This window comes from Spirosoma profusum (assembly GCF_014699005.1).
In the GTDB taxonomy this organism is placed as follows: Bacteria; Bacteroidota; Bacteroidia; order Cytophagales; family Spirosomataceae; genus Spirosoma; species Spirosoma profusum.
In genome coordinates this window covers 57,672-172,760 of sequence record NZ_JACWZY010000017.1, presented here as the reverse complement: position 1 = coordinate 172,760, position 115,089 = coordinate 57,672, and the positions used below count along the sequence as shown (strand labels likewise).

At 47.5% G+C, this 115,089-nt stretch carries 93 protein-coding genes and 1 tRNA gene (1 of these 94 cut by a window edge); 50 read left to right on the top strand and 44 right to left on the bottom strand.

The genetic code is table 11. The features are described from left to right. The 4 genes from IC229_RS19750 to IC229_RS19735 all read right to left on the bottom strand — a co-directional run. On the bottom strand, positions 1–2,779 hold a 2,779-nt coding region (locus IC229_RS19750; RefSeq protein ID WP_190888728.1), incomplete at its 3' end, for a VWA domain-containing protein. A 94-nt stretch (positions 2,780–2,873) separates the two neighbouring features. After that, positions 2,874–3,560 (bottom strand): hypothetical protein, encoded by a 687-nt coding sequence (locus IC229_RS19745; RefSeq protein ID WP_190888727.1) that lies wholly within the window; start codon positions 3,558–3,560, stop codon positions 2,874–2,876. Between the two features lie 106 nt (positions 3,561–3,666). Then, positions 3,667–4,353 carry a hypothetical protein gene (locus tag IC229_RS19740; RefSeq protein ID WP_190888726.1) on the bottom strand — a complete coding sequence of 229 codons (687 nt, stop codon included), beginning with the start codon at positions 4,351–4,353 and terminating at the stop codon, positions 3,667–3,669. Positions 4,354–4,383: 30 nt separating this feature from the next. Further along, the gene (locus IC229_RS19735) at positions 4,384–5,361 is read right to left on the bottom strand and encodes an ankyrin repeat domain-containing protein (RefSeq protein WP_190888725.1); all 978 of its coding nucleotides are present in this window, start codon (positions 5,359–5,361) and stop codon (positions 4,384–4,386) included. A gap of 115 nt (positions 5,362–5,476) precedes the next feature. On the opposite strand from IC229_RS19735, the gene IC229_RS19730 reads away from it, so the two are divergent. Together IC229_RS19730 and IC229_RS19725 are read left to right on the top strand one after the other, a co-directional pair. Continuing rightward, positions 5,477–6,193 carry a membrane or secreted protein gene (locus IC229_RS19730; protein WP_190888724.1) on the top strand — a complete coding sequence of 239 codons (717 nt, stop codon included), beginning with the start codon at positions 5,477–5,479 and terminating at the stop codon, positions 6,191–6,193. 277 nt (positions 6,194–6,470) lie between these two features. Then, entirely contained in the window at positions 6,471–8,963 is a 2,493-nt protein-coding gene (locus tag IC229_RS19725) for a S9 family peptidase (RefSeq protein WP_190888723.1), read from the top strand. An 87-nt stretch (positions 8,964–9,050) separates the two neighbouring features. On the opposite strand, the gene IC229_RS19720 is transcribed toward IC229_RS19725, so the two are convergent. Both IC229_RS19720 and IC229_RS19715 read right to left on the bottom strand, forming a co-directional pair. Then, positions 9,051–9,791 (bottom strand): LytR/AlgR family response regulator transcription factor, encoded by a 741-nt coding sequence (locus IC229_RS19720; protein WP_190888722.1) that lies wholly within the window; start codon positions 9,789–9,791, stop codon positions 9,051–9,053. Further along, entirely contained in the window at positions 9,788–11,029 is a 1,242-nt protein-coding gene (locus IC229_RS19715) for a histidine kinase (RefSeq protein WP_190888721.1), read from the bottom strand. The genes IC229_RS19720 and IC229_RS19715 overlap by 4 nt, the downstream gene beginning before the upstream one ends. A gap of 418 nt (positions 11,030–11,447) precedes the next feature. Between IC229_RS19715 and IC229_RS19710 the strand changes: the two genes are divergently transcribed. Then, positions 11,448–14,633, top strand: coding sequence for a ligand-binding sensor domain-containing protein (locus tag IC229_RS19710; protein ID WP_190888720.1), 3,186 nt, complete (start codon positions 11,448–11,450; stop codon positions 14,631–14,633). Here the strand turns inward: IC229_RS19710 and IC229_RS19705 are convergent. Both IC229_RS19705 and IC229_RS19700 read right to left on the bottom strand, forming a co-directional pair. After that, positions 14,630–15,457, bottom strand: coding sequence for an alpha/beta hydrolase (locus IC229_RS19705; protein ID WP_190888719.1), 828 nt, complete (start codon positions 15,455–15,457; stop codon positions 14,630–14,632). The two genes, IC229_RS19710 and IC229_RS19705, sit on opposite strands and share 4 nt — an antisense overlap. 57 nt (positions 15,458–15,514) lie before the next feature. Beyond that, positions 15,515–16,078 carry a Crp/Fnr family transcriptional regulator gene (locus tag IC229_RS19700; RefSeq protein ID WP_190888718.1) on the bottom strand — a complete coding sequence of 188 codons (564 nt, stop codon included), beginning with the start codon at positions 16,076–16,078 and terminating at the stop codon, positions 15,515–15,517. Between the two features lie 337 nt (positions 16,079–16,415). On the opposite strand from IC229_RS19700, the gene IC229_RS19695 reads away from it, so the two are divergent. From IC229_RS19695 to IC229_RS19675, 5 genes are all read left to right on the top strand, one after another. Then, positions 16,416–19,262, top strand: coding sequence for a PAS domain S-box protein (locus IC229_RS19695; protein WP_190888717.1), 2,847 nt, complete (start codon positions 16,416–16,418; stop codon positions 19,260–19,262). Positions 19,263–19,418: 156 nt separating this feature from the next. Further along, positions 19,419–19,577 carry a hypothetical protein gene (locus tag IC229_RS19690; protein WP_190888716.1) on the top strand — a complete coding sequence of 53 codons (159 nt, stop codon included), beginning with the start codon at positions 19,419–19,421 and terminating at the stop codon, positions 19,575–19,577. 11 nt (positions 19,578–19,588) lie between these two features. Continuing rightward, positions 19,589–20,956, top strand: coding sequence for a WG repeat-containing protein (locus tag IC229_RS19685; protein ID WP_190888715.1), 1,368 nt, complete (start codon positions 19,589–19,591; stop codon positions 20,954–20,956). Positions 20,957–21,110: 154 nt separating this feature from the next. Next, entirely contained in the window at positions 21,111–22,175 is a 1,065-nt protein-coding gene (locus tag IC229_RS19680; protein WP_190888714.1) for a fatty acid desaturase, read from the top strand. After that, positions 22,175–23,230 (top strand): acyloxyacyl hydrolase, encoded by a 1,056-nt coding sequence (locus IC229_RS19675; protein ID WP_190888713.1) that lies wholly within the window; start codon positions 22,175–22,177, stop codon positions 23,228–23,230. Before IC229_RS19680 ends, IC229_RS19675 begins: the two co-directional genes overlap by 1 nt. Positions 23,231–23,270: 40 nt before the next feature. On the opposite strand, the gene IC229_RS19670 is transcribed toward IC229_RS19675, so the two are convergent. The 3 genes from IC229_RS19670 to bshB1 form a co-directional block, all read right to left on the bottom strand. Next, positions 23,271–23,858 carry a hypothetical protein gene (locus tag IC229_RS19670; protein WP_190888712.1) on the bottom strand — a complete coding sequence of 196 codons (588 nt, stop codon included), beginning with the start codon at positions 23,856–23,858 and terminating at the stop codon, positions 23,271–23,273. Next, positions 23,855–24,940 carry a fatty acid desaturase gene (locus tag IC229_RS19665; protein WP_190888711.1) on the bottom strand — a complete coding sequence of 362 codons (1,086 nt, stop codon included), beginning with the start codon at positions 24,938–24,940 and terminating at the stop codon, positions 23,855–23,857. Before IC229_RS19665 ends, IC229_RS19670 begins: the two co-directional genes overlap by 4 nt. Positions 24,941–25,108: 168 nt before the next feature. Then, positions 25,109–25,828: a bacillithiol biosynthesis deacetylase BshB1 gene (gene bshB1, locus IC229_RS19660; protein ID WP_190888710.1), complete on the bottom strand. Its 720-nt coding sequence runs from the start codon at positions 25,826–25,828 to the stop codon at positions 25,109–25,111. Between the two features lie 182 nt (positions 25,829–26,010). Here bshB1 and IC229_RS19655 point away from each other — a divergent pair, with 182 nt between their 5' ends. The 4 genes from IC229_RS19655 (at position 26,011) to IC229_RS19640 (ending at position 29,657) form a co-directional block, all read left to right on the top strand. Further along, entirely contained in the window at positions 26,011–27,018 is a 1,008-nt protein-coding gene (locus IC229_RS19655) for a nitrilase-related carbon-nitrogen hydrolase (RefSeq protein ID WP_190888709.1), read from the top strand. Positions 27,019–27,279: 261 nt separating this feature from the next. Then, on the top strand, positions 27,280–27,840 hold the full coding sequence (locus tag IC229_RS19650; RefSeq protein WP_190888708.1) for an L-threonylcarbamoyladenylate synthase: 561 nt from the start codon (positions 27,280–27,282) through the stop codon (positions 27,838–27,840). A 77-nt stretch (positions 27,841–27,917) separates the two neighbouring features. Beyond that, positions 27,918–29,438, top strand: coding sequence for a CCA tRNA nucleotidyltransferase (locus IC229_RS19645; protein ID WP_190888707.1), 1,521 nt, complete (start codon positions 27,918–27,920; stop codon positions 29,436–29,438). Positions 29,439–29,447: 9 nt separating this feature from the next. Next, positions 29,448–29,657, top strand: coding sequence for a hypothetical protein (locus IC229_RS19640; RefSeq protein WP_190888706.1), 210 nt, complete (start codon positions 29,448–29,450; stop codon positions 29,655–29,657). A gap of 62 nt (positions 29,658–29,719) precedes the next feature. Here the strand turns inward: IC229_RS19640 and IC229_RS19635 are convergent, their stop codons facing one another. Together IC229_RS19635 and IC229_RS19630 are read right to left on the bottom strand one after the other, a co-directional pair. Next, complete coding sequence (locus IC229_RS19635; RefSeq protein WP_190888705.1) at positions 29,720–30,511, bottom strand: M23 family metallopeptidase; 792 nt, start codon at positions 30,509–30,511, stop codon at positions 29,720–29,722. Positions 30,512–30,678: 167 nt separating this feature from the next. Further along, positions 30,679–31,578, bottom strand: coding sequence for a cupin-like domain-containing protein (locus IC229_RS19630; RefSeq protein ID WP_190888704.1), 900 nt, complete (start codon positions 31,576–31,578; stop codon positions 30,679–30,681). A gap of 325 nt (positions 31,579–31,903) precedes the next feature. Here IC229_RS19630 and IC229_RS19625 point away from each other — a divergent pair, with 325 nt between their 5' ends. From IC229_RS19625 to IC229_RS19615, 3 genes are all read left to right on the top strand, one after another. Beyond that, positions 31,904–32,095 (top strand): cold-shock protein, encoded by a 192-nt coding sequence (locus tag IC229_RS19625; RefSeq protein WP_190888703.1) that lies wholly within the window; start codon positions 31,904–31,906, stop codon positions 32,093–32,095. A gap of 112 nt (positions 32,096–32,207) precedes the next feature. Next, entirely contained in the window at positions 32,208–34,349 is a 2,142-nt protein-coding gene (locus IC229_RS19620; RefSeq protein WP_190888702.1) for a Tex family protein, read from the top strand. A gap of 100 nt (positions 34,350–34,449) precedes the next feature. Next, positions 34,450–35,058 (top strand): C40 family peptidase, encoded by a 609-nt coding sequence (locus IC229_RS19615; RefSeq protein ID WP_190888701.1) that lies wholly within the window; start codon positions 34,450–34,452, stop codon positions 35,056–35,058. Positions 35,059–35,163: 105 nt separating this feature from the next. Here the strand turns inward: IC229_RS19615 and IC229_RS19610 are convergent, their stop codons facing one another. Next, entirely contained in the window at positions 35,164–35,418 is a 255-nt protein-coding gene (locus IC229_RS19610) for a GIY-YIG nuclease family protein (RefSeq protein ID WP_190888700.1), read from the bottom strand. A gap of 148 nt (positions 35,419–35,566) precedes the next feature. On the opposite strand from IC229_RS19610, the gene IC229_RS19605 reads away from it, so the two are divergent. Both IC229_RS19605 and IC229_RS19600 read left to right on the top strand, forming a co-directional pair. After that, a tRNA-Ala gene (locus IC229_RS19605) sits at positions 35,567–35,640 on the top strand. Positions 35,641–35,909: 269 nt separating this feature from the next. Beyond that, on the top strand, positions 35,910–37,043 hold the full coding sequence (locus tag IC229_RS19600; RefSeq protein WP_449451358.1) for a sensor histidine kinase: 1,134 nt from the start codon (positions 35,910–35,912) through the stop codon (positions 37,041–37,043). Positions 37,044–37,131: 88 nt separating this feature from the next. Here the strand turns inward: IC229_RS19600 and IC229_RS19595 are convergent, their stop codons facing one another. The 5 genes from IC229_RS19595 to IC229_RS19575 all read right to left on the bottom strand — a co-directional run bounded on the left by IC229_RS19595 (position 37,132) and on the right by IC229_RS19575 (position 46,075). Further along, positions 37,132–39,432 (bottom strand): TonB-dependent receptor, encoded by a 2,301-nt coding sequence (locus IC229_RS19595; RefSeq protein ID WP_190888698.1) that lies wholly within the window; start codon positions 39,430–39,432, stop codon positions 37,132–37,134. Between the two features lie 135 nt (positions 39,433–39,567). Then, complete coding sequence (locus tag IC229_RS19590; RefSeq protein ID WP_223834084.1) at positions 39,568–40,884, bottom strand: tetratricopeptide repeat protein; 1,317 nt, start codon at positions 40,882–40,884, stop codon at positions 39,568–39,570. Between the two features lie 126 nt (positions 40,885–41,010). After that, entirely contained in the window at positions 41,011–43,275 is a 2,265-nt protein-coding gene (locus IC229_RS19585; protein ID WP_190888739.1) for a DUF4331 family protein, read from the bottom strand. A 50-nt stretch (positions 43,276–43,325) separates the two neighbouring features. Further along, the gene (locus IC229_RS19580; RefSeq protein ID WP_190888697.1) at positions 43,326–45,080 is read right to left on the bottom strand and encodes a DUF4331 domain-containing protein; all 1,755 of its coding nucleotides are present in this window, start codon (positions 45,078–45,080) and stop codon (positions 43,326–43,328) included. A 506-nt stretch (positions 45,081–45,586) separates the two neighbouring features. After that, positions 45,587–46,075 (bottom strand): DUF3299 domain-containing protein, encoded by a 489-nt coding sequence (locus IC229_RS19575; RefSeq protein ID WP_190888696.1) that lies wholly within the window; start codon positions 46,073–46,075, stop codon positions 45,587–45,589. 162 nt (positions 46,076–46,237) lie between these two features. Between IC229_RS19575 and IC229_RS19570 the strand changes: the two genes are divergently transcribed. The 5 genes from IC229_RS19570 (at position 46,238) to IC229_RS19550 (ending at position 50,472) form a co-directional block, all read left to right on the top strand. After that, positions 46,238–47,746 (top strand): sensor histidine kinase, encoded by a 1,509-nt coding sequence (locus IC229_RS19570; protein ID WP_223834083.1) that lies wholly within the window; start codon positions 46,238–46,240, stop codon positions 47,744–47,746. A 4-nt stretch (positions 47,747–47,750) separates the two neighbouring features. After that, entirely contained in the window at positions 47,751–48,407 is a 657-nt protein-coding gene (locus IC229_RS19565; protein ID WP_190888738.1) for a response regulator transcription factor, read from the top strand. A 145-nt stretch (positions 48,408–48,552) separates the two neighbouring features. Next, positions 48,553–49,188 carry a peroxiredoxin gene (locus tag IC229_RS19560; protein ID WP_190888694.1) on the top strand — a complete coding sequence of 212 codons (636 nt, stop codon included), beginning with the start codon at positions 48,553–48,555 and terminating at the stop codon, positions 49,186–49,188. Positions 49,189–49,319: 131 nt separating this feature from the next. Then, positions 49,320–49,565 (top strand): hypothetical protein, encoded by a 246-nt coding sequence (locus IC229_RS19555; protein WP_190888693.1) that lies wholly within the window; start codon positions 49,320–49,322, stop codon positions 49,563–49,565. Positions 49,566–49,695: 130 nt separating this feature from the next. Beyond that, positions 49,696–50,472, top strand: coding sequence for a glycoside hydrolase family 25 protein (locus tag IC229_RS19550; protein ID WP_190888692.1), 777 nt, complete (start codon positions 49,696–49,698; stop codon positions 50,470–50,472). Between the two features lie 4 nt (positions 50,473–50,476). Here the strand turns inward: IC229_RS19550 and IC229_RS19545 are convergent, their stop codons facing one another. From IC229_RS19545 to IC229_RS19535, 3 genes are all read right to left on the bottom strand, one after another. After that, positions 50,477–51,220 (bottom strand): shikimate dehydrogenase family protein, encoded by a 744-nt coding sequence (locus tag IC229_RS19545; protein WP_190888691.1) that lies wholly within the window; start codon positions 51,218–51,220, stop codon positions 50,477–50,479. Between the two features lie 19 nt (positions 51,221–51,239). Beyond that, positions 51,240–51,878: a DedA family protein gene (locus IC229_RS19540; RefSeq protein WP_190888690.1), complete on the bottom strand. Its 639-nt coding sequence runs from the start codon at positions 51,876–51,878 to the stop codon at positions 51,240–51,242. Between the two features lie 126 nt (positions 51,879–52,004). Then, positions 52,005–52,769 carry a phosphosulfolactate synthase gene (locus IC229_RS19535; protein WP_190888689.1) on the bottom strand — a complete coding sequence of 255 codons (765 nt, stop codon included), beginning with the start codon at positions 52,767–52,769 and terminating at the stop codon, positions 52,005–52,007. 128 nt (positions 52,770–52,897) lie between these two features. Here IC229_RS19535 and IC229_RS19530 point away from each other — a divergent pair, with 128 nt between their 5' ends. The 3 genes from IC229_RS19530 (at position 52,898) to IC229_RS19520 (ending at position 57,001) form a co-directional block, all read left to right on the top strand. Then, positions 52,898–53,347, top strand: coding sequence for a PaaI family thioesterase (locus tag IC229_RS19530; protein WP_190888688.1), 450 nt, complete (start codon positions 52,898–52,900; stop codon positions 53,345–53,347). A 745-nt stretch (positions 53,348–54,092) separates the two neighbouring features. After that, a complete protein-coding gene (locus IC229_RS19525) occupies positions 54,093–56,090 on the top strand; it encodes a hypothetical protein (RefSeq protein ID WP_190888737.1) in 1,998 nt (665 codons plus the stop codon). Positions 56,091–56,452: 362 nt separating this feature from the next. After that, the gene (locus IC229_RS19520; protein WP_190888687.1) at positions 56,453–57,001 is read left to right on the top strand and encodes an RNA polymerase sigma factor; all 549 of its coding nucleotides are present in this window, start codon (positions 56,453–56,455) and stop codon (positions 56,999–57,001) included. Positions 57,002–57,134: 133 nt separating this feature from the next. Here IC229_RS19520 and IC229_RS19515 read toward each other — a convergent pair whose 3' ends face one another. The 3 genes from IC229_RS19515 to IC229_RS19505 all read right to left on the bottom strand — a co-directional run bounded on the left by IC229_RS19515 (position 57,135) and on the right by IC229_RS19505 (position 59,674). Continuing rightward, a complete protein-coding gene (locus tag IC229_RS19515; RefSeq protein ID WP_190888686.1) occupies positions 57,135–57,731 on the bottom strand; it encodes a bifunctional nuclease family protein in 597 nt (198 codons plus the stop codon). Positions 57,732–57,827: 96 nt separating this feature from the next. Then, the gene (locus tag IC229_RS19510; RefSeq protein ID WP_190888685.1) at positions 57,828–58,790 is read right to left on the bottom strand and encodes an electron transfer flavoprotein subunit alpha/FixB family protein; all 963 of its coding nucleotides are present in this window, start codon (positions 58,788–58,790) and stop codon (positions 57,828–57,830) included. Positions 58,791–58,936: 146 nt separating this feature from the next. Continuing rightward, positions 58,937–59,674 (bottom strand): electron transfer flavoprotein subunit beta/FixA family protein, encoded by a 738-nt coding sequence (locus IC229_RS19505; RefSeq protein ID WP_190888684.1) that lies wholly within the window; start codon positions 59,672–59,674, stop codon positions 58,937–58,939. A gap of 142 nt (positions 59,675–59,816) precedes the next feature. Between IC229_RS19505 and IC229_RS19500 the strand changes: the two genes are divergently transcribed. Then, positions 59,817–60,146, top strand: coding sequence for a tetratricopeptide repeat protein (locus tag IC229_RS19500; protein WP_190888683.1), 330 nt, complete (start codon positions 59,817–59,819; stop codon positions 60,144–60,146). Positions 60,147–60,349: 203 nt separating this feature from the next. Further along, entirely contained in the window at positions 60,350–61,732 is a 1,383-nt protein-coding gene (locus IC229_RS19495; RefSeq protein ID WP_190888682.1) for a serine hydrolase domain-containing protein, read from the top strand. 77 nt (positions 61,733–61,809) lie between these two features. On the opposite strand, the gene ppsA is transcribed toward IC229_RS19495, so the two are convergent. The 3 genes from ppsA to IC229_RS19480 form a co-directional block, all read right to left on the bottom strand. Continuing rightward, positions 61,810–64,452: a phosphoenolpyruvate synthase gene (ppsA, locus tag IC229_RS19490; RefSeq protein ID WP_223834082.1), complete on the bottom strand. Its 2,643-nt coding sequence runs from the start codon at positions 64,450–64,452 to the stop codon at positions 61,810–61,812. 4 nt (positions 64,453–64,456) lie between these two features. Further along, the gene (locus IC229_RS19485; protein ID WP_190888681.1) at positions 64,457–64,927 is read right to left on the bottom strand and encodes a MarR family winged helix-turn-helix transcriptional regulator; all 471 of its coding nucleotides are present in this window, start codon (positions 64,925–64,927) and stop codon (positions 64,457–64,459) included. A gap of 177 nt (positions 64,928–65,104) precedes the next feature. Next, positions 65,105–65,908 (bottom strand): hypothetical protein, encoded by an 804-nt coding sequence (locus IC229_RS19480; protein WP_190888680.1) that lies wholly within the window; start codon positions 65,906–65,908, stop codon positions 65,105–65,107. A 303-nt stretch (positions 65,909–66,211) separates the two neighbouring features. Here IC229_RS19480 and IC229_RS19475 point away from each other — a divergent pair, with 303 nt between their 5' ends. The 4 genes from IC229_RS19475 to IC229_RS19460 all read left to right on the top strand — a co-directional run bounded on the left by IC229_RS19475 (position 66,212) and on the right by IC229_RS19460 (position 69,134). Next, positions 66,212–67,027 (top strand): DUF6597 domain-containing transcriptional factor, encoded by an 816-nt coding sequence (locus IC229_RS19475; RefSeq protein WP_190888679.1) that lies wholly within the window; start codon positions 66,212–66,214, stop codon positions 67,025–67,027. 36 nt (positions 67,028–67,063) lie between these two features. Then, positions 67,064–67,873 carry a hypothetical protein gene (locus IC229_RS19470; RefSeq protein WP_190888678.1) on the top strand — a complete coding sequence of 270 codons (810 nt, stop codon included), beginning with the start codon at positions 67,064–67,066 and terminating at the stop codon, positions 67,871–67,873. 149 nt (positions 67,874–68,022) lie between these two features. Continuing rightward, positions 68,023–68,655: a DinB family protein gene (locus tag IC229_RS19465; protein ID WP_190888677.1), complete on the top strand. Its 633-nt coding sequence runs from the start codon at positions 68,023–68,025 to the stop codon at positions 68,653–68,655. A 38-nt stretch (positions 68,656–68,693) separates the two neighbouring features. Further along, positions 68,694–69,134, top strand: coding sequence for an ester cyclase (locus tag IC229_RS19460; RefSeq protein ID WP_190888676.1), 441 nt, complete (start codon positions 68,694–68,696; stop codon positions 69,132–69,134). Positions 69,135–69,203: 69 nt separating this feature from the next. Here the strand turns inward: IC229_RS19460 and IC229_RS19455 are convergent, their stop codons facing one another. The 7 genes from IC229_RS19455 to glgP form a co-directional block, all read right to left on the bottom strand. Continuing rightward, the gene (locus IC229_RS19455; RefSeq protein ID WP_190888675.1) at positions 69,204–70,418 is read right to left on the bottom strand and encodes an Nramp family divalent metal transporter; all 1,215 of its coding nucleotides are present in this window, start codon (positions 70,416–70,418) and stop codon (positions 69,204–69,206) included. Positions 70,419–70,496: 78 nt separating this feature from the next. Then, the gene (locus tag IC229_RS19450; RefSeq protein ID WP_190888674.1) at positions 70,497–70,970 is read right to left on the bottom strand and encodes a Dps family protein; all 474 of its coding nucleotides are present in this window, start codon (positions 70,968–70,970) and stop codon (positions 70,497–70,499) included. A 111-nt stretch (positions 70,971–71,081) separates the two neighbouring features. Continuing rightward, positions 71,082–72,017 (bottom strand): sugar phosphate isomerase/epimerase family protein, encoded by a 936-nt coding sequence (locus IC229_RS19445; protein ID WP_190888673.1) that lies wholly within the window; start codon positions 72,015–72,017, stop codon positions 71,082–71,084. 132 nt (positions 72,018–72,149) lie between these two features. Further along, on the bottom strand, positions 72,150–72,881 hold the full coding sequence (locus IC229_RS19440; protein ID WP_190888672.1) for an endonuclease III domain-containing protein: 732 nt from the start codon (positions 72,879–72,881) through the stop codon (positions 72,150–72,152). 75 nt (positions 72,882–72,956) lie between these two features. Further along, positions 72,957–73,895, bottom strand: a complete 939-nt coding sequence (locus IC229_RS19435; protein WP_190888671.1) for a glycoside hydrolase family 43 protein — start codon at positions 73,893–73,895, stop codon at positions 72,957–72,959. Between the two features lie 78 nt (positions 73,896–73,973). Further along, complete coding sequence (locus IC229_RS19430; protein ID WP_190888670.1) at positions 73,974–76,901, bottom strand: glycosyl hydrolase; 2,928 nt, start codon at positions 76,899–76,901, stop codon at positions 73,974–73,976. A gap of 186 nt (positions 76,902–77,087) precedes the next feature. After that, the gene (gene glgP / locus IC229_RS19425; RefSeq protein WP_190888669.1) at positions 77,088–78,743 is read right to left on the bottom strand and encodes an alpha-glucan family phosphorylase; all 1,656 of its coding nucleotides are present in this window, start codon (positions 78,741–78,743) and stop codon (positions 77,088–77,090) included. Between the two features lie 263 nt (positions 78,744–79,006). Here glgP and IC229_RS19420 point away from each other — a divergent pair, with 263 nt between their 5' ends. The 6 genes from IC229_RS19420 (at position 79,007) to IC229_RS19395 (ending at position 88,543) form a co-directional block, all read left to right on the top strand. Further along, complete coding sequence (locus IC229_RS19420) at positions 79,007–79,645, top strand: RNA polymerase sigma factor (protein WP_190888668.1); 639 nt, start codon at positions 79,007–79,009, stop codon at positions 79,643–79,645. Between the two features lie 75 nt (positions 79,646–79,720). After that, a complete protein-coding gene (locus tag IC229_RS19415) occupies positions 79,721–80,836 on the top strand; it encodes a FecR family protein (RefSeq protein ID WP_190888667.1) in 1,116 nt (371 codons plus the stop codon). Positions 80,837–80,963: 127 nt separating this feature from the next. Beyond that, positions 80,964–84,293 carry a TonB-dependent receptor gene (locus IC229_RS19410; RefSeq protein WP_190888666.1) on the top strand — a complete coding sequence of 1,110 codons (3,330 nt, stop codon included), beginning with the start codon at positions 80,964–80,966 and terminating at the stop codon, positions 84,291–84,293. Positions 84,294–84,400: 107 nt separating this feature from the next. Continuing rightward, positions 84,401–85,834, top strand: a complete 1,434-nt coding sequence (locus tag IC229_RS19405; RefSeq protein ID WP_190888665.1) for a RagB/SusD family nutrient uptake outer membrane protein — start codon at positions 84,401–84,403, stop codon at positions 85,832–85,834. 181 nt (positions 85,835–86,015) lie between these two features. After that, complete coding sequence (locus IC229_RS19400; protein WP_190888664.1) at positions 86,016–87,389, top strand: FAD-dependent oxidoreductase; 1,374 nt, start codon at positions 86,016–86,018, stop codon at positions 87,387–87,389. 2 nt (positions 87,390–87,391) lie between these two features. Next, entirely contained in the window at positions 87,392–88,543 is a 1,152-nt protein-coding gene (locus IC229_RS19395) for a hypothetical protein (RefSeq protein ID WP_190888663.1), read from the top strand. A 144-nt stretch (positions 88,544–88,687) separates the two neighbouring features. On the opposite strand, the gene IC229_RS19390 is transcribed toward IC229_RS19395, so the two are convergent. The 3 genes from IC229_RS19390 to IC229_RS19380 form a co-directional block, all read right to left on the bottom strand. Beyond that, positions 88,688–89,428 carry a class I SAM-dependent methyltransferase gene (locus tag IC229_RS19390; protein WP_190888662.1) on the bottom strand — a complete coding sequence of 247 codons (741 nt, stop codon included), beginning with the start codon at positions 89,426–89,428 and terminating at the stop codon, positions 88,688–88,690. Positions 89,429–89,485: 57 nt separating this feature from the next. Beyond that, positions 89,486–93,358 carry a hydantoinase B/oxoprolinase family protein gene (locus IC229_RS19385; RefSeq protein WP_190888661.1) on the bottom strand — a complete coding sequence of 1,291 codons (3,873 nt, stop codon included), beginning with the start codon at positions 93,356–93,358 and terminating at the stop codon, positions 89,486–89,488. A gap of 119 nt (positions 93,359–93,477) precedes the next feature. Next, positions 93,478–94,230, bottom strand: coding sequence for a DeoR/GlpR family DNA-binding transcription regulator (locus IC229_RS19380; protein WP_190888660.1), 753 nt, complete (start codon positions 94,228–94,230; stop codon positions 93,478–93,480). A gap of 36 nt (positions 94,231–94,266) precedes the next feature. Here IC229_RS19380 and nudK point away from each other — a divergent pair, with 36 nt between their 5' ends. The 3 genes from nudK to IC229_RS19365 all read left to right on the top strand — a co-directional run bounded on the left by nudK (position 94,267) and on the right by IC229_RS19365 (position 97,215). Beyond that, positions 94,267–94,860, top strand: a complete 594-nt coding sequence (nudK, locus tag IC229_RS19375) for a GDP-mannose pyrophosphatase NudK (protein WP_190888659.1) — start codon at positions 94,267–94,269, stop codon at positions 94,858–94,860. A 37-nt stretch (positions 94,861–94,897) separates the two neighbouring features. Beyond that, complete coding sequence (locus IC229_RS19370; protein ID WP_190888658.1) at positions 94,898–95,260, top strand: DUF4406 domain-containing protein; 363 nt, start codon at positions 94,898–94,900, stop codon at positions 95,258–95,260. 98 nt (positions 95,261–95,358) lie between these two features. Further along, a complete protein-coding gene (locus IC229_RS19365) occupies positions 95,359–97,215 on the top strand; it encodes a patatin-like phospholipase family protein (RefSeq protein WP_190888657.1) in 1,857 nt (618 codons plus the stop codon). A gap of 27 nt (positions 97,216–97,242) precedes the next feature. Here the strand turns inward: IC229_RS19365 and IC229_RS19360 are convergent, their stop codons facing one another. Beyond that, positions 97,243–99,780 (bottom strand): PIG-L family deacetylase, encoded by a 2,538-nt coding sequence (locus IC229_RS19360; protein WP_190888656.1) that lies wholly within the window; start codon positions 99,778–99,780, stop codon positions 97,243–97,245. An 86-nt stretch (positions 99,781–99,866) separates the two neighbouring features. After that, on the bottom strand, positions 99,867–100,391 hold the full coding sequence (locus IC229_RS19355) for a class I SAM-dependent DNA methyltransferase (RefSeq protein WP_190888655.1): 525 nt from the start codon (positions 100,389–100,391) through the stop codon (positions 99,867–99,869). Positions 100,392–100,646: 255 nt separating this feature from the next. Here IC229_RS19355 and IC229_RS19350 point away from each other — a divergent pair, with 255 nt between their 5' ends. The 3 genes from IC229_RS19350 (at position 100,647) to IC229_RS19340 (ending at position 106,797) form a co-directional block, all read left to right on the top strand. Beyond that, positions 100,647–103,340 carry a sodium-translocating pyrophosphatase gene (locus tag IC229_RS19350; RefSeq protein ID WP_190888654.1) on the top strand — a complete coding sequence of 898 codons (2,694 nt, stop codon included), beginning with the start codon at positions 100,647–100,649 and terminating at the stop codon, positions 103,338–103,340. Positions 103,341–103,620: 280 nt separating this feature from the next. After that, positions 103,621–106,206 carry a DUF5686 and carboxypeptidase-like regulatory domain-containing protein gene (locus IC229_RS19345; protein WP_190888653.1) on the top strand — a complete coding sequence of 862 codons (2,586 nt, stop codon included), beginning with the start codon at positions 103,621–103,623 and terminating at the stop codon, positions 106,204–106,206. Between the two features lie 42 nt (positions 106,207–106,248). Then, positions 106,249–106,797 carry a DUF4833 domain-containing protein gene (locus tag IC229_RS19340; protein WP_190888652.1) on the top strand — a complete coding sequence of 183 codons (549 nt, stop codon included), beginning with the start codon at positions 106,249–106,251 and terminating at the stop codon, positions 106,795–106,797. A gap of 112 nt (positions 106,798–106,909) precedes the next feature. Here the strand turns inward: IC229_RS19340 and IC229_RS19335 are convergent, their stop codons facing one another. From IC229_RS19335 to IC229_RS19325, 3 genes are all read right to left on the bottom strand, one after another. Then, positions 106,910–107,269 (bottom strand): YtxH domain-containing protein, encoded by a 360-nt coding sequence (locus IC229_RS19335; RefSeq protein WP_190888651.1) that lies wholly within the window; start codon positions 107,267–107,269, stop codon positions 106,910–106,912. 27 nt (positions 107,270–107,296) lie between these two features. Then, positions 107,297–107,548, bottom strand: a complete 252-nt coding sequence (locus tag IC229_RS19330) for a YtxH domain-containing protein (RefSeq protein WP_190888650.1) — start codon at positions 107,546–107,548, stop codon at positions 107,297–107,299. A gap of 401 nt (positions 107,549–107,949) precedes the next feature. Then, on the bottom strand, positions 107,950–108,117 hold the full coding sequence (locus IC229_RS19325) for a lmo0937 family membrane protein (protein ID WP_190888649.1): 168 nt from the start codon (positions 108,115–108,117) through the stop codon (positions 107,950–107,952). Between the two features lie 476 nt (positions 108,118–108,593). On the opposite strand from IC229_RS19325, the gene IC229_RS19320 reads away from it, so the two are divergent. Then, positions 108,594–108,977 (top strand): response regulator, encoded by a 384-nt coding sequence (locus IC229_RS19320; RefSeq protein ID WP_223834081.1) that lies wholly within the window; start codon positions 108,594–108,596, stop codon positions 108,975–108,977. Between the two features lie 81 nt (positions 108,978–109,058). After that, positions 109,059–110,528 carry a sigma-54-dependent transcriptional regulator gene (locus tag IC229_RS19315; protein ID WP_190888648.1) on the top strand — a complete coding sequence of 490 codons (1,470 nt, stop codon included), beginning with the start codon at positions 109,059–109,061 and terminating at the stop codon, positions 110,526–110,528. Positions 110,529–110,610: 82 nt separating this feature from the next. On the opposite strand, the gene IC229_RS19310 is transcribed toward IC229_RS19315, so the two are convergent. Further along, positions 110,611–111,249 (bottom strand): porin family protein, encoded by a 639-nt coding sequence (locus IC229_RS19310; protein ID WP_190888647.1) that lies wholly within the window; start codon positions 111,247–111,249, stop codon positions 110,611–110,613. A 481-nt stretch (positions 111,250–111,730) separates the two neighbouring features. Between IC229_RS19310 and IC229_RS19305 the strand changes: the two genes are divergently transcribed. The 5 genes from IC229_RS19305 to IC229_RS19285 form a co-directional block, all read left to right on the top strand. Beyond that, positions 111,731–112,171: a response regulator gene (locus IC229_RS19305; protein WP_223834080.1), complete on the top strand. Its 441-nt coding sequence runs from the start codon at positions 111,731–111,733 to the stop codon at positions 112,169–112,171. A gap of 66 nt (positions 112,172–112,237) precedes the next feature. Then, positions 112,238–113,725 (top strand): hybrid sensor histidine kinase/response regulator, encoded by a 1,488-nt coding sequence (locus IC229_RS19300; RefSeq protein ID WP_190888646.1) that lies wholly within the window; start codon positions 112,238–112,240, stop codon positions 113,723–113,725. Between the two features lie 306 nt (positions 113,726–114,031). Next, positions 114,032–114,214, top strand: coding sequence for a DUF2188 domain-containing protein (locus tag IC229_RS19295; RefSeq protein WP_223834079.1), 183 nt, complete (start codon positions 114,032–114,034; stop codon positions 114,212–114,214). A 35-nt stretch (positions 114,215–114,249) separates the two neighbouring features. Then, on the top strand, positions 114,250–114,654 hold the full coding sequence (locus IC229_RS19290) for a four-helix bundle copper-binding protein (RefSeq protein WP_190888644.1): 405 nt from the start codon (positions 114,250–114,252) through the stop codon (positions 114,652–114,654). A gap of 89 nt (positions 114,655–114,743) precedes the next feature. Next, on the top strand, positions 114,744–115,089 hold the 5' portion of the coding sequence (locus IC229_RS19285; RefSeq protein ID WP_190888643.1) for a pyridoxamine 5'-phosphate oxidase family protein. Its footprint extends 158 nt past the window's final position; only the first 346 of its 504 coding nucleotides appear in the window; the start codon lies at positions 114,744–114,746; the stop codon falls past the right edge of the window.

The following is a 115,089-nucleotide window of genomic DNA, read 5'->3' as shown; positions in this document are numbered from 1 at the left end:
CACGGTGAGCTATACGTTTTATAAGATTTTCTGCCCGTAAATGAATAATGAGTGATGAGTGATAAGTGATGAGTTTGAGGTCGGCGTTTTCGGGCGTTACATGTGTGTAAGTCCCTTTGCCAGTCTGGGCCAGTTTTTTGAGCGTATTGCTCTTAATTTCATTCTTCCCGTATGTAAAAACAGTTATGTAGACGTCCTGATTGCTGTTTTCCGCCACCAGGCTGAACGTATCATCGCTGATTGGAAATTCGCCGTCGGTTGCCAGAATGATTCGGTTATTACCGGCCCGCAGATAGTTTTTGTTCGCCACCTTATACGCCAGTTTAATACCTTCATTTCCATCCGTATCGCCATCCGACTGAAGTTGATCAATGACGCGAATAATTTCGTCGGTATTGCTACCGGAAGTTGGTTTCAGAACCACCTTTGCTTTTCCCGAATACACAACAATTGCCAACTGATCTTCAGGACGTAACAGACGTAGCAACGATTTTACAGACTTCTTGAGCAAAGGCAGCTTTACCGGCGAATCCATCGAACCCGATACGTCCAGCAAAAGAATCATGTTATTGGCCGCAAACCCGTTTAAGGAAGTCGGCACGGATACCGGCCCCGACCGATCAATATATACCGTATCGACAGTGGCCCGATTAATATATACCGTATCGTGCTGAACAAGCGATTTACCGTTGGCCGTTGATGAAACGGGGCTGCTGGTAGGGGCTTTATCCGGTACTTTATTCGGCTCAACTGAAGGCGATGTTTGAACCGCTACCGGCTTCGTATCAGCCTTGCTGAGGATAGCTTGTTCGGGTGGCAGCGTTACTGTTTTCGACCGACGGAACGCGAAAATATTGGGTTCGTTGATGGTTTTTAACAGATTTACTTTAGCCAGATCCGCGAATTTGTTGTACTCATAAGCGAGTTCGTTATTGAAGAAATAATAACAGGATTCATACGAATTTTCTTTCGTACGGGCAATTCTTGCCAACATATCACTCCATTTCAACGAGTTTTCGGCGATGTCTTCGTAGGGCGAATACGGGCATAAACCGTTGTTACGTCCCAATCGCTGTAATCCTTTCAGGTTTTTGAACTCGTTGATAATCAGCGAACGGGCTTCCAATTGCAGCGAGTCGGGCTGGGGGAGTTGGTTGGTCTCTTTTTTCAGATACGCCCTTACGCCGAATAATATCTCCTTATTCATATCGACGGCACGTAGCAACGCTTTCCCCGATACGTTCCAGGAGTCGGACGGTTTGGCCGCCGGATAGCTCTCGAAGATTCGTCGGACATCCGAATAGAGCTGCTCTTTTTTCTGGTCGAACGTATCGAACAGATAAACGTAGCGGTCCATAATTTCGTCGGAACGTTGAAAGTTGTCCTGTTCGTACCGCTTTTCGTTGGTGTAATCGATCAGTTCGACACTGAGCGCGTCCATTTCTTTCAGCATCGCCAGCAATACGTCGGCCTGACTACTCACAGAAGCCCGATACGTTGGCAGAATTTGCGGGTTACGTATCGTTAGCGTCTGATGTTCGGAAACCGGCACTTTAAACCCTTCATGCGCATACGTCAACGGCGCCCGTCGGCCGCTACGTGTCCGATAGGAATCAACAGAATACTGGTAGTTACGGACTTCCAGTTGCAACGTATTCATCTGACGTAGCGATTCATTGATAAAATCGACGTAGGCATTCAGTGTCTGGAACAGGGCCGGATTGGCGGGCGAAGTCGCGGGTTTTATAGTAAAAGCAACACGGGGAACGTCGCGGAAAGGCTGCGCCCGTTGGCGGGTAGTCGCTATCGATTCCGATACGTCGACGGCGAATACTGGCGAAAATTTCGGGAAATCAAGCAGCCGTCGGGTCGACGTACTGTATTTGACAAATTGCTGATACCAGCTCAGCAAGTCATTGTTATAATAGTTAATGAATGATTTGTAGAACTCGTTGTTGTGGCGGGCCGATTGTCGGGCGGCAAAATTGAAATCGTCGACGGCATGTTTTTTCAGCGTTTGAATCGACTGTAATCCTGCCCGAAACGAGCCAATCATATCGGAAGCCGGGTACTCAATGTGTTTTTGGGCTTGACCAAAGTCGGCGAGTAGTTTTTCGTCGGCCAGAATACTTTTCTGAATCAGTTCAACGGGCCAGTTCGGATTTTTTGAGTCGTTCAGATAGTAACGTAACGTATCGAGCAGCTCCAACTGACTCTCCAATACGTCATTCATTTCTTTTTCCGAATACAGATAAGGATCGTTTGCGCGGTAAGGCTGGTAGCGGTGATAAACTCGCTGGATTTGTTTGTAGAACTCAGTTTTGTCGCGGCTAAACTGATCAATCTGACCTTTCAGATCGGCAATGAGAACGTTCGCTTTTTTAAAATTGTCCTGTTTATAATCCTGAAGCCGGTCGTAGATTTCCAGCGATTTAACCGTCTGGTCGATCTTGTTGAGCAATTTCCAGAGCCCTTTTGCACTGTCATCCAGGCGTTTTTTTTCGGCTTCGGTCAGAGACTGACTGGCGATGGCTTTTTTGTAATAATATTCCTCCAGCGTCCTTGATGGCGAAATTTGTGGCAAGTTCCGACCGTTACCAGAATGATCTATGGTGGAATAATAAGCCTGTACCCGCCGAAATCGATCATCAACTTCATCGGCCGATTGGTTCAAAAACGATACGTAGTGGTTGAGTGCCTGCTGTGGCGTATCGCCCAGAGATTGGCCAGCCGCATGAAAAGCTGCGAAAATCAGAAACAGAAAGAGGAAGGTCTGCATAATCGAAGTAACAAAAAAACAGGCTCAGAATCAATTCAGTACGTATTGACGTAGTAGCCTGGCCGCTGGTACGCCAGCCCGGCCAGGCTATGTTCTACGGGTCCTGGCCATGCGGCACGAGTCGGAATCGGTAGCGAATCGAAACGCCGTCGGGAGCTTTATCTTCGGGATTAGGTGTAGGATTTATCCAGCCCGACCATTCCGTCGATTCCATCGGGCGACGGGGTATGTTCAACTGAAAATCGCCGTATAAGCTATCAAGATAAACCCGTACACTCCAATCCTTAATGGAATACATATAACCATACCAGGGGCGAATTACGGAATCGCCTTCTTCGTGAATCTGCTCATCTCGATAATAAGTGAGTGACGATCCTACGAACATAACTTCAACCGCTTTGTCAATAGGTTTACCGTTCAGCGCAGATTTTTTTACACGGACCTCTACTTCCAGAACCGGCGTATGATCGGAATATTCAAGCAGATAGGGCTGTTTACTATCAAAAACAAACCAGACGATTCCCCAACCGATAACCATTACGAGATCGACGATCTGAATTGTGCGTATATGCCCTTTGACAATCAGGTTATTCGCGAAATACCAGGTCAGAATAAAAGCCAGAACAGCGCCCACTATACCAAATAATATACCGCCGTAGCCATTAGCTATGGTCTGGTCGGAATTGCCCCCCTTGGCGCTTAACAGCGGCCAACTGGCGATAAAAAACCCCAGCGGAGCCGCACATAAACTGGCGAACAATACTGTTAGGAAGCGTTCCATACTTTTTTATTCAATGCGGGAGTTCTGGTCACTACTGGTTTACAAGTTAAAACAGAATGTTATTTCTGACTACTTATGCCTGATTATCAACGACAACCTGCTTAATTTATGGGTCTTGCCCATACGGTACGAGTCGGAATCGGTAACGAATCGAAAGGCCAGCCGGGGTTGTGTAGTCAGGTTGGGGAATGGGAGCAATCCAGTTTGACCATTCGGTGGACTGCGGTGGACGCTTTGGCAAATCCATCTGAAAAAAGGATGCCTGTTGAGGCAAGTCAACCAATACATTCCAGCCTTTAACCCGATGCAGATACGTAAACCAGGGCAAAATCGTAAACTCACCTTCCTGCCGAATGCGCTCAGGCTGGTAGTAGGTCAGGCCAGATTCTGCAAAACGAATGCCAGCTACCTTATCAATAGGATTACCATTCAAGAGGTCTTTGGAAGCACGTATCTCAATGTCCAGAATAGCGTTCTGGTCGGCGTAATGCAACTCCCAGGGTTGCGTATCTGAGTAGATAAACCAAACAATTCCCCAACCAATAACCATAATCAGGTCGGCAATCTGAATGGTTCGTAAATATCCTTTTCCAATTAATAAATTCGTCAGAAAACCGACCACAAAAAAACCGACAATAGCGGCTGCAGTGCCAAGAAGAAGGCCCATATAGCCATTAGCGATGGTTTGGTCGGAATTACCGCGATTATCGCTTAAGTAGGGCCAGCCAGCTACGAAAAAAAACAGTGGAGCCGCGCATAAACTGGCAATGAATAGTGTTACGTGGCGCTCCATAATTCTGTGAATCAGTGAATTGACTTGTGATTATAGGAATTTCTCCGCTAAAACTGTAAACTCCGCAGGTGGAGTGGTTTGCTGAGTTTTATAGGAATCCGCCCGACTTTGTAGAAAATCTTTAAAATCCTGGCCCTGAGGTATCTTGTAAGTAGGATCAGCACCTTTCGAGAGTAATAACTGGCATACTTCCCAGGCTTGCTGATTGGCCGCTTCGAGTAGGATAGACCACTGGCTGGCCGGGTTTATGGCGTTCGGATTGGCGCCGTAACGTAGCAGTAAATTTACCCGCTCCAAACGGTCCTCACTCCCGAAACCGAGCATACTAAACAGAAACGGGGGAGAATCGGGCGTGTTCTGTACGTTCGGATCAGCCCCATGTTTCAGTAACCATTCGATGAATTCCGGTTTTGCCCAGTAAAGGTTGAGTTGAGTGGCCTGACGTAACGTATCGTCGGTTTTGAACGTAGCGCCGTGTTCCAGTAATACGTCTAAGAGTTCATACGCCTGTGGTGTCGGATTTTCGGCGGCCTTCGAAGCCGCAATGTCAAGCAACGTAGTATGGTTGGTACCGCTTTCGTTTATTTTAGAGAAAGGGGCCGCCAGCAATTGCCGAAGTTGGGACGTATCGCCGGCCATAATAGCGACCACAGCCTGTTGATGGGCTGAATCCTGAAAGTAATACGTGCCATTAGCCTTAGCTTCCTGTTCCTTCGCAAATTCTTCGGATTGCCGGCCTTCTTTGATACGTTCGAAAATTAGGTTCGTACCCATCAGCAGCATAGGCAGGCCGCCGAGTACAGATACCGTAATGATGGCAAAACGGGATTCCCGTAGATTTAGAAATACCAGTAACCCTACAAACAGAAGCAATAGGAAAACAAAGCCACTCAGCATGCCCCTCCCAGCCGCATCGTTGTTAGGGCTATTACTGCCTATAAACATATATACGAGGAGCAGGCTATAAAGGCCAATAATGACCCAATTCAGGTTGACCAGCGTTTTCATACGGTAAAATTGCTACGTCCTGGACGGGAATGCTATTGCTAATAAACCACAGGTGGATTTGATGAAATAATATGTAGGTTTATGTACATAATTAGTAAGTTAAACCAGAGATGTTATGAAACTAAAACAACAATCTTTGTGGGGAATGCTTATGCTCCTGACTACCCTCAGCGCCTTCCGCTGGGCTGAGCCAACAGAATTCGACGGTGCCTGGCAGTTTAAAAATCCGGACGGCGCTCTTGTGATGCTGACAATTGCGGATAATTATTTTGTGCAGACTACGTATCAACCAGCCCGCTACATAAGCACGCGGGGTGGCGTCTGTAAGATGGACGGTAAGAAGTTGAGTGTAAAAGTTGAGTTTGATTCGGAAGATAGCAGCCGGGTTGGTCAAACAGAACTGAATGAAGTAGAACTGGATGGTAATAAAATAATCTTTCGTAAACCCGGTGTTATTCAAGTCTTTGAGAAGATTACAGAGACAGCTACGCCCCTTACAGGATTGTGGCGTATTACGGGCCGTGCCAATGATGCAGGACAAATAACAACGATGCAGCGAGGAGCTCGCAAAACTCTGAAACTGCTGACCGGAAGCCGCTTTCAGTGGATTGCAATCAATCCGGAGACGAAACAATTTTCGGGAACGGGGGGCGGTACGTACACGCTGAAAGACGGAAACTACACCGAAACCATCGAATTTTTCTCCCGTGATAATAGCCGGGTCGGGAAATCACTGACGTTTGGCGCGAAGATAAACGGAGACCAATGGAATCACACCGGCGAAAGCTCGACGGGTGGAAAAGTGAATGAAATCTGGAGCCGGGAAAAATAAGATAGCTGTTTAAACTTTCGGATAAAAGCTAACAAATGAGCGCTTTGTCATGCTGACGAAGGAAGCATCTTAAAATATCCTTATTAGTACGTCTAGATACTTTAGGATACTTCCTTCGTCAGCATGACAAGCTAAATCATAGAAATAACTTAATAATAAATAAAAGCAAGTATAATCAGCTGCAAGTGCGCGTAAGTGCCTAATTTTGTTTTGGATTTGAGTTCGTTCATAATACGATCTTTGATTACACCTCCATACAACCTAAAACTGTTTTTTTATGGTTTCTATCTTAACTAAAACTCGCCCCGACCGCTGGCTTTTATTGGCAGTGGGGCTTACCTGTTCAGTAATTGGATACGCACAGGACGCTGCTACGTATCAGACACCGCCAAAAGTGCTGGCCGATTTAGTAACCGTGCCACTCACGCCCAACGTTAGTATGTCGGCGAAAGGCGACATGATGGTGCTGCTTGAGCAAGCCGCCGTTCCCAGCATCGACGAACTGTCGCAGCCAGAACTTAAACTGGCTGGCCTTCGTCTGAATCCAGCTAATACAGGCCCCAGCCGCGCCCGCTACGTTACGGGACTTAAACTCCGGAAACTGACCGACAAAGACGAAAAAGCCATCACGGGCTTACCCGCTTCTCCCCAGATCAGCTACGTTACCTGGTCGCCCGATGATACTAAAATCGCATTTGCTCACTCGACCAACAGCCGTATCGATCTATACGTTATCGACGTAGCAACGGCAACCGCTCAGAAAGTAGGCACTGCCGCTCTGAACGCTACGTTGGGTGTGCCGTATCGGTGGTTATCGGACAACAAAGGGTTGATTGTAAAAACTGTACCGGCTAGTCGTGGACAGGCACCCGAAGTGAGCCGAGTTCCCGGTGGACCAACCACCCAGGAAAACATTGGTGGGAAACGTGGTCAGGCACCAACGTATCAGGACCTGCTCAAAAATCCATCTGATGAAAAACAGTTTACGTATTACACGACAGCACAGGTAGTTCGGATGGGACTGGACGGAACAGCTACGAACATCGGTCAGCCAGGCATTATCATGACAGCCGACCCCTCGCCCGATGGACAATACGTACTGATCGAAACGGTTCATACGCCGTTTTCGTATCTGGTGCCGGTGAACCGATTCCCGCTCAAAACAGACATTTATGCAACGGGTGGTACGTTGGTAAAAACGCTGATTGATAGTCCATTACAGGAAAGTGTAGCCTATAGCCGCGACGGTGTTCCGACTGGCCCCCGCGATTATACCTGGCGGACAGACGTACCGGCTTCGGTTTACTACACGGAGGCACAGGACAATGGCGACCCAAAAGCAAAAGCCGACATTCGAGATAAAGTTTACTTGATTGAAGCTCCTTTCACGGGTCAGCCTAAGGAAATTTATGCATCTCAGTTCCGTTTCGCTGGCTTCGACTGGGGGAACGCTTCTACGGCGCTGGTTTCGGAACGTTGGTGGCAGAGTCGAAAAACCATCACCAAAATCATTAACCCTGCTACGTGGCAATCGTCGGTGCTTTTCGACCGCTCTTACGAAGATCGGTACACCAACCCCGGCCAGCCCGATATGAAGCAGAATCAATACGGTCGCGACGTACTGAACATTCTGCCCAGCGGTGAAATCCTGATGCTCAACGGACAAGGCTCTTCGCCTGAAGGTGACCGTCCATTTGTGAGCCTGTTGAATCTGAAAACGAAACAAACGAAGGAGCTATGGCGGTCGGCATCTCCCTATTTCGAGCGACCCGTAGCCGTTCTGGACGCGGCTAAACAGGTGATTCTGACCACCCGCGAATCACAGGAGGAGAATCCTAATTACTTCATCCGTAACCTGAAAGCACGTATCGCTCCCATACAGGTAACCACTTTCGTGCATCCATATCCGCAACTGAAAGGCATTCAGAAACAGCAACTTCGCTACAAACGTAACGACGGCGTGGAACTGAGTGCTACGTTGTATCTGCCGGTTGGGTACAAGAAAGAACAGGGACCTTTGCCGACGTTCCTATGGGCGTATCCGGCTGAGTTCAAGAGTAAAGATGCGGCTGGTCAGGTGTCGGGTTCACCATACCAGTTCAACCGGATCAGCTATTGGGGCGCGGCTGCTTTTGTGACGATGGGCTACGCCATTCTGGACAATGCCAGCATTCCCATCGTGGGCGAAGGCGATAAAGAACCAAACGATACGTACGTAGAACAACTGGTCGCCAGCGCCAAAGCCGCCATCGACGAAGGTGTTCGACTAGGCGTTGTCGATTCGACGAAAGTTGGCGTCGGCGGGCATTCGTATGGTGCGTTTATGACGGCTAATCTGCTCACGCACAGCCGTATGTTCAGAGCGGGTATTGCACGTAGTGGCGCCTATAACCGAACATTAACGCCTTTCGGATTTCAGAACGAGCAACGTAGTTACTGGCAGGCTCCTGAGGTGTACAGCAAAATGTCGCCGTTTATGAACGCCGATAAAATGAAAACACCGTTGCTGCTCGTCCACGGCGAGGCCGACAACAATACAGGTACGTTCCCGATTCAATCAGAGCGGTATTACAATGCCCTGAAAGGCTTTGGTGCAACAACCCGACTGGTACTCCTGCCCTATGAAAGCCATCATTATGATTCCAAAGAATCACTGCTGCACATGCTGTGGGAGATGAACGGCTGGCTCGACAAATACGTGAAAAACCCCACCGCAACCGCACAACCGGGCAAAGCCGGAAAAGTTGGCGGTGGGAAATCGGAGAAATAGGTAATGTTGAATGAACCGGGGCCCGTATGCCATTACTCAGAGTAATGGCATACGGGCCCCGGTTCATTCAACGCTTTTTCGGACGTATCAAATCTTCTCCAGCAAACTCAAAAACTCCTGCTTTTTATTGCGCGAAACGGGCAGCGTCTTGTTATTCGCCATGACAACTTCGCCACCGTCGCCCCGGATGTATCGCTGGACGTAGCGCAGATTGATGAGGTAGCTGTGATGTACGCGGCAAAAACCTTTGGTTTCCAGTACGTCCTCTACTTCTTTCAGCGTTTTGGAGATGAGGATAATCTGCCCGTTTTTCAGCGCAAACCGCGTGTAACCTCCGTCCGATTCGCAATAGTAAATCTCCTCACTGTGAATGATTTGCAGACCTTCCATCGTTGGCAGGGCAATCCGGTCGCCGATACGTTGATTTTGCAGGTAACCTAAAAACTGCTCGATATTGCTGGGTTCCTGGGACGTCTGTTCCTGTTCGGCTTTAGCTACTGCCCGTACCAGTTCATCTTTATCGACTGGTTTCAGAATGTAATCCAGTGCGTTGTGCCTAATCGCTTTAATGGCATATTCGTTGAAGGCCGTAGTGAAAATGACCCGAAAATCTGTATACCGACAGGCTTCCAGCATTTCGAAACCACTCATGCCCGGCATTTCAATATCCAGAAAAATCAGGTCGGGATGCATCGACTCAATGGCTTTTAAGCCTTCTGGCCCGTTGGCGCAACCCGCCAGAATCTCTACGTTCGGGCAATAGCGTTTTAAAAGCAGCGTCAGAACGTCGCGGCAGTGTTTTTCATCGTCGATTAATAATGCAGTCATGGTTGTCGGAGTTTCATGGTGAATGTTACGTCAGTGCCGGCGGGTTGGCCCGTGGTCGTCGTTCGGTCATTTATGGTAATGCTGGCGTCGGCATCGTATATCTGGTTGACAAGCTGTAAACGTTCCTGTGTAAGCGTATTTCCATACGATTTATGGGCTGTCAAACCGTTTACCTGTGACTTTATCGAAGCCGCCCGACCAATTCCATTGTCGCCAATGGCAATATAGAGATAGTCATTCTCAACGTAGCACTCCACACGTAGCGTTGGTTTCACTACGTTCGGTTGCAGCAGGCCGTGCCGAATGGCATTCTCAATATACGGATAAGTGACCATCGGCGGAATAAATACGGTATCGATCAGCAGCGATTTGCCAATAGTGAACACAAACTCAAACTGATTGTCGCAACGTAGTAGTTCCAGTTCGATGTAAAGTTGTAACGCTTTCAGTTCGTTATGCAGCGATACCCATTCCATAGACGTATTGGCCATAATCTGGCGCATCAGCCGCGAAAATTTCGTCAGATACAACGACGCCTGTTCGGATTCATTTTCCAGCACAAACTTGTTGATGGCATTCAGGCTGTTAAACACAAAATGTGGATTCATTTGCAGCCGAAGCGCCAGCAGTTTTGTTTCGGCCATGCGTCGGTTGTTTTCCGACAACTGCTGCTGAACGCGCTGATACGCCAACTCAGTTTCGACCCGACCAATTTTCTGGGCGCAAAGAGCCGCAATTTTCGTCAGGATAGTGAGGTGATGTGGGCGGAAAAAGTTGCGTTTCGGATGCTCGGCATCAATAACGCCCCAAACCTTCCCATTGAGCCAGATGGGTACGGTTATTTCAGAAAAACGAACTTCATCATCAGCAATATAGCGTTTATCGAGAGACGTATTGCCGATACGTTCTGCCTGCCCACTCAGGGCCACAGAACCCACAATTCCATCACCTAATTTAATTTCGATAGGGCAGTGAATAATACCGAGCGCGGGTCCTTTGCGACCATGAGCCGCTAGCTGCACCAATACGTTACGTGTTGTATCGAGTTGATAGATAACACAATCCACAAAATTTAGTCGGGCAATGCAGTTACGGGCCACGTCCCATAGTACGTCGGCAATGGTGCTCTGCTCCAGCAATGACATTGCGAAGAAGTTAATGACCCGTTCTACTTCTAGTTCTTCTTTCAGGGAATGCTGGAAATCGGCTGGTAATATGTTACGGTTAGCATTTCTCACTAGGATGATGAGTGTTAATTTATGAATAAGCAAAAGAACAACTATTTTATAATGCTCGTTAGCGGAAACCAATAACAGGTGGCTTTTAGCGGATAACTGGTTTATTGGGTGAATAACTGCCGGATGCTGGATGTAACAGGCAGGTGAATTGGCAGTTATTGGTTATTTTCTACCTGTTATTTGCTTAAAGCCACTGACTGTCGGTTTGTAGTAAACCCCACTACGTGTATGGTATATATTTGGCGTGATAGTGATACATAAGGCAGGTAGAGTTTCTTCCATTTAATTAGAATTGGAAAACACTACGTCTCTAGTTTATCGATACGTTGAATCGCTATTACGAAAGAAGTTTTTGGGTCGAACGTAATGAATTTGAGTAACTCACTTGCTATCTTTCCGGTTGACACCTTCCTACTCAATGGCGCAGCCATGTAATACCCAACAAAGCACAAGTAAATCTGGCCGGGTTCTGTGGCTTTGCCATTGCCTGTTGCTGAGTTTGGGCTGGCTTTCGGTAAAGGGGCAGGCACCAGCACTGGCATTTCAGCGGTTATCGTTGATGCAGGGATTGCCCGCCAACTACACCATGGCTATTGCGCAGGACAAACCCGGTTTTATCTGGATTGCCAACGTAAAAGGACTTACCCGCTTCGATGGGATACGTTGCCTGAACTTCAGCCGCCAGATAGGCGATCCCCGGTCCTTGTCACACCGAATAGTACGTACCGTTTTTTCATCCCGTAACGGTACACTCTGGGTAGGCGCGCAGGAAGGATTAAATCGCTATGACCCCGCCACCCAAACGTTTCAGCGATATTCATTTGCCGATCTGGGTCCGGGCAGCAATTTCATACGTAACATTATTGAAAGTCGTGATGGTCGACTGTGGCTGGGAACAAAGGGTGGACTTATCTGCTTTGAACCAGGTACGGGCAAAATAACAACTGTAGATCTGCCCATTGGCGACGCTTCGGAAACCGCCGTTAAGTCCATCCGGCGAACGTTGATTGACGGGCAAATCCTCTGGATTGGTACGGAAAGCGGTCTGTTTGCGTACAATATGGGTACAAAACAGATCCGCTCGTTTCGCCATGACCCGGCAATTCCGACATCCTTACCCGGCGATTACATTTCGGCGCTCACTAAAGACACACGTACCGGCGACATTCTGTTGGGCACCCGGGATGGCCATTTGCTACGTATGCAGCCGAAAACGGGGCAGTTTCAGCCTATTTCAGCGCTTTCGGTCAACCAGCCTATTGCTGCTATTCTGACTACACGTACCGGCGATTTATGGGTGGGCGTTAACCGATCTGGACTTTATCATTTCGATAAAACCACCAATACATTTCTTCGCTACGTCAACAATCAAAACAATCCCCGCAGCCTGATTTCAAACTCCATTACGAACCTTTTTGAGGACAGATCGGGCGTTGTGTGGGTATTGAGCGATGATGCGGGCGTTTGCTGGTTCAATCCGACAGTCGACAAACTCCATTCGCTGTATGATGAAATCGACTATCAACCCGTCAATACACAAGGGTACGATGCGTCGGGCCTGTCCATCGACAAAACGGATAATTCGGTTTGGGCAGCTACCCGCGATGGGGCCTTACACATTAATCCGCAAACGAAGACGTATCAGGTTTTCCATCATGATCCGAACAATCCCAATAGTCTGACCGATAACATGACCTATGCCGTGGAAGCCGACCTGCCCAGGCGGGTGTGGGTAGGTACGAATAGTGGGGTAAGCTGGCTGGATCCAACGACGGGTGTGGTGCAACGTATTCCAAGCCTGTTGCCCCCGGCCGACTCCGGAAAAATTCCGGACGCTATGACTTATAAAGGCATTGCCGGGAATCAAGGATTTGAGCTGCTGAAAGCCCCAGATGGCCGAATGTTTATTGGCACGAACGAAAAACTGACTATTTATGATCCAAAGACTGGTCGTTTCCTGAACCAGTTTAACGACCCACGTATTGCAAAACTTCCCGGCAAAAATTATAACACACTGTACTTTGACAGCAAACAGAATTTATGGGTAGGCGGTCTGGGACCAATCTATAAAATCAGTCCGGATTTACGTTTGATAGCCCAATATGTCCATAGCGACGACCCACATAGCCTGCCCGATGAAGGAGCAACCGGATTTGCCGAGGACCGATACGGACGGATGTGGGTATGTACTGACAACGGCTTGGGATGCCTCAATCAGAAAACAGGTAAGTTTCAGGTGTTTATGACCCAGCATGGTTTACCACATGACGACCTTTCGGCGGTGATAATAATTGGCGATACGCTCTGGATCAGTTCAAGCCGTGGATTGGCCTACACGGATGTGCGACGACCTAAATTCACCGTTTTCAATGAAGCAGATGGGTTTTCTTCCTCCGAATTCGAATCCGGCTCAGTAGTTCGTGACGGCGCCGGACGGCTCTATTTTGGGGGAATGAAGAGTCTTATCTATGCGTATCCACACCGCATTCAGAAAAACCGGTTCGTGCCGCCGGTTTATCTGACATCGTTTCGGGTGAACTCGCTGGAACTGATGGGCGAACCATCCGCTACCCCGCCAAAGCTTGAATTAAGCTATACCCAGAATACGTTTACGTTTGAAATGGCGGCTCTGAATTTCGACAATCCGAACGACAATCAGTACGCGTATCGTCTTGAAAATTTCGATGCCGACTGGAAACGGGATGGGAATCGCCCTTTTGCCAGCTATACCAACATTCCCCCCGGCGACTACGTACTGCACGTCATAGCCGCCAACAACGATGGCCTTTGGAACCGGGAAGGGTATCGATTGCCCATAACTATTCTGGCGCCATTCTGGCAGACCTGGTGGTTTCGAATTACTACGTTGGCTTTATTGTTGGGTCTGACAGGATTTATTGCCCGTCGGCGGGTGCAGATACTGGCGAAGGAGGAACGGGAAAAAAGCGAACTACGGGAACGTATTGCGGCTTCAGAAATGAAGGCGTTACGTTCGCAGATGAACCCGCATTTTCTGTATAACTCGCTGAATGCCATTCGGTTATTTATTCTCCAGAATGATGGCGATAATGCCGATAAATACCTGGTGAAGTTTGCCCGGCTGATGCGGCTTATTCTCGACAACTCGCGGATGGAATGGGTAACACTGGATAGCGAACTGGAGCAACTGATCCTTTACATGGAACTCGAACAACTCCGCTTCGATGACCTGTTCGATTTTTCGATAAACTCCGATCCTACGCTTTCGCTCGATAAAACGGCCATTCCGCCCATGATTATTCAACCGTATATCGAAAATGCGATACTACATGGCATGGCCCACAAACAGACTAAAGGCTGCATCAAAATCTGTATTGTTCCCAAACAGACGCATCTTGAATTCATTATTGACGACGACGGTGTTGGTCGGGAGCGGGCGCAGTCTTTTAAAAAAACGGGATCGAAACATAACAGCGTCGGCCTGCGCGTAACCGAAGACCGACTTCAACTAATCGGGCAACGTAGTGGTCAGACTGCGGGTGTTCAGATTATCGACAAATACGACGATCAACAACAGGCGACCGGTACGCGCGTCATCATTCAGATGCCGTTCATGAGTTCTTAGCAGTAGCTAGTAGCCATTTGCTTTACTGAACTGTCAAAGTAATCGAGGATTTTCTCCATATACTTGTCCTTGTGTTCAGATTTCATGATAGCTGCGTGTTTGGCGGTTTCTACCGTCCAAAGTTCTGTTTCTACCGGGCTATTTTCTTTAAAGCGCATCCCCATGTCAACGGAAACCCAATCGTCGGTTTTGGAATAAATCAGGAGCAACGATTTTAGATGTTTCGCTTCTTTTATTCGGTCAATCATGCGCACCTTTTTTCGGAAGGCAGGCATCAAAAAATTGAACAGACGTAGCGTTTTATAGGCCACTGGAAATTTTATCCAAAATTCTTCCAACGTAGTGGCCGCACTTTCAACAATGGCGAAACTGAATGTATGATTCGGGTCCGCAAAAGCGATAGTCGCCATTTGTCCGCCCAGCGAAATACCGTGGTATCCGATTGGAATATCTGGAGTCAGTTCAGATGCTTTGATACTGATGGCAACAATATCTTCCTGGTATGAAAAATTGCCGAATGTACTTTCGCCGAAACCATTTATGTCAAAGACCAACGTATTGAAACCGTGTTTTCGCAATAAGTCTGTATAGCCATTTTTTATAAAATAGCCTTTGGCTTCTTTGCCCATTGGGTGGCCAAGCACGATGGTGGCTTTTTCCTCGGCAGTTTTTGATTTTGCTAATAACCCTTTAAGAATTCCCCCCGATTTACTTTTAACGGAGACCGGTATCCATTCTTTCTGTTGATCAGGCAATAATGGGCTTCGCCACTTGACCATGAAGTTTCCGAAAAAGGGCTTTTTGAGGAGCTTATAGATATTCATCGCTGACCTTTTTTCTACAAAGGTCCCGGAATTAAAAGACTTCGAAGCTAACATAGGTTAGAAAATGCTTTTGCGTAGTCTGCTCAGACTTTCCGGATGGATGCCCAGATATTTGGCGATTTTATGAACCGGAACGAGATTTATTAACTGGGGTCTTGTCGATAAAAGATCGTTATATCGTTCCTGTGCAGATTTTGTCAAAAAGTCTTTTTCTCGATTAGTGCTGATAACGAAAATGGCTTCAGTTGCCAGGCGTCCTAATTGATTGGCGATTAAGGAAGTTTTGTACGCCCTTTGAAGTTCATTGTACTCGATCACTTCAACTTCACAATCGAGTAAAACACATACCTGCGTATCCGATGGTTGTTGCGTTATGAATGACGTATATGAATTGAAAAAACAACCGGGCAGAAAAAAATCGACAATTCGTTCCTCTGCCTCTTTCAGAACCGTGATTTCAATTAATCCGCTAATTAAAAAATAAGCGTTACGTTCAATTTGTCCATACGGCGAAATAATATCGCCTTTTTTAAAGCTCTTTCTTGTTACTTTGAACGGAAGCTCACTATTGTCTTTTAACTCCGTTTTTACCGTAGCATTTATATATTCGATAATAGTCATTTTCTGTAGGGGAAATAATCTGAGATAGGTTAGGTCAATTACTTATGTGAAAAAAGTAAACTACTTGAATCGTATAAGAATCTACTTCAGGCAGATTTTAAGCCATTACGTATAGCAAGAAATGATTTTTTGTACATCTGGTCAAGTGGGATGTGCGTAGATATGAATTACACCAGTAACAATTTGTAGGTTGCCAAAGTCAGGCAAAGTGTATTTGCGTGGCGAAATCAAACGAAACAGTTTCACCTTACCAGTGGTTCAATACCGTGGTACGTCTGTTTACGGGGAAAATTAGGAACGTATCAGTACGCTTTTGCCAAATACAACTTTATCCACTATGTACGGCGGCCAAAAACCAGTGAATCAGTATAAGGAAGCCGATAACAATGACCACCTGGAGGTTGCACTTCAGGCTAGTGGAATAGGTATTTGGGACTTAAATCCAATCGACCAGACTGTTTATTGGGACGAGCGTTGCCGTGAACTCTACGGTTTCGCGAAAAACGACGTAGTGCCCTACGATCAGGTGCTACGTTATATGCACCCCGACGACCGCCCTCGGGTGCATGAAGCCGTTCAGTGGGCACTTAACCCGCAATCGGGTGGGCAGTACGAAAGCTGGTTCCGAACCATTGGAGCCAGCGATGGTAAGGTGCGGTGGCTGCATTGCCAGGGTAAAGCATTTTTCAACAAAGAGAACGTAGCATACAGGTTTGCTGGTATAGCCCAGCCCGTAAACATCACCAACTGGCAATCCTTAGAAAACAGCTCACAACAAGCCCTGATTGAAAGCGAAGAACGTTTTCGGACAATTGTTGAGCAGGCTCCGGTTGCCGTGGCGCTTTTTAGCGGACCTGAGTTCGTTATTACCCTGGCCAATGAGCGCATACTGGAAGTCTGGGGCCGAAAGCGTGAACAGATTATGAACAGGCCATTGTTCGAAGCAATTCCTGAAGCTAAGGGGCAGGGCTATGAAGCGATAATGACTAACGTTTATACGACAGGTGAACGGTTTGTCGCGAAGGAACTGCCAATTAAACTGGAACGTAACGGTCGGCTGGAAGCGATCTATATTGATTTTGTCTACGAACCATATTACAGTAATGACGGGAGTATTATAGGCGTTACGGTGGTTTACATCGAAATTACGGAGCAGGTAAAGCAGCGCCAGACAATTGAAGCCAGTGAAGCCCGTTTTCGTAGCCTGATTGAGGAAGCTCCCGTTGCTACGTGCCTGTTTGTCGGACGTGATATGGTTATTGAGGTAGCCAACGAAGTGATGGTTAGCTATTGGGGTAAAGATTTATCAGTAATTGGTAAGCCTTTTATTGACGCCGTTCCTGAACTAAAAGGGCAGCCATTTCTCGACATTTTAGACAAGGTATTTACAACTGGCGAAACCTATACAGCCCAGCACATGCGCGCAGATCTGGAAGTTAACGGAATCCTTGGGACGTATTACTTCGACTTTACGTATAAACCGCTACGTAACGAATCTGGTGACGTATATGCCATTATGGATATGACCGTCGACGTAACGGAGCAGGTGCTGGCCCGACAAAAAGTGGAAGCCAGCGAAGCAAAACTGCGCTCCATTATTGCAACAGCACCAGCAGCTATGGGCTTGTTTGTCGGTCGTGATTTGATTGTGGAAATGCCGAATAAGGCATTTATCAATATTGTTGGGAAAGGGCCTGACATAGTGGGTAAGCCCCTACGCGACGTAATGCCGGAATTAGAAAATCAGCCATTTCTACAGATTCTGGACGATGTCTATACGTCGGGAAAAATGTTCCAGAGCTTTGGTTCTCAGGTGAATATCGTGCAACATGGCGTGATGACTCGCAACTTTTATAACATTACGTATACCCCGATTTTAGATGTACACGGGGAAGTGTATGCTATTCTGGATATTGCAATCGACGTAACGGATGCTATAAAGGATCGGCAGCGAGCTGAAGAAGCGGAACAGGCATTACGTGGAGCTATTGAGCTGGCCCAACTCGTTACCTGGAGCATACATATTCCAACGGGTCAGTTCAGTTTTTCGGAGCGATTTATGGATTGGCTGGGCCTCTCCGAACGAACGAAACCTGTTGAAGAAGCTTTCCAGTCAATGCCTGATGAATACCGGCAATCGTCTGCCGAAATACTTGCTGCTGCCATTGAACCAGGCTCACGGGGCGTGTATGAAAACGAACATCCGATTATAAACAGCCAGACTGGTCAGGTACGTATCATTCACGCCCAGGGACAGGTATTTTATGATACAAACGGTATGCCTGAATACCTGAGCGGAACCGCGCAGGATGTTACCGAGCATCGGCGTGTACAGCAGCAACTCGAATTTCAGGTACAGGAACGTACCGAAGAACTTGCCTCAACAAATGAAGAACTGGCGGCAACCAATGATGAATTAGCCAACATTAATGATGAACTGGCTCACTCAATTCAGGATTTACAACGCTCGAACCAAAACCTGGAACAGTTTGCTTATATCGCCAGCCATGATTTGCAGGAGCCACTACGTAAAATTCAGTCGTTTGGCGATATCCTGAAAAACCAGTACGGCTCCCAGATTGGTGAGGGTGTTCAGTATCTGGAACGTATGCAGAAGGCGGCTGGCCGGATGTCGACTCTCATTCGTGATCTGCTTGCGTTTTCGCGCATTTCGACCCGGCAGGATAGTTCCCGGCGAATATCACTCAACGATGTCATCAAAGCAGTTCGCACCGATCTGGAGCTTTCCATTCAGGAATCGGGTGTTACGTTACAGGTTGACACTTTACCCGACGTATTAGGCGACCGCTCACAACTGGAGCAGCTATTCCAGAATCTGCTCAGCAATGCCCTCAAATTCCGCCGGAAAGATGTTAAACCAACCATCGCGATACGTTCCCAATCGGTGAAAGCCATCGATTTACCGCCATCCATCCGGCCAGCCCGACTGGCACCTGTCTATACTCGAATCGACGTAGCGGATAACGGAATCGGTTTCGATGAGAAATATGTCGAACGCATTTTTCAAGTGTTTCAGCGGCTGCATAACCGAAGCGAATTTGCCGGTACCGGTATTGGTCTGGCGATCTGCGAAAAAGTGGTAGCCAATCACGGTGGGGCCATTACTGCCACCAGTCAACAGGGTCGGGGTGCTACGTTTATCCTGTATTTTCCGGCAGCATAGCCATGTAGCTGGAGTCTGGCCCAGACACGTACCACGTAATAGCCGGAAAACGCCGTTTATTTAGTCAAACCGACCTGTTATTAGTTTGGGCTGTTAGCCCCTGGTCTGCCCCTCTATTTTTGTGACGTTCTCGAATATATCCTTCCTGAAAACCTCATGAAATCAACGAAAGCAGCCAAACGTGATACGTATCTGCTAATGCCCGGCCTGGATTGGTCCGGCCTGGATTGGCCCAACCTCGCGTGGCTTGTGGTTACCTGGACCGTATGTCATTGGTCGCGGGTAAATGCCTTCTTATACACCTGCAATTTTTAACAGTCGACTCAATGCAACTCAATCTTAAACCCTATTACTGGCTGGCGATTGGTGTCGTGCTGGTGTTTATTCTGCTGGGAATAATTGGCAACGTATTGATTCCAAATGGCGTAGATAATCCATCCTGGCGAAAAGCAGGCCCTTACGTCGTTTTCGGTTTGTTTCTGGTGATGGTGATGGCGATGGTCCCGATTGTGCTACAGAATTATCTGTCGGCGCAGCATAAGATCGGGAATGGTAACGTACCGATGGTACAGTTTATAGCTCGCCAGCCTCGCCTGGTTGTGTTTGGTTTCTGGATCATGATGGGCCTGGGTGTAGCCATGGCACTTCCCTACATGATAAAAGATGGTTTCTTTACGCCGTCGGAACCGGAATTGGCTTCCGACGCAATGAACGGCCTTCCTGACGAATTATATCCGGTTCGAATCGGGGAAAAATGGGGTTACATCAATAACAAAGCTCAACTTGTCATCCAGCCCCAGTTCGACCGGGCCGACGATTTCAGCGAAGGGCTGGCTGTGGTTACGATAGTGTCTGTCAAAGGCGAAACAACCATCTGGAAAGACGGCTACATCGACCAGTTAGGCAACGTAGTGATTCCATGCCAGTTCGACAAAGCGCATCCGTTTTCGGAGAACATGGGACGTATCGAAATCGATGGGAAAACCGGTTTTATCGACAGACTGGGTCGTATGGCAATACCTCCGCGTTTTGAAGAAGCCTCCGATTTTTCCGAAAGCCGGGCCGTAGCCAAAATGAATGGCCGAAATGGATTTATCAACCTGGCTGGCGAATGGGTTGTTCAGCCCAAATTTGAGCGCGCCAGCTGGGTTTCAGAATTTTCCGAAGGATTGGCGGCCGTATATACCACCGTCGAAGATGGACCAGCGGGTTATGTCGATAAAACGGGCTCGTTCGCCTTCGATCCTAAATTTGACTATGTAGAGGCATTTTCAGAAGGGCTGGCTCAAGTGCGGCCGAAAGGTTCTTCCAAATATGGCTACATCAACCGCAAAGGCGAGTGGGTAATTCCGGCTCAGTATGAATTGGGCATGCGTTTTTCGGAAGGTGTAGCTGCGGTGAAACGTAGCGATGGTAAAGGCTGGCAATTAATCGATTTGAGTGGAAAATCCGTTTCCGGCGTTTTGCCCTACCTATTTGTCGGCATGTTTCAGGAAGGACTGGCGGGTGTTGAAAGCAAAGACCATCGCTGGGGTTTTATCGATAAAACTGGACGTGAGGTTATTCCGACGGAGTACGCAACCGTTACGCTCTTTAAAAATGGTCTGGCTCGTATGGAGAAAGGGCGGGTAATGGGCGAATTAAAGATGGTATACCTGAACCGTGAGGGCAAAATAGCCTGGCAGGCTGAGTAGCGTTTATAACGGTTTTGTCATGCTGACCAAGGGAGCATGACAAAATAGACGTAGTGCCAACCCCGTGCTACATCTTTTTTTATCAAACCGTTTACTTTTGAGTTATTCTACTAATTCCTCGCTACGTTAGGGATCGGAATTGCTCAAAAGAAACATGGATTGGTCACAAACAACCCGCCAATATACTATCAGCAGGGCGTTGCCATATGGACTACCGTTGTTATTCAGCGGCTTGTTTATAAGCACAGCCGCTGGCAACTGGGTTTGGCTGGCACCTATACTGCTCTGGGGAATTGGCACGCTAACCCGACCATTGGGCGAATTCAGCATCGGGCAACTGCTTGACGAATACCACTTTTTTCATCATAGCCTATTGATGGACCGGGTGAAAACGGTATATGGCGTTTTTTTCGTTAGCCTGAACCTGTGGGCGTTTTACTTCTTAACGACACACGCGCTATCGGTCTGGCATTGGGCCGTCTTTACGTACGGGATGATTATCCTGAACAGTAATTTCGCTATGCCGCTCGCCCACGACCTCATGCACGCGCCAACCCGATTGGCCCGCTGGCTAGCGACGATATTGCTGATTCAGAACGGTTTTTTCTACCTCGAAGCCGACCACATCTTCATTCACCACCGCTACGTTGGTACACCGAAGGACCCCGCTACCCCCCGATTAGGTGAGCCTATTTACCGCTATTTTGCCCGTTCGATACCTCATCGGTTTCGGCTGATTTCCGACGTAGCAACCGTATTTCCAGATTCGATTGGGAACCGTATGGTTCAGGCTACTACGTTAAAATTGGTGAGTTGTGTCACGTATCTGGCACTGGCGAACTGGGCAGGAATTTGGGTAGTTGGCTGGGTATTGGCGCAGTTTGTTTTTGTGGTACTTATCTACGAATCCATTACGTACATTCAGCACTATGGTCTTCAACGTATCAAAACAGGCGAGCGGTTTGAAGCCGTTCAGTTACAGCATGCCTGGAACAGTTTTTACCGGCTCGATACGTACCTGTATTTCATGATGCCAGTACATTCCATTCACCATGTACATGACCAAAATCTGGATTCGATAACGAACTTTGCCGGGCCCCGTATGCCGCTACCATTCGCCAAAATGATGCTGTTAGCTTACCAACCTGCTCGATGGTTGGCGCTTATGAATAAACCCGATTTGCGTCTGAGTCGGGATTTGCAGCCAATTGTCTCTTGATGCCAACACTACGCACTGCCTTTGTAAAGATAGGTTGGCTGATTCCGTGGCTGATTTCCGGTTCCGTTCTGGCGCAGCAACGATTAATTTGGGAAGCTTATGGACACATTGGCGGTTTAACCTCGCGGCAACGAGAGCCACAAGTTGACACGAAAGCCGTGTGGGGTACCGAACTGACCGTGAGCCGACAAACAACCGGTAAGCAGTTCTGGCAGCGGGCGCATGGTTTTCCTGAAATGGGGCTTACGCTACGTTGGCGCAATCTTGGTAATACGTCGATGTATGGGAGTGATGTGGCGCTGGTGCCGTTTCTGGCGTTTAGTCTCTGGCGCTCCAGAGTTGCTACGTTACAACTGAAACACGGTACTGGTCTAGCTTATTTTACGCGGCAATACGACGTAGCGGCCAATCCAAACAATCAATTGATTAGCACTCGATTAAACGCTGTTTCGCTTCTAAATCTCGGCCTGCTGGTACATGCTACGTCCCAACTTGATTTAAAAGTAGGTGTCGAACTGAATCATGCCTCAAATGGAAATCTTCGTCAGCCAAACAGCGGTCTAAATACGATTACGGCTTATGCCGGTCTGCGCTACGTTCCCGGTCAGTGGGTTGAGGTTCTGCGGGAGTCTGTGCTACGTCGGCGGCACAATTGGCGTGGTTATGCATGTACGGCGTTTGGTATTTTTCAATCGGCTGATTCAAGTCGTCTGGCTGTTCTGCCACAGTTGGAAGGAGGAATTCTTTTTGAACACGACGTTCGGTTCAGAGCTTCGGCTGGCCTTGAAATTGGTTATCATCCCGATGATGTCTATCAACTTGGCGTAAAAGTGGGGGAGGAGGTGTTGTTTGGGCATCTGGCTATCCGGTATCAGCTTGGCGCTTACCTGAATCGACCCGTAGAAGGAAGTCGAATTTATGAAAAAGTTGGCATCGCCTGGTATCCATTTCGGCTACGTAACAACATCCCCGACCGCCTGAATTTTGGCACTGCACTGAAAGCGCACGGCCTACGTGCTGCGTTTATAGAAGTGAGTGCTGGGTATGTGTTTTGAAATAGTAGGCCCCGACAGCCAGAGCCTGTCGGGGCCTGACTCACGGATGCCCCTTAGGCCAATAACGTAGACCCAGCCCGAACGTTATGAAATCGGGGTAGCCGGGGATGGCATTTACCGTCAGGTCGAGTTTTGGATTGAGTTTGTAATCGTATTCGATTTCGCCCCCGTACCAGACAAAATTCCACTGCCACCGATTCGTGTTTTTCAGCAAACCCGTTTCCTGATGGTAGTCGGGAAAACGGTACCAGGTTTCCCGATATACGAATGTCGGCCCAAAGCCGAATTCCAGATAATGCCTTTCCGAACGCAGCAGATTGACCCGCAGGCCCAGATGCGTATGGCCGGCAAAGAGCTTGGCGCAGTCGGAATACATACCCTGCGCCACTTTCACCGACCAGCGTTTTTTGTGGAAATAATATTGATAGGAGCCGATGAAACCCCAATTGAGTACGAACGTAGCATTATCGTCCAGACGTAACGGCATCAAAAAGGCCATTTTGTTGCCTTTGGGGTGGAGCGTACCAAATACGAACCGCAGCCCAACGTTGCCCTGCGCCTGAGTTGATACGTTGGGCACGGTCAAACACAGACAAATAAGCAGAAGGGCGAGAACACCGTTTTTCATGGCAGGATGAACGTAGTGACTAAACTAACGGTCAATAATACCCCAACCGGCTCCGGTCTGACTTGGTGCCGACGTACCAACGGATTCATAACCCGAAACCAGATGGGCGGCACAAGAGCCATCGCAACCATCACGAAATACACAAAAGGCATTCGTGGCCCCATCAGGTTTTGACCAGGTCGATGCAAGTAATGATGCGAAACGTGGTGAACTGAATGAAGTGGAAGTAGAAACAGCAGATAGTTTGAATACTTGTAGTAGCAATTCCACGAATGCTGTAACGTAACGGCTTCATAACGACCATCGAGCCGGTGCCGTTTCAATCCATAATGCTGAATGTAATTGATCAGTTCATAAAGCACATTGGCCATAAAACCCTGTATGGCAAAAAAAGCCATGCTACGTATCGGATGGCTCGCCCAAACGCCAATTGCTACGTAACACATGAGCAAACAAAGCGCCAGCAACCAGTTCTCACGGTTTAGCCGGTTGCGAAGTTTTTCGGGCAGGGCATAGGTCGAAAAGTAGCTGTGCTGAATTCGTGACCAGAATGATTTACCGAAATACGTATAAAAACTATCGCCATACTGTGCGGTTGTTTTGTCTTCCGGTAAGCCCATCAATCGGTGATGTCCCGTAATATGATCGTTGGTAAAGTGGGGAATTCCAGCCGCGACGAACAGCGCATTGGCCAGCCCATGCTCAAAAGTGCTACGTCCGTGTAATAAATCGTGCGCTAATGTTACCAAAAAACAGCCGGTTATCAAGCCAACACTCAGCGAAAAACCTATAAGTGTACCCGTTGATAGGGAGGTGTTATTGACGTAGTGAATTCCCCAGATCAGAAACGCCAGAAATAATAATCCACTGCCGATTTTAATGGTTCGGACGGCTGAATTGTCCTGAAAATAGGTAAGTTCGGTGTGTATCTCTTCATTGGTGAACTCGCCCAACAATGGATTAGCGAACAGATTTGCCAGCAGCAAAATGCCGAAAAAGTAACCGAAATGGGTGTATACAGTTAGGGCAGCAAAGAGAAGCGTAAGGGAAGCCGGAATCAAATACCTGCCATACTTCATCATAGACATGAGTGGTTTCTTTACCCATAACTAGTTAGAAGGCAAAATGGCTTTACAAGCTATATAAAATGGTATAATTTATTGAAAATATTGGTTTCGTCACAGAGATGCTCCAGGCCGCACGGAGATACACAAAGAATAATCCTCAGTGTATCTCTGTGACGAAAAACCCTATCGCAATGCAAACAAATCGTTCACGCCCAACATGCGTTTGGTGATGAACCCTTCCCCAAATTCAGCCCCAATCATATGGCCGTGTTCGCGGGTGCGCGATTCCAGAAACTTCATAAACGGCTCGCCCGAAATGTAGCTTTGTGGCTCTGAACTATTGGGGTTAAAAAACTGACTCTGGTAGGCTTTGATGGCTTCCAGTTTCTGATCCCAGTAAGGCGTTACGTCAACTACGAAATCAGGTTTCAGTGAGCGGTCCTGAATAAAATGGTAGATGAAAATGGGCCGATGCGCTTCCTGCGGCTGACCATCTTTACTCACCGTTTTTATTTGCCGGAGACCCGCGTAAAAACAGGCCTGCACGACCAGTTCGGCAGCTCGGCCGTGATCGGGGTGGCGGTCGTCGACGGTGTTAGTCAGGATAATCTGAGGGCGGTAGTGCCGGATAATCGGGATAAGCGCCATCTGATGCTCTTCATCATTCTTGAAAAAACCGTCCCTAAACCCCAAATTTTCGCGGGCCGATAACTGCATGATTCGGGCACCTTCGGCGGCTTCCTGTGCCCGAATCTCAGGCGTACCGCGCGTGCCGAGTTCACCACGGGTGAGGTCGACGCCCGCTACAGTTTTCCCCTGTGCAATGAGCGAAAGAATGGTGCCCGCACAGGTCATTTCAATATCATCGGGATGGGCGGCAATGGCCAGTACATCAACAGTCATGGTAGTATGTTTGACAGGAATCAATGCCTTTCTATCAGGCAATTAGTAGGAATGGTTTATCAATCAATAGCTTAACCATTCTACTCTATCGATTTGTTTCAACTTCTCCGAAAAAAGGGCCAGTAGCGATTATTTCGCCCAAACCTATTATTTTGGCGACCCAACCTGACTCTACTTAACCTATGTCGTATAAAGCGCTTGCACTTCAATTAACCTGTCAGACCGTTCATGCCTGCCGTTCTCGCGAGGAAGCCGAAACGCAGATGCTCCAGACCATCGAACGTATTGAAGCGCAGATTGCTGCCTCTATTGGCTTTTTAGGACGCGAAACACTGCTGGTTGTCACCCCCGAACATTTTCTGAGCGGTCCGCCCGCTACCGAATCCATCGACCAGTGGCGCGAAAAAGCCGCCCTCGAAATTGATGGGCGATTGTATGAAGCCATGAGTGCGATGGTACAGCGTCAGCAGATTTATTTTTCGGGAAATGTGTATGAACAGGACGCATTTTTCCCTGAACTCTACTTCCAGACCAGCTTCATCATGGGGCCCTCCGGCGACGTATTGCTACGTTACCGGCGGTTGAATGCTATGTATATGCCCACGCCCCACGATGTTTGGGAGTTATATCTTGATGCCTACGGCTACGATTCGCTGTTTCCGGTCACGAAAACAAACATTGGTAATCTGGCGTGCCTGGCATCGGAAGAAATACTCTATCCCGAAGTGGCGCGATGCCTCGCCATGCGGGGGGCTGAGGTGTTGATTCATTCAACCTCCGAGATTGGAAGCCCGCTTATGACTCCTCAAAAGATAGCCAAGCAGGCCCGCGCCATCGAAAATATGGCCTACGTAGTGTCGGCTAATTCGGGTGGCATATCGGGCGGAGTTGTACCAATGGGAACGGCCGACGGCGGTTCTAAAATCATCGACCCCAAGGGATTAGTACTGGCCGAAGCGGGCTATGGCGAAAGTCTGGTCGCTAATGCCGATATTGATTTGGCCGCGTTGCGGGAATTCCGGCAACGGCCTGCCGTGGGCAATTTACTGGCCCGTCAGCGATTCGAACTCTACGCCGATAGTTACGCCAAACACAGCAGCTACCCGCCTGATACGTTACTCGGCCAACCCGCCGAACGCCAGCATTTCGTTCGCACCCAGCAAGAGGTAATCAAGCGTTTATATAGTTAATCGTTACGTTCGATACGGATGTGGGACAGGTTTGGTAGCTGACTAAAAATTTACTCAAAATGCTGACGCAAGGCCCTTCGACAAGCTCAGGGTGACGGTCAACTGGAATCCGTTAAAGTAAAAGCATCAATGTGGCGGTCACCCTGAGCTTGTCGAAGGGCCTTGCATCGGCATTTTTAAACGTATCATATACACTTCAATACGTAGCATCTGCGACTCGTTGGTCGTCTTTCATAAACTTACCGTATTTTTGCGGCTGGTATGACATCAACGATTCGGGATATCGCTTATCAACTTCGGCAGGGAAAAATCATGGCACTGGCCGATGAAACCGGCTGGTCGCTTGCCGCCGACCCACTTCACGACGTAGCAGTCGAGCAGCTTTTAACGGTAACCTCGTCAATGCCTGCAAACTTACGGCCAACGGTCCTGATTCAGAATGCTGACCAGCTAGTTTTATACGTAGCGAAACTTCCCGACGTAGCATACGACCTGGTTGAGTTCGCCGAAAACCCGTTGACGGTGGTTTATGACCAAGGTAAGAACGTATCACTACGTTTATGGCAAACTACTGAATCGTCGCCAACCGATTTAGTATCAGCAGGAGAAATAGCCGTTCGCCGGGTATTAAACAATGATTTGCAGCGGCTAGTCGGCAGCTTTGGGCGTGGATTGCTTTCTATTCCGTTCGAATCGCTGACAATACCCCCAGCCGCCGAAAGCCTTGTCGTTGATCGGTTTGGTACGTTACCGGGAATGCCCAAACGCCCACGAATCATGCGGCTGAAGGTGAACGGAGAAATAAATTTTATAAGAAAATAAGTCGATAGTTATTAGTCGTTAGTCAATAGCAAAAGAAAACTGACGACTATTGGCTGACGGCTAATGACTAATTTTTCATGAATTTCAAGGATACGCTCTATACAAATCCAATTTTCGAAACGATTGCCCTGCAGGCCGATGCACTCGGCTTACCGGCATACGTTATCGGTGGATTTGTGCGCGATCTGGTGATGGGGCGTCCTTCGAAGGATATCGACGTAGTGTGTATTGGTAGCGGCATTCAATTGGCCGAAGCCGTCGGGAAAGCGCTTGGTACCAACGTAGCAGTGTTCCCGAATTTCGGTACGGCCATGTTGCGGGCGATGCAGGGCGATCAGGAATGGGAAGTCGAGTTTGTAGGTGCCCGGAAGGAATCGTACCGGGCCGATTCGCGGAAACCGATTGTTGAGGATGGAACGCTCGAAGACGATCAGAATCGCCGGGATTTCAGCATCAATGCGATGGGTATCAGCCTGAATCGCAATCTCAAGCAACGTAGCGGAGAAGCGACCACAGCTTTTGGCGACCTGCTCGATCCGTTCGATGGACTGAAAGACATCAAGCGAAAAATCATCCGTACCCCCTTAAATCCAGACGTTACGTTTTCCGATGATCCGCTACGTATGATGCGGGCCATTCGCTTTGCCTCTCAACTGGGTTTCGATATTGACCCCGATACGTTCGACGCGATTATCCGCATGAACGAACGTATCAATATTGTTTCGCGCGAGCGGGTGACCGACGAACTGAACAAAATTGTCTTATCGCCCACGCCTTCGTATGGCTTCAAACTCCTGTACCACGCGGGTTTGCTGGATCGGATTTTTCCGGAACTGATTGCACTAAAAGGCGTCGAAACCATCGAAGGGAAAGGGCATAAAGATAATTTTTACCACACACTTCAGGTGCTCGACAACGTAGCAAACCGATCACAAAAAGAGAAAATCAGTCCTGACAACGAACTCTGGCTACGTTGGTCGGCACTGTTACATGATATTGCTAAACCCGCCACCAAACGGTTCGATGCAAAAGTAGGCTGGACCTTTCATGGGCACGAAGACTTGGGCGCACGTTGGGTTCCCGGCATTTTTCGCACGATGAAACTGCCGTTAAACGAGCACATGCGCTACGTTCAGAAACTGGTACGTCTGCACCTGCGGCCTATTGCGCTGACCAAAGAGGAAATAACCGATTCGGCGATACGTCGGTTGCTGGTTGATGCTGGTGATGATCTGGAAGGACTGATGGCGCTTTGCCGGGCCGACATTACGTCGAAAAATTACGAGAAGGTGCAGAAACATCTCCGTAATTTCGACCGCGTCGAGCGGAAACTTCACAATCTGGAAGAACGCGACAAACTTCGTAATTTTCAGCCGGTTATTACAGGCGAACTCATTATGGAAACCTTCGGATTATCCCCTTCCCGGGAGGTTGGTGAAATCAAAACCGTGATGCGGGAAGCCATACTGGATGGGGTGGTTGCCAATACGCTCGAAGCCACTTATCCGCTGTTGCTGGAGGAAGGACGTAAACGCGGCTTTACGCCAAAACGAACCTTGAATCCAGGAACAGACGCATCCGCTATGCATTTATCGTGATTTTACTATATGGACAATAACAATACGAATTTCCGACGTTTTTTTGGTGCTACGCTCACGATTCTGGGCGTTGTCGTAGTTCTTTTTGCCTTAGTTGCTTTCCTGTCGGAGGGGAGAGCGGTGCTGGGTATGCACGTATCGAAAGCCGAATCGACAGCCCCGTTCATTGTCGGAATGATTTTTCTGGTAACCGGCGTAAATCTGATACGCGAATCGTAGAGATGTAGGATATATGATGTATTATACGTTGGCAGAGAACCTCATATACCATATATCCTACATCATTTAGATAGTTTCGCCGTAAGCAGCCATGAATACGGATTGATGGGCGAGGGGAGGCCGTCGGGCTGAATTTGCAGATACATCAAATGCAGATGTGTTGGCGAACGCGGTTTGTAGGCGTTGAAACCCGTTCGGCCCATTTCGGCCAGCTTCTGACCCGCTTCGACCCATTGCCCCGGCCGCACATCGACCTGGCTGTTGTGAGCGTAGTAAAACAGACCGTGCATAATAGGATCGTATACCCAAATCCAGTTGCCGCCCCGGTATTCGGAACCGGGTTTCCAGGCGGTTTCGATGGCCAGTACTAGTCCACTACTCATGGCTAGTATATCGACGGGTTGCCCATTTCGGTCGTCGATGTTATCCTGATTGCGGTCGCTGATGAAAATATCCTGGGCCGGATGGCTGCCTCTTACGTTATAATCGAACAAATCGAAGCCCCTTCCTATATAACCTTCGCCATGTGTGCCGCCAATCGCACTGCTGGTATATCCGCGAATCGGGAAATTAAAGTAAAGCCCTGTTCGTTGCAGACTGTCGCGCTGGAGGGAATCCTGGGGGTAACTTTCCTCGCTTCGAAACCGCTTCTGCAAACTATGCATAATACCACTGAACTGTTTCCGGGCCGAATCGGGCGTGACGGTTTGTTCGCGAATCTGGATGTATAGTGTCTGAAATTGCTGGCAGTACGTATACAGCGAGGGCTCGTCGTTATTGCTGATGACAACCTGCGACGAAGCCGCATTCAGGCCGCCAATCAACAATGCCCCAACCATACTCGCTATTCGCATGAACGAAGTTATGTCAATCTTCACTACTCATTTTTTAGTGTAAGCCGCCAAAAATACGGAAAGTAGTGAAATCGACAGCAGGTCAGGACGTAACAGGAGGATAAACGTATCAGCCCACACCTAAAGGCGTGGGCTGATACGGTACGCAATGGTTAAGAAAGAAACCGTTAGACAGCGGAGAACTTCTCCTGGATATTCATGACTTGCCCAATTACTTTGTTGTAAATCAGCGCTGGAGCTGCCAGTTTCGGGTGGCCAGGATGCAATCGGTTCCAGAGTTTGTAAATGTCGTCGGTGAAATCGCCCCAGTTTCCGGCGTTGAGTTGTACACGCCCAACCGAAATGCATGGCTCGTGAATTTGGGTCGTATGCCACCAGCGCGTTGGAAACAAAATGGTTTCGCCTTCTTCAACCGTTATACGTAGTGGTTTAGCTTTTTTAAAAAGCGGAAACTTTTCGTAATCAGGATTAAATGCGTCAATCTGCGAAATTTTATCGTTGTCTTCGCGCGGGTACATGTAAGGTGCCTGATCAGGAGAGTATAGGAAAAACTCCTTTGAACCATGCAACTGAGTAATCTGCGTATGCAGGAACAGAGCGTCTACGTGTAGAAATGGAAAATAACCGCCATTTCCACCAAAAAATAGTTCATAGACGGTTGTCGCATTGAGCATAAACTTGGGCAGCAGCGGATGATTGACCCGATCCGATTTTCCGTATAGAATTTCGGGCTGTATATCCCCCAACAGTTCGGGTACGTACTGCCGCATATCGATATTGAACGGGTAAGGGGCTGGTTTTTCAGGTGTCGACGCTAGCATTAGGTCAACGTATTCTGACAAAGTATACGTAACGCCTTTAATTTCCTTGGAAATATGACCGTAGTTCTTCTTGAAGAATTCGGGGGTAAATTTACCTATGGCTTTCCAGTCATGCGTAGCATTTGTGAGCACTACCGGAATGGCTGGTTCAACATATTCAGCGAGTAATTCCTTCCTTGAAATATTCGTACGCTTATCTATTTGAGTGATTGCCTTAGGGGGGGCTACTTCCGTCGTCGCTACCATATCCGTCAAGTCAATTAATGTATGGGCCCAATAAATGAATTACTGTTATAAGTAAACAATTATGAGAAATTATAAACTAGTGCGAAATCGTAAGCTATAAATTGAAGCATACGCTCTGGAATTCAGACACAGTTTTCGAAGTTGGGTCACTTGACGGTGGGTAAAGAAATTAAGAAATAAGGGCGATCTTTAAAAAATCCACAATGGAAGTATGTTTTGACCAATTTTAGGTTGAAAATAAGTTTGATTCAACGGTAGAATTTTGGGAAATAGATTTGGAAATAAAGTTTATTGTGTCGTTATTCGCCCAAATTTAAACCAAACAATGCAAACAGGAACTGTAAAATTCTTTAATGAAACCAAAGGGTTTGGCTTCATTAAACCCGATGAAGGTGGCGAAGACATTTTTGTACACGCTACTGGTCTCATCGACCAAATCCGTGAAAACGACAAAGTAAAATTTGAAGTTGAACGGGGTAAGAAAGGCCTAAACGCCGTAAATGTCGAGATAGCTTAATTGTAAGATATACAGACGACCGTTGTAAAAACATGCCCCACGGCATGTTTTTTTTTGCCCTGTCGGTTTGTAGAGCCATTTTTGTGGCTTATTTCATTACCGCTTTTAGTACATGTCCCAGACTATTGAACAACGTATTGCCGCAAGGCTGAGCCTGAATCCAAAGTCGGTGAGCGCCACCATCGACCTGCTCAATGGCGGAGCCACCGTACCTTTTATTGCCCGTTACCGCAAGGAAGCCACCGCATCGCCCAATGGTACTCCGCTCGATGAATTGCAAATCGGGCAGATTCGCGATACGTATCAAAAATTGCTCGAACTGGATAAACGCCGGGATGCGATCCTCAAATCCATCGACGAGCAGAAAAAATTAACCCCCGACCTGCGCCAGAAAATCGAAACCGCCGATTCACTGACCGATTTAGAAGACCTGTACCTGCCTTACCGTCAGAAACGTAAGACTCGCGCTACTATCGCCATTGAGCGCGGTCTGGAGCCACTTGCCAACGTAATACAACTGCAACGGGAGAGTAATCTTGATAGAGTGGCCCAGCGCTACGTATCGGATGCTGTTCCCGACGTAGCAGATGCGTTACAAGGAGCCCGCGACATTCTGGCCGAACGTATCAGCGAAGATGCCGACGCCCGCCAGCGAATGCGTAACCTGTTCGACCGAGAAGCTATTATTCGCTCTGTGGTTAAAAAAGGGAAACAGACGGAAGGCGTGAAATTTACCGATTATTTTGATTTTGCTGAACCACTACGTCGCGTGCCTTCGCACCGATTGCTGGCACTACGTCGGGGTGAAGCCGAGGGGTTTCTGTCGGTAAGTATTGGGCCTGACGAAGAAGCAGCCCTCGAACGACTCGAACGTCAGTTCGTGGCCGACCGATCTGCAACACGTGCCTGCCACGAACAAATGACGCTGGCGATTCGAGATAGCTATAAACGGCTGCTTAAGCCATCGATTGAAACCGAATTTGCGAACAGTTCAAAGGAAAAAGCCGACAACGAAGCCATTCGAATCTTTGCGGATAATCTGCGGCAGTTGTTGTTAAGTCCACCACTTGGGCAACAACGCGTACTGGCCATTGACCCCGGTTATCGAACGGGCTGCAAAACCGTTTGTCTGGATGCACAGGGTAATCTTTTGACCGATACGGTGCTGTACCTGAGTCATTCAGAAGCGCAACGGCAACAGGCCATTCAGTTGGTACAAAAACTGGTCGAGAAACACAAAATCGACGCCATTGCGATTGGTAACGGTACGGCAGGCCGCGAAACCGAAGAGTTTATCCAGCAACTGCAACTGAACAAGCCAGTTTTCATGGTTAGCGAACAGGGCGCTTCTGTATATTCAGCGTCGGACGTAGCGCGCGAAGAATTCCCGAATCAGGACGTAACAGTACGTGGTGCGGTGAGTATTGGGCGTCGGCTCATGGACCCGCTGGCTGAACTGGTAAAAATCGATCCAAAATCAATTGGGGTGGGACAATATCAGCACGATGTTAACCAGGCGGAATTGAAAAATAGCCTTGATACAGTAGTCGAAAGTTGCGTGAATCAGGTGGGCGTGTCGCTCAATACAGCCAGCCCGCATCTACTACGTTACGTATCAGGGCTCGGGCCGCAACTGGCTGGAAATATCGTTACGTATCGGGCTGAAAATGGCGCTTTTACGTCGCGAAATCAACTTAAAAAAGTACCCCGACTCGGGCCGAAGGTTTTTGAGCAATGTGCCGCCTTTCTACGTATCGACGAAGCAGCTAATCCACTCGATAACAGCGCCGTTCACCCTGAACGCTACGCGCTGGTTGAGCGGATGGCAACCGATTTGAAAAGTACCGTGACTGACCTGATACGTCGACCCGAGTTACGGGAGCAAATCAAGCCCGAACGCTACGTTAGTGATACGGTTGGGTTGCCGACACTTAAGGATATTCTGGCCGAACTGGCCCGACCGGGACGTGATCCGCGGGAACAACTATCAGTGTTTGAATACGATAGTCGCATTCGAAGCGTTGATGATTTACACGAAGGCATGATTCTCCCCGGTGTGGTGACAAATATTACCGCGTTTGGTGCATTTGTCGATATCGGGGTGAAACAGGACGGACTGGTACATGTATCGCAGATGGCGAATCGCTACGTATCAGACCCCAAAACTGTCGTCAGCGTGTACCAGAAAGTAAAAGTTAAGGTGCTGGAAGTAGATAAAGCCCGCAAACGGATTGCATTATCTCTGAAAATTTAATAGGTTGCACCGTTCATGTAATGGTTTTTAAGCCGGTTACAGCCCTTGCTACGTGCTAGAATGGGGCAAATCGGTATATGTTCCCCTAACCCAAACGTGTATGCTTCCACGCTTGTCTCGGGAGATTATTCGTCCCGTACTGCTGAGCGCCTGCCTGCTATCACTCATTACGTCCTGCGAGGTTCTACGTTCCAATGGCCCATCCGTCAGTCGTTCATCATCACGACCTGTTGCCCGAACTGGTAAAACTCCAGCCCGGTCACCATCTGTGCCTGCTAAACCAGTTGGCAAAGTAGTTGACGGACGTACCTACGAAAACCGCTACGTGCCGGAGGTAGTGAAAATTGCCCGCACGTATACGGGTACACCGTATCGGACGGGCGGCAACACCACCGATGGCATCGATTGCTCAGGACTGGTTTACGCCGTGTTCAATACCGTTGGGCTGCGAATGCCCCGGGTTTCGTGGCAGCAGTCGGAAGTGGGGCGAGAAGTGGAGGTAAACGAAATCCTGCCCGGCGACCTCATCTTTTTCGTTCCCGACAAAGGAAAGGCTGGTTTCGTATCACACACGGGGATTGTGACGGAAGTAAATGGTGACCAGAATATCCGCTTCATTCATGCGTCATCATCTAGGGGCGTTCGGGAAGATAATCTATATTCCGACTATTTTAAAGGACGGTTTGTGAAAGCACTACGTCCGTTTTAAGTCGCCGACAACAGGCCCCGACAGCCAGAGCATGTCGGGGCCTATTATAACGAAAGCCGCTCCTTGGGAGCGGCTTTCTCGTTTCAACGTATAGGATCATGTGGCTCAGATCGTTGGCTGAGGAGCATTGATTAGCTCTTCCCAAAAGTTACGATCTTTCTTCTTCAGTTTCATTTCCAGGCTCAGGGCCTCATTGCGCGTAGCAAAGGGCTGGGTGAATTTCACTTCCCAGGGTTTCCCGTCGGCGGTGGCTGGATTGGTTTTCGCGTTGTGTTGCCACAGCGTAATTTTCAAATCTTTCGTCTGACCAATGAAATACTGGTCAGTGGATGGGCTATAGATGATATAAACGGTATGCATACGAGTACGGGACTGTATCAAAGCTACGTAATCGCGGGCAGAAAACAAACTTTAACTGTGTAAACGGAAAAGTAATCGGTAGATAAGAAAAAAATAAACGGCGGTTTGGGACGAGATGATTTTTTGCTCATCTTTGCACCCACAAAACGGGGGTATAGCTCAGTTGGCTAGAGCGCTACAATGGCATTGTAGAGGCCGTCGGTTCGAATCCGACTATCTCCACTATATAGGATAAAACTAAGATTAAGCGCCGATTCTTATTTAGAGTTGGCGCTTCGTTTTTATATTACCGGACTAAATATTTTATAAACAACAGTAGAGATTTAGCTATAAATACAATTTGATATTTATCAAAAGAAATAAAGATATTTGGATAGGATTATCATTTGACAATGGATAATAAGGATACCAACTTAAGTAGAGATATTGAGCGTATACAGCAGATCTCAATCGTTCCTACAATTCTCGATGTAGTTTGTCAGACTACAGGAATGGGGTTTGCTGCAGTTGCCCGTGTCACTGAGGATCGGTGGATTGCCTGTTCGGTTCGCGACGATATTCAGTTTGGTTTGACTCCGGGTGGCGAGTTAGAAATTGCTACAACCATTTGTAATGAAATTCGGGATTCGCATCAGGCGGTAATTATTGATCATGTAGCAGAAGATGAAGCTTTCTGTAACCATCACACGCCCCAAATGTATGGTTTTCAGAGTTATGTGTCGTTCCCTATCGTTTTGAAGAACGGTGAATTCTTTGGTACGCTCTGTGCCATAGACCCAAATCCGGCTCAACTCAATAATTCCAAAGTAACGGGCATGTTCAGCTTATTTGCTGACCTGATTGCCTTTCATCTGCAGCAATTTGAATTGCTTAATCAAAGCCAGTTGACGGTTAAAAAACTGAATTATCAGCTTACTGATTCAATCCACGAAAACCGTCAGTATCAGGAAGTAACGAACCATTACCTGCAGGAACCACTCCGAAAACTTCGCATTTTCAGTGGGATGCTGATCGATGCTACGGAAAGCAATGATTTTAATAAAGCCAGAGAATTGGCTCACAAAATTGACGACAATGCGCAGAAGTTCTCGAAGATGATTAAGGGGCTGTCTGGCTTTGCTCAATTAGAGGTGAACGACGTAGCGGTTGAGCGTATTGACCTGAACGAACTGATTGCCTCCGTGTGTGAATTGTTGCTTACAAAGGCTCAAAATGCAACGATTCAGGTTGACGTATTACCAATCATTCGGGGTATTCCCTCGCAACTGGAACTTCTTTTTTATCATTTACTCAATAATGCCATTCGATTCTCGAAGGAGGGTATTGCTCCAGGTGTAACCATCACTTCCAACGAATTAACTCAGTCTGATTTAGCTGAACAATTGTCCGATGCTACGTCGGCTAACTATGTCGAAATCAGTTTGACAGATAATGGAATTGGGATTGAAAAAAGACAACTCGCCAAAATTTTTGACGTTTTTGGTAACTCATTGACTAACAAGATTGGGGGAGGCACGGGTTTGGCTTATTGTCGTAAGATCGTCCGTAATCACAACGGCTTACTTAAAGTTAAGTCGGAGATTGGACAGGGTACTACCTTCACGATTATTTTGCCGATGGAATAACAGGTATTTACTTTTGTCATCCTTCTGCACCGGCACGGTCCGCCGTTGCGGGCCCGGCTGCGTCAGGATGACAAAAAATGTTTTTCAATTACCAGAAGAACGTAACGCTCAGTCTTGCAAAAAACGGTGTGCCAGGCGTGAAATGAATTTCATCGACAGCAGCCGCTTCACCTTTAAGCCGACTTTCGGTGGCAAACTGGGTTTCTTTCCAGCGCGTATTCAACAGGTTTTGTACGGATAACCCAATGGCATAGGCGTGTTTTGTATAATTCGCCTGAAGATCAGTGACGAAATAACCTTTGGCCACAATCGAATTATCTTCATTGGCTGGTCGATTGCCCATGTATCGGTAACGTAGCGAGCCACTCCAGGGACCAGCGTTCTGTAGCGACAAACCACCCACCGACGTAAACGTTGGTGCTAAGGGCAAATAATTTTGCCCAGCTTCGGCACCGATGGCGCGAGGTTTGGCCGTGTTGAAGTCGAGGTCGGCAAACAGCGTTTTGGTAAGCTGATAACGTACTGATACGTCGATCCCCTGACGCCGGGAGCGTCCGCTGGGTTCAACCACGCCTTCGTCGCCAACGTAGACAAATTCCTGTTGGAGCCACAAATACCAGGCAGCCGCATTGATCAGCAGTTTCGGAAAGGGTTTGAAAATGACCCCTAAATCTGACCCGTAAGCCGCTGGCAGAATTTCGCGTCCGTTCTGTGCCGTTACTACGCGCGCATCGTTAGAGTGAAACCCTTTACCCGTATTCAGATAAAGTTGTAGCTGTGGATTCGCGGTATAATACAAATTCAGCTTGGGCGACACAATGGCTTGCGTAGATCGCTTAAGGCTAGTTGATATGGCGAGCAAATCTTCATACTGACTTCGAAAGTAATCGACCCGCACGCCAGCATTCAGCGTGAATCGCCTGGAAAGCTGAATCAGCTCATCGGCGTATAGGGCAGCGTTGATTTCATTTACATTGCCAAACTGAATAGGATTCAGCGTTTCGACGCGGTTAAGCGTATGCGATAGTTCTGTATGTTTCGTTACGTCCTGCCGATACTGCGCGCCGAATGTTGTTGCCCATCTTGTTTTGCCGATGGTATTTTCGATAGAATAACTGCTGTTGTAGCCGAACAGATTCCGACTTTCTTTCTGGCGAATCTGGTCGCCGTTGATCGTGTCTTCCTTGAAAAAAGTAAAATTTGAATACAGTTCGAAATTATAGTTGCTGTAGAAAAACTGGTTTTTGATAACGTGATTACCTGGCGTTACGGTCACCAACTGAATATTCGCATTCGTGCGGCTGGTTTCACCGCCTTCGGTCGGGTCGACCGAGCCAAAGAATCCAACCTGACCCGAATCGACAGCCCGGTCGGGAATCTGGCCCGAATGGTTCCACTTGCTCCAGAACGTAGTACCGGTCAGCGTCAGGTTAGTATTGGCTGATATGTGTCCGTGGTATTTACCTACTACGTTCACCCGCTTGAAATTCTGAGGATTATCGAAATACGAATTCGTATACGAATACTCCGATGCTAAGTAGGCCGACTGGCTTTTGTCACGACCTTTTTGTGCTAGCAAATCAATTCCGGCCACAGCCCGATACGTATCAAACTGACCAGCTTCGAGTTTGAAGAACGAGTGATCAAGCGCGGTACGTGTCCGAAAGTCGACCCAGCCAGCCGTAGTCAGATTGCCTTTATCGGTTCGGTAAGGGCCTTTTTTGAAATCGACGCCTTCTACCAGTTCAGGAATCACAAAATGCAAATCGGCATAGCCCTGTCCGTGGGCGTGCGAAACCATATTGACCGGCATTCCATCCACGCTCAGCCGAATATCGGTGCCGTGGTCGAGGTCGAAACCGCGCAGAAAAATTTGTTCGGCTTTCCCGCCACCCGCGTGCTGACCAATAAACAAGCCAGGAACCATGCGAAGTATTTCCTGCGAATTGGTAATCGGGCGTAGCTTAATATCGACGCTACTAATAAGCTGCTGGTCATGCGCCCGCTGCGACGAAACGACCACCTCACGTAACTCGACCGAAGCGGTCACCATACTGGTTGTCAACGTAGTGATCTGATCGTCGAGCACCGTTACGTTAATAATCTGCGTTTGAAAACCGACGTGCGACAGTTCGAGCTTGTAAGGAGCCGCCACCAGATTCTGAAAACGATACTGACCGAGTTCGTTGGTTACGGCAGCTTTGCCCAGTCCGGTAAGCTGAACGGTAACACCCTGTAAGGGCAGATTCGTTGCCTGGTCATATACAGTGCCCGACAGATTTCCTAAATGCGCATAAACGGGCAGGCTAATAATCAGAAATAGTATGGTATTCAGTCTGTTACGTCTGTTTACGAGGAGAGCGCACAGGTAAATATAGACATGTAGCATGAGATTGTAATCGAACAAATGGTCAAAACTAATAGGCAATACGCAACCAAACCATCCCGAATTATGATGGTAAAAAACCTAAAATCGAAAACGTAGTGGCTAAAGAGACGTAGCAGTTCGGAAACTGGCTGGTTATCAGAGCGTGAACTTTGGATTGGTTTTTCGGGCAGCCGCTACCAGTTTGCTACTCTGCTGCTGATTACCCAAAGCCAGCTCAATGGCCCCCGCCTGCTGCAATAATTCAGGGTCTTTACTACCTGTACGTAAGGCGACCTGCATATGTTGCCCCGCTTTTTTATAATCATGCTGGTTGTAATAAACCCAGGCCAGCGCGTGATTAACGTCAATGTTTTTGGGACGTTTCTGAAACTCTTTCATGCCGTAAAAAGCCGCAGAATCTAACTGACCCGACTTGGTGTACAGTTTACAGAGTTCAAGATCAACCGCGTGTCCAGAACGGGCGTCTTCATTGAGCATCTTCGCTACTTCAGCGTATTTCTTTTGCGCCCTCTCTTTGTTTCCTTGCAACGCATAGATTTCAGCCATCTCTTCGTGGAACGAAAACTCAGGCATCACGGCAGCGGCTTTGTCGAGGGTAGCCAACGCCTTATCATATTCTTTGCGAGCCTTATAGACGCGAGCTTGTCCCCCCATCGCGAAGGCATAACTTGGCCGTAATTTGAGAATATCGCCGTACTGTTGCTCCGCCTTATCGAGCTGGCCAGTGGTTTCGTACAAATGACCGAGAATATTTTTGGTCCAGCATTGTGGCTCAGAACCGGGTAGACCAGCCTGCACCGCCAGCTGCATGGCCGAAATAGAACCAGGATAGTTGCCATAAATTTCGCGCAGATACGACGCCCGCGAATAGGCTTCCAGCGAAGGCTTCAACGCCTGCATCTTATCCGACATCGCTACGGCTTCTTCGTAATTGCCCAGCTCTACGTTGGCATCGACCAATACGCCATACACATAGGCATTATTGGGGTTGATCTGACGCGCTTTTTCGGCCAGTTCACGAGCTTCGGCAAACTGGTGCTGCGACATTTTAACCGACGCCTTGAACGTAGTGGCTTCAAAGTTTTTCGGGTCCATAGCCAGCACACCGTCGAGCATGGTCAGGATAACCGGGTAATAATAGGGGTGTTCACCTGTGATACGTGCCTCGGATAAATAAATTACAACGAGTTGTAAACGTGGCTTTACGTCGTTTGGCTCCTTTTTGATTTTATCTTTCAATTCGGCCACCTTTTCTTTGGTACGTGGCCATTCTTCGGCACTGGCTAATTCACCACTACGTTCGAATAGAGGAGGTATTTCCAGATTTGGGCCGCTGGTGGTAGTTGCTTCTTTTTTGCTGTTGTTGCAGGCTATCTGCGTGAACATCAGCGAGAGTAATACGAGCAAACCGATCGTTTTACTCTGTTTTGTGAAATAGTATAGGGAGTTCATAAAGGATGTGTCAATAAAAGTGAATGGATAATGTAAAATGCATAATGAATAATACGTTTAACCTTGATTGTCAGATTCGTAACTATCCATTATTCATTTTACATTATCCATTTATCAGGATGAGACTTAGCGTCGAATTACTTTAACGGACTGACGTTCAGTGCCAGTTACGGCTTGCAGGATGTAAATTCCTGTCTGATCGCCGAGCGAAACGGTACGTAGTTCGGCCGAAGCTGCTTCGTTGATAATCTGCTGACTGATACGTTGTCCACTACTATTTGTCAGTATCAACTGCACCTGCTGACCAGCCGCTCCGGTTACCTGCACAGTAACTTCGTTGTTGGTGGTCGGATTACCCATCACACGTAGTGTCAGTGGCTCTTTCGCTTCTGGAACGCCCTGCCGCAAACCACATGGTGTGCGGAAGTCAAACATGTAATTCACCAGCGACGACTGATCACCGACGTAACGTGCCCAAATCCAGAGGGAACGGCTGCTTTTCACATCGCGCAGTAAATCGGCTTCGATCTGCTGATTTACGTTGGTACTCCACGTACCGTTGAAAGTACCCGCTGCCAGGTACTCAACCTGACGATTTGGATCGCCACCGACCCGACCAAATGAAAGCTTACCTGTAGCGCAGTCGAAAGCAACAACCGTAGCAGCCAATGGTTTTGCTACATTGGCTTCCTCCGCTACGTACCCTTTGCCGATAAATCCGCGCCAGGGATCCTGCACGAAGGGGAAAGCCGCTTTCAACGTAGTGTCGTTTTTCGTTACGCCTGCGTTGAATGACAGCACCTTCACCAAGTTTGGTGTTACGGGACTAGCTGTTGTGCCGGGTGTGAAATCGTCATACCAAAGTCCAACAGCGGCCAATACGACGCCACCCACGGCCTGCAATTCAATCGTCGTTACGTCATCCTCCAACCGGCGACCGTTCGGGAAACCGTCCATGTTCGGAATGAACTGGATATTGGTGTTCGCATACGTTGGATTCGTCAGACCAAGTACAGCAGCCTGTACCAGTCCTAACGAACTGAAATTCGGGTCGTTACGTGGGGTAGCTGGTACGGCCATATTGAGACGTAACATGTCACCCAGCGTAGGCAGGAAGTTGTTTATGAAAGGCTTGCCGACTGCCAATGGATTGCCGTTTTTGCCCGTTGCCAATTGGTAAGGAGCCAGATTAGGAACGCCCGTATAGAAAATAGGCAGTAAATCGACGGCGCGCGGACTGGTGGCGTTTGGCAGCAGGATTCCCCCAAAAGCATTTTCGGCGAGAGCTGTGCCGTTGAGAGCGGCATTGCCTTTTAGTCCGAACAGACCGGGTTTGCCATTGCGGAAGTCAAATGATCCTAACGATTTCGATTGAATACGTAGCGCTGCCAGACCGGGTACCGCCGTTCCAAACTGCGAATCATCCATGTAAAGGGCCAACTCGGGATTGGTGAAATATGAGGCAAACGCCAAATCGTTGCTGTTGTAAGGCGTTACCGAATTCCAGCGATCTTTCATGCCGATGGGGATAACAGCTTCATTGGTCAAAGGCATGCCTAGCCGTGAAACCTGCACCCAGCCGCCATCGAAAGATACATCCCCACCGTCATTCAGCGTCTGAATCATCTTCCGGCTGGACGACGCCCACACACCGATAACGTAGTCAGGATCAAGGATGTTAGCGGCCTGCGCCACAGACTTGCCCGTTTTTTGCAACGTAGCAACTGGCACTTCAATGGCAATCGTGTGGCAGTTGTAACGCGCAACTGCATCGCGACCTTTCGGCCGGAAATTACCTACATCGAATGCACCACCCAGGTCGACAAAGAAGGGATCATCAATGGGGCCGCAGAAAACACGCTCACCAGTCGAGGCTGTAGTAATGGCTTTGGTTGCCAGCGCATTATAGTTTGCTGCACCCAAGCCAACCGTTTTGTCTTCGATAGAGCGCGGGCCAATATTGGCAGGCGGTACTACGCCATTCGTGATGATGGCCGTGAAAGTACGTCCACCATCAATGCTACGTTCGCAGGTGTACGTCGTTTTCTGATTCTGCTTGCCCAGGCGGATGTTGAAGAACGTAGTAGGGTCTTCGTTGACCGTCGTGAATGTAAAACGATACGTTATGTCATCACCGGGTGTAGCCGCGTTGTTTTTTACGTGGATTTCGTAGCGAATGTTTTGCCCGAACGTATACCAGTTTGGTCCGCCAGAGGCATCTTCAAACGGAATGTAGTTGGCAATCAAAACGACTTTCTCAGCATCGGTCGGACTTTTAAACGCATATACGTCAGTATTATCGGCCAGCGGATCTGCCGAAATCAACGGAGCCTCGCGGTGCGAAGACGCCCAGGTTATCTGGCTGCAAGGCAGGTACAACAGTACCACCATCAGCATTATATGGAGTATTTTTTTCATTGTTATGTCGGAAGAATGATGAGTTAATAGCGAGCCTTGAGCGTGTAATCGTAGCCTCTCCACGGTGTTTGAACGTAGGGGAACGTCGCTTTGAGCGTCGTGTCATTTTTGGTTACGCCCGCACTGAAGCCAAGCACTTTGGCCAGGTTAGGCGTTACCGGATTTCCTCCCGGCGTGAAATCATCATACCACAAACCAACAGCGGCAAGTACAACACCACCAACGGCTTGTAATTCGATGGTCGTTACGTCATCCTCCAATCGACGACCATTCGGGAAGCCATCCATGTTTGGAATGAACTGAAGATTTGCGTTGGTGTAGGTTGGATTCGTCAGGCCAAGTACGGCAGCCCAAACCAGTCCCAGCGAAGAGAAATTTGGGTCGTTACGTGGGGTAGCCGGCACAGCCATGTTGAGACGTAGCATGTCGCCCAACGTAGGCAGGAAGTTGTGAATAAACGGTTTGCCTACTGCTAATGGATTGCCGTTTTTGCCGGTTGCTAACTGATAAGGCGCCAGGTTAGGTACGCCTGTGTAGAAAATCGGCAGCAAATCCACCGCGCGAGGGCTGGTTGCATCGGGAAGCAGGATACCGCCAAATGCGCTCTCGGCGAGGGCTGTACCATTCAGCGCTGCGGCTCCTTTCAGACCGAACAGGCCAGGTTTGCCATTTCGGAAATCGAACGAACCCAGCGATTTTGTTTGAATGCGCACTCCTTTCAACGAAGGCACTGCACCACCAAACTGCGAATCGTCCATGTACAGAGCTAACTCTGGATTAGTGAAGTACTTGGCGAATTGTAGGTCGTTACCACTGTATGGAGTCAGGGTATTCCAGCGATCTTTCATGCCGATGGGAATAACGGCTTCGTTAGTCAGAGGCATGCCCAAGCGCGATACCTGCACCCAGCCGCCATCATAACCAATATCGCCACCACCATACAACGTCTTAATCTTCTGTCGACTGGCCGACGCCCATACACCGATCACAAAATCAGGGTCAAGAATGGTAGCAGCCTGCGAAACCGATTTCCCATCTTTCTGCAACAGATTCACCGGAATTTTCAGCGCAATAGAGTGAACATTGTATCGGGCAAGACCATCCTTGGGCGGATTGACCGTGTTACCGTCGGGACGGAAATTGCCTGCATCGAAGGCACCTGCTAAATCGACAAAGAATGGATCATCGGCGGGGCCGCAGAAAACTTTCTCACCCGACGTAGCAGAGGCAATTGATTGCTGAAGCAAATCATTGTAGGACGTAGCACCCAGTCCAACCGTTTTGTTTTCGATGGAGCGTGGCCCAATGTTGTAGGCAGGTACTACGCCATTGCTCACGATGGTCATGAACGGGCCGCCGTTCACGCTCTTCTCGCAGATATACGTGGTTTTGATATTCTGCTTACCCAAGCGGATGTTGAAGAACGTAGTAGGGTCTTCATTGTTGCGGGTAAACGTAAAGCGATACGTAATGTCGTCAGTTTGTGTCGTCGCTTTATTTTTTACGTGAATTTCGTAACGTATTCGTTCGCCAAAGCTGTAATAGTTCGGGCCACCTTCCGGCGACTGAAACGGAATATAATTGGCAATAATCGTAATGGTGTTTGGGTCGTCGGGGCTCTTGAAGGCATATACATCGGTGTTGTCAGCCAGCGGATCGTTTGAGATCAGTGGGGCCTCGCGGTGGCTGGAGGCATAACTGCCAACGGCCAGCAGTAGGAGGGCATAGGTTAGAATAGGAGTCCTAAACCGCCCAAAAAGCAAGGAAAATCTGCTCATGGATTTTAGAGAATTAAACGTGAAATAGTAAAACGTAAGTAATCGGGGATTTACAGATGATTAGGTAATTTTACCTAATAGTCATAGTAGTAGCATACACCCTTTTCGAAGTGATAATAAATCGTAAGCAGCAAAAAAATCAGGCTAAAAACTACCTATGGAGCTGAAAGCGGGCGCCACATAGCATAACCTCCACTGATGTTTCATTTTCCTAGTTGTCTGATAACTAGTTAAATGATATTAAAAGGAGAGGCTGTTAATCGCAGATGTTGACGTTTTATCAGGAAGACGTCGGGAGTACTAAACAATAAGGTACGTTTATCTTCATATACTGGGCAGGAGTTTGTTATTTGGTAGAATTGACAGTATATACCCCTATTCTCTATAAATAGATTTACTTAGTTCTTGATTTAATTGAAATTTTATATTTTATGTAAAAAAAAGTGCTCTCAGATAATCTGAGAGCACTTTATCCCTGAGTTAACAGGAAGGAAATTCGATAAATATTACTGAGCAACCATCTCGGCGTCGGCCAGAATATAGTTGAGTTCGTAAATATTGTCGGCGTTAAGTTTTAACGTACCGTGAAACGTACGACGTTCGTCAGTCTTAAATTTCTTGTCCGACTTCTTAAACTTCAGCGACACCACTGATTCAGGTCCGGCACCACCACAGAAGAAGCAGGCGCTGTATGGGAAGGCCGACAGTACATATATATTCGACTCAAGATCAACGGGTAGTACGTAGCCAGTCAGCTCTACAGTTTTACCGTTCAGTTTCTGAATACTTGGCCCGAACGTCGGATAAAGCATGTATACCGATTCTTCGGCATACCATTTTTTCTTGAAGGTAACATCACGTAGCGTTTCCCAGGAGAGTTTCACCGGCTCGGCAGCCGAAACAGGAGGAGTTGGCTTGCCGGGTGGAACCACCGGACGAAACGCAGTTGCAGCGATGAGCAACACAAGTGAGAAAGCAATCAGTATACGATTCATGATGCTGGAATACTTTGACGATCAGAAATAAAGGTAAAACTACAAAAAAGATTACTTTTACTAACTCATTTTGTTGCCCCGACCACGCGGCCCGTGTCTGACTTACATACTCATAACACAAATGATGGCTCGGTAATTCCCGTTCGATTTACCAAGCTCTACATGACTCTACTGATTATTCTGGCCATTCTGCTGACGGCTGGGCAACTGCTTACGCAATGGCGGATTCGGGCTGTGCAGGATGAACTGTGGGTAATCCGATATACGGCCTTACAACGCCATCAGAGTCAACAGATTGTAAAACAGGCACTTCAAGTTACTGACGCCAGTGAGCAGGCTAGTTTTGGCGAGAACGTAGCAGAACTAAAAGCCTTATTTCCAGTTTTTGAACGCTATCATTTACAAAGCCGAGAGGGACGTGTTACCGAGTATAACGTACAAATTACAAATTCTGAAAAAGTACAAAAACTTTACGAAGGAATTCGGCCGCATTTCGATGCATTTCGCCAGAGTGCCGACCGTTTGATGCGTCTTAAACATTTCGACGAAGTGCGTCAGCCCGATGTGCAGGCAAGTCTTCGGCTGATGCTGGCCAACGAAAAACCGTTTCTGGAGAAAATAGATGGTATAGTTCGAGAGTACACGGGCGAAATGCGCGCCAAATTGAGCCAGCTACAATCGATCGAATTGTATCTATATATATTTACGGTTATTGTTTTAGTCGGTTTTGGCTGGTTGGTGTTCCGACCAGCGGCTCAGAAACTTAAGCAAACATTTGCGCAGTTGGTCGAAGCGGAAAGTCAGACGGCGGCAGCCAACAAAAAACTGGTGAGTGCCAACCGAAGTCTAAAAGAAACGAGGCAGAAACTGTTTGAAGCTACCAAACAGCAGTATGAGCAGCAGATTGATGAACAAAAACTAAGGACGTCGTATTTGATTGCCGGACAAGAGGAAGAACGAAAACGGATGTCGCGGGAGTTGCACGACGGATTGGGACAAATGCTCACAGCCATCAAACTTCAACTAGAGGGTTTGGAAGCCAGTATTGTCCGTACTACGTCTACCGACGAGAATGGAATGATACCGCACGCCAAAAACCTGAAAACGCTCAAGAGTCTGGTCACGCAGACCATTCAGGAAACACGTACTATTTCGAATAACCTGATGCCGACCGTATTAAGCGATTTCGGCATTGTACCGGCTATAAAAATGCTGGCCGAACATGATCGTAACGAACGTATCAGTGTTACGTTTGAGACGAACCTGACCCCTGCCATGCCTCGTCTCGATAAAAACGTAGAGATTATGCTCTATCGTGTCACACAGGAAGCCGTCAGTAACGCAGTGAAACACGCCAATCCTTCGACTATTCAGATCGAGCTGATGGAGCGGGGCAAAACGCTTCAATTGCAGGTGAGTGATGATGGGCGTGGGTTTCGGATATCACGAAACAAGCAGGATAATGAGTTAAGAAAATCTCCGCTGGATACGAGTAATGATAATACGTCGAATGGCGAACTCCGCCCGCCTTCGCAGGGTTTACATAATATACAGGAGCGAATAAAGCTGCTGAACGGTAAATTTAAAATTAATTCTACATTGGGAAAAGGTACCAAAATTCAGGTCGTTATCCCTTATCAAACGCATCTGCAACCCCATGACACCTATTAAATTAATGCTGGTGGACGACCACTCCATTGTTCGCGATGGCATTCGACTTTTGCTGGAACAGGCCGATGGGCTCGAGATTGTGGATGAAGCGAATGATGGAGAGGAAGCCCTGGATAAATTAAAGGCGCATCAGCAAAAAGGCGATCAAATGCCCGACCTGATTCTGATGGATATTTCGCTGCCCGGTATGTCTGGTATTCAGACTACACAGATTGTAAGTCGGTTATATAAAAACGTACGGGTTTTGATGCTGTCCATGCATAACAATGAAGATTATATCCTTCGGTCGGTGGAAGCGGGCGCGTACGGGTATATTCTGAAAGATTCGTCGTCGGATGAAATGATTAAAGCTATTCGAACCATTGCCGCCGGCGAGAAATATTATAGCTCGCCCGTTGCGTCGATCATTTTGAGCGGCTATATGCAGCAACTCAAAAAAGGCGATCGGCACGGACGTAGCGAACGTCAGTCGAAACTCTCGAACAAGGAAAAAGAAATTCTACAGTTTCTGGTTGATGGTATGAGCAGTCGGGAAATTGCGGAGAAACTACAACTTAGCGTCCGGACTGTCGATAATCACCGGGCTAATATGATGCGCCGTTTACAGGTACGTAATGCAGCCGAACTGGTTCGAATGGCTGTTGAGGACAAGCTTATCTGAAAGCTGCGCGTACGTAAAATCAGAAAAATTGTGAACTCGCAAAGTGTTTTTTAAGTTTGGAAAACAAACCGGCGTAAAGCCGGTTTTCCATTTACAGAATTCTATATTAACTAGATAGAGTTTATTAACTAAAACCACGTTCATTATGTCACTTCGATTAGGAGATATTGCGCCTGACTTTGAGGCCGATACAACCCAGGGACACCTCCGTTTTCATGAATGGCTTGGCGATTCATGGGGCATGCTTTTCTCGCACCCTGCCGACTTTACGCCCGTCTGTACCACTGAACTGGGTAAAACGGCCCTGTTGAAAGATGAGTTTGGTAAACGTAACGTAAAGGTGATTGCTGTATCGGTCGATGATCTGGATTCGCACAATCGCTGGACGCCTGATATTAAAGACGTAACGGGTTCTGAAGTGAACTTCCCTCTTATCGCTGACCAAGATCGTAAAGTAGCCGAACTTTATGATATGATTCACCCGAATGCCAGCGAAAAAACAACGGTACGTTCTGTATTTGTGATCGGGCCTGACAAAAAAATCAAATTGACGTTAACGTATCCGGCTTCAACGGGGCGTAACTTCAATGAGTTGCTACGTGTTATCGATTCGCTGCAACTGACAGCTAACTATCAGGTAGCTACCCCCGCCGATTGGCAGGATGGGGAGGACGTTATTGTAACCCCCGCCGTTACCAACGACCAACTCGAAGCGAAATATCCCAAAGGCGTTACGTTTGTAAAACCATATTTGCGGACTACGCCACAGCCTAACAAATAAGAAATTTAACTTAATTGATGAGGGTACGGATTCACTACGTTAGCGTAGAGGAATCCGTACCCTCAATGCTTAAAACCTTTTGATTTAACAGTCCGTTACTTGTTTCAGAAATATTTAACCAACTCAACATTATGGCAAAGGACAAGAATAGCAATCCTGAACACAAAGAAGGGCCAGTGGCAACGGCAATCGAAGAACAAACCGCTAAACTGCCTTCCGATATATTTCTGTGGGCTTCATTAGGATCGATGGCTGCTTCATTAGTATTACAGGCTACCGGCCACCGCAATCGAAGTTTATTTGTTGGGCAGTGGGCAGCTCCTTTTTTGCTGCTTGGGCTTTATAACAAATTAGTTAAGCTGGAAGGTCACGATTAACTTTTACAGATCATTATTCTTTGGGAGCCTTCCAATTACATGGAGGGCTTTTTTGTGATTAATGGTATCGCTGCTACGTAGTACGTTTGGGCGTAATACGTTATTTTTGACCTAACAATTTGATTTCTGCATGAAATTCCGCGTTTTAGTCAAAATCATTTCTCGTAGATATGGTTTTTTGATTGCGGCAGTACTTCTTTTCCTGATTGGATTCTGGGTTGTTCGGTTGCGTCGTCCCAACGAGCTGCACTGGCAATTTGTGGAAGGCTTTGGCATTCGGCTACCCATGCGTTACGCCATTCATGGCATCGACGTATCACGGCATAATGCCCGAATCGATTGGACGCGCGTCCGACAAATGGAAGCCGACGGGATTCGGCTTCAGTTCGTATTCATCAAAGCCACCGAAGGCGCTACGTTGACTGACAAACAGTTTCGCAAAAACTGGCAGGAAGCGAAAAAAACAATGCTACGTTGTGGGGCTTATCACTTCTATCATCCCACCCGCGACCCACTTAAACAGGCCCAAAATTTTATTCGGAACGTAACGCTCAGCGAGGGCGATTTTGCGCCAGTGGTTGATTTTGAAGTTATTAATGGGCAGACTGACGAGACCATCGTCAATGGACTACGGCTATGGCTCAAAACGGTAGAGGATCATTATGGAACACGCCCGATTATCTACACAAACGGAAACCTCTATCGTCGCTACGTTAAAGGGAACCTGGATGAATATCCGCTCTGGATTGCTGATTATTCTACAAAACACCTTGGCAGCTACAATGCCGACCAGCTTTACCTCTGGCAACATAATCAGCGCGGCTGGGTACAAGGCATTCGTGGGCAAGTCGATTTCAATGTTTTTGTGATGGACGAAAAGCGAATGCCGGACATTTGTGTGGATTGACAGTTTAAGCCTGCCAGATTTCCCAGGCTTTTTCGGCCTGTAGTTCCAGCATGCGAAGTCCGTTATAAACAGCGGCTCCGCGCGCCCGCCCAAACTGCATAAATCGGGTTTCCGAAGGGTTATAAACCAGGTCGTATAGCAGATGCCGTTCGGAGAGTTTTTCGTACGGAAGCGCAGGAGCTTCCTCTACTTTAGGATACGTACCTATAGGGGAACCGTTAATAATTAATTCATACGAATTTACTACGTCATTTAATTCGTCGTAAGTGTATTGATTTGCCCCTTTTGTTCGAGACACAAACCGATACGTAATACCTAAATCGGCAAGAGCCACCGTAACGGCCTTCGAGGCTCCGCCTGTTCCGAGCACCAACGCCTGCAAACCCAATAAGTGCCGTCCAAGCGAATCCAGCCAGTCAGTCAATGATTGACGAAAACCATAATAGTCTGAATTATAGCCGGTGCGAGAGCCATCAGTTTCCAGTTTTATTACGTTCACGGCACCAATTTTCTCGGCTGATACGTCTAGCCGGTCCAGATAGGGTAAAACGTTTTGTTTATGAGGAATCGTTACGTTCAGTCCACGCAGATTTGGCAGGTTCAGTAAATCGGGCAGGGCGGCAATAGCAGGCAATTCGAACAGATCGTATCGACTATCGAGGATACCTTCCCGAGCGAATTTCTCCGTAAAATATCGCTGCGAGAATGAGTGCGTAAGTGGATAACCAATAAGGCCGTATCGATTCATAAGGCGGAAAATCAAATAGTTAAGCCCGCTTCCGAAAATAGCCAACAATAATCGGCACCACCGATAAACCAACGATACCAAACACAACCAGTTCGAAATTCTTCTGAACAATCGGGAAGTTGCCGAAGAAATAACCTAACAAAGAAATGCTCACTACCCAAAGTACGGCTCCAATGACGCAGAACTTGATATACGTACCGTAAGTCATGCTTCCGGCGCCAGCTACGAAAGGAGCGATGGTACGCACAATTGGAATGAATCGGGCGATAATCACGGTTCTACCACCGTATTGGGCATAGAACTTTTCGGTTTCAGCAATATACTCGCGTTTAAAAAAGAGAATCCTTTCCCTCATTTTTATTCGATTGCCCAAAAACTTTCCGACAAAATAATTGACGTTATCGCCCAGCAAAGCTGCACCGATGAGCAGAGGAATAATAACCCAGACACTCAGCTCATTCGTCGGACGTGCTGCCAAAGCACCAGCGGCAAAAAGCAGCGAGTCGCCGGGTAGCAACGGCATGACGATCAGCCCCGTCTCGGTGAAGACGATGAGAAATAAGATGGCGTATAACAGTACACCGTAATCATTCGCCCACGCATCAAGATAGCGATCGAGGTGAAGCAGAAAATCGAGTAATGATTTGATAAGATCCATAAAGAGATTTCTGAACCGGGATTTAGCAGATTTAGGGATTTTCTGTATTTTGTTTTCGCTTCTTTAAAGCGTATTAATCTAATGAAAGCAAAATCCAGTAAATCCTTAAATCTGCTAAATCCCGGTTCAGAAGTTATTTAAGAAATGCGTAAACGTATCACCTCGTAAACCTAAACGGATGGTTTCCAGTGGTATAACCTCATGAGGGGCAATGTTGCCCAGATTAACGTTGGCACCAAGCAGTTTAACAAACCAAACCTGTTGCTCTTTCTGCGGGGCTTCCCAGAGAATGCTTTCGTTTGGAACCTGTGTCAGAATTTCTTCGACCAGTCCTTGCCGCACTTCGCCACTCGACCGAAACAGACCAACGGTACCGCCCTCACGGGCCTCGCCGATTACTTTCCAGGCACCAGCTTCCAGCTCGGCTTTCATGAGCTGAATCCATTTGTAGGGAGGGATAATTTTGGCTTCATCCTTCGATCCTACTTCTGACAGGACCGTTACCTGAGTGGCTAAAGTGCGGATATACTCGCATTTTTCATCCTGAATCATATCGATAGACCCGTCCGATACTTCGGCGTAGGCCATATCATAACGGTCGAGCAATTTGCGATATTCGTCAAACTGCTTACGGACTACGAAGGCTTCGAATAACGTACCACCGAAATAAACCGGAATACCTGCTTCGCGGTAAATAGCTAATTTTTCTTTCAGGTTTGGCGTAACAAAGGACGTAGCCCAGCCTAATTTGACGATGTCGGTGTATTCAGAAGATGTAGACAAAAAATCTTCTACTTCGCGCAGGCTCAACCCTTTATCCATGACCATTGTCAGGCCGCTTTGGCGCGGCTTTGGGGTCCGGTCGGGTATCTGCGTAAGTGTATAATTCATAGGGAGCGATAAAGTAGGCGTACTAAAAATCGCCCAAAAGTAGTACAAGTCTTGAAAATCTCCCAAGAAAGTCCACAATTAATAGCAACTTGCGGCCCTATAGCTTAGTTTAATGCTATTTTAGGAATATGGATTCTTCTACAAATACCCGCCTTGATTTCTTCCGTTCCCGGATTGGAGAAAGTATGCGTATCAGTATTTCGCCGTTTGGCCGATGGCTCAATGGCACTATAAGGACGGTGGATTATGGACGAATGGAGGTTGATTTTATGGTTCGGGAGGAGTTAACTAACCCCGCTAAAGTTTTACACGGAGGGGCATCTGCTGCTATTCTGGATGATTTGATCGGTACAATGGTCTTTTCGCTGGGCCGCCCTTATGCGTATACATCAGTTAACCTGGCAGTAGATTTCTTACATGCTGCCTATATAGGCAGTTTGGTTACAGCAATTGCTGAGTTAGTTCGGGAGGGTAAGAATATTATTCATTGCGAAGGACGTATCGTGGCTGCCGATGGTAAAACCATTGCTAAATGTGCGACTAATCTAATTCAGACGACAGTTAAACTGGAATTTTAAACGAGTTCTTCAATTGCTTTGATTACAACGGAGGGCTATCAAACTGGGAAAGCTGGGTGATGACGTATATAAATACGTTACAAGAGCCTATTGTATCCTATCCCAAAATGGTAAAAAAGGTAGAACAATTGAGAAAATAGAGTGAATGTGCACGTCAAACACTGACAAATGGATAAAATATTTTTTTATCACTTGTTTATTACTATTATTGGCAATGAAAAAGGGAGCAATTTTCTAGTAGAAAAAAAGACAGGAATAGGCAATCTTAAATAAAGAGTTTACTATGAAATAGCCTTATGACGCAGCTATGCTGAAAATGAAGCTGTTTCGTAACAGATACTGAAAAAATATTGATAAGATGAATTGACTTTTGCAATTCAGTCTTAACATTGTAAAAAAATCAGGAATGAGGGGTGATTTCATGAATGCCCTATCCCACTAGCTAGCCAGAATCTAGTTGTAGAATTAGGTTCATTTATTGTTCGCAGGTAACGGTATAAAAATATTTTACGAGTAACCTGCAAACATTTATCGGGGAAGTTAGTCATATAGTAAATGAAGCCCTGGGAGGCCTCATTTATACGATAGTACAGCCGATTATTGCGTGAAACTCTACTAAAATAGTGGAGTGACCGTTGCCTAAGATTATACGCTGGTACTTGGAAGAATTGAAATTTAGTTAGAAACATTGCGTCAAATTAACTCAATAAATATGCGAACATTTATCCAACAACACCCCATGAGGATGCTGGCTGGACTCGTGTTGCTAAGTTTTGCAATACCTTCTGTAAGCCTTGCTCAACAGGCTGATACGGTCCGGGTTCAACCCGCTACGTCAACTACTGCATCCAGCGGGATGTACGAACGCGAAAACATCTATCGATTAGGCAAAGGTATTTATACCGATACGCTACGTCGAAGTGATTTCAAAGCCGTGGCAAGTGACGTAGCCGAACTTGACGACTGTGACACTACTTTCCAGACGTTTATTCTGGTACGTCGGTTATCGCCCTGGCGCATTGGGCTGTTTGCAGGGCCCAACTTTGCTTATTGCGGTACATGGGAAAACACGTTTGGTCCAAACAAACGTGACAACACCCTTTACAATGGTGCTGGTTTTAACATCACAGCGAACGTTGATTATTTCCTGACCCCCGCTACCCGACGCCTACGATTTGCTGTAGGGGCCGCTTACGGCTATCAGAACTACGTAACACGTAGCATTTATCGGGATTATCTCTACGGCTTAGCTTCAGCACGAGGTATTAGTCAAAACCAGGTGACTATCAACCAACGCCCGTCGGAAGATATGTTCCTGACGGTTGGTCCAGTTCTGACGTTTACTATTGCCCGTAGCCGCCGGAATCCAGAAGCCACTACGTTCATCGAGGCAGCAGCTCGGGGAGGTCTCTTCCGTACGGAAGCGGCTACGATCGCGGCCTTTGTTCCTTCACAGGGTAATATTATACCAAGTGGTCCGCTGGTATCTGGTGGCGCTCTGATTCGTACGGTAAACCCAAGCTCAAACCTGTATCACTTAGGTGCACTGGGTTCGTTAGCTGTATTCTTCCCGCTTAAGAACAACTGGAACATTGGTATTCAGGGACAAGGGTTTATCACGAAGTTGAACTATCTGATTGTTAACGGTTTTGAGAACCCATCTGTCATTTATGAGTTCACACGGAAACATGGTGGTTTCAGTGCAGGTGTAGCGGTTCGGAAAGGTTTTGTTCAGAAGAAACTTATCCCCAAAGCACCAGTTACCTGCCCAACCTGCGAACAAATGCCTGAGTTGAATGTACGCTTCAATGGCGCTTCGCTGAAAGGCGCATCGCTGGCCTTTGTGGATAGTACAAACGCACAGCAATCGGCCCCTGTTAACACTGCGGCAGCGGCTCCGGTCATTAGCTGGCGTAGCACGACTCCAAGTCCCAAGAACGAAACGTTTACGGCTCGTTTGTACTACCGTCCGGATTCTGTAGTTGCTGGCGCAACTGACCAGGTAATTGCTCAGTTGGAAAACACAACCGATACTACGTTGACGTTCCCAACCGCTTACTTCTCGAATGGTCAGCTTAACCCAGGTTTCTACTACGTAACGGTTCACAACAAGCAGACTGCTAAGTGTGGTACGTGTATAGGTGAAGTAAATACAACCAGTTTCGCTAGCATTCGTCCAAAACAAGCAATTGTTGCTGATTGCGAATACCGTCACAAACTTGAGCGCCTAGAAGTTTATTACCGCACGCCATATACTCGTGAAGTAGCCAATGTCTGCTACTGTAACGGTACGATTACGTCGGTAGGGGATACGGTGACTCGGTTACGTTACCGTGGTCTGAACCGTCTGCTGGCTAATGCTTCAGTAGAATTTGATACCAACACGGTAATCCTGAACCTGCGCGAACTGCCAGGTGGCCTTGCTCAACAGTTACAGGCTGAGAAAACGAAAATTGAAAGTGGCAACGCTATCCGTTTCAAAGGTCGTCGGGTACGTCCGCAAGTACAGTACTTCCGCGCTGTATTCACAGTTACGAAACTGCCTTGCAACGGTCAGCCTGAGCAAACGGTGGGTAGCTTCAACACGACGATTAGCGACGACAGCTACTCGATCACTGACTTGAAGCCACTGACAGACGAGCAAAAAGCTAAGTTGCTAGCTCCTCCTGCACCAGCGAAAAAAGCAACGCGCCGTCGGGCTGGTAACAGCGGTCGCCGGGATGCAATCTTCGGTGTGGAATAAGTAACAGAGTACTTTACAAGAAAGCCGGGAGTTGACACTCCCGGCTTTTTTTATTGCTGCTTGTGAAAGAATTAATAAAAAATAAAACAACAGTAAAAGGCCATAATTGACCTATTATGAGTAATCGATTGACGAATTCTCAATGGAGAAAATTTTTTAAAATTATTGATTACTTTTTGATACCCTCCCCGTCTAACGATCATTAGTTAAGGCAGTCCCCCGATAAAAGAGTAGTGCACAGTTTATAATTAATAGATAATGTCGCTACTGTTTTTACATGCCTCACGTGGTGGTCTGTATTATTCATTATTTAACTATAGCTGACTGGCATGGCCTAAAACTATGTCCCAGGTTATTCTATTATGAAAAATACATTCACTGATGAAGAGTTAGTTTACCAGTTTGTAGAAGATAAAGAAACCGCTAGTTTCAACGAACTTTATCAACGTTATAACCATAAGGTTTATCAATCCTGTCTCCGCTTTCTAGAGAACTCCGAGGAGGCCCATGATCAGGTGCAGGAAGTGTTCTGCAAAGTGTTTTCGCGATTGCCGGCCTTCCGTCACCAGTCTAGTTTCTCCACCTGGTTATATACGATTACACGAAATCACTGTTTCAATTTGCGGCAACAGCAGGCTAGATCAACATATCGGGTGATCGATTATGTAAAAGAGCCATCCACTGAAGTGCTGGATGATGAGCCTATAACGTTAGATGAGCGCTGGCAGGCTGCTGAACAGGTGCTCAGTCAGCTTTCTGCTTACAATCGTCGTTTACTGCGCGAACGTTACGTTGTAGGGAAAGACATAGCCGATATGGCTAATGAAAACCAGGTTAGTATTAGCGCGATGAAAATGCGACTGAAACGCGCTCGTGACGTAGCACGAACCTTATATGCGCAGTGTTTGTAAGCACCTACTTAGCAGACTATTCAAATTTTATTAGCCCAGATAAGTGCCTTAAGTAATTAATTAGTTATTGTCCCATAAACAAAGAGAGCTATCTGTATTGGATAGCTCTCTTTGTTTATGGGACAATAACTAATTAATTACGCTTACTCATTTCGTCACGAATTTTAGCCGCACGTTCATATTCTTCGTTACCTAACGCTTCCTCAAGCATACGTTGCAATTCTTCGGAGGAAGCATTTTTCAACTGATCACTGAAGGAACGCGCTGTTGGCCGATTTGATGAACGTACCAGTTCTTCCTGCTCTTCATCCTCATCATTGCCGTTAGCTGTAATGCCAGCCTCCGACAAAATAGACTCATTTGTATAGATCGGTACGTCGAACCGGATACCAATCGCAATAGCGTCTGAAGGCCGGGCGTCAATTACACTTTCGCGTACACCATCAAAGCACACGATTTTGGCGAAGAAAATACCCTCGCGTAAATCGGAAATCATTATTTCGCGCACTGTAAATTTAAAATGCTCGGCAAACTGTTTGAACAAATCATGCGTCATAGGCCTGTTCGGTACAATTTTTTCAATCTCAATCGCAATAGCCTGCGCTTCAAACATGCCAATGATAATGGGTAACCGTCGGTTACCATATTCTTCGCCTAAAACCAGTGCAAACGATCCCGATTGCGACTGACTGGGAGAGAGCCCTAATATTTCCAGCTTAATTTTATCCACGACGCGAATTTAACAATTAAAGTGATGAGTTATAAGCGATGAGTGATGAATTGGCCGCGAAAAATAGCGCACCACTCATCACTTATAGCTCATCACTCATAACGCATTCACCGCTTTAGTTAAACGAGGCAGTACGTCAAACACATCACCAACGATACCATAATCGGCTGATTTAAAAAATGGTGCGTCAGCGTCCTTGTTGATAACAACAATAACCTTTGATGAGTTTACGCCCGCCAAGTGTTGAATAGCGCCCGAAATACCACAGGCAATGTACAAATTAGGACTAATCTTTAGCCCGGTTTGCCCAACGTGTTCGGAGTGAGGGCGCCAGTCGAGATCTGACACTGGCTTTGAGCAGGCTGTTGCTGCGTGAAGGGCTTTTGCTAAATCCTCTACGATACCCCAGTTTTCAGGCCCTTTCAATCCGCGACCCGCTGATACGACTAAATCGGCTTCAGGAAGCAGGATATCGCCCGATGATTTCTCCGTACTTTTCACCGAAATAGCAAAATCGGCATCGTTCAGGGTGGGGGTGAAAGGTTCCACAATGGCTGCTGCATCGCTGGCTTCTGGAGTGATGGTATTTTTTTTGATTGCCAGTATTTTAACATCAGCTTTGAGTTCATTATAGGCGAACGCTTTTCCCGTATAAATGCTGCTTTTAACGCGGAAACCGTTTGATAAATCCGGCAAATCCACTACGTTAGCCGCCAGCCCTGCCTTTAGTTTACCAGCCAGTCGAGCAGTCATGGCATCGCCCAGCGACGATTTGGCCAGAACAACCACCTTGCTGTTTTCCTGTTGGGCGGCAGCCGCCACAACAGTGGCATAAGCCATGCCATTGGGTTCATTCAGTTTAGCATCAGCTGCGTGAAGCACTTTGGTTGCACCAAAATTTCCTGCGGATGCCAGTTCAGTATTATCAGCTGAACCAATGATAATAGCCGTAGCAGACGTACCCATCATTTGGGCGACCTTTGCACCGTAAAAAATGGCTTCCTGGGCAGATTTCTTGATTTTTCCTTCGTCTAATTCAGCAAATATGAGGACAGACATAAGTTTGAGGAGTTATATTGTTTGTGAGGTAATAAAACAGTAGAGTTACAGAGTTGTAAAGTTCATGAGCGCGTCAGCCCCGGCGTGGATTCGCAACTTTACAACGCTATACCCCTACAACCGCAACGGCGGATCGTTTTATAACTTTATATCACTTTGGCTTCGCTATGAAGGAGTTGGATAAGCTTCTCGGCTTCGTCAGCCGGAATCATTTTTACGGCTCCACGTGGGGCAGGAAGTTCGTAGCTGGCAACGGTGGTAAGCTTATCAGTGCCACTTGGTTCTACTACGTTAAGAGGTTTAGTCCGGGCGGTCATTATGCCGCGCATGTTGGGGATTTTCCATTCGGCAATGGGCTCCTGACAACCAAGAACGAGTGGAAGTTTGGCTTCCAGGCTTTCCTTGCCCCCTTCGATCTCGCGGGTGATTTTAGCCGTTTCGCCGTCAATATCCAGCAGCATCACAGGCGAAATAGATGGTGTATTGAGCATTTCACCCACAATCCCATGAACTTGACCTCCATTGAAATCGATGGATTCTCGTCCCATTAGAATCAGGTCATATTGATTTTGTTTGGCAATGGCCGCAATCTGTTCGGCAACAAAATAGGCATCCGTTGGCTCGGCATTGATACGTATCGCATCGTCGGCACCGATGGCCAGACATTTACGTAGCACTGGTTCCGAATCAGCTTCCCCTACGTTCAGTACTGTTACTGACGCACCGGTTTTTTCTTTTAACTCAACAGCCCGTGCCAGGGCATAGTCGTCGTATGGGCCAGTAATGAACGTAACACCTGCCTTATTTAGCTTAGTATTGTTATCGGTAAAGGCAATTTTGGTGGTCGTGTCGGGCACACTCGTCACACACACTAAAATTTTCATAGTTAATTTGAGGTTTTGTGAGTGTTGGGCAATAGTCAGCCAGTTGTTACGAAAATTATTGCCGGATAACTATTTTTCGGGTCAAAAATACAAATCAATCGTGAAAAAATAGTATGCTTGCATACCATTTTTATTGTAAATCATGAATACGGAAAGGATTGAGCAATTGATGCGCTACGTAGAAGAAGAACCCAGTGAACCGTTCAATGTTTATGCATTGGCCATGGAGTTTTTGAATGGTCGACCCGAGCAGGCGCGGTTTTATTTCGAGAAATTACTAAACGAACATCCGGATTACCTACCAACGTATTATCACGCTGCTGCTCTGTATGCCGAACTTGACGAGCGTGATAAGGCAGCAATGCTCTATGATAAAGGAATTACGTTAGCGCAGGCACAAAATAATCAGAAAACACTTCAGGAGTTGAAGCGAGCGCAGCAAGCCTTTGACGATGAAGACGATGATTGGTAGGATAATGACGCTACGTATCGGCTGAATTTAGTTGAACAAGTACCATACTTTTGAGATCTCGGGTAATGAAAATAGACGCTCAAATCTGAATTTGAGTAGAATCTAGTAGTGGTATTTCTGTGTTTTGCGACGAAACCTGCCTCAAATGACTCGTTTACGGTCACTCGTAATAGTCGGGCTATACGTTGATGAAATACTTTGCTATGAAGTACATTCTTTCTCTCGCTTATTTTTTGCTGAATTTCCAGCTAGCGCCATTGGCACAAACCAAACAGGATAAACGACTGCTCAACCAGGTGGACGAGCTGCTAACAGAAAAGTACAATCCCAATACGCCCGCCTGTGTTGTGTTAGTAGCCAGGAAAGGACAAATTATTTACCAGAAAGCCGTAGGGATGGCTAACATTGAGTTAGGCGTACCATCTCGGACTGATATGGTTTTCCGCATTGGTTCAATCACCAAACAATTTACAGCCGTTGCCTTACTGCAATTAGTTGAACAAGGTAAGATTTCACTTCAGGATAGCCTACAAAAGTTTGTCCCAGTCTTTTCCAATAAAGGACGTATTACTATCGAAAACCTGCTTACGCATACTTCTGGTATCGTAGATTACCAAGTACTGGATTTTCATATCCCCAATGCAATACGCATTGATTTTCCGGTCAAACAACTCATCGATAGCTTGGCAAAGCTTCCTTTAATCTTTGCTCCTAACTCTAAATATGGCTATAGCAATTCAAATTATTTGCTGCTGGGTCAAATCATTGAACGAGTTTCGGGGATGAGTTACCAGACCTATTTGCAGGAACACATCTTAAAGCGTGCAGGCTTATTCAATACGTATTATGATTCGCCTACCCAGCTCATTAAAAACAGGGTAAATGGATATAAAAATGGCCAGAATGGCTATGCTAACATTGATTATCTTAGCATGAATCAGGTCTTTAGTGCCGGTGCATTGCTATCAACTGTGGGCGACTTATTTCAGTGGCATCAGGCATTATATGCCAATAAGCTATTGAAAAAAGAAAGCCTGGAAAAAGCGTTTACTCCCTTCAAACTAGCTGAGGGTCGATTGTCTGAATATGGATATGGCTGGTTCATCAGAGACTGGAAGGGCAGTCCGTCCATCGGACATGGTGGAGCGATCGATGGTTTCCGAAGTATGGAAATGTATTTGCCCGAACAGGATTTGTATATAGCTGCCCTAATGAATGCTGAGGATGATAGTTTCTTCAGCTTTTCTGAAACGATACTTGATAAGCTTACAAGTCAGGAACGTAGCAGTGCTTACAAAGATTTAACACTTTCGGACGACGTACTGAACCGCTACGTCGGCAAGTATGTCTACGTAGCAGATAGCACCGAATCGTTACGGGTGTACAAAGAAGGTGACCGTTTATATTGTGATCTGTCGAATCAATCGGGCATGCATATGGGTTTGTATGCCCAATCCGCTACGTTGTTTTATCTGCCAGTAATCAGGCAAAAGCCCACAACGATCGAATTTGTGGTAGAAGGTACACAGGTACGTAGCGCCTACTGGAGTCAGCAAAAACGAGCTGAATTCAGGAAAACAAAATAATAAGAGGCCTGTAATTTGAGCGTAAGGCTACGTCCCTCAAAACACTACGTCCCCCATCATTTTGTGCCTTTCCCTTGTTATATAATTTCTATATATCCTTCTGTGCCATTGACGCGAATTCGTTGCCCGTCTTTTATCAGTTTGGTCGCATTTTCTACTCCGACAACTGCTGGTAGGCCATATTCGCGGGCGATAACGGCACCATGAGTCATCAGTCCACCAACTTCTGTCACTAAACCTTTTATAGATACAAATAAGGGCGTCCAGCTAGGGTCGGTGAATCGGGTGACTAATATATCGCCATCTTCAATCGCAGCAACTTCCATGTTTAGAATAACACGCGCCCGGCCCTCAATAACCCCTGATGAAACAGCCAGACCTAACATAGCTTCGGCGGGAAGATTTTCCCGTTTGTAGGCTCCCGTAATGATTTCACCTTCAGACGTAATTACCCGTGGCGGGGTAAGTTTTTCATAGAGTTTGAACTCCTCTTTGCGTTTACTAATGAGTTGGTAGTCCAGTCTATGTGTATGAACGACTTCGCGAAACTCGTCAAACGTGAGGTAGTAAATATCTTCTTTTTCACGAACAACGCCCGCTTGTACGAGACGCTCGGCTTCTTTCAGTAACGCCTGCTTGTAAACGTAGTAGCGACGTACAATGCCGTATTTGGGGTATTCCCGATAACCAAGAAAATTCCGGGCAAGGCTGATCATTCGCTTTGTTTCTTCAGCTTTTTGTTCACCATCAGGTAGCTGTCTTAATCGCGCTATTAACTCCTGTTCTTTATGTATTGCCTCCTGTAGCCCCTGCTCGAATCTTCGGCTACTTTCGCCATATTCAAAATTCTTAATATTGCTGATAATCAATGGGATAAGTATAGCTGGTTTTTCACTCCAGCGAGTTCTCGTAATATCGATTTCCCCGGCACATCGCATTCCGTATTTGCTTAGAAATTGATAGATAGCGTCCTGAGATTCCTTTCCACCGGTAAACTTCCCCAATTCATCCAAAAATTCATCCGATTTTATGCCTTGTAAATACTGGATTACTTCCGGGTATGGGCGAATTACATCGGCAACATCCAATAGGGCCAGCCCCATTTCTGAGGTTATGTTATTGGGTACTGATTGAGAAAGCGTGTCGGCTACATTTTTTTCACCTAGCCACGCCATTATCCGTTCATTGATCCATGAAGCAGCATTCATGCCCGTCATGATCGCGGCAAAATTTTGTGGATCTGAAATACTCGCTTTCAGTTGCCGCAGATCGTCCAGAATAAAATCAAATAGATACGTTCCTGTTTTCGCTTGAATGGCCTGTTTTAACTCGTTTACCGATGCCTCATTACGTCGTATGAAATCAGAAACGATGGCCGGATCGTTTTCGAGCAGTGCATCATAATTCGGAATACGTTTAGGACTTTTACCGCTGATCTGCTCTTGTGTATCATCGGGTAGCGATTTGATAAAATTCACTCGATCTAGTATCGTGGTAAGTGCGTCCTTCACGAGCAGGTCGTATTTTCCCAGGAAATCTACCATCGTTTTTCGGCTGGATGGCGAAGTCAGCATAGGTGCTACGTCCACAAACAGTCTTCCACCAGCAGCACGCATGGACGGAATGTTCATCAGCATAAAAAAAGACAATCCCAATGGTTTCATGGCATCGGTCATCATTTGCTGATGACCGGTCGATAGATACACGTGGTTGTCTGAATCATTTGCCTCAGGAATTGGATATAACGTAGTGATTGGCCGACTCTGGACGATATAAAACGTATCATCAGCCAAACACCATTCGATGTCTTGTGGGCTGCCGAAATGGGCTTCTATCGTTCGGCCGATACGTTCAAGCTGCAAGATCTGCTCATCCGTCAGCACCTGGTTGTTCTGAAACTGAGTCTCGATCTCCTGCTCTTTCGTACCGCCATTGTTTACCGCGTAAATAGCCCGTTTCTTGCTAGCTATCTTCTTGTCGAAAACCTGCCCGTTCCGTACTTTATAGATATCAGGATTTACCAGGCCCGAAACCAGGGCTTCGCCTAATCCAAAACTGGCGTCAATAGATACTATTTTCCGGTTAGACGTAACGGGATCGGCAGTAAATAAAATTCCTGCTGCCTGCGGAAAGACCATCTTCTGGACAATTACGGCCAATTGGACTTTTCGGTGATCAAAGCTGTTTTGGATGCGGTAAATTATTGCCCGCTCGGTAAATAGCGATGCCCAGCATTTGCTGATGCACTTTAGGATATCATCCTTTCCTACGATATTCAAATACGTATCCTGCTGCCCCGCAAAAGAAGCCGTCGGCAAATCCTCCGCCGTTGCACTGGAACGTACCGCATAGGCGTTTTTATCACCAAACTTAACGAGCTGGCGGGTGATTTCTTGCTGAATATCTATAGGAATAATTAGCCCTTCAATAACCCTACGAATCTTGCTACTTACTTCACTGATTTCAGATCGGTCTTCTATCTTTAGCAGCGATAATTTATGGAGTAATGAAATAATCGAAGAAGATTCTTCCAAAAGGTCGGTTGCAATGACTCGTTTAAACGCTTCGGTAGAAAGACAAAAGCCATCTGGTACCTGGATTCCCTCGATTTTGGTAAGCTCCCCCAGGTTTGCGCCTTTACCCCCAGCAATAGCCAGTTTTGTTTTGTCAATAACCTGAAAATCAAACACAAATAAATTGGCACCCATACTATTCATCATAACGTTATGCTTCTGGTGATGAGTTATTTTTCAGATCCTCTATTGTTTCATTCATTACGTCAATTGCTTTTGAAAAGTAAGTCTCAAGTACGTTGATTTCTTCGTTTGAAAATGAAGCAATCAATTGTGCTGACTTCTCCCGAAAGTCCCTGTAGAGTGGAACAAACAATGCCATTATCGTTTCCGAATTTGGTACGATGATAATCTTCCGCCTGTCGTCTGCTGCAAATTGTCTTTTTACAAGCTGTCTCTTTTCAAACCTGTCGATTAAACCGGTAACTGCACCAGTTGTCAACCCCGTTAAATTCGACAGTTCGCCGGCTGTCATTTGCCCTTTTTCTAGTAGAAATCCCAGGTACTTATGGTCTGTTCCTGAAAGCCCTGCCTTTCGGCCTATTGCCTCGTGCATCTGAATAGAAGCGTACGCATAGTGCTGACTCAGTTTTCTTACCCGATTAGTTAATTCATCGTTCATTTATCTTTGTGTCTAAATATCTTAGTTGCAAAGATAATAAAAATCGAAAAGCCTATCCAAATGATACCTAGAGAAATAGGGCAGAAATTGTTGAGGAGATTTATGAATGAACCCGTTTTATTTCCTGGCTCAATCCAAAAAGTAAAACGGGTTCTACGTAGTATAAGCGCTGATTTATTAGCGTCTGTGCCCTTTTTTCTGCGTCACAAATTCCTGCTTGAACAATAAGGGCACAGAAGCCTGTTCAGGGATTGTGTACGTTACGCCCAGGTAACGGGCTTGCGGAACTTTAGTCAGATACACAAAACCACGTACTGATTCGCCGGCGGCCAGTGTATTGGCTTTCAGGGCCAATTCACGCCAACGGTATTCTTCATAGTCGTAGCGCTGCATCCGGTCGGCAAAAGTGGTACGGTCAATGACTCGTTTGACAGCGATGCCCTGATAGGCAAAATCGTGTCCGATACGTTTACCAACATATTCACTGTAGGAACGACTGTTCGACGATGACGATACGTCGCTGGCAATAACAGCCACCAGCAAAAGGGTATTGAGCACTTTCGCGCGCTTCAGGCGTTGCTGCTCCTGCTTGCGTTTCAGCGGAATACGACCGGCTTCATACGTTGGATCGGCGGCAGAACGGGCTAACGAAAGACCTGTGTTACGTGGGTCCGTGAGCGTATCCTGACTGGCACCGAGTGCTACGTAGCGAAAATCAGCCGGATTGATTTCAATGGGATGATCGGTCTGGTTTTTTACTTCAACGTCGAGTGTTACGTATTCCAGATCTTCGCGCTCAAAAGAAGCTACCACTGTTACGCCGTTTTGGGTGGATTTGGTTACCTGGCGCCCATCAATAGTCGCTACGTCGCCCGAAACAGGTTCGAGTCGATAGCTCGAAATCGTTGGTGCACAACTTAGCAACGTACTGCCCAGCAATAACGTAACAAAAAAAGAGACAAGGGTAGAGCGATTCTTCATGACCATTTCTGATTTGGCCGGTATCTGATAATAAGTATGTAAAGGTAATAAGGAAGTTAATTCCTGTATACAAGCATGTGGTGAGATTTTAATGAACGGTCGATTACTTACATGACTGAGCAAAATATACTCCATTTTGGACGTAGCAACTTACATTTCTAAAGCGGAAGGCCCGTTTTGTTTGCATTACGTTTCTGGTAAATTAGATCGAAGTGGAAAGTCTGTTCAACCTTTCACTAAGTTTTTGGCGGGAGTAATCAATTAATAAACCAAATTCGTTGGTAGACGCCCGTTTCTAAACCAATGATCTATCGTAAGTTCTCTCCGTCGGCACATTTAGCACCCTTTGTAGAGTGCTATTTCGTATGGGAGAAAACAGAGCCGCTAAACAAGCCGATACGTATCGAATCGCCACCAAGCGCGTTTGCTTCGATGGTGTTTAATTATGGCGATGTATACCAGGTAGCCAATGAAAAACATCAGTCGTTAATGGCTCCGTCAAGCTTTCTGACAGGTCAGGCTACTCACCAATACAAACTTGAACTGGCCGGACGTATCGGTATGGTCGGAATCGTTTTTAAACCAGCCGGAATCGCGTCATTGTTTGGCCTGCCCATGTACGAATTTTCTGACGAACGAGTGAATCTGATCGATGTACTTGGCACTCCGATTCAGCATTTATACGAGCAGATTCTCGAAGCTACCAATCCATTGGCACGAGTGCGTTTGCTGGAACAGTTTCTGAATCGTCAACTGCTCAAAGTTGGTGATACGTTCGACCGCACGGATTATACTGCCAATCAGATTATTGCGCAAAAAGGGTTGGTCAACGTAGGCGAACTTATGGATGAACTCTACGTCTGCCGACGGCAGTTTGAACGGCAGTTTCTGCAAAAAGTAGGCGTAAGTCCCAAATACTACGCCCGGATTCGGCGGATTGGTTATTTATGTGCCGAACTGGCCAGTAAACGCTGGCAGGTAGCCGATTGGCAGGATCTGATTTATCAATGTGGCTTTTACGATCAGTCGCACTTTATCCGGGACTTCACTCAGTTTACAGGTAAAAAACCTACGCTTTACGTAAAAGATAACGTAGAACTAACCAATTATCTATCCTGATTTCAGGCTGAGAATCAGGTTTATACGGCTCATTTTATGCATTTCACTTTTATTGCTACGTTGTTAGTTCTTTGCAGTTATCAACTCGTGGCGCAGCCATTAAATGGTACGTGGACTGGTGCGCTGGTGTCGCCTGCAAATGCGTCGGCTAGCCTGCAAAGTAGTGTTGTGCTACGTATCGCAGGTCAGCAATTGAGCGGTGAGTTGCGCGTGCAAGTGGCTGATAAACAGGATTTATACGTACTGAAAGGCACTACTAATGGAACGCAGGGGCAGGGAACTGCTACGTATCCGACCGATGGTTCTGTTTTTCAGTTTGAAACAGCCCTACAACAAAACCAACTCCTGTTTGCCGTGGGCCAAAACGGAACGGCCATTCTCTCAGGTACCCTGTCACGTAGCCCTACTACGGCTGCTGCGAAACCAAATACTGCTACGTCGCCCGTTGGCAATGACGGCCTTTATCGCGACCCAAATCTAATTGGGTCATGGCGTACTGAAAGCAATTATGGCGGTGGCGTTACCGACGGCGGTTTCTACGGCAGTACGTCGTCGACAATGATTCTACGGGCAGACGGTACGTTTGGCGATGGCGGCTCAGCAGGTTACGCCAGCGGATCGGGCGTGTCGGTACAGTCGTCGGGGAAAGGGAATTCAGCACTTTATGCACAGTTGGCAGCCGCCGGAGCCCGTTGGTTCACAAAAGGAAATCTGTTCTACGTCCGCCTGAAGGTGAACGGACAGATGCAGGACGTACCGTCGTCTAAGTACTACGTCGAAAACGGTAAAGTGCTACTCACAGATCTGAAAACGGGCAAAAAAATGCTTTACGTTAAAGTGAACTGATGGAGCAAACTTCCAAAACGCTACGTTAGCAAGGCTTACATGACAGGGATTTATCCACAATTCTATTGACTGTAAAATGTCGCATTTTTACAATTTCAGGTCATGAGCTACCAATAATTTTGCCATCGTATTCAAACCAAACAAATACGATGAAAAAGCAAAATCAATTCATTACACTCCTGATTATTGTTTTCTGTGCCATGGGGCAGGTAGCTCATTGCCAGAAACTTTGGACTGAAGCTGACCGGCAGTACACAGTTGATAACCTCAAACGTACCCGCGACGCGCTGATCCAGGAAACCGAAAAACTAACGGATGCTCAGTGGCATTTTCATGAATCGCCCGACCGTTGGAGCATAGCCGAAGTAGTTGAACATCTGGCACTTTGGGAGATTATCTGGTCACGCGAGATTGGTATCGGAAGTCGCAATACACCCCAGCCTGATTTAGTGAAAACCAGCAAGCCCGATAGTTATTACAATGCCTTTATTATGGAAGATAAAGCACACGTTTCACCTGATTTTTCCCGGCCGACTGGTTTCATCAAAGGAAAGGATAACCTGACGTTTTTTACGCGGCTACGTGATCAGAACATAGCGTTTGCTGAAAAAACAAATGCTGACATGCGTGCGTGTTTTGAACTGACCGCAACCGATTCGCCCAGAAACCTGCACCAGGTTTATATTTATCAGTGGGGGCATGTTGATCGGCACCTGCGGCAGATTCGCAAAATTAAAGCACATGCAAATTACCCAACTAATACATCGAGCAAAGCGGAATAAGCTGCGTCTTTGCGCTTAAAAATAGAACCGATAAACAAATGGAAACACTAACAAAAACCGACTTAACCGAGCAAACACGTAAGGGCGCTTGCCTGGCCTTTTTTTCTGCCTATCAGGATTTGGATACGGCGCGCATGATTCAACTGGCAACCCCCGATGCTACGGTGCATTTTCTGCCGATGGGCGATGGCGGTAAAGGCTCATTCTGGGAATTTGGAAAGGGCGTCTGGCAATTAATTATGGATTGCTTTCCCAATGTCGACAATACCGTTGATAGCCTCACTGCTGAAGAAGATACCGTAACGGCTCGTGTCGCCATTTTTGGTACTCAGGAACAGGATTTTATGGGGATTGCCAGCAAGGGATTGACCTTCAACAGTGATCACGTATTTGTGTTCCGGTTTGATGAAGATGATCGCATCACCGATTTAACCATCGATTGGGACCACAGCAGTTTCTGCAAGCAATTGGGGAGCTAGATATTGATACGTTATTGTATTAGATGGGACAGCCGACACGTATCGGCTGTCCTTGTTTTTTGTAGAAATTCAGATGTCGAAAGCCTTTTGAAGCGCCAACCAGACATTCCATAGTCCTAATACAGCCGTTACCAGCACAACAGACCCCATTGCTACGTTCTGCATGAGCGAATTGCTGTACGCTTTGCCCAATAAATCTCTGTTGTTAACGGCGGCAAACAGGAAAATCGTAACAAAAGGTAGTAGAATCCCATTGACCGCCTGAACCGCGACGATAACCGGAATTGCATTGACATTCAGTAAACCAAAGACTAAACCGGTTACCATAACCACGAGCCAGATGCTGCGATACGTAGCACTATTGGGTTTGACGCCAAGCAGACTTTTGGCTGTAATGGAAGCAGCCAAGGGAGCTGTCAGTGAGGACGCGAAACCAGCAGCAAACAGGCCAAACGCAAACAGCGAACCAGCCCAGTTGCCGAGCCGATTGGTGAGTACCTGCGCCATGTGAACGTAAGAAAAATCGTTGGGAATCAGTAAGCCAGCGAGCAGGAGTACGACCGAAATTATACCGCCCAAAATAACCGCAACCCAAATACCCAAACGCATTTCGCTTAACGATTGGCCCGCCGAATCTACGGTAGGAACAATGCTGGAACCGAAGAAAAGATTGTAAGGAACGATGGTGGTGCCGATCAACCCATTTACGAGCAGTAATGATCCGGGAGGAATATGCGGAACAACAAGCGCTTTGGTGAGATCGACAGCGCTGACGGGCGTACCAAATGCTACGTAGACAAAAGCGCCACCCATAGCAAAGACAATCAGTCCCAGGAAGTTAGCCAGATTTTGAGTTGAACCAATCCAGAGCAGAACGATGCAGACTGTACCTACTACAACCGTTAACGTAGGTATCGGCAAACCGGTGAGTAACGCCAGACCTGAAACGGCGCCCAGAATATTACCGGCCTGATACGCGGCACAACCCAGAAAAATAGCCAGAAATAAGGTCCAGGCAATCCACCGGCCTTTGGTGCCTGAATACGTTTGGGAAATAACCTGACCTAAGTCGCGACCGGTAGCGATGGTGATACGTGCCGCTGCCTCCTGTAGCCAGACGGTACCTAACGTAGCAAAAGTAAGTACCCAAAGGAGTTGTAGGCCGTACGAAGAACCCGCTATGGCGCAGGCTGTAACCGAACCGGGACCAATAAAAGCCGCCGAGATTACCGACCAGAATAAAACGCTACCAAGACCGGAGCGAAGGGAGAGGGATTTAGGCACAATTGGAATGATAAATTATGAATGATGAATGTAAAAATATTCCGCTACAATTCATCATTCATAATTTATCATTCATCATTAGGATAGGTATTTCCGCAGCATCCAGGCCATTGCCTCATGAGCTTCCATCAGCCCGGTCAGGAAATCAGCGGTACCAGCATCCTTAAGTTCTTCGTCGCACTTTTCGACGTCTTCGCGAAGTTCGCGTACCACCTGCTCATGATCATTCAGCAGGTTTTTGAACATCTCCGCTGTATCTTTTGGTTTGCCAGAATCTTCTTTCAGGCTGGTATTATGAATGAATTCGGCCATCGTTGCCAGGGGCGTACCACCCAACTGACGGATACGTTCGGCCACTTCATCAATTTCAGCTTCAATTGCCTTGTATTGCTTTTCGAAAAACTTGTGATACTCCATAAAATTCGGACCCGCTACGTTCCAGTGGTATTTCCGGGTTTTGATATAGAGTACGTGTAAATCAGAGAGAAAGTCGTTCAGCAGGATGTTATCCTGTTTCAGAACATCTTTTTCAAGACCAATGTTGGGTTGCATAATATAACGCGAGTTTAAGTTCGTGATAAAACCCGTCGGAATGGCGGGCTAACGGTTCATTAACTAACCCCAGTCTCGTTTGTTCTCGTAATTTGATAATGTATTGATAGTCTAAATTAGGCTGGCAAATACATCGCGGGCATAGACCAGATTCTGCCGTTGCGCTTCAACCGGACCTGTGGTGTTGGGCGTGCCTTTTTCCAGACATTGTTCCAGCACCAGCAGGGGTTTTACGTTCATCGCTTTCAAATCAGCTGCTAACCGACGATAATCGATGTCGCCATCCCCGAAGGTTTCCTGCCAGATTTCGTTTTTTGATTGCCGGATGTGGATTTCCACGATACGTTTTCCATAAAGCTTCACTACGTCGAAAAGAGCTATTTGTGAGTTTCCTGAACCCCGGTACACCCAGTGCGCATCAAGGCAGAGCGCTACGTTCTGCGGGTCGGAAGCGAGCAGCATGTGATGAAATTCACGGGCCGCCTGCCGGTGTTCAGGAGCGTGGGTGTGATAGGCCAACGTAATACCTCGTTTCCGTAGTTCGGCGCCCAAACGGTCGAGATTTTTGGCCTGTTCATTCAGTTGGGCGTCGGTTTTGTCATCGTTACTACCCCATTTGAGCGGGCTCGGATTCGTGACGAAAATGGTGGTGTTGGTCGAACGGGCGGCTTCGGCGATGGACAATACGGCGTCAATGGATTTCTGCGATTCGTCGGCCTGGTGCAACGTAGTGTTTACATAAACGGATGGCATTGTGAGAGTATGCTTTTTCAGCAAGGGAGCCAGCTTCGTGATCTCGTCTGGCGACGTAACGCTTGGTTCATAAGCTGTTATTCCTGACTTAGCCAGTTCTGCCAATGAAGCATCGGGGTCCTTCATCCATTCTTTATTCTGACGATTATAAAACGTGAGCCAGGTGTATGAGTTACAGGAAATCGGCCAGGATTTAGCGAATGGATGGGCCTCACTGGGTGAACTATCGGGTAAAAAAGCAGTACCCGCGAGGGCTGTCAGCGAATGAAGAAACTGACGTCTGAATAAAGACATAATCGGTATTTGTATGTGTTTTTGTAAAAGACGTAACTAACGCGTCCCTACTTTTCGCAAAAAAAGTTGAGAACGTAGTGCTACGTTCAGACGAAGGACTCAATGCCACGTAGCAGCGAAGCATCGAAAAAATTACGAAATAGCCGGTTTCTGCCTGCGAACGGGCGTACTACTGAGCGGGGTCGTTTTACCCGATTGATAAAAATCGCAGATATCACGTAGCACGCAGGCTGAACATTTAGGCTGATGCCAGGTACACACGCGCTGACCGTGCCAGTAAAAATGTTTGTGGAAGTTGAACAGAACGACGGCGTCCTCCGGTAGGTGTGACAATAGAATTGAATGCGCTTTTTCGGCGCTAACTTTTGGGCCAATCAGGCCGATACGTTGCGTAACGCGATGCACGTGCGTATCGACTGGTAGAACGGGCTTGTGAAACGTAAACAGCAGTAGCAGAGTAGATGTTTTCAAGCCGATGCCAGGTAGCGACGTGAGCCAGCTCATCGCTTCTTCAGTTGATAAATCTCTCAGAAAATCAATGTTTGCCTGACCTCGCTCCTCAAAAAGTCGTGTTAATAACTGTTGAATATAGGGCGCTTTCACCTCCGGGTAATTAGCCGTCTGGATGGCATCAATCAGGTCGGGGAGGGGCGCGTCACGAACCTGTTCCCAGGTCGGAAATCGCTCACGCATCGTGCGGTAGGCAGTCACTTCGTTCGCATGCGTTGTCCGGTGCGACAAAATCGTACCAATTAATTCATGCATGGGATCGCTGTAACCGTAAATCGCCTGAATGCCATAGGCTTCGTTCAGACGCTCGTGCGCTACTAACGTTTTGACGGTTAAACTGGACTGGGGTTGCATACATCAACAGACCGATTTTTGGCGAATAACTGCTGTCCGTTGAACCGACGTTTACCTGAAATGTTTGCTACGTTGTCAGTTTTCCTTCAGCAGTTCATCCAGTTCACGCTGAATTATATTTACGACAGTACCATGACGCGCGCCTTTCGGAAAACTGATTTTATCGGACACATCGGTCCATGTTTTCAGGTCGTCCGACATTACTGCGCCATAGGTATGATCCTGGTATTTGTCGAAATAGACGATCCAGGGGGTAACGAGTCTGAGCGCGGTTGGCCCCTCAGCCCAATATTGTCCGGTAATTGGTGGGCCTGCCTTGTCGTATGGGCCGGTTAAGGAGTTACTGAAAGCGAGTCGAATGTTCTTCTTCGGTGGGGTTCGGGTTTCGTCTTTCATGAACATAACGTACCGATCACCAACGGGCAGGATGTTGGCATCTATTACGTTGAAACCAGGATCATATAGGAGTTTTGTCGGGGAATAAGTTTTGAAATCGGACGTAGTGGTGTAGTAAAGTCGGTGGTTGTAGGCATTCTCGGCGGCATCCTGCGTTTCTGGAAATTTTCCCGTAATAGTGGTTGACCAGTAAATCATGTATTGCCGCGACGAGGCATCATACGTGATTTCGGGTGCCCAGCAGTTTCTCGCGCCTTCTTCATGGGCCATCACCGGTATATTCTGCTGCTCCGACCAGTGAATCAAATCGTCAGAGGAGGCATAGCCAATACTTTTTTCCTTCCAGCTTACCGTCCAGACCATATGAAACCGGCCATCATGCCCCCGAATGATACAAGGGTCGCGCATCAATTTGTCCTGGCCAACAGCGGGTTTTAGAAATGATTTGTCGTTTTTCAATGACTGATACCGGTAACCATCCCTGCTATAGGCAAGGTGTAATCCGTCTTCGCCATTTCCTTTGAAATACGAAAACAGGTAAATAGGTGGGAATTTTTGCGCTAACGCTGGAACAGTTAGCAACAGACACAGAATAAGAATACATGAGGAATTTCGCATAATCATCTCCCATTATAAATAGATAATGACCGATTTTGCTACGTATTGACTGACATTGGAGCCCGGCCAGACTACAACCTACTGATCCGTAGCAGCCAGCAATTGCACAGGGCCAAGTAGCCCTGATGTTTGCAATTGCCAGTCGGGACGTACCGTAATATTGGTTTGGGTAAGCCGTTGTTCCTTAGGTTTTTCCCGGTCACCGATGAGTCGGTTACGCCACGAATTCACTACGTCGATTTCGAGTTGATTACCGGTAGGTTTGAGCCATTTTGCTACGTTAACGCGGAACGGTGGTGCCCAGACGATTCCTAAGTCCTGCCCATTGAGCCGAACCCGCGCTACCCCCACGTCCTGAATACTGCCTAAGTCAAGGAATAACGTACCCGTTACGTTGGCTGGCGCGTCGAAAGTTTTCCGATACGTTGCCTTGCCCGAGTAAAAGTGAATGCCATCTTCAGGACGAGTTGTCCAGCTAACCAACGTATCGAACGTAACAGTCGATGGGCTACCGGCTGTCCATTTTGAATCGAACTGCACTTGCCAGGAACCTGATAACGTTTTAACCGGGCGATACGTTAGTGCATTCAGTTTGGTTGCCGTTCCCTGTTGGGTGGTGGGAATCGACTTACGGAATATGACAAATACAGAACCGTATGGCGACAGCGTTAACGGCACAGTTGTCTGCCCATCCTGCTGAAAGAAGGCCGTTGCTGGAAGAATTTCTCCGGTAACAGGGTTCCAGAGTTCGGGTCGACGTCCGCTGATGCGAAACGTTGCCTTAAGTTGAGCGGTTTCTGGATTCTGGTTACTGACGAAATAAATGTCTTCGCCATTGATCGTTTTGTGAACATAATCGAAATCCATGCCGCCTGGCCCAGCCAGTTCGGCATCAGGTTGGATATTGTCGCTCAATAAAACTTCACGAGCTGTTTTTCCCCAGATTACCCGACCGGTTCCGGTTCGGTGCTCGCCACGTGTCGGCTCGTCGCTTTCCGACGTAGTGGCGCCCCAGAGTTGATTGGTAAGTAGTTTTCGCTCGGTTTCGCTTGCCGGATAACCCACCAAGCTCGCTGTGGAATTAGGTTTTGGCCCGATAACGGTAGCACCAGCCTGAACCAGTTGGGATACTTTTCGCAACGCGGCCAACGACAGAATTTTATGATCTGGTAAAACCAGTACGCGATACGAAAGTCCATGCGGAAGGGTGATACGTCCATTTTTTACTGTCAAGACCATCAGTCGATCTTCGTTGATGATATCGTAGTCAAATTCGGGTAGTGCATGGGCGGGGTCGTCGGCTTTCTGACGGGCGATGTTCGGTACGTGGTCGCCGTAATAGTACAGTACGTCCGAAACCGACTGCCCCTGCTGAAGCACGTATTGACAGCGCATCAAATACTGAATAAAACCGTCGGACAGATCCCACCACGTTACGTTCGGATTGAAGTGTGTACCCGCAAAATACTCCTGACCGGGTAAACCCATTTCTTTTGGCGAACAGGTGAAGGTGTGTAGATAAACCAGGTTCAGGCCCGCACAAAATTCATGATCGGCACTCGATTTCATGGCTGACCAGATGACGTCGTTCCAGTGCGGGCCGATGGTGGTAAACGACTCAGCTCCAACCAGCGGCTTATTGTAAATATGGGCAGCACTGGAAGCCTGTTTCACAAAAAAACGATTAACGGGCGTCGGGCGGTGGGGCGATGGCGACCAGAATTCACTCATCATAATCTCGCTGTAGCCGTAATTTTTCAGTCCATCGAATGGCCCTGCATGCGGCCCCGCCGATTCGGGTTGTAGACCAATACCATATTTCCGGGCGCGTTCGGCAAAAACAGCGTAGTGATTTTCGGCCACGCAATCGCTAATGGTTTTGCGCAGATCAGCCAGAAACCGATTGCTCTCATCGCGATTACCCACGATTTTTCCGGTAACTACAGGTAAATATGGAAGAATATCGTAGCCCCGGCGTTTGCGGAACTCCTGCGCAAATGCATCGGTCCAGTTGCATCCGCCAGCTTCCCAGCTATCGGTCTGCAGATATTTCAGCGTTTTGCCAGCCAGCGGACCGATCATTTTGAGCATTGGCTCTACGTGAGTATCCCAGTATCGGTTAAAGGTTTTGGCATTCAGCGGGTCAAGTACGCGCCCCTGCCATTTTCCACTCGACGTAGAGACATCAGCACTTGTAGGCCCGTAACCGAAGCGCATGATGGTCCATTCGCCAACGGGCACCTGCCACTCCAGTACGCCCTGCGCCGTCAGATGAGCCGTCAGATTCTGAACCGCTTTTGGCGACGTATCGGCCTCACCCGGCGTCGGTGCTACGTCGGTAAGCAGAAAGCGGGTATCGGGAGCCGAGCCGCCTAGCTCAACAGTACCCGATTTGGCTTTCAAATCCCGAATAGGCAAATGCGTACTTGTTGATTTCGGAAAGGCCAGCACCGCAACGTCACGGTAAAAACCATCTGATTCGTGTTTGGCTGGCTGGGTACCTGTTTTTTCAGTTGGTTTGGGTAAGGCTTGCCGATACGTTACTGGCCCTCGTACAGTGATTTCCGACCAAATCAACTGTTTGGCAGCTTCGGCAGGTGTAATATCTGGACCACCGAGATTCCAGCCGCTTTGGATACTCATGCTCAATACCAACCCCAGTCGGTTGGCTTCCCGAACCGCATGGAAATACAGTTCGCGCCAGGCGGGCGACCCAAACATGGGGCCCTCCGGTACCTGCGCATTGCCACGTTGTTCGGCTCCACCGGCATCGAAAATGCAGGCTCCGCTGAAGCCTTTGGCCCGCATAGCTTCCAGATCGCGGGTAATGGCTTCTTTCGTTACGTTGCCATTGAGCCACCACCACCAGCACCGAATGCCGTAGCGCGAAGGCGGTGTCGCAAATGTAGCTTCCGACAGACCTCCAGCCTGTTGTGCTACGTTCTGAGCGACAACGGAGGAAAGCAGTGATACGTACAAAAACAGGAAATAGGAGGTTGTACGCATTGATTGTAAATGGTTGATAGATAGAGAGTTATTAACTCGGTGGACCTGTATTATTAAAAGACAATGTGAGTTTATGAAATCGTCGCGTAGCGACCAAACAAATAAGAACGTTTTGTTTGGTCGCTACGCGACGATTTCATAAACTCACATTGTTCTAAAAGTCAACTTGCTACGTTTCGAACCGTATCAATACATTTTTTCGTAATACTCCGAAGCCATCCGATTGGCTCCGAAAAAACTGTTTACGTCGTTCATGCTACGTAGCACCAGCGCCTGCCAGTCGGCGGGACGATTGTAGTACATTGGTAGAATTTCGTTCTCTAACAGGTCGAAAAGACCGTCGCGGTCGTGCTCATCGCGGGCGTGATCGGGGAGGAGTGGATCGGCGGTAGGGACCAGAAAACTATTTTCGCCGGGGCGGGCAAATTCGCGTACCCAGCCATCGTTGGTCGAGATGTTTACCGCTCCGTTCATGGCAGCTGTCATGCCACTTGTGCCTGAGGCTTCCCGGTTCACAATTGGTGTGTTGAGCCAGCCGTCGGCTCCATCTTTCAACAGTTTAGATAGACCCAGTTCATAGCCTGTTACTACAGCCATGTTTGGGTAAAGATGACTGAGGTAATACAACTGATTAAATACGTGTACCGAACCATAATCAAGCGGATACGGCTTGCCCGCCCAGATAATCTGCACGGGATAATCGGTCTGACTGAGCAGTTGGCTGAATCGTTTAATGTCCTGCGAAAGCAAATCAGGACGTTTATACGTAGCAAACCGACGGGCCCACACCAGCGTCAGTACGTTAGGATCGAAGAGTTTGCCAACCTGGTCGGCTACCAGTCGAAACAGGGGTTTTTTAAGCTCGATTTTACGTGCGGCTACAGCCTGTCCGTCTTCTGAAACCCGGGCCTTTTCTATTTCACTATCCGTCCAGTAGCGTTGGTTTTGAGCATTTGTTACGTGGGTGATTGGGCAAATGCCATCGAAGCGCCCCCACATTTGCCGGGCCACTTCGCCGTGTAGTTTCGACACACCGTTCGCATGTCGGCTCAGTCGCAACGCGGCTAGTGAATGGTTAAATACGTTGTCTTGCATACCGGTCAGTTCCCGAACAGTATCCAGCGACAAACCTCCGAAGAAACCCATTTCTTGCAGGAGATTGATGTCATGCTTTTCATTACCGGCTTCTTCGGGTGTATGAGTGGTGAAAACCAGTCGCTGACGAACCTTCTTTATCGTCCCGGCTTTCTGATACAGATAAAATGCAGCCGATAAGGCATGGGCTTCGTTGAGGTGATACACGTCGGGCGAAGCTCCTAACGCATCAATAAGTTTGGCTCCACCGATGCCCAATATCATACACTGCGCAATTTTCATCCGCACGTCGTTGTCATACAGCCGGTACGAAATGGCGCGGGTATTACTATCATTACCATCAACGTCGGTTGTCAGGAAAAAAAGTGGTACCGATTGAAATGTGTTGGGTTCCAGATAATAAGCTTTTACCCGGACAGGTGTCTGATACACGTCGACTGTAAACTCGATACCTGTATCCTGCAGAAATGAATAGATTTTTTCGCGGAACTGCACATCCATCGAGTTGTCGGTTTTACGAACCTGGTCGTAATAGCCGTATTTCCACAGCATGCTGATGCCGATGAGATTCTGTTTGAGTTCGTAGGCACTTCTCATGTGCGAACCGGCCAGAAAGCCCAAGCCACCCGAATAGGTTTTTAGAGCCTGATCGACAGCGATTTCCATGGAGAAATAGGCTACGGATGTCTTAAAACGATCATCAATGGTGTAGGGAGCAGGAAACTGTGAAGGAAGTTGTGAAATCATAAACTTTAAATTAGGCTAATCGATAACGTAACGGTTTGACGTAGTTTTTTGCAATAAAATACAAAAAAGCTTATAAATCATGGTTTAACCAGGCTGATTTAGGACATATGCCTCAAAAAAGTCGACATACTAAACGCCAAAAACTTTCCTGAAAAAATTTGCATAATACTGAGTATTATTTGAATTATCTCTTCTATTAACCAGTGCACACCGAACTTGGATCATTTCGAACGAATTGTTGAATGTCTGGCGACAGAGTGATTATGCTGAAATCTGATACAGGTCATCAAGCCGAACGCAGTTGGGAGAAAACGGACGAGACTTTACTCTGGCAGCAATTCAGGGAGGGACAGCAGGACGCTTTTCAGTCTCTGGTTCAGCATTTTTATCGGGAACTGCACTTTTACGGTGGTCGCTTTACGCGCGATTCCGACTTGCTGAAAGATTGCCTGCAAGACTTGTTTCTGGACTTATGGACGTACCGACACAAAATTGTCCAAACAGCCTATATCCGGCCTTATCTCTACAAATCATTACGTCGAAAAATCCATCGCGAGGTGCTACGTAGCACTTCTATAGTTGGGGAAGAAAGCATTCCATTCGATGATGTCAGTTCGGAAGAAATTACCGCCGAACAGGCACTGATACGTACAGAACTGTCTGAATATCAAACGGCAAGATTGAATAACTTATTAGCGCAATTGTCTGATCGTCAGCGGGAAGCCATTCACCTGAAATTTTACGGAGAGCTATCGAACGACGAAATAGCCGACGTACTGGCCGTCAATAAACAGTCTGTTGCCAATCTGCTGCATCGGGGCCTAAGTCGTCTGCGGGAAAGCTGGCCGTCGTTGTTATCATTAGTTGGAAGCTGGTTACTGAATGAATCGTTTCCGAAATAATCAACGTGTACTGAGTATCATCGGCCCTAACCGCTCCTATTTAACGACCGTACTGGAATTGCTCATGCACAAGCTATGAAAACGTATCAACATTATACTGTCGAAGATTTCCTGACCGACGACTGGTTTCTGGCCTGGGTAAAACATAACCAGCCCGAAGCTCGTCGGTTTTGGGAGGACTGGCAGCAGCAGAATCCGCAACAGCGTGATACGTTGTTGCTGGCGAAAGATATGGCCGAAGCGCTTATAAACAGGCCACATAATTTGTCCGCCGATCAGGAACGCCTGGAAGTAGAACGTATTGTGAAACTGACTCGCCACGTTCCAGTACAGTCCAACTGGGTAATTTTTAAAAATTCCTGGAATCAGTATCGCTGGCTGGCTGCGGCTGTTCTGCTGCTGGTTTTGGGGGCTGGCTGGCTGTTGTTTCAGCGGCAGGAAATAGCGCCCATAGTGACAAATACGGTTCCTAATCTGGATAAACCCGTGGGTGAGCGATGGATCGATCAGGTCAATGGTACGTCTCAGCCGGTTCAGCTTTCGCTGCCTGATGGAAGTCAGATGACGCTTATGGCAAATAGTCAGGCCTCGTATCCCCGCACATTCGATGCTGACAAGCGGGAAATATACCTGAAAGGAGATGCTCTATTTTCGGTGGTACATGAGGGCAAACGGCCGTTTCTGGTCTACAGCGGTACGTTGGTGACCCGCGTACTCGGCACTCGATTTCGCGTTCAGGCACGGCCGGGTGAGTCCCACATGCGTGTATCGGTGCTTTCCGGGAAAGTTTCGGTAATGGATCAGAAAGACTGGATCTCGGCCCGAAAAGCATCGAATACGAACAAGTCAGGTGTGGTATTGACGGCTAATCAGCAGGTTACGTATGATGCAAGCCTGCATAGTTATCAGAAAGAGCTGGTTTCAAAACCTGTCGTTCTTCCTGCTACGTTGGCAAATCCGGAAATGTTCAACTTTGACGATACACCAGCGACGGAAGTTTTCGAACGATTGAAAAAATCATATGGTGTTGAGATTATTTACGATGCATCGACGCTGCGGAATTGTACGCTGACGGCATCGCTGGCAGGTGTGTCGTTGTTCGATCAACTGCAATTGCTCTGTTCGTCTATAGGAGCTACTTACGAAGTATTTGACGCACGTATTGTCGTTACCAGTAGAGGCTGTAATTGACCCATAAAAAAGCCCACTATGCTGCGAACATAGCGGGCGAATTTGACCGATCTGGCGGCTATTTCGGGCCACCGCCGACCGGTATAGCTACTCCTTTGCCCGGAATAACTAGACCTACCCCCAAGTTATGTACAAGTTTACAAATCACGAAACGATTCGGATGCTTATGCGAATTTCGCTACTCCAATTGTGGCTTACGGTTCTGCTGACGAATGGGGTTCTGGCGGCTAATGCGCAGGAACTCCTCGACCGACGGGTTAGTATCCGACTGGACAACAACACGATTCGGCAGGCCCTGCTGGCGCTGGAAAAAAACGCCCACGTCAAGTTCGTCTATAGTCGGCAGATTGTGCAGATTGATCAGAAAGTATCGCTGGCCGCTACAGACGAAAAACTGGCTACTATTCTGGACCGATTACTGAGGCCCTTACAACTTCGGTATACGGTTACTGGTAGCCAGATTGCCATTGTGCCCGGTCCAGCAGGCGTTGGTGATATTCAGCCCATCCAGTCTACTGTTCCATCCCAGCCGGTTGATCGGTCTATTTCAGGCACCGTCAAAAGTGAAACCGGCGATGGGCTTCCGGGGGTGAGTGTGGTCGTTAAAAACACGACGCGCGGCACAACCACCGATGCAGACGGAAGATTTCGATTGACCATCCCAGACGGATCGGCCACTACGTTGGTTTTCTCCTTTGTCGGTTATCAGAACCAGGAACTGGCCGTCGGTAATCGTACGACCATCGACCTTCAGCTGGTGCCAGACGATAAATCCCTTTCCGAAGTGGTCGTGGTAGGGTATGGTACCGTGAAAAAAAGCGATTTAACGGGTTCCCTGTCGCAGGTAAAGGCCAAAGAATTAAACGCTTATCCGGCTACGAACGTACTACAAGCCTTGTCAGGTAGAGCGGCTGGCGTGCAGGTATTGCAGAATACCGGTGCTCCGGGTGGTAGCGTCAGTGTTAGAATTCGCGGAACCAACTCGCTTCAGGGCAGTAACGAGCCGCTATACGTAGTGGATGGGTTTCCGATTAGTGGTGCTAATCCTACCCAACTCAACAATGCCGATATTGAAAGTATCGAGATTTTGAAAGATGCATCGGCGACAGCTATTTATGGTTCGCGCGGTGCAAATGGTGTCGTGCTGATTACCACAAAACGAGGGAAATCGGGTCAGACAAGGGTCGATATTGAAACCAGTTACAGCACACAAAGCCTGCGCAAAAAACTGGATCTGATGAACGCCAAAGAATATGCACAGTTATACAACGAACAGGCCGTTAACGACAAACTAAATCCCTACTTTACGCAGGCACAAATTGATGCTTTTGGGCAGGGGTTCGACTGGCAGGACCTTGTTTTCCAGAAAGCACCCATTAAAACGGCGTCGTTGAATATCAGTGGGGGAAACGATAAAACGCAGTTTTCACTGTCGGGCAGTACGTTCAATCAGGAAGGAATTATTAAAGGAAGCAATTACAACCGGTATTCGCTACGTGCCAATATCAATCATACGATTAGTAATAAATTTAGTGTCAACTTTTCTGGTACGTTGTCGCGGCTGGAAACGGGCCAGAAAACAGCTAGTGGCGGCAGTCGTGGTAACTCGATGATTGCGGGAGCCATTGCTGCTCCACCCACACTGACGCCGTATAACGACGACGGGACGTATCGCACGCTGGCCATTGCTTATCCTTTCGTAGCCACCGACTTGATTAACCCACTCAATTATATCAACGAGTTGAGCAACAACACAAAAACCAACGTAGCATTACTTAATACGGCATTGATTTTTAAGCCCATCGAATCCATCACGATCAAACTAGCGGGTGGTATTGAAAACCGCGACGACCGAACCGACAGCTATCGAACACTCAATTTTGTCAATTCTACTGGTTCAGCTTCGGTCGGTACTAATCAGGTTACCAGCCTGCTGAGTGAGAATACAATAAGTTACAATAAAACCATTGGGCAAAAACACAATATTTCGGCAGTGGCAGGGTTCACGTATCAGAATTTCCTGGCTACCAAGTTGGGGGGTACTGGAGTTGGATTTCTGAGCGATACACCCGGAACGTATGATTTGGGGGCAGCCTCAACGCCGGGTATACCCTCGTCCGAATATGCGAAATCGGTGCTGCTATCTTACCTGGGACGTATCAATTACTCGTATGATAGCAAATACTTAGCAACGGCAAGCCTTCGTCGCGATGGGTCCTCAAAATACAGCGAAGGCGGTAAATGGGGTTATTTCCCGTCGGCGGCTCTGGCATGGCGTGTTTCCAGCGAAGATTTTATGAAGAGCAACACCTTCATTTCGGATCTGAAAATTCGGGCCAGTTGGGGTCTTACGGGTAGCCAGGCAATTGAGCCTTATGCTACGTTGAGTCAGTTGAATTCGGGAAAAACCGTATTGGGCGATGCACTTTATAATACGTACGGTCCCGGCACGATCCTGCCTGGAAACCTGAAATGGGAAACCACTGAACAGAAAGACATTGGCGTTGATTTCGGTATTTTTCAAAACCGGATTGTCCTGACTGCCGATTACTACATAAAAAACACCCGCGATTTGCTCACAACCGTAGCACTCCCGGCGTCGCTTGGGTACACCACCACCATCCAGAACGTGGGCGAAGTCCAGAATAAAGGGCTTGAGTTAGGCATCGACACGCGTATCCTGACGGGAGAGTTCAAATGGGATGTTAACGCGAACGTATCATTCAACCGGAATAAAGTTGTAAAACTTTACGGCGGACAGGACGTATTGGGTGGCAACATCGGTGTAGTAGTTATCAGCGACGTATCGAGTATTCTGCGCGAAGGCCGGCCTATTGGTCAGTTCTGGGGATATGTAGAGGATGGTTACGACGACAAGGGAAAAATCAAATACAAAGACATCGACGGCGATAAGACGATTTCTACGAAAGACAAGACTTATATCGGCAATCCAAACCCGAAATATATTTTCGGTGTCAACTCCACAATGTCGTTCAAAAACCTGGAACTGACCATGTTCTGGCAGGGTGTTCAGGGTAATGACTTGTTTAACGCCAGCGCAATGGGTAGCACTATCGACTACGGTTTTGGCCTGAATATGCCTCGTGAAGTATTCCTGAATCACTGGTCGGCATCGAATCCCAACGCGAAATATCCCATTATCAGCAATAGTGTGAACGCCAAGTTGTCGAACCGCTTTGTTGAAGATGGCTCCTACGTTCGTCTGAAAAACATTCAATTAGCGTATAACTTTCCATTACAAAAATGGGGTGTGAACTGGGTGAAAAACGTGCAACTGTATGCCAGCGGCCAGAACCTGTTAACGCTAACCAACTACTCGTGGTGGGACCCTGAAGTCAACTCGAGTGGTAGTGATAAATCGACGGCGCTAGGTCTCGACTTTTACAGTTACCCCGTTGCCAAGTCGATCACGTTTGGTGTGCGAGCCGGATTTTAACAGAGAACGAACGAGTGAATGAGTGACAGAGCGAATGCTCCGTATCACCAGCACTCGTTCGCTCATTCACTCCGCTTCGGCGGTCCGATTTCACTCTTTAAATAGACATGAAAAAGATATTATTCCTCCTCCCCATACTCTGCCTCACGGCTTGTGAACGTGAGCTGATCGAACAGCCCAAAGCCCTGGTGGTCGAATCGTTTTATAACACGGCTGCCGAAGTTGAAGCGGCCGCTAACCTGATTACGAGCCCGTTACGTAACAGCAACATGAGTGTGTACGAAGCCACGCTCGAAAGCCAGACCGATTATGCGTATGGTCGTGGAAGTTGGGCGCCGTTGTCTGACTTTCAGGGATTTGACGCTGCAAATATTACCCGCGTATCAGGCCTGTGGAACACCTTTTACCTGAGCATTCGGAATGCCAATCTGGTGATTAAAAATGCACCGAATGGAAAATCCATCAGTCAGGCCGATGTGAAAAAGTACGTAGCAGAAGCCAAGTTTCTGCGGGCGTTCAATTATTTCCAACTGGTACGTAACTGGGCGGGTGTACCACTACGTACCGAAGCCAACATGGCTGAAATCAATCTGAAACGTAGCACCGCCGATGAAGTATACGCCCTGATTCTGGCCGATTTGACAGAAGCCGAAGCCAACCTTCCCGACAATCCGGCGGTAGCTGGTCGACCTACTAAATGGGCCGCTAAAACCATGATTGCTGACGTGTATCTGCAACAGGGTAAGTACACCGAAGCACGCGATAAAGCACTGGAAGTTATAAATTCCAAGAAATTCTCGCTGGTGCCGGTGGCTACTAAAGCCGACTTTCAAACCAAAGTCTGGGGTCCTGAATTGGTATCGACTACCGAGGAGATTTTCTACCTCAAATACGCCCGTCAGGTAAATCAGGGAAATTACATGCTCTGGATTACCAATCACCCCAACACGAAACTGTTCAATTTTGGGGGCGCTTATGCGGTTTATGGCGATGCGAACAGTGCATTCTACAAAGCCTGGGACAATGCCGATCTTCGGAAAGGATTATGGGATGTCGTCAATTTTGGTCTGGGAGCAACTACCCTTGTTAGTTCAAAATTCATTGATCAACTGGCTGTAGGTCAGAATGGTGCAGGGAATGATGATCCACTTTACGGGTATTCTGACGTACTGCTTATCTATGCCGAAGCCGCTACCCGAGTTGCCAACGCGCCAACTGCCGAAGCCGTAGACGCACTGAATCAGGTGCATCGGCGGGCGTACGGCAAAGCGGTAAACACGGCTTCGACTGTCGATTTTAAACTGACCGATTATACAGCCGCTACGTTCGTGAATGCGGTATTGATGGAAAAAGCCTATGAGTTTCAGTATGGTGGCAAACGCTGGCTGGAGTTGAAACGTACCGGAACGGCCAAAACGATAATTCAGGCATCCAAAGGAAAAGCGGTGCAGGACAAGCATTTGCTCTGGCCAATTCCAGTTTCTGAACTGAACTATAATCTGGCGATTGATCCGGCAAAAGATCAGAATCCAGGGTATTGATACTAAACCAGATTTGCTCCTGTAGCTGACGCATAGCCCTTCGACAAGCTCAGGGTGACAGCAAACTGGGATATGGTTGATTAAACGGTGTAAAGTGGGGCTGTCACCCTGAGCTTGTCGGAGGGCTATGCGTCAGCCACAAAGGCAAGTTTAAATTGGTATAATATTATCCCAGAAAACTATGAAACGAAGATCGGTAATTGCCACACTAGGCGCGCTTTCGCTGGGAACGGCAAGGCCAACGCTGGCATCAGGCGAGGTATTAAAAGAGCCTTATAAACTGACAAAAAAAACGCTGAAGACGGATATTCTGGTCATCGGTGGAGGAACGGCGGGAGTGGTAGCCGCCATTCAGGCAGGCCGGGCGGGTCGGAGCACGATTCTGGTTGAAAATGGAAGTCAGCTTGGCGGTACGACCACGACCGGTGGCGTCGCGTTTCCGGGTATTTTTTTCGCCTGGGGCAAGCAGGTTATCAGCGGTATCGGCTGGGAGATGGTGCAGGAAGCCGTATCTCTGAACGACGATACGTTGCCCGATTTTTCAATTCCACATGGCAAACATCACCCGCGTCATCAGGTTCGGCTCAACGGGCAGTTGTACGCCATGCTGCTCGAAGAAAAATGTGTGGAAGCGGGCGTACAGCTTCGTTTCTACGAGACACCGATGCAGGTGAAACCCCAGAACAATGGCTGGCTGGTGGAAACGGTTGGCAAGGGTGTTATGACCGAAATAACCTGTAATCAGCTTATCGACTGCACGGGCAATGCTTTTGTTACGTCGATGGCGGGATTCGATGTGCTACGTGAATCAACTACGCAGCCCGGTTCGCTCATGTTCGAGATTGGGGGGTATGATTTTAATTCGCTGGATTTGAAAGGGATTCAGGCTCGTTACCAGGAAGCTATTCAGAAAGGGGAACTGGAAAAACCCGACTTTCGGAACAACATCGTCGGCCTGTTGCGATCCAAAGGCGACAATATATCGCACGTATTGGGAGCCGATTCTACTACGTCGGAAACGCACACGGCCGCGAACATCAAAGGACGTTCGGCTTTACTCAAAACGCTACGTTTCCTGCGTACGTTACCCGGCTGCGAAAAAACAAAAATTATCGACGTACAGAACGAAACGGCGGTTCGGGAAACGTATCGCATCGACGGCCATTATAAAATCACCCATGCCGACTACGTAACGGGTAAACTATTTGATGATTCGGTTTCGTATTCGTATTACCCGATTGATGTGCACGATGAGAATGGCGTTGTGCCTGATCATCTAAAAGAAGGCGTTGTACCGACGATTCCGCTACGTGCGCTGATTCCGAAAAATAGCCGGAATTTCATAGTAGCAGGTCGTTGTGTCAGCAGCGATCGACTGGCCAATTCGGCGTTACGTGTGCAGGCGTCGAGCATGGGGATGGGGCAGGCTGCCGGAGCCGCTGCCGTGCTGGCCAACATGCAGAACAAAACCCCGCTCGACGTTTCGATGAGCGATCTTCGGAAACTCCTGGAGCAACACGGAGCCATCGTTCCGGGAAGCGGGGCAAAAGGATAAGCATGAAAGTCAATACGTTAGGGTCTGGTTTGTGGTTATTTGTTACGTTGTGTCTGCTAGCCTATAAAGGTTTCGGACAGATACGTTATTTCCGCACGCCAACCCTTCCGTTCAAGGCCGATACTACGTTGGCGTATGAAGCGGCTGCCGAGGATTCAATTGTGAATGATACGTTATTTCAGATGCGTTCGAAAGAGGGCTTTCCGGTGGCGTATTACCGGAAAATCAGAACCAGCGTTTGTTTCGACAATAAGTGCCGACTGCTGAAAGTGAACCTTTACTGGAATCCGACGGGCCGGTATTTAGGTTTCGTTTTAGACAAAGGCGAGTTTCTGAGCAAAGCGAAACACAAACCCTTCAAAAAGGCTGAGTATGCACGAATGAGTGACATTCTGGCCGATCCTTTTTCTCCACTTGCTACGTTAGCGTATTCTGAAATTGCCCCTTCGGTAAAACCTGTGGATCCGGCCGATGAAGTCGATGGAGTTTCATCGGCCACGGCGAAGAATGTGCTGGACTACGTAGTGGAAGGGGCCGCCTATACGACCTATAAAATGTGGCACGTGGTCTATGGTCCGACGCAGGAGGAAGTGACTCGGTTGACTCAAAAGTCGTTATCACCTGAATTGCTGCTGGTTATTCTCGATAGTCCGGATGGATTGGATAAACGCTGGGGATTGGACCACATTCGGGGCAACGTATCACTTACGCCAGCCCTTCAGACTAAGCTATTTACGTTTATTAACGGCGATAAGTATAATCTTACTGAACGAGCCATCCACGCACTTGATCCCGGAGAAGCGCAGGATGATAGTTGGCAGGTTTTATTAGCTGACAAATTAGCGGTAACAAATTATGCCACACAAAAACTGATTATCAACAAGTTCAAAGAAGTCGCCCGTCTAGATCCACAGGCGAAAAAAAGTATGGCTGAGCGTTTACCATCGCTAAATGGAGAATTAATCAACAATACCTTAGACGTATTTCAGAAGCATCGCGTTACAGATGTTGAAACGTGCCGGCGAATAGTCGATTTGCTTAACAATCCGAATCAGTTTGTTGCCCGAAAAGCCTTTTCCTATCTGGAAAAACTACCGATTGATGATCAGAAGATTGCCGAGCAATTGAAGGCTTATAAGTTGAAAATCAATTGATTGTCGATTGTAATACTGGAAATTAGTACTATATTTTTGTCATCCTGACGAAGGAAGGATCTTAACGTATCCTAACACTCAAATTTGGATGCTTTAAGATCCTTCCTTCGTCAGGATGACAAAAAAATCCTGTAGCCAGCGCCACTAGGGCTTATGTCCCACAACTCCCGAAGCGCATCCAAAAAAATAACTCGTTGGCCAACAGTTTAGCCCGGCCTGTTGAAAAAGCTGCGATGCCTGCTGTGTGTTTTTGAACTGCTGGCTGTAAATCCCTAACATTCGATACGTCTCTGGATTGCCCAGAAATAAGGCTCCCAACACCGGAATGACTCGGCGCAAGTAAAACATATAAAGCATACGTAGCAGAGTCGGTCGGGGTACCGATACTTCGATGCACGAAAACTGTCCACCGGGTTTCAAAATGCGGTGAATTTCCTGAGCTAACTGTTGAATCTGTTCATTGTTGAACGTTTTCAGTCCGAACGACACCACTACGTGATCGGCCGAATGGGCGGGTAGCGTACCAGCTAATACGTTCTGTTTCTGAATACTGATGTTGTACGTAGCAAACCGTTTTCGCTGGCGTTTCAGATCGGCGTAACGTAGCATACCGTTGGAAAAATCCACACCGATTAACGTACCGTTCGGTCCCATGCGTCCACAGATGTAATCCCAGGTTTCGCCCATTCCTGTCATCAGATCAACGACAACCTGACCTGGCTGAATATCGAGTTCATGCACACATTGCCGACGCCACCGATTCGAGAAGCCAAACGACGTAATGGTATTCATGCGCTCGTACGTCAGGCTCATTTCGTTGAAGAGACCTTCCACGAATTCGGGTTCATAAATGGAGTCTGGCGATTTTGGTGCTTGAAAAGACATAACGTAACGCGGATGGAAACCCGCAATTGTTGGCTTAAAAGCGGGCTTCCACCCGCATTACTTCCCAAACCCACCACCACCGGGCGTTTCGATACGTATACGTTCGCCGATTTGCATGGCTCTTGTGAAAATGCCCGGTAAGACTTCACTACGTCCGTCGGTATGAATGAGGGTCTGCCGGCCGGTTTCGCCCGGTTGACCACCATTTAAGCCGTAAGGCCGTATGATGCGGTGCTGACTCAGTAACGTAGCCTGAACGGGTGCCAGAAATTCAATTTCACGTAGAATCCCATCGCCCCCGCGCCATTTTCCGGCACCGCCTGAATCTGTACGAATGGTAAACTGAGACAGCCGAACTGGATAACGCCGTTCGAATTCTTCAGGGTCGGTGAGTTTGGTATTGGTCATATGCTGGTGAACGGCAGAACGGCCATCTGCACCGTCGGTCGCGCCTGAACCGCCCCCAATCGTTTCGTAGTAGCCGAAGCCGCTGGAAGAAGTTGGATCATGGGGGTTTGCGGTTTTACCGAACAGAAAATTGTTCATCGTTCCCTGACTACAGGCGGCTAATCCAAACGCTTTCAGCAACGTATCGACCAGCCGTTGACTGACTTCGGTATTTCCGCCAACTACCGCCGGACAGGCTGATGAATCATCCGGAAAAATGGGATTCAAAAACGAGGAATCGGGTAACACCAATTCGACGGGAGCCATTAAGCCTTCGTTGAGTGGAATATCTTTATCGCACCATAGTCGTAATACGTATAAAATAGCGCTGTACAGAATTGAGATGTTGGCATTCAGGTTGTTCGGGTGAACTTCCGATGTACCCGTGAAATCGAACTGAAGACGTCCTTCATTGACAGCAATATTGACCTGAATAACGTGCCCATCGTCGAGTGATTCGTTGGCCTGGAATGATTGACCGTTTAGGGGGGCAAGCACAGCATTGATGGCGTTGGTCGCCGACTGCTTTAATCGGTCCATGTACTGATGAACAGTCGCTACCCCATAATGCCGAACCAGCTCCTGCAAGGCCGATTCACCAGCACGTAAGGAAGCCAGAGCCGCTTCAATATCGGCTCGGTTTTCGGCTAAAGCGCGGGTGGGATAGGGGCCGTCGGTGAAATAAGAAGCAATGCTACGTTGTTCCGGACTATCTTCTTTCCATAGAAATTCCCCATTTTTCACTACGTACATAGGTTCCAGCACAACACCTTCCTCCACCAGCGAAATGGCATCGGGCGGCATCGATCCCGGCACTTTTCCGCCGATTTCAGCGTGATGCGCCCGGTTGATAACGTAGCCAACAAGGGCTGGTTGATCGTTGCCGGGTTCGTTAGCAAATACACCACTGAGCAGCGTTACGTCGGGTAGGTGCGAACCGCCATATTTGGGGTGATTTGTGATGATCACATCGCCCGGCCCCAAAGAAAGTTTTTGCAAAACCAGCCGCGCACAAATGCCCAGACTGCCTAAATGAACCGGAATGTGGGGTGCGTTGGCAACCAGCTCTGCATTTGCATCGAGCAGAGCGCATGAAAAATCGAGCCGTTCCTTTACGTTGACCGAGAAAGCGGTACGTTGCAGTTGCGCCCCCATTTCTTCGGCAATGGCCCGAAAACGCTGCGTGAACAATTCAAGCTGAATAATGGAATCGCCCGTTTCAGCTTTCTCCAACGTAGCAGAACTCGCTTCATCCGGAAGTTCAGCTTCTTCATCACTATCAGCGATGAAATCGACGAGAGCAGTTTTGTCGGCCTGAATAACTAGCCGCCAGCCGGGTTCGATGAAAGCCGAAGACGTAGTGTTGAGCAGCAACGCAGGACCCCGAAACGTATCACCTTCCTGCAACTGAGTCCAGTCGAAAGCGGGGATGGCATCGGCCCGGAACGTAGGTACGGCGTGACGATGACTGACGGGCGGTTCGTTGACCAGCGATTCATGCCCAACTGTACTGACTAGTACCCGAATACTTTCGACTTCAATAGGTCGATCAGCCGGAAAATGTCCGTAAAGTTGCTGGTAACGTGCCTGAAAATGAGTTTCTAACTGATGACTGTATGGCACATCAACAGTAGCTTCCTGACCCGCCAGCCGCAGGAAAACCGTCGCTGATTTTTGCGTGACTGGCACATCTTCTCCAACATCCTGACGTAACGTCTGCACGGCTTCGTTTGTGAGCTCGTTCACCCATTCGAACAGATCCGGTGCTACGTCCGACAGTGGTTTCAACAAAGTACGCGAGGCCATGCGTTCAATTTGCGCTTGCCCGATCCCATATGCACTCAACAAGCCACCGTCGAAGGGAAGGATCAGGCTTCGGATGCCTAGTAGCCGGGCAATCGAGCAGCCGTGCAAACCACCCGCTCCGCCGAAAACCAGCAGGCTATATTCCTGGGGATCGAAGCCGCGCACTACCGAGATTTTGCGAATGGCTCCTGCCATGGTTTCGTTGGCGATACGTTCGAAACCACGTAGTATATCTACTGGGTCTGGTACGTGCCCGGTTCGTGCTGTAATCTGCTGAATTACCTGATCTAGTGCTTCCTGCGCTTTTTCTGGAAAAACCGGAATCCCAAACTGTTGCGGATGCAGTTTGCCCAGGAGCAGATTGACATCGGTAATCGTGAGCAGCAATGGCTGACCGGGGCTACTGGCACCGTAGCAGGCCGGACCCGGATTGGCACCAGCACTTTGTGGCCCCACTCGCAGTTGTCCCGACGTAGTACCGTGTTCTTCAAACCAGCAAATAGAACCACCACCAGCCGCCACTGTTTCAATCGCCAGCGAAGGTAACTGAAGTTCGAAAGCCCCGATTTTCGTCGTGAACCGGTAATCCAGATTGCCGTGAATTCGTGCTACGTCGGTGCTGGTGCCACCCATGTCGAGGGTTAACGTTTTCGACAACAGGCTACTATCGGCAATCTTAGCCGCGCCAATAACGCCACCCGCCGGACCACTCAATAAGCTGTCTTTGGGCTGAAACAAATCGGCACGTACCAAACCGCCCGAACTAGTCATGATACGTACCGATGCGCTCGTTCCTAATTGCTGCTGTACATTGTCCAGATAAGCACGCATGACGGGCGTCAGGTACGCATCGACTACGGTCGTCTGTGTGCGTGCTACGTATTGGGGCATGGTCGATACGTCGGTCGAAATCGTTACGTAGGAAAACCCGGCTCTGGTCAGGGCATCGCGGATTTGTTGTTCATGAACTGGATTTCGGTAGGCGTTAAGTAGCGATATGGCAACGGCATCAGGTTTGTGCTGTTGAAGTTGCGTAATGAGTTGGCGCAGAGTCTGTTCCGATAAATCGATTAGTGACTGCCCCTGTGCAGTCATTCGTTCGTCAACTTCCAGCACCGTATTGTATAGCAACTCGGCTGGTGGAATGGCTAACTGAAACAGATTCGGGCGTTGCTGCGTACCGATGACCAGCAAATCCTTGAACCCTTTCGTCACCAATAATGCTATGTTCCCGCCCTTCCGTTCGAGCAGCGCATTCGTTCCTTTCGTGGTGCCGAGCCGCATTTCGAGAGGTGGAAACGGCTGATCTAAAGGCGTTTGCGTTAACAGACGGGCGGCTAAAACCGGGGCTTCTTCGCCCGTAACTAGTTCGAGTGTATAGTTAGAATCTGGATTTGCCCAAAGGGACGTAGCGATTGGACCGGAATCGCTACGTAGTGTGAGCCTTCCGTCTGTTTGCAGCGATTCGATCTGAAAAAGGCTATCTGTTTCGATGATACGAACCTGATAGCCGTTGAAAATAGGGGCTGTCAGCCAGGGCGCTACGAGTTTTCCGTTGATGAACTGACCACGGAGCCGACTACTGCTGAGTACTTTTGTGCGGTGAAGTTGCCCTTTGGGGTCGAGGGCTAATCCATCGGTGAAAGTGCCACCAGTATCAATCCAGATTTGATACATTATGTTCCGACTGAACCGTTACGTTCCGCAAGTGAGCGGGCGGGTTCAGCGACGTAAAACTACAAAACCAACCCATTAAATAGCCATTTAACCAGTACGTAGCGCTGTTGCAACAGCGTTTAATTGCGTAGATCAATGCCCGCCTGTCGATAAGCAGTTACAATTTCGGGTTTCGCTTCGTGGTCCGTTATCAGTACGTTGAACAGGCTTAACGTAGCGAAATGGAAATATTTATCGGTCTCCAGTTTCGAGGAATCGCAGAGTAGGTAAACTGTATCACTTTGACGGGCCATATTGATGGCGGTGCTGGCTTCCTTCTCACTATTGCCGCTCAAGCCTTGCTGTAACGAAATGCCATCGACACCAATAAAAGCGCGTGTAGCCCGGTAGCGGGCCATGTGTTCCTCTGCCATGAGTCCGTGTACAGCCTGACGCTCTTTGTCGATTTCGCCCCCGATCAAATTAACGGCCACTTCCGATTGCATAAGTTCATACACAACCGGTAATGAGTTGGTGATGACGGTGATACGTTTGTTTCGGATAAATTGACAGAGTCGAAAAACGGTACTCCCACAGTCCATAAAAATAATATCTCCTTCCTGAATCTCCCGGGCGGCCAATTGGCAGATATAATCTTTCCGCTCAGAATTGACAGCCGTTTTATTCGCAAATCGATGCTGGTCAGAAGCGAGGCTTACTTTCATGGCGCCACCCCGCGTCCGATAAAGTAGTCCCGATGCCGCCAGTTGGACCAGATCGCGACGTATCGTCATATCGGAAGTTTGGAGCAAAGCCGCCAGTTCGTGTACCTCAACGCTGCCCCGTTCTTCGACCGTTTGCACAATAATTAGCTTCCGTTGTTGGAAATTCATGACGTATTGATTTGTTTTGCTCAAAAATAAACAAAAATGAACATTATCGAACAAATTGCTAGCGAACGGGTACGTATCACAGAAGAAAAATTGCTGTCGGACAATTGGTACGTTCTAAAACGGTACACCTTTAACTATTTGGGAAACAACGGTAAATGGACAACGCAACAACGTGAAGCTTACGACCGAGGCAACGGGGCCACTATTCTTCTGCATAATCCACAGACGGATACTGTCATTCTGACCCGGCAATTTCGCCTGCCAACCTTTGTGAATGGGAACGAAACCGGCCTACTCATTGAAGCCTGCGCTGGCCTGCTCGACGACGAACACCCTGACGACGCCATCCGACGCGAAATGGAAGAAGAAACGGGCTTCCGTATCGAGTCGGTACAAAAGGTGATGGAAGCGTACATGAGTCCCGGTTCAGTGACGGAGAAGCTGTTCTTCTACATTGCCGAATACAGTGCTGATACGCAACGTAACGCGGGTGGCGGTATCGAAGAAGAGGAAATCGAAATTCTGGAGCTACCTGTTGCTGAAGCGATGGCGATGATCAAGCAAGGCGAAATTCAGGATGGAAAGACCATTATGCTGTTGCAACACTTGCGTTTGCGGCAGCTGTCGTGAAAACAGGTAAAAACTACACAACAAAAATCACTATAACATGCTGATTCTGATCGCTGGACCTTATCGGTCAGGCACAAATGACGATAAAACGCTGATTGCTCAAAACATGCATCGTATGGAAGAAGCTGCGCTGGCCGTTTATCGGCTGGGGCATACACCAGTTTGTGGAGAATGGCTTGCATTACCCCTGATTCATGCGGCTGGCTCAACCCAACTCGGCGATGCTGTTTTCAACGAAATCTTTCACCCGGTCGCGGTACGTCTTATCGACCATTGTGATGGGGTACTACGTGTCGGTGGAGCATCCGCAGGGGCTGATGAAATAATGAAACAAGCCGAACAAAAAGGGAAACAGACGTACTGGTCAATGGACGAATTGAAATCTGTGCCAAATTGGTAACTGATCGATGATCGCAAGTCAACCGTTAACTCAAATGGAGAAATCTATTTTTGATTACTAAACAGGTGTAGGTAGCTTTCGTCCATATCCAAACTCGTATGAACGCATCATCCGACCCTCACCCTGCAACTCCTGCCAAACCCGTCAATATTGCTTTTTTTGAACTAAACCCGGAGAAGCCTATTTACAGACTATTTCCGAAGCAACCATTCACCAATATTGCGATTGCAGCATCAGGTGGCGGTTTTCGGGCGGCAGCTTATCTACTCGGTACGTTATCATACTTATACCATCTTCAGTTTCGGGGTGAACCGTTGCTAAAACAGGTGACGTACATAGCCAGTGCATCGGGTGGCTCGCTGGCGTCGGCTTTTTACCGACATTCACTGCATAAAGGCCAGTCATTTGGCGAGTATTTTAAAACGACGCATAATTTCCTGAACGGTACGGAAACGCTGAAGGAAGTGGCAGTACTCCTGGCCAATGATAAAGAATGGACAACGGGAGGCAAGCGTCGCAACCTGATCAATGCGTTTGCCCGAGTGTACGACCAAAAACTGGACGGTCTGACGCTGGGTGATATTTTCCCAGATGATCCGGCTATTCCGGTTCGAGAAATGTGTTTTAACACCACTGAGTTTTATCGGGGGCTTTGGTTTCGATTCCAGACACATCAGACCGGCCTTACCAATACCATTGGTAACAAGTTTCTTATGTTTAAGCGGGAAAGTATTGCAACTGCCAAAAAAATAAAAATTGGCGATATCATTGCCGCTTCTTCGTGCTTTCCGGCGGGCTTTGAGCCAATGCGTTTTCCCGAAGATTTTTCGCACGCCACCCTCCCCCGAGAGGAATTGCAGGCGGCCATTAAGTCTCTGGAACCGCCCGGTGAAGAGCCGCAAATGGTTGGCCTGATGGACGGTGGAATTGTTGATAATCAGGCCATAGCCAGTATGTTGCAGGCCGACCTTCGGCGTAGTAAGCGGCCAGGCGCCTGTTTTAACCTGGCCATTATAACGGATGTGTCAAATCAATATATTCCGCCTTTTGTACCTAAGCAACTGACCTCCGATGGGCCGGGCTGGCAGGGAAAATCAATAGCCAACGTGTGGAAGTTGTTCCAGGCTGGGTTATCGATGGGGATTTTTATAAGTATTATTGGTCTGCTGTTGTTTGCGGCCTGTCTATTGATGGTAATTTTTGCACCCCAGGTCTGGATGCAAATAACTGGAGCTTTGTTTGTGCTGCCCATGCTTATTCTTAGTGCCCTCGGGTTTGCTATAGATAGACTATTTGAAAAAGCCCGTCATTGGCCTGGCAAACTGCGGGAGATACTTGTCGCAAAAGCTCCGCTGCTGGACGACCATGATATATGGTCGATGTTGAAATTTTTTGCTAGGCTGCCTTTTGGAACAATAGCTGGAATGCTAACTGACCGCATTGGTACCGTGGTAATTCTGGCGAGTGATTTGTTTCTCAAACGCATCCGACGGGCCGATTACCAACAATTATATGAAGACCATGCCTGGCGGTTCAGACTAACCTCTAATTTTATTTACGACCTCAGTACCGGGAATAAGGAAAACCGCGATTTTCAGAATCAGAAGGGTGTTAAACCTGGCGAAAAAGACTGGCGTGGAAATGATGTCGACAGACTGACGCCATCGACTGAACTATCTGATGTGGCCGAAAAAGCCCGCCTGATGGATACTACGCTTTGGTTCGATAAGGATCATCAAAAGCGCCTGGGTGACGTAACGGCAACAGGTCAGTTTACAACCTGCTATAACCTGATTCAATACCTTTACCGGCTTCAATTGCAAACAGATACCTACGCTCAGCTATCCGATGATGTAAAGCAATCTATTGAGGAGTTAAGGACGCAACTGCTGGCTGATTGGGACCGTTTTCAGGCTGACCCATGCTGGCTCTATAACCAGGTCAACCGTAACTAGCCCAGAATATCTGCTGCCTCAAGTTTATTATTTCCCCACTGAAATCAAGTTGGCGAACAGGCGATAGGCACCCGGTACACCGGCGGGCAATTCGCGGAAAAAGACAAGTCCCGTAAACACGTAGTGACCTTTGCCATAAGGTGCATAAATTAGACTGCCTTCTTTATCGGCTTCGTTCTGGTCGTGCATCGAAAAGAGGGGCGTGTACTGTTTGTCCCAGTCCTGAGCGAAATACAGACCACGTTCCTGAATCCATCCCGAAAAATCAGTGTCGCTAATTTTGTTTGGATACGTCATGAGTCGGTGTTGCGGATTTAATACGTTCACTTTGGCCTCTTCTTCGGTCACGCGGTCACGCCCGATTGTGAACGGGTACGGCCCTATCTGGTTCACTTTTAGACCGTTCTGAATAAAACCACCGCTCCCCGGTGTTACGTATTGCACGACCAACGTACCGCCATTTTTGACGTAATCCATCAACTTGGGCTGATAAATAGCTAAATATTCGTTGGTGTTATACGCGCGGACGCCTGTCACGATGGCATCGTAGGCCGACAGATTTCCACTCAGTTCAGCTGGACCGAGCAACGTAACACGACAGCCCATCTGCTGAAGGGCCGCCGGAATTTCATCCCCTGCTCCGGCAATATAGCCCACATTTTTGGCCGTCACTTTAATATCCAGCTTAACCAGTTTCGCTTCGGCAGGCGGAAACAGCGTTTGCGTCGGGATGTGTGGATAAGCGATTAATCGGAGACCGGTCGTAAACGTACTGCCGTCGGCGGTTGTCATTGAGGCACGTAGCGAACCCGATTGCGCCTGGTCATCAGGTTTTATCGTAAACGAAAGACGCTGCTCATCGCCTTTGTTAGTCAGCGAAAACGCCTGCGAAGCCGGTTCAACCCGCCAGCCTGTCGGTACGTCGATTTTTAACGTTCCTGCTACGTTCGACCGGCCTGCTTTTAGCACTACGTCGGCGGTTTTGGGCACGTTGTCGGCAAATGCATAAACGCGTTCAGTCAAATTAGCCGTAACAGCCGGTTGAATGATGAATGGTCTGTAAATTTCCCCATCAACAGGGTCGGTCATCTTGTAAACAACAGGTCTGTTGAACGTAAAGCGTTGTCCATCAATTTCGAACGTATAGCTGGCCAGCAGGGCAGGTGGATTTTCGGGTAAGCCAATCAGTTGCTGTTTATCGACCTGAAACAATCCTTTGTCGATTGGTTTTTCGAGCCAGTAGGGCTGCGAAATTTTCGCCGTTTTGGGAATCGTTAAATTGGTTGGCAGTAGTACTACGTCGTTTGGTTTCAGCGTCAGATTGAGCGTCGTGTCTTTTAGAACAGGAGAGTCATTGGCAACGTAGCGAACTCCAACCAACCGGATCGGTACATCGGCCCGACTGACTACGTTCGTATTTAGGCGGATGGTTTCGCCGGGAGTAGCTGCATAACTGGTTGGATTGCTTTCGAAATAAAGCCCCAGGCATTGCTGAATGAGTGTTTGCACCTCCTGCCGTTTGGTTTTCACGTAGAGGTTAGACGTATCAAGCTGGCTGATAGCGCCGTACAGTTGCACCAACGCCGGTACCGAAGCGGCTGGCTGGTCGGGGCGGAACGTAGCGATAAGTTGGGTCACTCGTGTTTGAGCACCCTCACCGTTTTTGATACGTCTCCAACTGATATCGACACCATCGAGCAAGTCAGTTTGAACCGGATCGCCACCTTTCAGAAGTAAATAATCGATACGGGCACCCCGGTTAGCTGCTACGCCAAACCCCTGACTCTTGTGCTGACTCCGGCTTTCGGCGGCAATTTCACCATACGATTTGCCCAGCAACGGGTTATATAGTCCGGTTTCAATGCTAATCAAGTTACCCGCTTCCTCGGGTTTTTTATTGCTCAAGAAAGCGCCCGGGATAAATACGTTCCAGAGGATACGTCGTGGTTGCCAGGGTTTTACATAAGCGAGCTGCTCAGGAAATGCTTTACGGTCGTTGGAAATTTTGAATGCTTCTTCGGCCAGATAACCCGATGCGCTGTGGTGCCCATGACCAGCGCGGGCGTCGGGTGGAAAACGGGTAATGATTACGTCGGGCTGGTATTTTCGAATGGCCCATACTACGTCGGCCAGCACTTTTTCCTGCCCCCAGGTACGTACCGCTTCATCTGTCGATTTAGAAAAACCGAAATCGTACGCCCGACTGAAAAATTGATCGGGACCATCTACCCGCCGGGCGGCCAGTAACTCCTGTGTTCGAATAACGCCAATGTTTTCGCCCTGTTCAGCACCAATCAGATTCTGTCCACCATCGCCCCGTGTCAGGGCCAGGTACCCTGTGCGGACGAGTCGTTCTTTGGCCAGATAAGACAGCATAAGCGTATTTTCGTCGTCGGGGTGGGCCGCTACGTATAAAACGGACCCCAGTACGTTGAGCTTTTTGAGATTCGACAGAATTTCGCCGGGAGGAGTAGGTTTAATAGGCCCATACGGCACCTGAGCGAATGAGTTGACAGCAAACAGAAAGCTAAGAAAGAGGACAGCAGAAGATTTCGGAAGCGACACAGGCTGTAGTGATTAGGTGTTCTGACAAATTTACAATTTAAGGACAAACAGAGTTCAGATTGTTGTAGCAGACTGTTCGTGCTACGTTACCGACTGATAAAAACGCCAAATAAATTTGCCCTTCCAAAGCGCGATGGCATCTGGTGAATCTTCTCGATGGTTGAATAACCGGCTTCCATAAACAGCTTCGTCAACGTTACGTAACTAAGCGGATACGGTACCCAGGGATTCGGTACGTCCATATCGTACTCGACAAGCAAAAAGCAACCTTTCTCACTCAAATAGCGGTCTGCTTTCTGGAGAAATGTTGGTTTATCAGCAACGTAATGAAGTGAGTTAGCCATTAGCAAGCCATCTAACGTAGCAAACGGCCATTCACTCGTAACGAAATCCTGACAAACAGGCTCGATGGAAACGCCGTTATAATCGGCAATGTTACGTAGTGCTTTCTGGTCAGTATCGAGGGCAAAAATGTGACTCGCTGGTGGAAGCAGGTTTGCCAGCGCTTTCGAAAATAGTCCAGTTCCGCAACCTAGATCGGCCCACGTAGCGGATTTTCCGGTTGATACACCGCTGTGGTTGATTAACGTAATGGCTTCGTTGAGTTGCATAAATTTCAGGTTAACGACTAATGGAGAATGATTTATACATATTGTAAGAGGCATAGTCATCTTTAAAGGAGCATGCTAGGGTATACATTAATCATTCTCTATTAGTCGTTAATCACGATTTTGGGGAATAAACTCCTAAAAAAAACGTACTTAACCTCAAAAAAAGTCAACAGACAGTAAGGGGGTGGTTGGCTTATGCCCTGTCAACGGCTATCTTTGCGGGCAATTTACTTTTTTCAAACTTATACGAAGTCGATGAATAATAGTCTTTACATCGTCCCATTTTTGGGTCTGGTGGGTCTGGCGGTTATGTTCGCCAAATTCGTTTGGGTATCGCGGCAAGATGCCGGTGATGCCCGAATGCAGGAAATATCAGGATATATTGCTGATGGAGCCATAGCCTTCCTCAAAGCGGAATGGCGCGTTCTTATCATCTTTGGTATAATCGTAGCCGCCCTGCTTTCGTTCGCCGGCTCCCAAGTCGAAAACTCATCCTGGGTAATTGGTATTGCCTTTGCCTTCGGTGCTTTTACGTCGGCACTGGCGGGGTATATCGGAATGAAAGTCGCTACCAAAGCGAACGTTCGTACCGCACAAGCAGCTCGCACGAGCCTGACCCGCGCCCTGGACGTATCGTTTACGGGTGGTTCAGTTATGGGTATTGGCGTAGCAGGTCTGGCGGTGCTGGGTCTCAGCGTTTTGTTCATTCTTTTATATAATACTTATGTTGCGGGTAGTGGTGGCGCGTTCGGTGATGTAAATGGATTGCCGATGGAAAAGGCGCTTGAAGTTCTGGCTGGATTCTCCCTTGGTGCCGAGTCGATTGCCTTGTTTGCGCGTGTGGGTGGTGGTATCTACACCAAAGCTGCCGATGTAGGTGCTGACCTTGTTGGTAAAGTAGAAGCTGGTATTCCGGAAGATGATCCGCGTAACCCCGCAACCATTGCCGACAACGTAGGTGATAACGTGGGCGACGTAGCAGGTATGGGTGCCGACTTGTTCGGTTCATACGTAGCAACGATTCTGGCGACGATGGTACTGGGCCGCGAAATCCGTATTCCAGAAGCCAGTAATATTATTGGCCATGCGCCAATCGTTCTGCCTGTTTTAATTGCAGGTTTAGGGCTTATTTTCTCGATTTTAGCCTGCTATCTGGTACGTGTAAAAGACGACAATGGTAGTGTGCAGGGTGCCCTGAACATGGGTAACTGGGGTTCGATCATTCTGACCGTTGTTGTTTCCTATTTTCTGGTTGGTGCAGTTCTACCCGATATAACTATGGAAATTCGTGGGGTGGAGTTCTCGCGAATGGATGTTTACTACGCCATTCTGACGGGGCTTGTTGTTGGTGCGTTGATATCGTCGATTACGGAATATTATACGGCAATGGGGCGTCGTCCGGTTCTGTCTATCATCCGTCAATCGGCAACGGGAGCCGCTACAAATATCATCGGTGGTCTGTCTGTCGGTATGGAATCAACGGTATTGCCGATTCTGGTACTGGCGGCTGGTATTTATACATCGTATCACTTTGCTGGTTTGTACGGCGTGGCTATTTCGGCGGCTGGTATGATGGCAACCACAGCCATGCAGTTGGCCATCGACGCCTTTGGACCAATTGCCGATAACGCGGGTGGTATTGCTGAAATGAGTTACCTGCCCGAAGAAGTTCGGGGACGTACCGACATTCTCGATGCGGTTGGTAACACGACGGCTGCAACGGGTAAAGGTTTTGCTATTGCGTCAGCCGCTTTGACGGCACTAGCTCTATTTGCCGCCTTCGTTGGGATTTCGGGCATTTCTGCCATCGATATTTATAAAGCTGACGTACTGGCTGGCCTGTTTGTGGGCGCCATGATTCCGTTCATTTTCTCGTCGCTGGCCATTGCTGCAGTTGGTCGGGCCGCCATGAAAATGGTGGAGGAAGTACGTCGTCAGTTCCGCGAAATTCCGGGTATTCTGGAAGGAACGGGTAAGCCGGAGTACGATAAATGCGTAGCTATTTCAACCCAGGCATCTATTCGGGAAATGGTGCTACCGGGTGCTATTGCGCTGACCGTACCGGTTATCGTTGGTTTCATCTTTGGCCCTGAAGTACTGGGCGGTCTGCTGGCTGGTGTAACGGTTTCGGGCGTACTGATGGGTATTTTCCAGAACAACGCCGGTGGTGCCTGGGATAACGCTAAAAAATCATTCGAGAAAGGCGTTGAGATCAACGGACAGATGTATTACAAGAAGTCAGAACCGCACAAAGCTTCTGTTACGGGCGATACGGTTGGTGACCCCTTCAAAGATACGTCAGGTCCATCGATGAACATTCTGATTAAACTGATGTCGATTGTATCGCTGGTTATAGCTCCGTATATCGCCGTTCAATCGTCTGAAACGCCGGGTTATAACCTGGAAGGAAAAGAAGCCGCTGGCACAGAAGTGCCTCTCGAGCAATCGACAGCTGCCGATAACGATAAAGTGAGTACGCCAAACGCCAGTCTGGGTGAATTCAGCATCCAGAAGCTCACGAGTGGTGTCGAACTGAATATTCCTGAGTTCGGCATCGAGAATAAACTGCTGACCTTCATTAAGGGAGATAAGCCTGTTGATAAAGAAACCTGGTTCGATTTCGACCGGCTGCTGTTCCAGACGGGTAGTGCAGTACTAGAGCCGCAATCGCAGGAGCAGTTGAAAAACATTGCCGAAATTCTGAAAGCCTATCCAGGCGTAAACGTAAAATTGGGCGGTTATACCGATAACACGGGCAACGCAACTAGTAACCTTAAACTTTCTCAGGACCGCGCAAATTCGGTACGTGCCGAATTGGAGAAAATGGGTATCGACAAAGACCGGCTGGAAGCTGAGGGATACGGCCAGGAGCATCCTGTTGCGTCGAACGATACGGAAGAAGGCCGGCAGCAAAATCGCCGGATTTCAATTCGGGTAACGAAGAAATAAGACACGTAGCGTTTTATAAATTTCTCAGCAGAAGGCCGGTTCGCTTGAACCGGCCTTCTGCTGTTTATAACGTAGCAGTCCAGGCTACAACCTTACAATTCAGACAGCTATTCCGCCTGTTGAAGGTTAGATACTGCTAGTTCAGAGACCAATAACTTTTATAACGAAAGCACTACGTAGAGATTTGTCATGTCGATCGTACGACAGAAAAACATTGGCCTCGCATAGGGGACAATCACCACTGAGTGGTCATAGACGTACGATGAGTACAGTAAACAACATGAACACGATAAATTTACTTCCATCCATCACATTGTTACGTCGGCTTAAGCTCTTGCCGAACGCACTGAACAACGTACCATTTCGAATACGTTTGGGTTTATTTACCCTGCTGATTTTTAGTCAATTAGTTGTGCGTGCCCAATCCACGGCGAATCCAGGAACTATCTCGGGAAAGATCACGGACAAAAGTACTGGCCAGGGCGTACCGTTTGCGTCGGTGGCGGTTAAAGGCAAAGCCGTTGGTACACAGGCTGATGTTGATGGTAATTTCCAACTTCAACTACGTCAGCCAGCCGATACGTTGGTGATTTCGGCGTTGGGCTACCAACTTGCGAAAGCTGCCGTCACTACGTCTACGCTGAACGTAGCAATAGAACCAGCCGCATCTATGTTGACCGAAGTGGTCGTTCGTGCAGGAGAGAACCCCGCTTTTCGTATCCTACGAGCCGTTCACGAGCACCGGAAACAGAACGATTACAGTCAGCTACGTGGGTATGAGTACGTAGCATATAGTCAATTGGGAATCAGTATCAATCAGCTTGACGATCGTTTCCGTCAGCGCAAACCGATACGTGCCATCCTCGAGGCACTGGAAAAGAAACAGGGCGGTAAAAAAGCGGCTGAGCTGCCTGTTTTCCTGTCTGAAACCATCTCGCGGCTATATGCTCGGCAGCATCCACAACGTACCAAAGAACAAATTCTGAAGACCAACATCAACAGTGTTGGCATTACCGACGATAGCTACGTAGCACAGTTTACGGGGGCAGGTTTTAACACACTTAATTTTTATAAAAATCAGGTTGGTCTGTTTAGCAAAGAATTTATCTCACCGCTGGCCGATGGCGGCCGTTCGGCATACACCTATTTTCTGGCCGACACTACGCAGATTGGTCAGCATACGTGCTATGGTATTGATTTCGACCCGAAAAATGAACGCGATCTGGTCTTTCGGGGAAAGATGTGGATCGATACGTTGAGTTATGCGTTGGTTCGGATTGAAGCGAAGGTAGGCAAGATAGCGAATATCAATTTCATAAATCAGATTGATATTGAACAAACCTACGAGGTGGCTGGTCAGTACTGGCTGCCAGAGTCAACGCATGTATCGGCGCAGGTAGGCGAGCTAGTTAGTCATACGTTCGGTGCTAAAGTCGATTTCCTGACTACCGTTCGTCAGCCGCTGGTCAATCAACCCAAAGACGTTGATTTCTTTGTAACAGAAATAGAACTGGCCGACGATCGTGCACAATCACCCGCTGATTACTGGCCAGCTCAACGCGAGCAAACTGACTTGTCGAAACAGTTTGATCAGACCCGCGCCCTGCTGGATACCGTTCGGAATTTATCCATTGTGAGGACATATACGAAGGTTGGGCAGTTTTTGCTCAATGGTGGTAATCTGCCACTGATGCGAGGTGTCGATATCGGTTCTCTTTATTCACTCTGGGCGCGTAATTCAGTAGAAGGCAATCGACTGCGTTTGGGCTTACAGACGAATAATATGTTCAGCCGGAACTGGCAGTTGTCGGCTTATGGCGCGTATGGAACGCGGGATAAAATCTGGAAAACAGGCTGGGAAGTAAATTTCATTCCAAACCGTCGGCCAATGACGCTGATAACGCTGCGACATAGTTATGAACTGGAACAACTGGGCTTACGTCAGGAAGATTTAGTAGATAACTCGTTTTTCCGCATCACGAGCCGGTTTGGCAAGTACCGACAGGCGTATTATCAACGCGAAACGGCGCTGACAGCCCAGCGGGATTTAGGCCCCGATTTCACGCAGACGGTTGGCGTACGGCTACGTAACATGCGTTCGGTAATTCCAACCTTCTCGAATCAAGTTGATGAACCGTATAATCCAGCATTTTCCGGGCTGAACATTCAGAGTAACGAACTGTTTCTGGAGACTCGGTACGCTCCTGGTCGTTTACCTTCCAGACGTATTACTAACCGTAAAATTCGGCGCCGGCCAACCGAAGCGGCTCCAATTGTTACGTTACGTTACACGCTGGGCAATGCGGAGACTCCGGATAAACAATTCGGAACGTACCACAAATGGCAGATTCAACTCGACCACGCGCTACGCTGGGGTATTTTGGGACGTACCCAATATACCGTGCGGGCAGGATATACCCCATCAACGCTACCTTATCCGCTACTGGAAGCCCATCTGGGAAACCAGACGCCTTTTTATAACCGCAACGCGTTCAACCTGATGAATTATGCCGAGTTCGTCAGTGACCGCTACGTTTCGGTAGCCGTCGAACACAAATTCGAGGGGCTGATTACGAACCGATTACCAATTATTCGGCGGTTGGGTTGGCGCTCGTTCGTGACGGGAAAGGTACTGTGGGGTAGTCTAAGTGATAGCAATCGCGAGCTACTAGTAGTAAATGATGGAGGGGCTAAAGGAACGTTACCTGTTCACGCTCTAAGACAAGTGCCTTACGCGGAAGTTGGCTACGGTTTTGAGAACGTACTGAAAGTGCTACGTGTCGAAGCGATGCACCGACTGACATATCGGCAGAATCCCAACGTAACACCGTTTGCCGTTAAGCTGTCGTTCCAGTTCAGTTTATAGATTTTGGCCTGGAAAGGAAAATGGTACCTAACCAAAAATGTTATGAAATCGAAACGTATCGCCGGACTACTGACCGTTTTGCTGCTAGTGAGCTTTCTGCCGACGCAGGCGCTCAGGGAGTCAATGCCAGTGCCCGAGTCTTCGCCAAATCAGCTGTTTTATCTGCAACGTAGCAAAGATGCCAACACTATCATCTACGAAGCCCGTTTGTTGGCCAACCACAAACTGGATCCTGTAAAACCGGTGGATGTGTACTGGATACGTTACGCCGAAAAAGGCCAGCGCGAAGATTTGTCGGCTATGCAGTGGCGAATGGCTTACGGATATAAACACAAACCGGCTTCAGTCTCAGATACGTACGACATCAGTTTGCATGCGTTTGAAGAGCGCCCGCTTCAGGTAACGTATCATCAGGGGAAACCGGTGGCAACTATGCTGATTAGCGGGCAACGGGCCTCTTTACGAAAAGTATTTGTTCAGATCGACCCTAAACCTCATCTGATTCCGCACGTTACGTATGTGGAAATGTTTGGAACGTCGCTGACAACTAATTTACCCGTTTATGAACGTATTGTTCCCGATTATCAATGAAATGATACGTAGTACTACGTGCAAAAAATAATCCCCATCGGACTGATCCGGTGGGGATTTCACTTTCATAGACGTTGAGTAAATACTGGGTGAGCACTACGTGCTCAAATATTTATACTTTGGCAGATGATTTAGTGTTGTCAACGCCTGATTTCGCGTTGCTGGCCAGTTCATCTACTTTATCGTTGTATTGTTCTTTGCTGCTATTCAAAGCCGATTGAGCCTGATCTTTATATTGATTGTATTGCTCTTTGGCTTTGTCGGCATACTGGTTAACCTGTGTTTTGGCTTGTTCGTAGCCATCTTTTACCTGGGCAACGCCCTTTTCCCACTGATCTTTCAGATCGCCAGAACGTTTGTTGGCTTCTTCAGATAGTTTTTCGCGGGTTTCTTTGCCACTACGTGGTGCTGTCAGAATACCGATTACGACCCCCGTGAGGATACCTGTTAAAAAATCGCGTGTGCTTCTCATAATTCTATAGTTTTGAGTGATTGGTGACTATTGTTTCGCCTTACGTTTGGCCTGGCTAACAACCTCCTGTGCTTTACCAGAGGCCGTATCAACGTAATCGTTATACTGTTGTTTAATGCTGTCTAAGCCAGTTTGCAGCTGATCCTGAAGATCTTTGAAGAATGAGTCTGTTTCCGACGAAATACGTTTCCGAGTCTTTTTGCCACTTTCGGGGGCTAGTAAAACACCAATTACAGCACCTACTGCCAAGCCGACTAAAACTCCTGGTAATGATCTCATGGTCTCTTTAGTTAGTAAATGACTTTAACAATTCAATATTAGCAACCTTATAGAAAATTTTATACCAGTACCGAAAAATAAATTATAAATCGCTGTTAGCGAATGCGTTATAGAAATTATGTTACGTTCTTCATGTCAAGTGTATTGAGGATTTTTTTCTACAAGGGCGTCCACGTTTTACCCGATTCGTTTCTCAAAGTCGTAAAGTGTGATGTTTAATTGCACAGGTAACAAAGGAACTGAACAGTATATGCTACCTGTAAATGAAAATCCCCGCGCTCAATCTGGCGCAGGGATTCCGTACCCACCGTAACTTGTACTTAACCTAAAATATCTTGACGCGGAACAGACCGCATAATTTTTTATCGCCAAAGCCCACGTTCGGGCTGACATGTTCTACCTTAAACTCCGCGCCCCTGAATCAGGCGAAGGAGAATGGCAATTACGGCAATCACCAGTAGTATGTGAATCAAACCACTACTACCAATTCCGGTTCCTAATACTCCTAAGAAACCAAGTAGCCAGATTATAATCAGCACTACGGCGATTGTGTAAAGAAGGTTGCCCATTGTATATCGTGAGTAAATCAGAATTAAACCATCTCGCAATTGTTCAAGTAAGAAGAAAAATTTGTGCCAACTTCAGTGGAAAGGAAATAGATTCTGCAAACTTGACCTTATTCACTTGTAAATGAGCTTTAAACAGGGACAAAGGCATTTTTATGCGTAGTACAGGCAAAAAAAACATGGTGCAGAAAGTGTAGATAAAATTCCACACCTGTAGAATGATTGTAGAAAAATGGCGCAATTTAGAGATAGGAGGCAGTGTGTCAGTAGACCATTAAACTATCTTAAACTATAAGGTTTAATCAAAATTTTAGATGTAAATACCTAATTCATTGCTTTTTTCTGTTACTCACTGCATATAATGTATAAACGACGCGATTTCGGCACTATATTTTATATGAGATAATGATATAAGTAAAAAATTAATTATCGTGTTAAGAACAATGATTGGGGCTAACACAAGACAACAGTACAGGCCAATGGCGATTACTACAAATATAACAGCATCGAAACGTGTATTGATTATCGATGATGAGGCTGATATTTGTTTACTGTTGTCTGGATTATTACGTCGGTTGGGATATCAGCCAACATGCGCCCATTTTATCGAAGAAGGCCGACAGTGTTTACATACACAGCAGTTTGATGCTATTTTTCTAGACCTGAATTTGCCGGACGGACTGGGTTTTGACCTACTTCCATCGATTCGGGAAGAACAGCAAGTTGCTAAGGTTGTCATGATCAGTGCGTTTGACGGCCAATCTGAACGTCGGCGGGCAACTGAGCAGGGAGCCGACTATTTTATCGGAAAACCCTTTACCCGGCGTTCCGTTGAAATGGCTTTGCAAACCGTTCAGGTTTGAGTAACTTTGTTTATACAGCTAATTCAGCTCCGCTTTTCGTTATACTACTGCTGAGCATAGTTTGTCTGAGCAAACTACTTCATGGAAAAAATTCTTATTGTTGATGATAATAACGATATATGCCTGCTGTTAGAGCGTTTTCTGACCAAGCAGGGATATAAAACGGCATCGGTGCAGCGCGGTGAAGACGCGCTCGTGCTGTTACGTAAAGAGTCTTACGAGTTAGTTATCTGCGATTTTAAACTCCCCGATATTGACGGTCTGGAAATGCTACGTCGGATCAAAGTCATGAATCCGAGCACGGCTGTCATTATCATTACTGGCTATTCCGATGTTCGGATAGCTGTGCAGACCGTGAAACACGGTGCCTACGACTACGTAACGAAGCCACTTTACCCCGACGAAATACTTTTTACCATCAAAGGCGCTCTCGACCGTCGGCTTCAGTCCTTAAATGCGGCTAAGTCAACCGGGTCCGCTGATTCGACAGGTAAAGCAAGCTCGTCTAAAACATCGGCAAGTAAGCAAGTTCTCGCTCCCGACGGAAAGCGATTTATTTATGGGAAAAGTCGGGTAGCCGAGCAATTGCAGAAACACGTAGACCTGATTGCACCAACCGATATGTCGGTTATCATTACCGGCGAAACGGGTACAGGCAAAGAGTTCGTAGCCAACGCAATCCACCTCAAAAGTAAACGGGCCGATAAACCTTTTGTCGCTATAGATTGTGGAGCGCTGAGCAAAGAACTGGCGGGAAGCGAACTCTTCGGACACGTAAAAGGCTCGTTTACAGGAGCTATGTCGGATAAAGCCGGTAGCTTTGAGTACGCCAACGGCGGAACCATCTTCCTGGATGAAATAGGAAACCTCTCTTACGACAATCAGATCAAACTGCTACGTGTGCTTCAGGAACGTAAGATTCGGCGGCTGGGTAGTAATCAGGACATTCCCGTTGATGTACGTATCATTGTCGCTACCAACGAAGATTTGCGTGAAGCTGTTCGTCAGGGAAAATTCCGGGAAGATATCTATCACCGAATTGCCGAATTTGAGTTGCATCTATCACCCCTCCGTGAACGCAAGGCCGATATTATGATTTTTGCGGATCACTTCCTCGACTTGGCAAATCGTCAACTGGACAAAGAAATTTTAGGTTTCGAGGACGAAGCCAAAGAAAAACTAAAGGAATATTATTGGCACGGCAACCTACGCGAACTTCAGAACGTAGTGAAACGGGCCGTACTACTATCGCAGGGAGAGTACATTGAAGCTGACGTATTGCCTCATGAAATTATTTCTCCGCAGTATTTCCCACACGAGGATAGTTTAGCGTCAACTGTTCAGGTCCATTATGACCCGGCTCGCCCTGGCGTGCCCGTTATTAGTCAATCAGCGGCCAATCTGAAATCGGTTTCCGAAAACGCCGAACGCATCGCCATTCTTAAAGTTCTCGAAAAGACCGGCTACAATAAAACAAAAGCGGCCGAAGTACTGAACATCGACCGCAAAACGCTGTATAACAAGCTGAAAGCCTACGATATACATTTATAAATAGTGAGAGTGCGAATGAGCGAAAGAGTGAATTAGGACAGCAGCGTCCAGTCACTTTTTCGCTCATTTGCACTCTCATTACTTAATTCAGGCTAAATCCCACAGATAGCAGTCCTACGCCATTTTTGGCATTACCCAGCACTGTTTTCGCGGCACCACTGTTGGCGATATTCTGCAATCCCTGCTCGTAGCGAGCGCCGATGAATCCTTTCCCAATGTAAAAGTTTAGGCCACCGGCAATCCCATAATCGAACGTATTGAAATTATCGCGATTAATGGCACTGGAACCTATACCGAAATCTCCGTTCGTGTTGATATTTGAATTAAGCAGGTAAGCCGCGTACGGACCCGCCTGCAACTCGATTGTTGGACCTAACTTGAACGTAGCGAGTACGGGTAGCTCTGCATAATTGAGTTTGAATGTGTTACGTCCGTTAAATCCAAACGCGTTATACGTAGCAGAAGCCCCTTTGGTCATGTAGAGCAACTCAGGCTGAATAGCAAAAAATTCGCCGATAGGGGCCTGAGCAAAAACGCCAGCATGGAAACCGATACGTTCGTTTCTGTTAGTGGCTCCCTGACCATCGTAAAATAGTGAACTGGCGTTCAGACCACCCTTCAAACCAACCCGCGCCTGTGCATTAGCAGTAGACGTATTCAGGGTAAGTGCACCGACTGTCAGTGCAGCGGCCACAAGTAAGGTGTTGATTGACTTTTTCATAACGATTAAAAAGAATGAACGGCATATGATACGTATATTGCCTTACGTGACGGCGTGGGTAAAACCGTGCCAAATCCCTGAAAACAGCCTCAAATGCCAGTATACCCTTGTGTATTACGGATTTTGCCTGTGCCAGCCGCAGGAAGCTCAGGCTATTTATCGGGAAAGATATTCCCCATTTTGTAGAGGCTGACAATCAACTCTTCTATTGTAAGTAGAAACTAGTATTGTACTAGCGAATGGAAGGTGGTGATACGTCCAAAAATCTTTAGTACCAAAAAAAGAGATTCATACTTATTTTTTTGGTACGTAGAAATAGACCAATAAATAAATGTTTTTAAGTAAATTTGAAGGATGTGTTTGCTTGTTAAGTCATTCTTTGAGTATCAGATTCTGCTTTACAAATAGACTATCTAAACTCACCAATTCGTAAGAATTTAGTTTTTATTCGGTAGCCGTAACTTTTCTTTTGCCGACCTGTATGCACCGTAAATCTACTGTGATGACCATTCTTATTGCTGATGATGACGCCGACGACCGTTTATTTATGGAGCGGGCACTTCGGCAAAGTGGTTACACCCATACTATTCAGTTTGTTGAAGATGGAGAAGAATTAATGGAATATCTCAGGCATACAGGTCGTTATACGAAAGAGACGGCCCCGTGGCCAAATTTGCTGGTTCTCGACCTGAATATGCCCCGTAAAAATGGCTTTCAGGCCCTGAAAGAAATCAAGGATGATATGGAGTTGCGTCGGTTGCCCGTAGTAGTGATGACTACATCATCCGCCGATGAAGATGTGTTGAAAACCTATCACCTTGGGGTGAACTCGTTCGTAACGAAACCGTTTAATTTCAACCGATTAGTTGAAATGGTAATTGCCTTAAAAACATACTGGCTGGATACCGTAAAGCTGCCGTAACCACCGGTCTAAATGATGCTCCACCGTACATTTTATAGTTTGTGAGCTCTGATTATTTTGTGACTTATGATGCCCCTCCCCGAAATACTCGACTCTACTGAAAGAAATCTCATTCGGGTTCTGCTTATTGAAGACGACGAAGATGATTATCTGCTGACCAAATCCCTGATTTCCGCCAAAGAAAACGCTTCCATTAAACTGGACTGGGTGGATAGCTACGATCGGGCTCTCGAAGCCATCAACAGTAATCTATACGATGTTTATCTGGTCGATTTCCGATTAGGTCAATATACTGGTATTGAGCTAATTCAGGAAGCTTTCCGGCTGGGATGCCGTGCCCCAATGATTCTACTCACGGGGCAGGACGATCTCACCGTCGATCAGTCGGCACTTGAATTAGGAGCTGCTGATTATCTGGTTAAAGGACGTATCGACGCTCAGTTGTTGGGACGTAGCATTCGCTACGCATTACGTCAGGCGAGTGTACTTGCCGAAGTGGCGCAGAAAGAAAACAAATACCGCTCCCTGTTCGAGCGTTCGATAGACGCCATTTTCGTGGCTAGCGAAAACCTTCGGTTTCAGGATGCCAACTCGTCTGTCGAACAACTTTTGGGTTATACACCCCAGGAACTACGCGACTTAAATCCCGCCCGTCTGTTTGCCGACCTGAACCATCTTCGCAAATTACGTTTCAAAGTCCGTGAGCACGGTCAGATTAAAGATTTTGAAACAGTACTGATTCATCGGAATGGCCGTAAACGAATTTGCCTGATTTCGGTGTGGGCCGTTGAGGATTTAGTGGGCGAACCTGAATGGTATCAGGGAATTGTTCGGGATATTACCGACCAAAAACGGGCGCAACAGGAGCTCATTATGGCCGAAAAATTGAGTATGACCGGAAAAATTGCCCGAAGCATTGCTCATGAAGTTCGTAATCCGCTGACAAATCTAAGTCTGGCACTCGAACAACTCAAAGATGAACTGGATACGGATAGCGAGTACGTCAACATGTTCACTGAGATTCTCGGTCGGAACGTAGACCGCATCGGCCAACTGATTACAGAAATGCTTAATTCGTCCAAACCCCGCGAATTGGATCGAAAAAAGCAGGATTTTAATCAGATTGTGAAAGAAACGTTGCTGTTCATCAGCGACCGCATTAAGTTGAAGCGGATGCGAATTGATGTTCACTATTCGACCGACGACTGCCATGCGTTACTCGACCGGGATCAAGTGAAAACAGCAATTCTGAATATTATGGTGAATGCCGTGGAAGCGATGGAGGAGGGCAAAGGTATTGTTTCGGTGCGGACAAGCTGTGCGGAAGGAAACCGGGTATGCGTAGAGATTTCTGATAATGGTGGAGGAATCAGTGAAGCAGACCGACAACGACTTTTTGATCCATTTTTCACTGGGAAATCAGGTGGTATGGGGTTGGGGCTAACGGCTACGCAGAATATCATCAACAGCCATAAAGGGTCTATCGAGGTAGAAAGTCAGGTAGGAGAAGGCACTACGTTCCGCCTTTATTTTCCGAAACGAATAGACGATTAACGTAACACGTTATTTCGTGAATCTTCTACTAATCCCGGCTACTAAAAATGGCCGGGATTTTTTGTGAAATAGAGTGGGTAAAAATATACACACATGTGTAATAGGATTCCACACAATTAAATTCTGAATAAAAAGGCGACAACTAATATTATTGGGTTGCTTATTCGTAAATACTTTATAATCAATATACTAAAGTTTGGTAGTATGGGGTTATAATGCTTAAAAAAGAAGTGGCATAATAAAAGCTATATGAACTATAAATAACTACCTACTACTATGTGGACAGCAACTCATTTTCCATCCTCTATGCGTTCTTTGAACCCAACAACCCGGTTGAAAGCGATTGAGATTGCTAACCAGTTGCTGACCCAGGGTGAACTCGATAAGCAACATCTTATTGCTTTTAGCATTGAGGAAGCCCGGCGTTGGGCGCGTTGCGAACGTGTGGACCAAACGCAATGGGTAACGGGTGCCCGGCAGTACATATAATAGATAGTTTACAAGGCCTTTAATCTTACCATTCGATGATCTGGAAGAAACCAATTTACGATTCGTTGGCGAGTTGCACTACCTTATGCGACGAGTTTGCCCTGGAATGCACCCGTTCAGAAGACATAGAAAAATGGTATCGCAGTATATTCCTGGCACTCGATTGTGCCGATATGTGCCGCCAGGTATCGATACTCTACGTCCGGGGCTCTGAAAACACACCGTTATTGGCCAAAGCCTGTCTGGAAGTTTGCGAAAAACTAGGCCAGGAAGTACAACAACATAATACGGATAGTTGCCAACAGATATACGCCATCTGCCAGCAAACAATTTGCAGTTGTGTTGCCATCGAAAACATGGCTTCTCCGGTTAGAACAGAGATTGGAAATCCGACTATTAAGCCGACTTCCCTGTTTTATGGGAAGACTCTTTACAATTAATTTATAGATCGTCAGTCGGTAGTCAACAAGCGTCAGCACACTGCTAACGGCTGTTGACTACCGACTGACCGCTTTTTATACGCAACGTTATGGAAACAAACACAAAGTCGAATCAGCAGTTGGAAAAAGTGCGCGATATGATGAACGACATACGTATCGCCATGATGACTACTATCGACGCAGACGGAAATTTAGTGAGTCGTCCGATGGCTGTTCAGCAAGTTGACGACGATGGAAGTATCTGGTTCTTCACGCAACGGACATCGCCCAAAGTAGATCAGATTGATAATCACGACCATCGGGTCAATCTTGGATTTGCTTCAGTCAGTGATGCTGACTACGTATCGGTGTCAGGCACCGCACGTGAAATCGACGACCGGACCAAAATTGATGAACTCTGGAATCCAATGGCGAAAGCATGGTTTCCGGAAGGTA

What these genes read in the sequence shown, in the direction of transcription:
- IC229_RS19395 (WP_190888663.1), top strand. Translation starts at nt 87,392, where the DNA reads ATGAAAGTCAATACGTTAGGGTCTGGTTTGTGGTTATTTGTTACGTTG.
- IC229_RS19325 (WP_190888649.1), bottom strand. Translation starts at nt 108,117, where the DNA reads ATGGGCAACCTTCTTTACACAATCGCCGTAGTGCTGATTATAATCTGG.
- IC229_RS19585 (WP_190888739.1), bottom strand. Translation starts at nt 43,275, where the DNA reads ATGGTGGTACTGTTGTACCTGCCTTGCAGCCAGATAACCTGGGCGTCT.
- IC229_RS19655 (WP_190888709.1), top strand. Translation starts at nt 26,011, where the DNA reads ATGTCGTATAAAGCGCTTGCACTTCAATTAACCTGTCAGACCGTTCAT.
- IC229_RS19355 (WP_190888655.1), bottom strand. Translation starts at nt 100,391, where the DNA reads ATGCAACTCAACGAAGCCATTACGTTAATCAACCACAGCGGTGTATCA.
- IC229_RS19645 (WP_190888707.1), top strand. Translation starts at nt 27,918, where the DNA reads ATGAATTTCAAGGATACGCTCTATACAAATCCAATTTTCGAAACGATT.
- IC229_RS19430 (WP_190888670.1), bottom strand. Translation starts at nt 76,901, where the DNA reads ATGCGTACAACCTCCTATTTCCTGTTTTTGTACGTATCACTGCTTTCC.
- IC229_RS19550 (WP_190888692.1), top strand. Translation starts at nt 49,696, where the DNA reads ATGAAATTCCGCGTTTTAGTCAAAATCATTTCTCGTAGATATGGTTTT.
- IC229_RS19435 (WP_190888671.1), bottom strand. Translation starts at nt 73,895, where the DNA reads ATGCGAAATTCCTCATGTATTCTTATTCTGTGTCTGTTGCTAACTGTT.
- IC229_RS19450 (WP_190888674.1), bottom strand. Translation starts at nt 70,970, where the DNA reads ATGCAACCCAACATTGGTCTTGAAAAAGATGTTCTGAAACAGGATAAC.
- IC229_RS19730 (WP_190888724.1), top strand. Translation starts at nt 5,477, where the DNA reads ATGAAACTAAAACAACAATCTTTGTGGGGAATGCTTATGCTCCTGACT.
- IC229_RS19640 (WP_190888706.1), top strand. Translation starts at nt 29,448, where the DNA reads ATGGACAATAACAATACGAATTTCCGACGTTTTTTTGGTGCTACGCTC.
- IC229_RS19735 (WP_190888725.1), bottom strand. Translation starts at nt 5,361, where the DNA reads ATGAAAACGCTGGTCAACCTGAATTGGGTCATTATTGGCCTTTATAGC.
- IC229_RS19400 (WP_190888664.1), top strand. Translation starts at nt 86,016, where the DNA reads ATGAAACGAAGATCGGTAATTGCCACACTAGGCGCGCTTTCGCTGGGA.
- IC229_RS19635 (WP_190888705.1), bottom strand. Translation starts at nt 30,511, where the DNA reads ATGCGAATAGCGAGTATGGTTGGGGCATTGTTGATTGGCGGCCTGAAT.
- IC229_RS19710 (WP_190888720.1), top strand. Translation starts at nt 11,448, where the DNA reads ATGGCGCAGCCATGTAATACCCAACAAAGCACAAGTAAATCTGGCCGG.
- IC229_RS19700 (WP_190888718.1), bottom strand. Translation starts at nt 16,078, where the DNA reads ATGACTATTATCGAATATATAAATGCTACGGTAAAAACGGAGTTAAAA.
- IC229_RS19615 (WP_190888701.1), top strand. Translation starts at nt 34,450, where the DNA reads ATGCTTCCACGCTTGTCTCGGGAGATTATTCGTCCCGTACTGCTGAGC.
- IC229_RS19320 (WP_223834081.1), top strand. Translation starts at nt 108,594, where the DNA reads ATGGCGATTACTACAAATATAACAGCATCGAAACGTGTATTGATTATC.
- IC229_RS19650 (WP_190888708.1), top strand. Translation starts at nt 27,280, where the DNA reads ATGACATCAACGATTCGGGATATCGCTTATCAACTTCGGCAGGGAAAA.
- IC229_RS19535 (WP_190888689.1), bottom strand. Translation starts at nt 52,769, where the DNA reads ATGAATTATACACTTACGCAGATACCCGACCGGACCCCAAAGCCGCGC.
- IC229_RS19405 (WP_190888665.1), top strand. Translation starts at nt 84,401, where the DNA reads ATGAAAAAGATATTATTCCTCCTCCCCATACTCTGCCTCACGGCTTGT.
- IC229_RS19565 (WP_190888738.1), top strand. Translation starts at nt 47,751, where the DNA reads ATGCTGGTGGACGACCACTCCATTGTTCGCGATGGCATTCGACTTTTG.
- IC229_RS19310 (WP_190888647.1), bottom strand. Translation starts at nt 111,249, where the DNA reads ATGAAAAAGTCAATCAACACCTTACTTGTGGCCGCTGCACTGACAGTC.
- IC229_RS19740 (WP_190888726.1), bottom strand. Translation starts at nt 4,353, where the DNA reads ATGGAGCGCCACGTAACACTATTCATTGCCAGTTTATGCGCGGCTCCA.
- IC229_RS19540 (WP_190888690.1), bottom strand. Translation starts at nt 51,878, where the DNA reads ATGGATCTTATCAAATCATTACTCGATTTTCTGCTTCACCTCGATCGC.
- IC229_RS19525 (WP_190888737.1), top strand. Translation starts at nt 54,093, where the DNA reads ATGCTGGCTGGACTCGTGTTGCTAAGTTTTGCAATACCTTCTGTAAGC.
- IC229_RS19620 (WP_190888702.1), top strand. Translation starts at nt 32,208, where the DNA reads ATGTCCCAGACTATTGAACAACGTATTGCCGCAAGGCTGAGCCTGAAT.
- bshB1 (WP_190888710.1), bottom strand. Translation starts at nt 25,828, where the DNA reads ATGACTGTTGATGTACTGGCCATTGCCGCCCATCCCGATGATATTGAA.
- IC229_RS19555 (WP_190888693.1), top strand. Translation starts at nt 49,320, where the DNA reads ATGGCAAAGGACAAGAATAGCAATCCTGAACACAAAGAAGGGCCAGTG.
- IC229_RS19520 (WP_190888687.1), top strand. Translation starts at nt 56,453, where the DNA reads ATGAAAAATACATTCACTGATGAAGAGTTAGTTTACCAGTTTGTAGAA.
- IC229_RS19545 (WP_190888691.1), bottom strand. Translation starts at nt 51,220, where the DNA reads ATGAATCGATACGGCCTTATTGGTTATCCACTTACGCACTCATTCTCG.
- IC229_RS19480 (WP_190888680.1), bottom strand. Translation starts at nt 65,908, where the DNA reads ATGAAGAATCGCTCTACCCTTGTCTCTTTTTTTGTTACGTTATTGCTG.
- IC229_RS19690 (WP_190888716.1), top strand. Translation starts at nt 19,419, where the DNA reads ATGAAATCAACGAAAGCAGCCAAACGTGATACGTATCTGCTAATGCCC.
- IC229_RS19630 (WP_190888704.1), bottom strand. Translation starts at nt 31,578, where the DNA reads ATGGTAGCGACGACGGAAGTAGCCCCCCCTAAGGCAATCACTCAAATA.
- nudK (WP_190888659.1), top strand. Translation starts at nt 94,267, where the DNA reads ATGAACATTATCGAACAAATTGCTAGCGAACGGGTACGTATCACAGAA.
- IC229_RS19390 (WP_190888662.1), bottom strand. Translation starts at nt 89,428, where the DNA reads ATGTCTTTTCAAGCACCAAAATCGCCAGACTCCATTTATGAACCCGAA.
- IC229_RS19590 (WP_223834084.1), bottom strand. Translation starts at nt 40,884, where the DNA reads ATGAACTCCCTATACTATTTCACAAAACAGAGTAAAACGATCGGTTTG.
- IC229_RS19305 (WP_223834080.1), top strand. Translation starts at nt 111,731, where the DNA reads ATGCACCGTAAATCTACTGTGATGACCATTCTTATTGCTGATGATGAC.
- IC229_RS19670 (WP_190888712.1), bottom strand. Translation starts at nt 23,858, where the DNA reads ATGAAAAACGGTGTTCTCGCCCTTCTGCTTATTTGTCTGTGTTTGACC.
- IC229_RS19290 (WP_190888644.1), top strand. Translation starts at nt 114,250, where the DNA reads ATGATCTGGAAGAAACCAATTTACGATTCGTTGGCGAGTTGCACTACC.
- IC229_RS19385 (WP_190888661.1), bottom strand. Translation starts at nt 93,358, where the DNA reads ATGTATCAAATCTGGATTGATACTGGTGGCACTTTCACCGATGGATTA.
- IC229_RS19705 (WP_190888719.1), bottom strand. Translation starts at nt 15,457, where the DNA reads ATGAATATCTATAAGCTCCTCAAAAAGCCCTTTTTCGGAAACTTCATG.
- IC229_RS19420 (WP_190888668.1), top strand. Translation starts at nt 79,007, where the DNA reads ATGCTGAAATCTGATACAGGTCATCAAGCCGAACGCAGTTGGGAGAAA.
- IC229_RS19495 (WP_190888682.1), top strand. Translation starts at nt 60,350, where the DNA reads ATGAAGTACATTCTTTCTCTCGCTTATTTTTTGCTGAATTTCCAGCTA.
- IC229_RS19475 (WP_190888679.1), top strand. Translation starts at nt 66,212, where the DNA reads ATGATCTATCGTAAGTTCTCTCCGTCGGCACATTTAGCACCCTTTGTA.
- IC229_RS19505 (WP_190888684.1), bottom strand. Translation starts at nt 59,674, where the DNA reads ATGAAAATTTTAGTGTGTGTGACGAGTGTGCCCGACACGACCACCAAA.
- IC229_RS19410 (WP_190888666.1), top strand. Translation starts at nt 80,964, where the DNA reads ATGTACAAGTTTACAAATCACGAAACGATTCGGATGCTTATGCGAATT.
- IC229_RS19580 (WP_190888697.1), bottom strand. Translation starts at nt 45,080, where the DNA reads ATGAGCAGATTTTCCTTGCTTTTTGGGCGGTTTAGGACTCCTATTCTA.
- IC229_RS19500 (WP_190888683.1), top strand. Translation starts at nt 59,817, where the DNA reads ATGAATACGGAAAGGATTGAGCAATTGATGCGCTACGTAGAAGAAGAA.
- IC229_RS19695 (WP_190888717.1), top strand. Translation starts at nt 16,416, where the DNA reads ATGTACGGCGGCCAAAAACCAGTGAATCAGTATAAGGAAGCCGATAAC.
- IC229_RS19575 (WP_190888696.1), bottom strand. Translation starts at nt 46,075, where the DNA reads ATGAATCGTATACTGATTGCTTTCTCACTTGTGTTGCTCATCGCTGCA.
- IC229_RS19440 (WP_190888672.1), bottom strand. Translation starts at nt 72,881, where the DNA reads ATGCAACCCCAGTCCAGTTTAACCGTCAAAACGTTAGTAGCGCACGAG.
- IC229_RS19340 (WP_190888652.1), top strand. Translation starts at nt 106,249, where the DNA reads ATGAAATCGAAACGTATCGCCGGACTACTGACCGTTTTGCTGCTAGTG.
- IC229_RS19370 (WP_190888658.1), top strand. Translation starts at nt 94,898, where the DNA reads ATGCTGATTCTGATCGCTGGACCTTATCGGTCAGGCACAAATGACGAT.
- IC229_RS19600 (WP_449451358.1), top strand. Translation starts at nt 35,910, where the DNA reads ATGGGGTTTGCTGCAGTTGCCCGTGTCACTGAGGATCGGTGGATTGCC.
- IC229_RS19725 (WP_190888723.1), top strand. Translation starts at nt 6,471, where the DNA reads ATGGTTTCTATCTTAACTAAAACTCGCCCCGACCGCTGGCTTTTATTG.
- IC229_RS19570 (WP_223834083.1), top strand. Translation starts at nt 46,238, where the DNA reads ATGACTCTACTGATTATTCTGGCCATTCTGCTGACGGCTGGGCAACTG.
- IC229_RS19295 (WP_223834079.1), top strand. Translation starts at nt 114,032, where the DNA reads ATGCGTTCTTTGAACCCAACAACCCGGTTGAAAGCGATTGAGATTGCT.
- IC229_RS19365 (WP_190888657.1), top strand. Translation starts at nt 95,359, where the DNA reads ATGAACGCATCATCCGACCCTCACCCTGCAACTCCTGCCAAACCCGTC.
- IC229_RS19485 (WP_190888681.1), bottom strand. Translation starts at nt 64,927, where the DNA reads ATGAACGATGAATTAACTAATCGGGTAAGAAAACTGAGTCAGCACTAT.
- IC229_RS19335 (WP_190888651.1), bottom strand. Translation starts at nt 107,269, where the DNA reads ATGAGAAGCACACGCGATTTTTTAACAGGTATCCTCACGGGGGTCGTA.
- IC229_RS19680 (WP_190888714.1), top strand. Translation starts at nt 21,111, where the DNA reads ATGGATTGGTCACAAACAACCCGCCAATATACTATCAGCAGGGCGTTG.
- IC229_RS19350 (WP_190888654.1), top strand. Translation starts at nt 100,647, where the DNA reads ATGAATAATAGTCTTTACATCGTCCCATTTTTGGGTCTGGTGGGTCTG.
- IC229_RS19415 (WP_190888667.1), top strand. Translation starts at nt 79,721, where the DNA reads ATGAAAACGTATCAACATTATACTGTCGAAGATTTCCTGACCGACGAC.
- glgP (WP_190888669.1), bottom strand. Translation starts at nt 78,743, where the DNA reads ATGATTTCACAACTTCCTTCACAGTTTCCTGCTCCCTACACCATTGAT.
- ppsA (WP_223834082.1), bottom strand. Translation starts at nt 64,452, where the DNA reads ATGATGAATAGTATGGGTGCCAATTTATTTGTGTTTGATTTTCAGGTT.
- IC229_RS19675 (WP_190888713.1), top strand. Translation starts at nt 22,175, where the DNA reads ATGCCAACACTACGCACTGCCTTTGTAAAGATAGGTTGGCTGATTCCG.
- IC229_RS19625 (WP_190888703.1), top strand. Translation starts at nt 31,904, where the DNA reads ATGCAAACAGGAACTGTAAAATTCTTTAATGAAACCAAAGGGTTTGGC.
- IC229_RS19345 (WP_190888653.1), top strand. Translation starts at nt 103,621, where the DNA reads ATGAACACGATAAATTTACTTCCATCCATCACATTGTTACGTCGGCTT.
- IC229_RS19560 (WP_190888694.1), top strand. Translation starts at nt 48,553, where the DNA reads ATGTCACTTCGATTAGGAGATATTGCGCCTGACTTTGAGGCCGATACA.
- IC229_RS19300 (WP_190888646.1), top strand. Translation starts at nt 112,238, where the DNA reads ATGATGCCCCTCCCCGAAATACTCGACTCTACTGAAAGAAATCTCATT.
- IC229_RS19465 (WP_190888677.1), top strand. Translation starts at nt 68,023, where the DNA reads ATGAAAAAGCAAAATCAATTCATTACACTCCTGATTATTGTTTTCTGT.
- IC229_RS19595 (WP_190888698.1), bottom strand. Translation starts at nt 39,432, where the DNA reads ATGCTACATGTCTATATTTACCTGTGCGCTCTCCTCGTAAACAGACGT.
- IC229_RS19445 (WP_190888673.1), bottom strand. Translation starts at nt 72,017, where the DNA reads ATGTCTTTATTCAGACGTCAGTTTCTTCATTCGCTGACAGCCCTCGCG.
- IC229_RS19315 (WP_190888648.1), top strand. Translation starts at nt 109,059, where the DNA reads ATGGAAAAAATTCTTATTGTTGATGATAATAACGATATATGCCTGCTG.
- IC229_RS19745 (WP_190888727.1), bottom strand. Translation starts at nt 3,560, where the DNA reads ATGGAACGCTTCCTAACAGTATTGTTCGCCAGTTTATGTGCGGCTCCG.
- IC229_RS19685 (WP_190888715.1), top strand. Translation starts at nt 19,589, where the DNA reads ATGCAACTCAATCTTAAACCCTATTACTGGCTGGCGATTGGTGTCGTG.
- IC229_RS19330 (WP_190888650.1), bottom strand. Translation starts at nt 107,548, where the DNA reads ATGAGATCATTACCAGGAGTTTTAGTCGGCTTGGCAGTAGGTGCTGTA.
- IC229_RS19720 (WP_190888722.1), bottom strand. Translation starts at nt 9,791, where the DNA reads ATGACTGCATTATTAATCGACGATGAAAAACACTGCCGCGACGTTCTG.
- IC229_RS19470 (WP_190888678.1), top strand. Translation starts at nt 67,064, where the DNA reads ATGCATTTCACTTTTATTGCTACGTTGTTAGTTCTTTGCAGTTATCAA.
- IC229_RS19530 (WP_190888688.1), top strand. Translation starts at nt 52,898, where the DNA reads ATGGATTCTTCTACAAATACCCGCCTTGATTTCTTCCGTTCCCGGATT.
- IC229_RS19665 (WP_190888711.1), bottom strand. Translation starts at nt 24,940, where the DNA reads ATGATGAAGTATGGCAGGTATTTGATTCCGGCTTCCCTTACGCTTCTC.
- IC229_RS19510 (WP_190888685.1), bottom strand. Translation starts at nt 58,790, where the DNA reads ATGTCTGTCCTCATATTTGCTGAATTAGACGAAGGAAAAATCAAGAAA.
- IC229_RS19610 (WP_190888700.1), bottom strand. Translation starts at nt 35,418, where the DNA reads ATGCATACCGTTTATATCATCTATAGCCCATCCACTGACCAGTATTTC.
- IC229_RS19460 (WP_190888676.1), top strand. Translation starts at nt 68,694, where the DNA reads ATGGAAACACTAACAAAAACCGACTTAACCGAGCAAACACGTAAGGGC.
- IC229_RS19380 (WP_190888660.1), bottom strand. Translation starts at nt 94,230, where the DNA reads ATGAATTTCCAACAACGGAAGCTAATTATTGTGCAAACGGTCGAAGAA.